A 115,343-nucleotide genomic window follows, 5' to 3' on the forward strand; every position below is an offset into this window, starting at 1 on the left:
CAGGGCGCTGATGACAGTACAGCTCGATCGCCAGGCTGCGCCCCTTGAGCATCGCCGAGGCCGCCTTGGCCCAGCCGACAGGCCCGCCAGTCAAGCGCCCGGCAGGCAGGATATGTGTCTGCACGCCTTCGAACAGGCCCGGAAACCGCACCCCTCGCTCATCGCTGATCAGCGAGACGTGATGCCCGCGCCGCCCCAGTTCAGCCGCCAACGACGCCGCGGGGACCATATGGCCGCCGGTGCCGCCCGCTGCGAGGACGAAATGCCGTGTGATACTCATTCGCCGCTCCACCGTGCGATATAGGGTGACCGCGATACGAACGGATTTCGGCGAGTAAAGGCAAGCAGCAATCCCATGCCGATCGACAAGGCGATGAGCGACGATCCGCCATAGCTGATGAACGGCAATGTCATGCCTTTCGAAGGCGCAAGACCGGTGTTGACCGCCATGCTGATCAACGCCTGTGCCCCGAATTGGGTCGCCAGGCCGGCAGCGGCGAACAAACGAAACTCATCCTGCTCGTCGAGCAATTTGACGAACACGCGAACGACGATGGCCAGGAACAGGATCGCGATCACCGCACAGGCGACCAGCCCGAATTCCTCGCCAATGACCGAGAAGATATAGTCGGTATGCCCTTCCGGCAGGCGAAACTTCATCGTCCCGCCGCCAGGGCCGGTACCGCGCCAGCCACCCGCCGTGATCGCATTGTGCGCGGCGTTGGTCTGAAAATTGTCCGACCCGCCCTCCGCGCCCGGGAACAGGAAGGCGTCGATCCGCACCCGCGCGGTGTCATAGAAGAGATAGGCCGCGATCAAGCCGGCGGGAACGCAGCCGATCAGCGTCGCCATCACTTTGACCGGCGTGCCGGAGATCATCAGCAACGCGAGCCAGACCGCAGCGAACACCACGGTCTGACCGAAATCAGGCTGCAACATCAGTAGCACAGCGACCAGCGCGGTCAGTGCTCCGGTGATCGTCACCACCGGCAAGTCGCTGTCCTGCGCGCGCAGCGATAACAGCCAGGCGGTCGTGACGATGAAGAAGGGCTTGAGGAATTCCGACGGCTGCAGCAGCGAGACGCCGAAATCGAGCCAACGCGTCGCGCCGTTGCGCTCGATGCCGATGAACGGCACCAGCATCAGCAGCGCGAGACAGACCACTGTCCCGATCAACGCCATCCGCCGCGCGAACGCGACCGGCAGCATCGACACGACGAACAGCACGGGCAGGGACACGCCGACCCAGGCAAGCTGCCACCACAGATAGAAAAGCGGCGGGATATGATGCTTCTCATCCGAATAACGCTGCGCAGCCGATGGCGATGCCGCACCGACGGCGACCAGGCCGATCGCGATCAGCAACAGCGTCAGCAGCAGCAAGACCCGGTCGATATCCCAGAACCACAGGCCAAGCGGCGACCGATCGCCGCGCCCGCCGCGATCCTTCATCCGGCTCCATACGCCCTTGGGCGGCGTCACGCGCGCATCGGTCATGCCAGCGCCTCCACGGCCTTGCGAAAGGCTTCGCCGCGATCCTCGAAATCGCGAAACTGGTCGAACGAGGCACAAGCCGGCGACAGCAGCACCGTCTCCCCCGACGCGGCATTGCGCGCCGCACTGATCACGGCTGCGCCAAGCGTGCCGCTCTGTTCAACCGGCAGTCGATCAGCCAGCAGCGCGGCGAAACGGGGTCCGGCCTCGCCGATCGTATAGGCACGCACGATATGTCCGAAATGCGGCGCGCAGGCGTCGAGATCGTCCGACTTGGCCTGCCCGCCAAGAATCCAGTGAATATGATCGAACGCCGCCAGCGCAGGCGCTGTCGAATCCGGGTTGGTCGCCTTGCTGTCATTGACGAACGCCACGCCGCCGCGTGTGCCGACCAGTTCCATGCGATGCGGCAAGCCCTTGAAGCTCTCCAGCCCCCGGTCGATCAACGCTTCCTTCACGCCAAGCACCCGGCACGCAGCGATCGCGGCGAGCGCGTTCTGCGCGTTATGCGGGCCCTGCAGCGCCGGCCAGGCCGACTGCACCATGCACGTGCCCGGCGCGACCTTGGTCAAATGCTCGCCGCGCGCCGACAGGCCATGTGCGATCTCGGCCGATGCCGCATCAACGATACCGATGATCGCCGCATGATTGGACGACTGCATCGCAAACAACCGTGCCTTGGAAGCGGCATAGCCCGCAAACCCGTCATAGCGGTCGAGATGATCGGGCGTGATGTTGAGCAGGATCGCAACATCACAATCGAGGGTGAAAGTCAGGTCGATCTGGTAGCTCGACAATTCAAGCACATAGACGCCGCCTTCTGGCAACGGCTCCTCGCCAAGGATCGGCTTGCCGATATTCCCGCCGAGCCGTGCCGGGATACCTGCGGTTTCGAGAATATGATGGATCAGCGCCGTGGTGGTCGACTTGCCGTTGGTGCCAGTGATCCCGACGACCTTGTGCGCCGGCAGACCGGCACGCGCCTGGGCGAACAGTTCGATATCGCCGACGATCGGTACACCCGCCGCGCGCGCCTTCGCGGCGACCGGGTGACGGTTGATCGGCACGCCCGGTGACACCACAAGGCCGTCGAAGCCGGTCAGGTCGATCGCCTCGGGATTCGCGATCTCAGCGCCGGAGACCGCAGCCCGCGCCTCCTCTTTCGCGTCCCATGCCGTCACGCTCGTCCCACTCGCGACCAGCGCGCGCACGGTCGCAATGCCAGAGCGCGCCAGCCCCAGCACAGCGAAACGTTTGCCGCGCCAGGCGGGGTTGGTGATCACCTCAGCTTCAACGTCGACAGGCCAGCCAGCGCCAGCACCAGCGCGATGATCCAGAAGCGGATCACGACGGTCGGCTCGCTCCAGCCCAATTGTTCGAAATGGTGATGGATCGGCGCCATCTTGAACACGCGCCGCCCGGTGCGTTTGTAGAAGAACACCTGGATGATCACGCTCAGCGCCTCGACCACGAACAGGCCGCCGATGATGCCTAGCACCAGTTCATGATGCGCGACGACCGCGATAGCACCCAGTGCGCCGCCAAGCGCAAGGCTGCCCGTATCGCCCATGAACACCGCCGCTGGCGGCGCATTGAACCAGAGGAACGCGAGCCCCGCCCCCACGATCGCGCCGCAGAAGATCGCCAGGTCGCCGGCACGCGGGACATGCGGAATACCGAGATAGGTGGCGAATTTGATGTTGCCGGCCAGGTAGACGATAATCATGAACGCGACTGCGGCGATGATCACCGGCATGGTCGCGAGGCCGTCGAGCCCGTCGGTCAGATTCACCGCATTGCCGAACGCAACGATCGTGAACGCGGCGAAGGCGATGTAGAAATAGCCGAGATCGAGCGACACGCCGCTGAAGAACGGCACATAAAGGTGCGTGCCGTTCTGACCGACAATGATCCAGCTGGCGATGCCGGCAATGGCGAACTCGCCGAGCAGCCGCATCCGCCCGGAAACGCCCGCCGCGCTGGCTTTGCGCACCTTGTCGTAATCGTCGAGAAAGCCGATCGCGCCGAAGCCGAGCGTGACGAACAGGCATGCCCACACGAACGGGTTGCTCAAATCCATCCACAACAGGATCGATAGCACCATCGAGGTCAGGATCATCAGCCCGCCCATCGTCGGCGTGCCACGCTTCGCCAGATGCGTTTGCGGCCCGTCGGCGCGGATCGGCTGCCCCTTGCCTTGCCGCACGCGCAGCCAGCCGATGAAGCGCGGCCCGATGACCAGACCGATCAGCAGCGCCGTTGCCACCGCGCCGCCGGAGCGGAACGACAGATACCGGATGAGGTTCAAAGCCCCGGGGAAGCCAAGATATTCGGCGATGAAATAAAGCATTATGCTGTCCCGCTTGCGAGGCTGGCGACCAATGCCGACAACCCCACGCCGTTCGAACCCTTGATGAGCACCGCATCGCCCGGCGCCAATATCGTCATCAGGCTTGTCCGGGCGGCCGCGGTATCGGCCACATGGACGAATTGCACGCGACCCTCAAGCGCGTTCGCGAGGTGTGCCATCTCCGGACCAACCAGTACGGCGTAAGCGACGCCCGCTTCGTCGATTGGGTCGGCCAACGCGGCATGATAGGCGGCGCTGCCATCGCCCAACTCACGCATCTCACCCAGCACCGCGATCTTGCGAGATACAGTCTCCGCGCCCAGTACGGCGAGCGTCGCACGCATTGAAGACGGATTGGCGTTGTAGCTCTCATCGATCACCAACGCTTCGCCATCGGCCAGCTTCGCCATGAAACGCGCGCCGCGTCCCTGCAGGCCGCCAAGCTCGGCCAATGCCAGGCCGGCCAGCGCGAGATCGCCATTGACCGCCTCCACCGCCGCCAGCACGCCGAGCGCGTTAGAGACCCAGTGCATGCCGGGTTGCGACATGGTGAAGCTCAGTTCGCGCAACCCGAGCCGCGCCGTCATGAAGGTTCCACCCGCAGACGTCCGCATCGTTTCGATCGCGCGTACATCGGCGCCATCCTCAAGCCCGAAGGTAACGATCCGGTCGGCATGCGGTAACGCTGCCGCGATCAGCCGGTCGCGATGCGGACTATCGAACGGGATGATCGCCGTGCCGCCCGGCTCCAGCCGCGCGAAGATCTCGCCCTTGGCATCGGCAATCGCGGATTCATCGGGGAAGAAAGCCGTGTGCGCGGGCGCGATCGCCGTCACCATCGCGACATTGGGACGCACCAGACTGGTCAGGTGCGTCAGTTCGCCGGCATGGTTCATGCCCATCTCGAACACACCAAAGCGCGCGCCGGCCGGCATCCGGGCAAGACTCAAGGGCACGCCGGTATGATTGTTGTAGCTTTTGACCGATCGGTGCGCGGCGCCAGGGTCGCCGCGATCGAGCGCTGCGAACAACGCCTCCTTGGCGCTGGTCTTGCCGACCGAACCGGTCACGCCGATGATCTGCGCCTTGCTCCGGGCCCGCGATGCGACAGCAAGCGCTTCCAGCGCGGCCATGGTGTCGGGAACCAGAACCTGCGGCAATGCAAACCCCGGGGCATGCGGGTGCGTCGTCGCTTGCGCGACGATCGCACCCGACGCTCCCCGCTCGGAGGCCTGATCGAGGAATTTATGGCCGTCGGTCGCTTCACCAGACAGCGCGATGAACAAATCGCCGGGACAGACTTCGCGCGAATCGAAGGTGACCCCGTTCGCGGCGAAATCACCCGACGCAACACCGCCGGTAGCCGCAGCGATCTCAGCGGAGGTCCACAGACTCACGCCGCCATCTCCCGCGCTACGGACACGTCGTCGAACGGCAGCACCATATCGCCAACGATCTGGCCCTGCTCATGACCCTTGCCCGCGACCAGCACGATATCTTGCGGCCCGGCATCGGCAATCGCCGCGCCGATTGCATCGCGCCGCGACCCGATCTCGGTCGCCCCCGGCGCGCCTTGCATCACCATAGCGCGGATCGCCGCCGCGTCTTCGGAACGCGGATTGTCGTCGGTTACGATCACCTTGTCCGCCATCGCTGCGGCGATTGCCCCCATGGCGGACCGCTTGCCCTGATCGCGATCGCCACCTGCCCCAAACACGATGATCAGCCGTCCCGCGGCATGCGGCTTCAGCGCGGCGATCGCCGCTTCGAGCGCATCAGGCGTATGCGCATAATCGACATAGACCGGCGCGCCCGAGCGCGCGATGACTGCCCGCTCGAGCCGCCCACGCACCGGCTGCAGTCGCGAGAGCGCCGCCAGCGTCGCCGCGACCCCGCCACCGGTCGCGATCACCAGCCCGGCAGAGGTCAGTGCATTGGCAACCTGATAGGCGCCGATCAGCGGCAGATTGATCTTGTAGCTTTTGCCCTCGGCCTCGATCACCAGCCCTTGGCCGAGCAAGGTAGGATCGCGCGATACCAGCTTCAGCGTCTCGCCATGCGCTCCGACACTGATCACGCGAATCCCGCGCGCCCTGGCGACATCGGTAACGCGTACCGCACTGGGGTCGTCGGCCCAGATCACCGCGATACCGTCATCCGCCAGCACCTCGGTGAACAGCCGCAGCTTGGCGTCGAGATATGCTTCCATCGTGCCATGATAGTCGAGATGATCGCGACTGAGATTGGTGAATGCCGCCGCGCGCACCGGTAGTCCTTCGGTGCGATATTGCGACAGCCCGTGGCTCGACGCCTCGAACGCGACATGACTTACGCCTTCGCGCGCCAGCCCGGCGACATTGGACAGGAAAGTCACGATGTCCGGCGTGGTCAGCCCGGTCGAGACACGGTCATCGGCCGTGGTCACGCCAAGCGTACCGATCGACGCGGCATGAAAGCCTGCCATACGCCACAATTGCCGCACCATTTCGACCGTCGACGTCTTGCCGTTGGTGCCGGTCACAGCGACCGCGGTCGCGGGGAATGGTGCGAAGAAGCGTGCGGCCAGTTCGGCGAATTTGCGGCGCGGATTGGCGTCGGCAATATGTACCGCGCCCATTACCTTCGCCTCGGGCCGCGCGACCACCGCGATCGCACCCGATGTCACCGCCGCCGGAATGAAATCCTCGCCATTGACTCGCGCACCCTCGAATGCGCCAAAGATCGTGCCGGTCGCCACCTTGCGATGATCGATCGCAAAGCCGCTGACCGTGTCGGTCTCGCCGCCACCGGTCAGCGCGCCGAGTTTCATTCCGGATCCCCCGAATCGCCACCGGGCGCATGCCAGAGCAATGGCATCAAGTCGGACACATCAATGTCACGACCATTGTCGGGCATCACGCCCAGCATCGATCCGGTGCGCGTAATGACCTTGCTCACCACCGGTGCAGCAGTGAAGGCGGCGGTGGTCAGGCCGAAGGATTCGGCATTGCCGATCGGGGAGTCGAGCATTGCCACCACTACATAGCGCGGCGCATCCATCGGGAAAGCCGCAGCGAAGGTCGAGACATTGGCTTTTTTCGAATAGCCGCCCGCACCCGCCACTTCGGCGGTGCCGGTCTTGCCACCGACCCGATAGCCTGGCGCTTCACCCTTGCGGCCGGTGCCTTGCGTCACGATCAGGCGCAGCAATTGCCGCATCCGCGCACTCGTCGCTTCGGACAGCACGCGACGCCCGGTCGGCGCCTTGCCCGGCGCGACGCGGATCAGCGTGGTCGGGCGCCAGATGCCGCCATTGACCAATGTCGCATAGGCATTGGCGAGATGCAGCGGCGTGACCGCGATGCCATGGCCATAACCGGTCGTCATCACCGTGGTCCGCGCCCAATATTTCGGCCAGATCGGCTTCTGCTTTTCGAGGATTTCGATGTCCGGCTTGGTGTCGAAACCCATTTTGGCGAACATCCCCGCCAGCCGGTCCTTGCCGATTTCGTCGGCGATCCGTGCGGTAACGATGTTCGACGAATGGATCAGCGTCTCGGGCACATTGAGGAAGCGCCGCTGCGCATGGTCGTCATGGATGGTGAAGCCACCGACGTGCAGCGGCTGAGTCGCGTCATAGCGCTTCGCCATCGAGGTGACGACGCCGCTCTCGATCGCCGCCGCCATGGTGATCGGCTTGAAGGTCGACCCCAGCTCATACACGCTCTGTGTCACGTTATTGCGTAGCGAATCCCGGTTGGCCGCGCCGACCTTGTTCGGATTGAACACCGGCAACGATACCATCGAGATAATTTCACCGGTATGCACATCGAGCACCACACCGGTCGCACCCTTGGCCTGGAACGCGGTCATCGCCGCGCCCAGCTCGCTCTCCATCGCCGCTTGCACGCGATAATCGATCGACAGCGCCAGCGGCGTGCCGCGCTGCACCGGATCGGTCAGCCGCTCCTCGAACGCGCGCTCGATCCCGCCCTGCCCCTCGATGATGCGCTTGTCGTTACGGTTCTGACCGAGAAAGCCGAGCACATGCGCGGCCAGCGTCGTTTGCGGATAGAGTCGCTCGGCTTCCTTGTCGAACACCAGCGCCGGCTCGCCCAGCGCATGGACCTGCTCGACCAGCGACGGCGATGCGTGATGCTCAAGATAGGTGAAGTTCACACCCAGCATCAGCCGTTGATAGAACCAGCCGGCATCATGCGTGGGCATCAGTTCGGCGAGGCGCGCGGCAAGTTCATGCTTGTCGCCGAGCAACTTGCCGGGATGCACGCCGATCGCCCAGGCCTCGATCGTGCGCGCCAGCGGCTCACCATTGCGATCGACAATATCTCCCCGCGCCCAGACCGGCCCGATCTGCGCGAGGCGCGGCGTGGATGCTTCGGCGAACAGGCCGAAGATCGCCAGCCGGATCAGGATCACCGCGATCGCCGCGGTGAACAACAACATCAGGATCATCAGGCGCATATGCGCCGTCGCGACCAGCGCATGGCGCTGGCCGGTCAGGCGCCGTTGCGGCAGGGGTCGGGCGACAAGAACGCTCACCGCAACCGCTGCTCCCGCGAGGCAGCGCTGGCCAGGTCACCCAGCATCGAATCGCTCAACAGCTGGCGATCGAGCAGTGCCACGGCCTGCGGCCTGGCGCGCTTGACCGGTGCGGCATGGACCTGGCTGACCGGACCCGACAGGCTCGGCTCGACACTCGCTGTTGCGACAGCCCTGGTCGCGACGGCGTTGATGGGGCGCACATCGGCCACGGCCGCCGGCGTCAGAACCGCTGGCGCGATCGCCTCGGCGCGCGATGGAACGATCGACGCCATCTGCACCTTCGCATCGCCCAGTGCCGGATGGGTGAAGTCGACCTGCGCCAGCGCCGCTTCATTGGGCATGAACTGCACCGCGATTGGCGCACCAAGCCGCAGCGTATCACCATTCCACTTTTCGAGCTGCGCGATATTGGCGCGGGTTTCGAACTCGGTCTCGAGCGCGCGGATATCGCGCTGCGCCTGAGTGATTTCGCTCACTGTCCGATCGAGCTTCTTGCGCTCCGCTGCGACCTGCAAGGGTACCAGCAGGAACCCAAGTGTCACGGCGACGCTGCCGAGAAACCAGCCCAGACCTTTCCATGCAACTGCCAACATCGCTACGCTCCCTTACTCGACCCGGTACCCGGCCAGGCAGCGGCGGATGTCCGCCGCGCCGTCCGCAATGTCGCCGATCGCGCACGCGGGTTGCGTGCGATCTCGGCCTCGCCGGCACGCACCGCGCGGCCAACGGCTTCAAAACTCGGGGCCGCCTTGGCCTGAACTTCCGGCAAATGGCGCGAACCCGAGGGCATCGATCCGCTGCGCTCGCGCAGGAAGCGCTTGACCAGCCGATCCTCGCCGGAATGGAAAGTGATGACAGCCAGCATTCCACCCGGCTTCAGCACGCGCTCGGCCGCCGCCAGCCCATCGACCAACTCGCCCAGTTCGCGATTCACTTCGATGCGAAGCGCCTGGAAGGTGCGCGTCGCCGGGTCCTTCTTGTCATGCGGCTTATAGCCCAGCGCCCGACGCACGACATAAGCCAGCTCGCTTGTGCGTGTAATCGGACGCGCAGCAACGATCGCGCGCGCGACCCGGCGCGCGCGGGGCTCGTCACCATAGTCATGCAGCACATCGGCGATGTCGCTCTCATCCGCCGTGTTGACGAAATCAGCGGCGGTGGCGCCTTCCTGACTCATCCGCATGTCGAGCGGCCCGTCCGTCTGGAACGAGAAACCGCGCTCGGCCTGATCGAGCTGCATCGACGACACACCGATATCCAGCGTCACGCCATCGACCGGCACCGCATCGCGCGCGGCGAGCTCGGCCTCCATCGCGGAGAAGGTCGCCGGCACCAGCGTCAGCGCACCGTCCGCCTCTACCTCCAACGCACGGCCCGCAGCAATCGCATCGGGGTCGCGGTCAAAACCATAGACCAGCGCACCTTGCGCGATCATCGCGCGGGTATAGCCGCCAGCACCGAAAGTCGCGTCGACATGACGCTCGCCGGGGGCAATGGCGAGCGCGTCGATGACTTCGGACAGCAGAACTGGGACATGCGGAGCGTCAGCGAGCATCTCGGGGGTCACAACACGATCCCCTTCTGCTTGCAGTGGAAGCGCACGCACGACTTCATCACTTCGGCGACGCTGGATTCGAGCAGAGTCCTGGGGTCCCAGATCTCGAAACAGTCGAACGTGCCATAGAAGAAGGCATTGGTATCGATATTGGCGTGGAACTTGGGAAAGGCCGGCATGATGAATCGGCCACTGCCGTCGAACGGCACCGGCTCACCCTGCGATGCCTCACGGCGGAAATTGGGGTTATGCGCGCCGTGTTCGGCCATGTATGCCGCCTCGCGCAGCGCGGCGCGATCCTTCAGGACAGCGCGATACCCCTCGTCATAAGCGATCAGGCAGGGGCTACTCTCGTGCACGCCGATGATGACGGTGCCGCCGTCCTTGCCGTCGGCGCGCGGACTGTTGGTGGCGAGCGCTGCACGGAGCGACGAGGGGATCGCGACCCGGCACTTGTCATCGACAAGCCCGATACCGTCTCCCTGATAGTCGATCCGATCCACTTAAGCCCACCTCATGTGAGGCAGACACAATCCTTCGCTCCACGAAACCGGTGTTGACCGACCCCGTGGCCCTGTCTCGCGCAGGCGAAAGAGTATGCCCCTCTAAGAAAAGAAGGTTACTTTGGGTGCGCCGGGGATTCAAGGGGAATTCGCGGGAAAACCGGGGGAATTGACTATCCAGGCGGGATTCTGAGCGATTTTTCCTTAACCATAACAATCTGTTCTCTGTGTGTTCACACATGAGGTGGCGTCGACTCGGGATTTCCCCAGCCTCACCCAGCCGCCAGCCATGATTTCCCCGAAATACCCGGCCCGATCCGGCCTCGCCCGGATCGTCGTCCAGGCCGCCATCGCCGAAACTCTCACCGTCGGGCCGCCGGTTTGGCCGCCGCCGTATTGGCGATCTCGGCGACATTGACCTCTTCGGTCGCAGTGCTTGGGGTCAGGCCCAGATCGGCCAGCGGCTCGCTGCCGTCGCCGACACCTGCCGCCTCATTGTTGATGGTCAGATTGGCGACGACATCGGGATTGGCGCCGCCCATCACCGCGCGCTCGCGGCTCGCGGTGCTGAAGATCGCCGCGGCAAGGCCGATCAGCAGCAGAACGGCGGCAAGGCCGATCATGCCGACCTTCACGCGCTGCGTCGTCTGTCCTGGTTCGTTTGCGGCCATTTTCATGTTTATGGGACAAAACTATCGCATCGACATCGCCTTGTCGATGCCAAGGCTCAATCGGTCGCGAGCCACGGCAGCACCGGCAAGCCCTTCGCCTTCAGCCATTCGGCATTGTAGAGCGTCGACAGATAGCGGAATCCGGTGTCGCACAGGATCGTCACGATGCGCTTGCTCGGCCCGAGTTGCCTGGCCAGCAGCACCGCACCGGCGACATTGATCCCCGAGGATAGGCCCAGGCACAATCCCTCTTCGGCGAGCAGTCGGCGGACCCACTCCATCCCTTCGGCATCGGAAATACGGAACTGGGTATCGACCGGCGCGCCTTCCAGGTTGGCGGTGATCCGCCCCTGCCCGATCCCCTCGGCGACCGACGATCCCTCCGATCGGAGTTCGCCATGCGCATAATAATCGTATAGCGACGCGCCGTGCGGATCACTCAGCGCGATGCACACGCTGTCGTCCTTGGCTTTCAGGCCCAGCCCGACCCCGGCCAGCGTCCCGCCGGTCCCGGCCGCACAGGTGAATCCATCGATCCGGCCATCCATCTGCGTCCAGATCTCCTCCGCCGTCCCGGCGATATGCGCGCGGCGATTGGCGATATTGTCGAACTGATTGGCCCAGATCGCGTTGGGCGTTTCCTCCGCGATCCGACGCGACGTGTGCACGAAATGCGCCGGGTTCGAATAGGGCGCAGCCGGCACCAAAACCAGTTCGGCACCGAGCGCGCGCAGCGTGTCCATCTTCTCGCGGCTTTGCGTCTCGGGCATGACGATGATCGTCTTGTAGCCCTTGGCATTGGCCACCAGCGCAAGGCCGATCCCGGTATTGCCCGCCGTGCCCTCGACGATCGTCCCGCCCGGCTGGATCAGGCCCCGCGCCTCGGCATCCTCGACGATATAGAGTGCCGCGCGATCCTTCACCGACGCGCCCGGGTTAGCGAATTCGCATTTGCCAAAAATATCGCAGCCACTGGCTTCGCTCGGGCCGTTCAGCCGAACGAGCGGGGTATTGCCGATAAGTGCGAGCGTATTGGAAGCAGTGGTCATGCAGCTAGATAGGGGCGACGATGGCCGATCGGCAAGCGCAGCGCTGCTAGGATCGTTGCAAGGGAAACCATCGGCGTCGGTTGGCCAAGGCGGCTGACCAGATGATCAGGCGACCCCGGCAGCGCGCAGATGTGGACCGAGACGCCCGCTCAGCCACAGGAAATACATCCGGTAATCGCTGAACAGCGACCAGAGCGGATAAGTGAAGGTTGCCGGCCGGTTCTTCTCGACCGTGAAATGCGCGACCCAGGCAAAGCCATAACCGGCGAGCGGCACCAACACCCACCACCATCCGCCCTTTACCAGCGCGATGGCCAGGAACAGAAAAGTCAGCGTCGTGCCGATATAATGCAGCCGCCGCGTCTCCCTCTTCGCATGCTCGCGCAGATAGAAGGGCCAGAATTCTCCATAGGTTCTGATCTTGTCGGTCATCGTCACAGGCTAGCCATGTCGCGCCGCGATGCAATCCCGTACCGCGGCCAAAACCAATCCCCTCCCATGTGATATTAAATCACTTGCGCCCTCAGAAATGTCGTGTCACAAACCAGGCAGAAATAAGGCTCAATTGTGGCGAGAGGATTTAGGGATGCTCTACAAGTCGCTTGTGTCAGTCGCGGGATGTGCGGCCCTGTTGTCGGGGTGCAGTCCAACCTCACAATCATCGCAACGCTATGAGTCCAGAGACATGCTCGATGTCGAGGAGCCTGCTATGGCCGTCGATGCGAGCAGCGAAAAATACAAACCCAACGCAATTTCGCCTGTCCATCTGGTTGCCGACACGCCCGTCTCGACCTTCGCGGTCGATGTCGACACCGGCGCCTATGCCAATGTCCGCCGCTTCCTCACCCAGGGTCAGTTGCCGCCGCAGGACGCAGTCCGAACCGAGGAAATGGTCAATTATTTCCGCTATGATTATCCCTTGCCCGCCGACCGGTCCCAGCCTTTCAGCGTCACGACCGATGTCGCGCGGACGCCGTGGAATTCGGACACGCGGCTTTTGCGCATCGGTCTGCGCGGCTACGATCTCAGCTATGCGCAGCGCCCGGCCGCCAATCTCGTTTTCCTGATCGACGTATCGGGGTCGATGGAGGATGCCGACAAGCTGCCTTTGGTGAAGACCGCATTGTCGATGCTCGCCGACAACCTCCAGCCGCAAGACAAGGTCGGCATCGTGGTCTACGCCGGTGCCGCAGGTGTCGTACTCGACCCGACCAGCGACCCGTCCGAGATCAAGGCCGCGCTCCGCCAGCTGAGTGCAGGCGGATCGACTGCCGGCGGCGAAGGCATCGAACTCGCTTACGCCACCGCGCGCGCCAATTTCATCAAGGGCGGGGTCAATCGTATCCTGATCGCCACCGATGGCGACTTCAATGTCGGCGTGACCGACCAGAAGCAGCTTGAGAAATTGATCACCAGCAACCGCGACGACGGCATCACCCTGACCACGCTCGGTTTCGGCCAGGGCAATTTCAACGACGCGCTGATGGAATCTATGGCCGATCTCGGCAATGGCAATTACGCCTATATCGACAGCGCGATGGAGGCGAAGAAAGTATTGTCGGAGGAACTCTCCTCAACCCTGTTCACCATCGCCAAGGACGTGAAGATCCAGGTCGAGTTCAACCCGGCGTATATCAGCCAGTACCGCCTGATCGGCTATGAGAACCGCGCGCTCGCCGAACAGGATTTCGACAATGACAAGGTCGATGCCGGGGAGATCGGCGCCGGTCATCAAGTAACGGCCTTGTACGAAGTGGTGCCCACTGGATCGAAGGGCTGGTCATCCGAACGCCGCTATGCCGAAAACAAGCGCGTCGCGACGGGCAAACAGGACGGCGAACTCGCCTTTGTCCGGCTGCGTTACAAATTGCCCGATGGCGACACGTCGCGGCTGATCGAGCGGCCGGTCGCCGCAACCTTGCTGGCGGGCGCCCCCGCCCCACGCGGCGACATGGCCTTCGTCACCGCGGTTGCCGCCTTCGGTCAGAAGCTGCGCGGCGACACCCGGCTTGGGGATACGAGCTTCGCTGACATCCGCCGGATGGCGGGCAGCCCGGACGGTTATTGGCGGCAGGAATTCATCAAGCTGACCGAACTGGCCGAGACCAAGGCGCCGGTAAAGACGGCGCAACTGGTCGACTAGATCAACTGCGAGGCCATTCTCTCTTCCACCTGCTCGGGCGTCTTGTCGATCGGAGGTCCGAGCACCTGGCCACCTTCGGCGGTCACCAGGATATCATCCTCGATCCGGATGCCGCCAAAGCTCGCGAGTTCCTCGAAGCGGTCATAGTCGATCATCCCGGCGTGGCGGCCTTCGCTGCGCCACAAGGCGATCAGCTGTGGAATGAAATACAGGCCGGGCTCGACCGTGAGCGTCATGCCTGCCTTCAGCCTCTTGCCGAGCCGCAGGCTTTTCAGGCCGAATTGCTCGCTGCGTCGCGTCTCGGCATCGTAACCGACATGATCTTCGCCCAGCGCCTCCAGATCATGCACGTCGAGCCCGATTTGATGGCCAAGCCCACATTGGAAACACAGGGCATAGGCACCGGTCGCGACGATGGCATCGACGTCGCCCTTGAACAAGCCAAGATCGTGCAATGCCTCGGCGAGCACGCGCGCGGCATCGAGATGGATATCGAGGAAACGCGCGCCTACCCGGGAGGCGGCGATCGCCTGGAGCTGCGCACGCAGCACGGCGTCGTACAGGACGCGCTGCAGCGGATCGAACCGGCCCGTGACGGGAATGGTCCGCGTGATGTCGCTCGCATAACCGCCGCCACTCGATACTCCGGCATCGTGAACGACGAGCTCGCCGGCCGACAATGTACGGTCATAACGAAGATTGTGGAGGATCTCGCCGCGGCCGGAGAAGATCGGCTGATAGGTCAGGCGCAAGTCGGCGGCCCGCGCGAGTCCCTCGACACGTCCCATCACGTGATGTTCGCGCACGCCCGGGCGCGTCAGCGCCATCGCGGCATGATGCATCTCGCGCGTCACGACGAGCGCCGCCTCCATCTCGGCAATTTCTTCCGGCGCCTTGATTTCGCGCTGCGCGATGACCGCGCCGATCAGCGCGCCATGGCTCTCGGCGAGGACCGCCGCACCGGTGCGGCCAAGCAATCCGGCAAGCGTTGCCAGCGTGTCGGCGCGATAGGGCGGCGGATAGAGCACCGGTCGCCCTTTAGTGACCGCGCGCGACAATCGATCGGCCAAATCCCCGCGCGTGCCGGTCCGTGCCACGGCAACTCGCTGCGCCAATGAAGCCAGCGGCTCGACCGCCCCGAGCCAGATCGTCGCATCGATGCCGGGATCGTCACCGAACAGCCATGCCTCGCCGCTATCCGCATCGATCAATCCGGCCAGTGCCGGTCGATCGAGACCGAAATAATAGCGGAAACAGCCATCCTGCCGGAACGGATAGACGTTGGCGCGGAAATCCATCGGCGCCTCGTCATTGCCGAGGAACAGGATCAGCGCGCCGGGCAGCGCCGTCATCAGTACACGACGCCGCTCCCGATAGATGGAAGGATCGAACATGATAGCTCCGTTGGGGCGGCGGCATCGCTGCCGCCGCCTTTTCGTCAGAAACGATATCCGAGCGCGACGCCGACCGTTCGTGGCTGGTTGAGCGCCACCCGCCGCGTGGTCGGCAGATCGGCCGAGATCGCAACCGGCAGGTCGGTCGCGCCCTGCTTGTCGAACATGTTGTTGATATAGAGCGAGGCCTCCCACGGCCCGTCCACGGGATCGATGCCGATACGGGCATTGATGACCGAAAAGCCTTGGCGGCGGCGGAACGGGCTGGTCCGGTCGTAAAGGAAGTCGGCCGGGCCGATATAAGAATAGTCGAGCCGCGCGAAGCCCTTGACCGCATCATTGATCCGGTCGTGATATTCGGCGGACGCATTCGCTGTCCATTTCGGCGTGTTCTGCAGCTGATCGCCCTTCTTCGCCGCAGTGCCCGGCACGTCATTGCTCAGCGTCGCGTCGGTATAGCCGAAACCGCCACCCAGGGTGATTTGCCGCGTCGGCCGGAATTCCACCTCCAACTCGCCGCCCTTGCTGACCGCGTTGCCGAAATTCGCCGTGATATTGAATCCGCACTGCAGCACGATCTGCTGCTGCACCTTGGCCCAGTCGATATAGAATGCCGAACCGTTGATGGTCAGGCGGTGATCGAGCCAGCTCGTCTTCGCACCGATCTCATAGTTCCACAGATTATCGGGGCCATAGGCAGTGAGTTGGCCCGCGCCCAGGCCCAGCTTCGCCACCTCCGCGCCGCAGACATTGGCCGGCGCCGGGTTGTTCGGGCCGCCCGGGCGATAGCCCTTAGATGCGGTGGCGTAGAGCATCTTGTCGGGGGTTACTTGCCACTGGACGCTGAATTTCGGTGTTGCGCCATGGTCGCGCGACTTGTTGTAGACCGACGAGAATCCGCCATTGAACAAGCCGTCGCCAGTCTGGAGGAAAGTCTGATTGACCTGGAAAACGCGCAGGCCGGCGCGCGCGGTCAGCGTGTCGGTCAGCTTGTAGGAGGCTTCACCGAAAGCGGCATATTCCTTCAGCGTCGCATTGCGCGTGCCGGCATAGATGGTCTGGAAGCTGCTGAACGGCACGTTGTTCCGGTATTTGAAATTGCCCGGGAACGGGATCTCGGAGACCAGCGGTGCCGTCACATTATGATAGAAGCCACCAGCGATCAGCTGGAACGGACCGTTGAAATTGGTCGCGGCGCGCAATTCCTGCGTGAACTCCTTGTTGCGATACGTGCCATACATCGCCACCGGCTCGACGGTCGGGGTCGCGAAGAAATAATTCACCACCTTCGAACTGTCGTCGATCAGGCTGACGTCGCGGTGATAATAGGAACTGGACGAGGTGATCTCGACCGGGCCAAGCTCCTGCTTGATCGTGAGGTTGGCGATCCAGCTCTTCTGCGTGTTGGTCTCGTCCACGTCACGCGTCTGGATCGGGTTCTTGAGTGACCCGGGCACCGCGTCGAAGGTGAACGGCGTGCCCAGGCGCGAATATTGATAGAGGAAGGACGGCGTGATCGTCAGCGTGTCGGTTGGCTTGATCAGCAGCGCCGCGCGCACGCCATAGGTCTTGTAGGTGTTGACGTTATCCTGCTTCTTCGCGGTGGGATCGGCGGCGAGATAGTTGTTGGGGTCGATCGTGTAGCGATCGATATAGCCGTCATCGCGACGGACATAGGCCGCCACGCGCAGCGCGACCCTGTCTTCTACGACGGGCAGGTTGATCACGCCATTGAGGTTCCAGTTGAAGCCGCCATGCGTGGTATGTGACAGATCGGCACGGACGCGCCCCTCGACCTTGTCGACGTTGGGCTGGTTGCTGATGTAGCGTACCGTGCCGCCCATCGAACTCGAGCCATACAGCGTGCCCTGCGGCCCGCGCAGCACTTCGATCCGCGCAACGTCGAGCGCCGAGGGGTCGATCACGCCGCGCGTGGACAGCAGCGCGGCATTGCCCGAAGCGGCGATCGGCGTGTCGTCGAGATAATAGCCGACGGTCGCTGCGGAGCCTGCGATGGAAGAGATGCCGCGGATGATCAGGTTGTTTTCGCCGGGACCGGACGACACCACCGCCAGCGACGGCGCGATGCGCGACACGTCGTAAAGGCTCTGCACGCCGCGTCGTTCGAGATCGCCCTGCGTCAGCACCGTCATCGACAGGGGGACGCGCTGGACCGTCTCGCTGCGCTTCTGCGCGGTGACGATGATATCGTTGTTATTCTCCGTCAGCGCCGCGTTGTCCGCCGAGTCGGCCGTCTCCACCGGAGCGGGCGAGGCCGTTTGCGCGGTGACAGCCGACGCAATGGTCAGCGCGCCCGTTGCGCAAGTGCCGAGAAGCATGATCGAAAACCGAAAACCCATTGCCATTCCCCTTAGAGCGATTTGCCGCTGTGCCTCTCGCATCCACGGTCATTGCCGCCTGAAAATGAAACAAGCATAAATATTTTCATTCTGTCAAATATTTTTGATGGTAGCTTATCTTTGTGAGCTCGTTATTGTTCTTTTCGAACAGAGGGAGATCGGCATGAGAATGGGCAGCATGATCACGGGCGGGATCGTCGCGATCACGGCGGTATCGGTGGCGATGGCCGCGCCATCAAAGCCCGAACAGGCGCGCGCCGCCGTCCAGGCCGTGCTGGATGCCAGCGCAAAGGCCTGGAATGCGGGCGATCTCGACCGCTTCATGACCTGTTACGACAAGGCACCGACGACGACCTATGTCAGCGGCGACAATTTCGTGCAGGGTTATGACGCGATCCGCGCAAGGTACGCCCAGCGTTTCGGTGGCGGCACCCGCGCGGCCATGGGCGAACTCACGCTCGAGATCGTGGATTTCCGGATGCTCGGCAATGGCCATGCCTATGTGGTGGGCCGCTTCCACCTCCACCGCGATGCGGCCAATGGCGGAGATGCCTCGGGCCCGACAACGCTCGTTTTCGCACATACGGCAAGCGGTTGGCGGATCGTTGCAGACCATAGCTGAGATCGCACAGATGCCGCCGTCAACCGACGCCGCCGAGACGCCCGGCTTGCCGCTGATCGGCGCCGCGATCCGCGATCGCCGCAAACGGTTGGGCATGACGCTTCAGGCGCTGGCGGATGCCTGTGGTCTGTCGGTGCCCTTCCTGTCGCAGGTCGAGCGTGATCTGGCGATGCCGTCACTGGTCTCGCTGACATCGATCGCCAGTGCGCTCGGCGTGGAGATGAGCTATTTCGTCGGTGCGCCGCGCCCCGGTCAGATCGTTCGTCGCGGGGATCAGCCTGAATATCTGCAGTTCGGCACCAGCCCAGTGGTCTATGCGCGCCTCAGCGGTCGCCATGAAGAACGCAAGATGGAGGCGCTGCACATCATTGTGCCGCCCGGCCTAGCTTCCCCAGCAACGCATCGCGAGGGCGAAGGCTTCTGGTATGTGCTGGAGGGTGAACTCGATGTGTGGATCGGTCAGGAGCATTTCCTCCTCCGAGCCGGCGACAGCGCCCATTTCGACCAGCGCCATCCTTATCGGATGCGCAACGGCGGCAGCCGTGACGTGAAAATGATCTGGGTGGGAACGCCGGCGCTGTTCTAGGCCGTGTCAGGCTTCCCACTCGCTTCGCCCATCGAGCGAAAAGTCAGCCGGAATCCCGATCGGAGATATTGCCGGAAACATTGATCGTCGTCCATTTCGGATGGCCATCCGTTGTCAGCACGATATCGGGCACGGTGACGGGATCATCGCCCGTCTCCACCCAGCCGGCACCAAGGCAATGCCCGCAAGCGGCGCGCTTGCAGCGGAAGCTCACCAGATCGATCTCGGTGTTCCATTGTCCATACCCCTTGCAGATCGGGCATCGCGCATCGAGCGCACCATTGCGGGGCTGAAGCGGAATATTGTCAAAGGCGTGCGGACTATCAGGGCCTGCACACTGAACGGTATCGCTGGCGTGAGGCATAAACTCTACTCTTTCGGAGTCATCTTCAACGTGCCCGGCTCATTTGCGATCCCGCCTGGCCACTCCGTCCCCTATAGCGAGTCAAACCCGAATGCGCCGATTATCGCCAAGGACGGGGCGACAGGGCGTGCGCACAATGCGCCACCGCCCATTGACGGACAAATGTCGACAGCGCTTTATCAGGCAAAACTGCGACCTCTGAGGATCTTCCGTGCGATACCATAGCAAATTTCTCCTCGCCTTTCTCGCTCTCGCACCGGCCGCATCCGCGGCGGCCTGCCCCACTGGCGCATACCGATCTTCCGCGGGAGAGGCCGTGGTCATCGCACCACCGGCGAACGGCGCCACGGACTCGCGCTATCTCTTCGTCGATGGACGGCGGGGACAGGTTGGCGACGCGGCGGGCCACGTCACGTGCGAGGGCGACATTGTCGCCGTCGCCGGAAAGCCATGGTCCAAAATCGGCCTTACCGAAACGCTCACGACCTTTGCCAGCGACGGCGCGACACTGCGCGGCAAGCTGATCGAACCGGTCGGCAAGGAGCGCCAGCCATTGGTCGTCATGGTCCATGGCTCGGAACGCACCTCCGCGGTCGCGACCTCGATCTACCCTTATGTCCTTGCCGCGCAGGGCATCACCGTCTTCGTGTACGACAAGCGCGGGACCGGCGGCTCGGAAGGTGAATATACCCAGAATTTCGAACTCCTTGCCGACGATGCGGCCGCCGCGCTCGGCGCCGCGCAGGGGATGACGGCGGGCCGCTTTACCCGGTCAGGCTATTATGGCGGCAGTCAGGGCGGCTGGGTTGCACCGCTGGCCGCAACGCGGAGCCGTGCGGACTTCGTGGCAATCGGCTTCGGTCTGGTCGCCACACCGATCGAGGAGGATCGCGAGCAAATGATCTCGGAAGCGCGCGCCGCCAATTATGGGCCCGCCGTCATCGCCGACCTGGACCGCTTGTCCCGCGCCACCGACACGCTGGTGTCGTCGCACTTCGCCCGGGGATATGAGGAACTGGAGCGCTTGCGGCATTCGTTTGGCGACCAGCCATGGGTGAAGACGATCAACGGCGAATATAGCGGCGACATGCTGCGCGCGACCGATGCCGATCTGCGGCGCGTCGGCCAGGCAAGGTTCGATAATCTCGAGCTCATCTGGCATTATGACGCTGCCGCAACGCTCAGGAAGCTGACCATCCCCGTGCTGTGGGTTCTGGCCGGCGAGGATCGCGAAGCGCCGATCGAGACGACTCAAAAAGTGCTCTCCGGCCTTGCCCAATCGGGCAAGCGCATTGACCGCTATCTGTTCCCGAACACCGATCATGGCATGGTCGAATTCACCATCCTGCCGGATGGGTCGCGAAAATCGACTCGCATAACGGACGGATATCTTCGGTTGCTGGGAGACTGGATCAAGGGCGTCCCTGGTGGCCCCTATGGGCGCGCCCAACGGCTGAAATGAGGCGATCCGCGCTCGCTCCACAATATGATTGCGATGAATTCGATGTCGATTGACGGTCCTCTCACAAACACCATCGACGCCACCCGCGCACAGTCTTAAAACGCGTCACCATGACCACATCGCTTTACGATCTCACCGTGCCCGTCTTCGACCGCGCACTGAATGCCTTGTCGGGCGTCCTGACCAAGGGCGAAGCCTTCGCCACCGAAAAGGGCTTCGACCCGTCGGTGCTGGTCAATGCCCGTCTCGCCCCCGACATGGCGCCGCTGACCGCGCAGATTCAGCGCGTCACCGACTCGGTCAAGGGCGTGCTGACGCGCGTCGGCGGCATCGAGAATGTCGTGTTCGAGGACAATGAAACCAGCTTTGCCGAACTCCAGATGCGCATCGCCAAAGCCAGGGCGCTCCTCGCCAGCACCCCGCGTGAAGCGCTCGACGGCAAGGAGACGGCGGAGGTCATCTTTCAGACCCCCACTCGCGCCCTCACCTTCACCGGGCAAAGCTATGTGCTGAGCTTCGCGCTGCCCAACATCTATTTCCACGTCACCACCGCCTATGCGATCCTGCGTCACAACGGCGTCCCGATCGGCAAGCTCGACTATCTTGGTGTGGCTTGATCCGGTGATCCACCGTTGCTGGGGTGGCCATCGCGCGCCACCTCATTTCCGGGCGGCCGAAAAAATCAGCCGGGCATGTCGAAATCCGCGGGGGCCGAACGACTAGGTGTACTGACAGCACCAACGAAGGAGCCCGATCATGCACTATGCCTGCCTCATCTATTATCATCCCAAGACGCTTTTCGGCGGTTCTGCCGAGGCCAATCAGGCCCTGTCCGAATGCCAGCATCATGACAAAGTGCTGCGCGAAAGCGGGCATTTCGTTACCGCCGAAGCGCTGGTTTTTCCCGAAGAAGCGATCACCATCCGGGTCCGTGACGGCAAGGTCTCGACGGTCGACGGCCCGTTCATGGAAACCAAGGAAGTGCTTGGCGGCATTGTCGTGATCGACGCACCCGACATGAACGAAGCGGTGCGCGTCGCCAGCGGCCATCCGCTGGCCCGGATCGGATCGATCGAAGTCCGGCCGGTGGTCGATTACAGCAAGCCCCGCCCAGAACTTTGAGCCCCTGAGCTTTGACCCCAGTTGAAGCACGCGCCGCGGTCGAGGCGGCCTATCGCACCGAAAAGCGGCGCGTGCTTGCGACTCTGATCCGCCTGCTCGGCGGATTCGAGGCGGCGGAGGAAGCGCTGCACGACGCTTTCGTCGCCGCGTCGGACCGCTGGCCGCGCGAGGGCGTGCCGGCCAATCCCTATGCTTGGCTGGTCTCGGCCGGGCGCTTCAAGACGATCGATCGCTGGCGCCGTCAGGCGCGGCTGGTCGGCGTGCTGCCCGATCTCGCCCTCATCACCGATCCGCTGGTCGAACCGGTCGCGCCGGAAAGCGTGCAAGACGACGAGTTACGGCTGATCTTCATCTGTTGCCATCCTGCCCTCACGCCCGATGCGCGCATCGCGCTCACCCTGCGCGAAGTCGGCGGGCTGACCACCGAGGAAATCGCCCGCGCCTACCTCGCGCCGACCCCGACCATCGCGCAACGTATCGTCCGCGCCAAGGCAAAGATCCGGGATGAGGCGATCCCCTATGAAGTCCCGCCGCCGGCCGAGTTTCCCGCCAGACTCGATAGCGCGCTGCGCGCCATCTATCTGATCTTCAACGAAGGCTATGCGGCGACCAGCGGCCCGAGCCTGACCCGGACCGATCTGAGCGCCGAAGCGATCAGGCTCGGCCGGCTGGTCGTCGAGTTGCTCGACGATTGCGAAGCGAAGGGCTTGCTTGCCCTGATGCTGTTGCATGAGGCGCGACGCACCACGCGCGTCGATGCGGTGGGCGACCTCGTCCTGCTGGAACATCAGGACCGGTCGCAATGGGATCGCGCGCGCATCGCCGAAGCCAGGGAGTTGATCGACCACGCGATGGCCATGCGACGCATCGGTCCCTATCTCCTTCAGGCGACAATCGCCGCGCTTCATGCCGATGCGCCAAGTTACGCCGCGACCGACTGGCCGCAGATCGCCGCACTCTATCGCATGCTGCTCCGTATCGATCCCTCGCCGGTGATCGCCCTCAATCATGCGGTCGCACTGGGTATGCGCGACGGCCCGGAGGCAGGGCTGGCGGCGGTCGATGCGGTGCTGGGCCAAGGCAAGCTCGACCGCTACCATCTCGCCCATGCGGCAAAGGCCGATATGCTGCGCCGGCTCGGTCACGACGAACCCGCACGCGCCTGCTATCAAACCGCGCTCGAACTGACCCAGCAACCGGCGGAGCGCCGGTTTCTGCTGTCACGCCTGGCCCAACTGGCTACGCCGACGGCATCATGACCATCAAGCGCAGCTTCCCGCCCATCACCGATACCCGCTCCCGTTTGCTGATCCTCGGCAGCCTGCCCGGCGACCGCTCGCTCGCCGAGGCGCGCTATTATGCGCATCCGCAGAATCAGTTCTGGCCGTTGATCTCGGCAGTAATCGGTACCGACCTGACTCCATTCGATTATGACCAGCGCCTCGCCGCCTTGCGTGAGGCCCGGGTCGGCCTGTGGGATGTCGTCGGCAGCGCGCGGCGCAACGGCAGCATGGATGCGGCAATCATCGACCCGGTCGCCAATGATCTCGCCGCATTGGTCCGCACCCTGCCCGATCTCCGCGCGATCGGTTTCAACGGCGCCACCGCCCATCGCCACGGCGTGAAACAGCTCGGCGCGCTGCCAGCCGATGTGGCGCTGGTCGCGCTACCCTCAAGCAGTGCCCTGCACACGGTCGGCCTGGCCGCCAAACTGCCCGCCTGGACGGCATTGCGCGCGTATCTGCGCCAGGGCTGACGCCTGCGTCACGGCCGGTGAGGCGCGGATCCATCGCGCCGGCGGCGCCATAGCCATCCCCTTTTCAACACTAAGAAAGAGCGTGCCGATACCAGTCCGGCGAGAGATGAGATGCCCGATCTTGTGCGACGGTTGAATCGCGGTGAGCGACAGGACTGCGAGGACGGGAGCGGGAGATATGTTACACCAGTCGTGTAACATATCTCCCTTTCCGCTATCTCAGCGGCAAGTGATATAATGTAATTATATCAGATGGTTATATCAAATATCTTCAAATAGTTGCCTCTTCGTCATCCCCGCGAAAGCGGGGATCCCGCTTCTCCTTCCTCTGAGTGCGGGCAAGGCAGCGGGATCCCCGCTTTCGCGGGATGACAAGAGTCGTTTAGTCCTGCTGAGGGTTGTCGCTCTCGGGTATAGCCGCACCACCGCCAATCCAGCGTGCGCCGTTCAATCCTTGTGGAAGAACAGTTCGGAAATGCTTTCCGCGATCCGCGCCGGACGCAGCGTCTTGGCGTCCAGGCAGCACCAGCTCGACTGAACCTCGGCGAGCACTTCCTCGCCGCGCTTGATGATCGTCTGGTAGAATGCCCGCGCGCCCTGCACCTTTTCGAGCAGGACGGTGGCGATCACCTCATCGTCGAGGAACGTCGGCTTGCGATAGGTGATTTCGTGCTTCAGCGCGACCCAGAGATGCGCGGCGACCGCATCGGCCGGCGCGAAGCGCTGCCAGTGATTGACCACCGCATCCTGCACCCATTTCAGATAGGACGCGTTGTTCACATGCCCCATAAAGTCGATATCCGCCGGATCGATGCCGACGCTGTACTGATGGGGGATCGCGGTGCTCACTTTTCCCATATAGGGAAGAAAGCGTATCAACGCGATTAATATCGGGGCGAGCCGCATAAATTATCCGCCGTTACGGCATCCTGTCCCACGCGCCGATGTTCCGCTATTGTTCCGAGTCGTGCCAACCGATTCGCTCACCTTACCCCCGCGGCCCTTGCGCTGGTTGTTCCTCGACCTGAACAGTTATTTCGCCAGCGTCGAACAGCAATTGAACCCGGATCTGCGCGGCAAGCCGATCCTGGTCGCGCCGGTCGACAGCGACACGACCGTGGCAATCGCCGCGAGCGTCGAGGCAAAGCGCTACGGCATCACCACCGGCACGCCCGTGTGGGAAGCGAAGCGGCTATGCCGCGACCTGATCGTCACGCCGGCGCAGCATGAGAAATATGTCGAATATCACGCCGCCATCGTCGCCGAGATCTGGAAGCACATTCCGGTCACGAAAGTCTGTTCGATCGACGAGGTCGCATGCCGCCTGCTCGACAACGAGAATGGCCGCGATGCCGCCATTGCGCTTGCCCACCGCATCAAGGCGGGGATCCGCGCCAATATCGGCGAGTGCATGACCAGCTCGGTCGGCATCGCCCCCAACCGCCTGCTCGCCAAGCTCGCGTCGGACATGCAGAAGCCCGACGGGCTGGTCATTCTCGATGCCGAAACCTTGCCCGAGCGGCTCTATGACCTTGCCTTGCGCGACATTGCCGGGATCGGCGCGAAAATGGAGCGCCGGCTCGCGCAGGACGGCATCAACGATATCCGCCAGCTTTGCGAACGCCGCCCGCGCGACGCCGGCACTGCCTGGGGCGGCACCAATGGCGACAGGCTCTGGTATCAGCTCCACGGCGTCGACCTGCCCGAAAAAGCGACGCAAAGCCGTTCGATCGGCCACAGCCATGTCCTGTCACCCGGCAAGCGCGGCGTCGAAGCGGTGCGACTCACCGCGCGCCGCCTCGCGCTCAAGGCCACCAGCCGTTTGCGCCGTAAATCCTATCGCAGCCGCCTGCTCATCCTCCATGCGCGCTTCGAGGATGACAAGTCGACCTGGCGCGCCAGCCGCAAGCTCGCCTCGACTCAGGACAGCTTCGCGGTGCTCGCCGCGCTCGAAACCCTGTTCCCGCAATTATACGCGGCGGGGAAAGTCCGGCCGGGCGATTTTCAGATCCGCATGATCGGCGTCACGCTCGCCGAAATCGAACCGGTGACGGGCGAACAGGACTCACTGTTCGGCCTGCTCGACCCCAATGATCCGCTGGCGCGCGAGACCCGGACCTTGTCGCTGAGCCGCGCAATGGATCGCATCAATGAGAAGTTCGGCCGCAATGCCGTCAGCCTCGGCCCGCAATCGGGCGGGCGGATCGATCGCGTCGGCACCAAAATCGCTTTTGGGCGCATCCCCGACCTCGACGAATTTCATGAATGAATCCGCGTTAAATGTCTGTTTGTTAAGCTTATATAAATGACGCTTTTATTGCAGCGCAAAGGGCTCGTTTCGGCCCGAAAACTGGGGTCTTGACGAATTCTTTTGCGTGCGCGAAGCGTCGGCCCGACATGATGAACCGCACACTCCCGCTCGTCGCCGTCGCGCTGCTCGCGCTGTCGGCCTGTAACAACAACAAGTCGCCCGAAGTGCTGACCAGCGTCGCACCGGACCCCCAGGCAGAGGCGATCGCCAACCGCGCGCCGGTCGCGCTGCCGCCGGCGATGAAGGCGGAAGTGACGTTCCGCTGCAAGGACAACAGCCTTGTCTATGTGACCTTCTTCCAGGGTGACAAGCAGGCGCAGCTGAAGACCGAGAAGACCGGTCCCACGACCGTGCTCAAGGCCGACGAAGCCGGCAAGCCGCTGGTCGCCGAGGGCTATTCGCTGACCGGCAACCCGAAGAACATCACGCTGACACAGCCGAAGAAGGGCTCGCTCACCTGCAAGGCCTGATCGCTCCGATCTTTCACCCAAAAAAATCGGCCGGTGGAGCGATCCACCGGCCCTTTTTATTCCCCACTCCTTTTATCCATCCCGTGACGCGGCTCAGCTTGCGTCCCCTCCTGCCCTGCGGCACGATGCACTGCACAACAGCCGGAGGACGCGCATGGCGACAATCGCGATCTACAGCCTGAAGGGCGGCGTCGGGAAAACCACGTTGGCGGTCAATCTTGCATGGTGTGCCGCAAGCCTGTCCGCGCGCCGCACCTTGCTGTGGGATCTCGATCCGCAGGCCGCGAGCAGCTTCCTGCTGTCCGACAAACCATCGAAGAAGCCGGCCCAGGACGTCTTCTCCAAGGATGTCGAACCCGACAAGTTGATCAACAAGACGGGAATCGAGCGGCTCGACCTGATTGCCGCCGACGCCTCGCTGCGCGGCCTCGATTTGCTGTTTCATGAACTCGACAAGAAGAAACGGCTGCAGAAGCTACTCACCGGCTTGCGCAAATCCTATGATCGCATCCTGCTCGATTGCCCGCCCGGCCTGACCGAGACCAGCGACCAGGTGATGCGCGCCGCCGACCTGATCGTCGTGCCGGTCATCCCCTCGCCTTTGTCCGAGCGTGCCTATGCCGAGGTGGTCAAGCATCTTGGCGGGAAGGCAGAAGTGCTACCGGTGCATTCGATGGTCGATCGTCGCCGCAGGCTCCATGCCGATGCGCTGGCGCGCCATCCCGACTGGCCGGTCGTGCCGATGGCCAGCGTGGTCGAGTCGATGGCGGTGCGGCGCGCGCCGGTCGGCAGCTTCGCGGGCAGATCGGCCGGCGGCCAGGCCTTTGCCCAATTGTGGCAGGCAGTCGAACGACGGCTGGCCAAGTGAGCGGAGCGCCGCCTGACGCGGCGTTCGATGTCGTGCCGCTTGATCCCAATCTGGTGCTCGGCGCCTATGCGGTCGGGGTCTTCCCGATGGCCGACGCCCGCGACGCCGGCAGCGTCTATTGGGTCGAACCGAAGGAGCGCGCGATCCTGCCGCTCGACAGCTTCCACCTCTCGCATTCGCTGAAGAAGACATTGATCGCCGACCGCTACCGCGTCACCGCCGATACCGCGTTCCCGCGGATCATCGCGCTGTGCGCCGAAGCCGCGCAGGACCGGCCCGACACCTGGATCAATACCCAGATCGAGCAGGTCTTCGGCACGCTCCATAATATGGGCTTTGCCCATTCGATCGAAGTCTGGGACGGTGACGATCTGGTCGGCGGTCTTTACGGTCTTGCGCTGGGCAAGGCGTTCTTCGGCGAAAGCATGGTCAGCCGTGCGCGTGACGCATCAAAGGTTGCGATCGCCTGGCTTGTCGCACGGTTGCGGATCGGCGGCTTCACCTTGCTCGACTGCCAGTTCATGACCGATCACCTCGCCTCGCTCGGCGCGGTGGAGATCAGCCGGGCCGATTATGTCGGATTGTTGACCGGCGCGATCGAAGGTGTGGTCGGGGTCGGCGCAGGCTCGGTCGCGGCCGGTGCGGCGGGCGACTTTTCCGCGCTCGGTCGCGACGCTCCGCCCTTCGCCTCGCCACTGGGCGCGCTGATCGAATCCGGCCCGCCCTCGGGGAAAGTCATCGTGCAGCTCTTGACCCACACATCATAGATCGGATGCAGCACGACATTGAGCTGCGGCCGCTCCTTGTACAGCCAGCCCGAAAAGACTCGCTGCCAGCTCTTGTTGGACTGCTCGATATCGACCTGCACAAAGGCGCCGGTATAGGGCTGTTGTTCCCATGGCGCGGTGCGCTCACAGGCGCGCAGGCGAATCACCACGCCGCCGACTCGCGTCGCTTGCCCCGGCTTCAGCGTTATGTCGCGCGCGACGCCGTTCCGTTTGTTGAGCAATCCGAGCACCGCGACGCGCTGCGCCATCGGTGTGGCACCGTAGGAGGGATCGACGCCGGACGAGACATCGATCGTGGTCACGTCAGCCGACGGGATTTCTTCATCGAGCGCGGTGCGCGGCGTCGCCCGGCCTTCCGGCGAAACGGTTTTCGTACGGTCCTGCCACCAGCCATAACCGAACCAGCCGCCAACCCCCAGGGCCAGGGCAAGCCCGCCCCCGATCAGCCAGCGGCGATTGATCACGCCTCTGGAGTCCAGGCTTCGTAATCGCCGGTTGCGGCGGCGCGGCGTCCGCCCTTTTCAAGTGCGCCGGGCGGCCGATAGGCCAGAGTGGTACCGGTCAGATTGGGCAAGGCCGGCTTCTCCCACACGCGTGGCGCGGGCAGCGAGCGATCAGGCAGATCGTCGACCTGATGATGCAGCCAGCTGAACCATTCGGGTGCAACGCGACTCGAATCGTTCGCGCCGGCATAGATCACCCAACGGCGCGGATTGCCGTTGGTGTCCTTGCCGCCCTCATAATAGACATTGCCCAGCGCGTCGTCGCCAACGCGGGTCTTGCCGCGCAGGCCGATCATGGTGCCCCAGCTGGCGCCGTTCCACCAGGTGAATGGATTGAGATTGATGCCCATGATCCGCGCTTAGCCGTCCAGCGGGCCGCCATCAACCGCGATCAGCTACCCTGCTTCTTTCCGGTCCAGCTGACGCTATCGCCCTCGACGATACCCAGCTCCAGCGCACGGCCGCCGTTGATCTCCAGCACGGCGGCAACCGGTTCGCCCGACGGGACCGGGTTTTCCGAGAATGGAATGGTGTTCTCGGCGATACGCGCGATCGTGCCGTCGGCGCGGATGAAGATGATGTCGAGCGGGCTCGGCGTGTTCTTCATCCAGAAGCTCGCTTCGCGCGGCGCTCCGCCGCCCGGCGGATAGGGTGCGAAGAGCATGCCGCCATCCTTGGGGATGCCGGTCCGGTACATCAGCCCCTTTTGCTGTTCCGGCTCGCTATCGGCCAGGTCGACCTTGAAGACATGCGCACCGGTGCTGCTTTTGATCGTCACAACCGTGGCAGCCTCTGCCTCGCCGGAGGCCGACACCGCGTCGCCGGGCGTACACCCGCCGGTGAGCGTCACCGCGCCGAGAGCGATGGCCGCCAGCCAGGGTCGAACAGCCTTCATCAGCTTGCTTCTTCGACGGCCACCGCCAGCGGTCCCTTGCGCCCCTCGACGATCCGCGCCCGCAGCCGTTGATCGGGTTCGACTTCGATCAGCCCGGCGCGGCGCAATGTTTCCATATGCACGAAAATATCCGCCGAATCGGCATCGCGCACCAGAAAACCGTACCCCTTCAACCGGTTGAACCATTTGACCGTCACCGCTTCGAACGGGCCGGCGGAGTCGATCAGCGCGGCCGGATCGACTCGTTCGCCCGGCGCCCGGCTGCGGGGCAGCGGCTCGACGGCATGAGTCAGGTCGATCGAAACGATCTCGGTCGCCTGCAGCCCACGATCCCGCGCCACGGCATAGCATTCGATTCGCGCGCCTTCGGGCAAGCTGCGGCGGCCATGCGATTGCAGCACCGAGAAATGGATCAATATGTCGCCGACCGACGCGTCGTCGCCGACCACGAATCCAAAGCCGCGCGTCACGTCGAACCACTTCAACGTGCCGGCGTGCAGCGTCCCGTCGGACACGGGCAGGTTATCCGCCTCCGTCCGCGACGATATTTCCCCTAGCCGGTCCCAATCATCCGGCTGCGTTTCGATACGCATACGTAACTTCCCCCGAAAAACCGCCATAGCACGATCGTAGCGGCGGGAAAAAGCCCCAGCTTGGCCCGATTACGACCATTCTCGGGACAAATTGTCGACATCCTCGCCCGGCGCCATGCTGGCGATCCGCCGCGACAGAGTAAAGTCATGTCCGCCACGGATCATCGCCGCGATCTGTTTCTCGCGCAGCGGGCGATCCGCCTCCCCTTGCGCATAGGGCCCGATGCGTTTTCTGCGCGCAAAGGTCAGCGCCGCCTCCAGCGCGCGCGCCTCGATCGCCGGCACCAGTGCCGCGGCATCCTCCTCTTCGATCCCCGCCTGGCGAAACGCGCCGGTCACACGCCGCTTGCCCAGACCACGCCGCGCCATGGCGGAAGCGCGCGCCTCACCAAAAGCGCGGTCGTCGATATAGCCGAGTTCGGCCATGCGCTCGGCGATCGCAACCGGATCAGCGCTATTGCCCTCCCAGCCGCGCGCGCGAATCTTGCGGGTCAGATACTCGGCGAGCCGCGCCCTTGTGGTGGAGAAACGTTCGACATAGCGCAGCGCTAGCCGCTCCAGCGCAGCCATATCAAGCGGCGGAGCGACACGGCGCTCGCGGTTCTGGCGCTCTCGCGAAGGGTGGTCGGATACCATGCGCCATCATTGTGCCACAGTCGGACCCGATTTTGAACGCCAGCGCGGGGCAGAGGTGTACGCTTCTACAAGAGCGGCACATCAAGCGCCGCCACTAGGGCGCGAAATAGATGACGACCGATACACTGCCTCAGGACGGGCGACAGGATGAGCGGAACGCTGCGGCGGCGCTTGTCGCGACGCCGACCGACGACGGCTTGCCGCGGCGCTTCGCCGATTTCGAAACGCTGGGCGAAGCCCTTGATTATGCCGCGAGCGGATCACGCGGGCTCAACTTCCACGATGCGCGCGGTACGCTGACCCGCCCCTATCCGTTCAGCGAGATGCGCAACGACGCGCTGGCGATGGCGCGCCGCCTGATCGCTGCAGGTGTGACGCCCGAGGATCGTATCGCGCTGGTTGCCGAGACCGGCCCCGAATTCGCCGCCATCTTCTTCGGCGTGATCTATGCCGGCGGCTGGCCAGTGCCGCTGCCCTTGCCGACATCGTTTGGCGGTCGCGATTCCTACATCGAGCAGCTCCGTGTCCAGCTTTCGAGCTGCGATCCGACCATGTTGATCTACCCGCCCGAACTCGCCCAGATGGCGGGCGAAGCAGCGAAGATCGCCGGCGTCGAAGGGATCGACTGGTCCGAATTCGAACAACGCGAAGCGCCCGAAGTGTCGCTGCCCCAGGCGCACGGCGACGAAATTGCCTATCTGCAATATTCCAGTGGCTCGACCCGTTTCCCGCACGGCGTCGCGATCACGCATCACGCGCTGCTCAACAATCTCGCCGCGCACAGCCATGGCATGAACATCACCGAGAGCGACCGCTGCGTCTCCTGGCTGCCCTGGTATCATGACATGGGCCTGGTCGGCTGTTTCCTGTCAGTGGTGGCCAATCAGGTCTCGACCGATTATCTTAAGACCGAGGATTTCGCGCGCCGCCCGCTTGCCTGGCTCGATCTGATCAGCCGCAACCAGGGCACCACCCTCTCCTATTCGCCGACCTTCGGGTACGATATCTGCTCGCGCCGCATGTCGAGCCAGACCAAGGCGAGCGACCGCTTCGATCTGTCGCGCTGGCGCGTCGCCGGCAATGGCGCGGACATGATCCGTCCCGATGTGATGCAGGCGTTCGTCGACGCCTTCGCCGATGCCGGCTTCAAGGCGACCGCGTTCCTGCCGAGCTATGGCCTGGCCGAAGCGACGCTGGCGGTGACGATCATGCCCCCGGGTGAAGGCATCCGTGTCGAACTGGTCGAGGAAACCCAGCTATCGGGCGTGGCGCATGGCCAGGATCGCCCGCAGCGCTTCCGCGCGATCGTCAATTGCGGCAAGCCGGTGCGCGACATGAAAGTCGAGATCCGTGAGGAAGACGGCACGCCGCTGCCGGAACGCGCGATCGGCAAGGTCTGGTGTTCGGGCCCGTCGCTGATGGTCGGCTATTTCCGCGACGACGCCTCGACCGAGGCGTGCATGGCCGATGGCTGGCTCGACACGGGCGATATGGGCTATATCTCGGACGGCTATGTCTACATTGTCGGCCGCGCCAAGGACATGATCATCGTCAATGGCCGCAACCATTGGCCGCAGGACATCGAATGGGCGGTCGAGCAGCTGCCCGGCTTCAAGGCCGGCGACATCGCTGCCTTCGCGATCACCACGCCGGGTGGCGAGGAGACCCCCGCCGTACTGGTGCAATGCCGCAGTTCGGACGATGCCGAGCGCGTCCGCTTGCGTGAAGAAATTCGCGAGCGCGTCCGGTCGGTCACCGGCATGAATTGCGTGATCGAACTGATCCCGCCACGCACCCTGCCCCGCACCAGCTCGGGCAAACTGAGTCGCGCGAAAGCGCGCAATCTTTACCTTAACGGCGACATCAAGCCTTACGATCTGGCGGCATAACCCCCTCTCCCCGCGAGGAGAGGGACCCAGTTGCGTCAAAAGAGACTTATTTGGGTAAAATAAGTCTCCAAAACCGCCGCTGGTCTAACCTTCCGCTAACCAGCATCGCGTAATCATGGCGATGTGAGCACCCAGCCTTCCTCCCAATTCGCCCAGCCGCGTATCGATGCGCGAGCGCTCCTTGGTCTGTATGATCCGGCGGACACGACGGATTGGGCCCCGATCCGGGCCGCGCAGCTCAACGCGGGCAGTCAGCTCGCCGTGTTCCTGTTCGGCGCGAATCTGATCGGCGCGGCGCTCGTCTTCCTGCTTCTCGCCCGTATTGCGCCGATCTGGGCATTGGCGAGCTGGGGCGCGGTGACCGCCGCAGTCGGCGCCGCCATCACGTTCCGCCGTCTCGCGTCGCGCAGTCGCACCGGACATACCGCAACGCTGCGCGATGTGCGCGACACCGTGCTCGACGGCATTGCGCTCGCCGCTGTCTGGTCGGTGCCGCCGCTCGCCTTCGGGGTGAAGGCCGATGCCAATGTCGCGCTCGGGCTGTGGATCGTGCTCTCGGTCCTGATGACCGCCTCCGCCGTGGCGATGGCCGCGCTGCCGCTCGCCACGCTCGCCTTTCTCGGCATCCTCGGCGCGTCGATCGCGGTGATGCTGTTCATTCTCACTGGTCCGCTGCTCGCCGCCGCCGCCTTGCTTTTCACCGTACTGCTGATGCTTGGCTGTTTCGTGCGCGGCAAGTCGCTGGTGGTGATCCGCGCCGGCGAGATCGCGCTTGCCGAGCGCGACGAGACCGTCAGCCTGTTGCTGCGCGAATTCGAGGAGAACAGCGCCGACTGGCTGTGGGAAACCGATGCGCAGCGCCGCATCGTCCGCGCCTCGCCACGCTTCGCCCATTCGGTCGGCCTTGACCCGCTCTCGGTCAACGGCATGCCATTCCTGCAAGTGCTGGCCGGGCCGACCTGGGAAGCGGGCAATTTTGCCGCCGGGCTGCGCACATTGGCGGACAAGCTGAAGGGCCGCGAGGCGTTTCGCGATCTGTTGCTGCCGGTCATGGTCCAGGGCGTGGAACGCTGGTGGGAAATCGCCGCCTCGCCGCGCTACGACGAACGCGGCGGGTTCATCGGCTTTCGCGGTGTCGGCTCCGACGTGACCGAACAGCGCGCTTCGGCCGACAAGATCAACAAGATGGCGCGCTTCGACACCCTGACCGGCCTGCCCAACCGCTTGCTGATCAACGAAGCGCTCGCCCGCGCAATGGCGGAGGCCGACAAATGGGGCAGCCGCTGCGCCTTCATGATGATCGACCTCGACCGGTTCAAGGCAATCAATGACACGCTGGGCCATCCGATCGGCGATCGCTTGCTTGGCCGCGTGTCCGAACGCCTCAATCAACTGATCACCGACAATGAGACGATCGGGCGGCTGGGCGGTGACGAGTTCGCCGTGGTGGTGCGCGACGCGACCGATTCCTCGCGAGTCGAGAAACTTGCCCAGGCGATCATCGCCACGCTGTCCAAGCCCTATGAGCTCGACCAGCACACACTGTATATCGGCGCCAGCATCGGCGTCGCCACCGGCCCGCGCGACGGGCGTACCGCCGAAATGCTGATCCGCTCGGCCGACCTGGCGCTATACCGGTCGAAAGACGCCGGCGGCGGCACCTTCCATTGCTACGAACCGCAGCTTCATGTGCAGGCTGAGGAACGCCGCGTACTTGAAATGGCGCTGCGCAAGGCGCTGCAGAATGGCGAGATGCACCTCAATTATCAGCCGGTGGTCGCGGCGGACACTGGTGAGCTGACCGGTTTCGAGGCGCTGTTGCGCTGGACTCATCCCGAATATGGCAACATTTCCCCGGTCAAGTTCGTGCCCCTGGCCGAGGATGCCCGCCTGATCGCGCCGATCGGCGAATGGGTGCTCCGCACCGCGTGCGAAGAGGCGGTCCGCTGGCGGAGTCAGGTACGCGTCGCGGTCAATGTCTCGCCCGAACAGCTGCATAATCCCGCGTTCGTGGCCGTGGTCGCTTCCGCGCTGGCGCAAAGCGGGCTGCCCGCCGACCGGCTCGAACTGGAGGTGACCGAAAGCGTCTTCATGAAAGAAGGCACGTGCGCGATCCAGGTGCTCGAGAAAATCCTCGACATGGGCGTCCGCCTCAGCCTTGACGATTTCGGCACTGGTTATTCCTCGCTTGGTTATCTCAGCCGGACCCGCTTCTCATCGATCAAGATCGACCGCAGCTTCGTGACTCAGGCGTCCAAGGGCGTGCCCGAGGCGATCGCGATCATCCGCGCGGTCGTCGCGCTCGCGCAGAGCCTGGGCATGGCGACCACGGCGGAAGGCGTGGAAACTGAGAATGAGCATTTGATGGTGCAGGATCTGGGCTGTTCCAGGGTCCAGGGCTATTATTTCGGCCGACCATTGCCCGTCGAAGAAGCCCGCGCGATCGCAAATCGTGGACAAAGGGACGCAGCAGCTGCTTGAGGTGCTTGCCCCGGAGGCCGGGCCTCGTTAAACGCCGCTACCGCACAGGGGTGTAGCTCAGTTGGTTAGAGCGTCGGTCTCCAAAACCGAAGGCCCACGGTTCGAGTCCGTGCTCCCCTGCCATTCTTCATCACCACGGCCATGGTTTCCGTGCCGCTCCTCGAGCGAACGGAGCGATGCGCGCTCCACATCGTTGTTGAGCGTGGCGAGGATCCGGATCGTCCGGGCATCCAGGTTCATGAGCAACCCCCGTTTGACACTCTCCGCCAACATTACGGAGTTGGGTCAGGAACGTGACAACCAGTCGATCGATCCATCCGAAATGGAGGGATTATGCGTTAACCATCCATCCCGTGGCTTGCCTGCGACGGGCCGAACGCCATCGCTTGCGTTACGGCACCCGAATCGCTAGATGCAGCGGCCATCCGATATCGAGGATTGGGCGGCACCGGTTCGGTTAGAACCGGGCAGCGGTCCTTTGCCTCGTTTTTGGGCATTTTTTGAAAGCGGCACTTAACGTGGCACGAACGACACCACTCGAATTCATCCGGCAGGTTCAGGCCGAGACCAAGAAGGTCGTCTGGCCGACGCGCCGGGAGACGATCATGACCGGTGTGATGGTGATGATCATGACCACGTTGCTGGCGATCTTCTTCCTCGGCATCGATTCGGTGTTCGAGATGGTCGTCGCGTACCTGCTGTCGCTGGCCAAGGGTTGAACGCATGTCGCGCTGGTACATCATTCACGCTTATTCCGGTTTCGAGGGCAAGGTCCGCGATTCGATCATGGCCGAGGCGACCCGCATGGGTCTTGAGCAGTTGGTCGAGCAGATCGAAGTTCCGACCGAGACGGTAACCGAAGCCCGCCGCGGCAAGAAGATCGCGGTCGAGCGCAAGTTCATGCCGGGCTATGTGCTCGCCAAGCTGAACATGAACGACGACGTTTATCACCTCGTCAAGAACACGCCGAAGGTCACCGGCTTCCTTGGCTCGATGGGCAAGCCCCAGCCGATCAGCGAAGCCGAAGCCGCGCGGATGCTCAATTCGAAGGAAGAGGCAGCTGCCGCGCCCAAGGCCAAGATGAAGGTCGATTACGAGATCGGCGATTCGGTCAAGGTGCTCGACGGCCCGTTCGCGAGCTTCAACGGCATCGTCGAGGAACTCGATTTCGACCGCAGCCGCGTCAAGGTGTCGGTGTCGATCTTCGGTCGCGCCACCCCGGTCGAGCTCGAATTCGAGCAGGTCGAGCGCGCGAAGTAATCGCCGCGGCGATAAGGAAATTCAGTTTCGGGCCGTTCGTCCCGGTGTCCCGCAAGGGCCGCGAAACGAACCAGTGAATGCGTACCCGCGGGAGGCCGTCAAACGCCGCTTGAACCGCTAAACTTGATCAGGGCGGAGCGATATTTCGCGAAGCCCCCACGAAAGAGAGTGAGACATGGCTAAAAAGATTACTGGATACATCAAGCTGCAGGTGCCGGCCGGCAAGGCCAACCCCAGCCCGCCAATCGGCCCGGCTCTGGGTCAGCGCGGCGTCAACATCATGGAATTCTGCAAGGCGTTCAACGCGCAGACCGGTGATCAGGAAGCGGGCACGCCCCTTCCCACCGTCATCACCGTCTATGCCGATCGCAGCTTCTCGTTCGAAACGAAGATGCCGCCGGCGTCGTACCTGATCAAGAAGGCCGCCGGCCTGAAGTCGGGTTCGAAGGAGCCAGGCAAGGTTTCCGCCGGAAAGATCAAGCGCTCGGCGCTGAGCGAAATCGCCCAGACCAAGATGAAGGATCTGAACGCGAACGATATCGAAGCGGCAACGCGCATCATCGAGGGTTCTGCCCGCGCGATGGGCCTCGAAGTGGTGGAGGGCTGAGAACATGGCAAAGCTGACCAAGAAGGCGAAGACCCTCGCCACGACCGTCGACCGCGAAAAGCTGCACGGCATCGACGAAGCGATCTCGATCGCGCGCGCCAATGCCACCGCCAAGTTCGACGAGACGATCGAAGTCGCGCTGAACCTCGGCGTCGATCCGCGTCACGCCGACCAGATGGTTCGCGGCGTCGTCACCCTGCCCAAGGGCACCGGCAAGACGGTGCGCGTCGGCGTGTTCGCCAAGGGTGCGAAGGCTGACGAAGCACGCGAAGCCGGCGCCGATGTCGTCGGTGCGGAAGACCTGATGGAAATCGTCCAGGGTGGCACGATCGATTTCGATCGCTGCATCGCGACCCCGGACATGATGGGCATCGTCGGCCGCCTCGGCAAGATCCTCGGGCCTAAGGGCATGATGCCCAACCCGAAGCTCGGCACGGTGACGATGAACGTCGGCGAAGCGGTCAAGGCAGCCAAGGGCGGCCAGATCGAATATCGCGTCGAGAAGGCCGGCATCATTCATTCCGGCATCGGCAAGGCGTCGTTCCCGGCGGAAGATCTGCGCGCGAACTTCGATGCGCTGGTCGACGCGATCGTCAAGGCCAAGCCGTCGGGCGCCAAGGGCAAGTATGTCCGCAAGATCGCGGTCAGCTCGTCGATGGGCCCGGGCATCAAGGTCGACACCGCAGAGGTCGTCGCTGCCTGATCCAGGCCGGCAAAGTTGAATAAGCGAAGGGCTGGAGGAAACTCCGGCCCTTTTGCTATTAGAGTTTGATCCAGCCAGACGGCACAGCCATTCCAACGATGCGTTGCATCGCCGGAACCTTGGGCTGCTCCGCCCGCTCCCCCACCCCGCCACCCACAGAATATACTGAATGGGTGGCCGGGTGGGGGAGCAGGCCGGTGCCACGCTTCAGCGCAGCTGGATCAAACTCTAGAGCACCATCGACTTGGGTGGAATCGTCCCCCGTTCGGGCTGAGCCTGTCGAAGCCCATGCGCTGCGCGTGCCCTTCGACAGGCTCAGGGCAAACGGTGGGTGGGCAACCCAGCTCGAAACCGCTCTAGCCGCTCAGTCAGCCGATATCGGGTTGCGCTTTCGCATCAGCGGCCTGCTTGCACTGTAGGACGACGTCCTTGGTGCCGGATGTGTCGCCGACCGGAGCCTCAATCAGCATCGCGCCATTGCCTTTGCTCCACCAGGTCAGACTCTTGCCCTTGGTCATCCCGGTATCGCTCATATATTTCGATCCCGAAGCCGCCGAAACGTTGGGAAGCTGATATTCCTCCCCGTCGATCAGCAGCGCGGCGGCGCCATTGCCATAGGTGACGACGACACCGGCACCATTGTCGCAGGTGAATCGCTCCGACCCGCCCGCACTATCGGTACGCGAAGCGGTCGCTGCGTTGATTGTCATGCCATCCTCCGCTTCCGGTGCGACCATCTGATTGGCCGCCAGCCCCGCAACCTTCCCGCTCTGATTCCCTTCGGCCGGATCGTCCTGATCGCAGCCCGCAAGCATCAACACCGCACCGAGCGCGAGCACCAATTCCATACGCATCGTGAAAATCCTTCCGCGCAACGCCCTGTCCTCCCATCGGGGTCATGATCACGGGAGTCGCCATGACCGCATGATGAGCACGGCATGCGCCTGCGACAAGACATGTCGCCGACCAATTGACTCCGATGAGATGAATGACATCCTGTCATGGGCTGGAAAGGGATTATGTGACCGAACGGACTCCCAGCGCGACGGCCATGCCGCGTACAGGTGTTCCAACCCGCGCAAGCGCACTGGTCTTTTCGACCAAGGCCTCGCTGCTGCGTGTCCATCGCCTGATGCGCGACATCGCGCCGGGGACGGCACCACGACGGCAGCCGCGATCGGCGGCATTGCGCGAGGCACCGGTCATCGCCTCGGTCAGTTCGCCGCTCTGGACAGCCTCGGGCGGCGCGAAAAATCACGCACTCAATGCCGGCAAGATCCAGAATCTCCGCGCTGCGTTGCGCGGTATCGACGCAATAGAAGTGGCGGCAGGCGAGACGTTCAGTTTCTGGCGCCATGTCGGACGCCCCGTGCGGCGTCGCGGATTCGTGGCGGGGCGCGAGTTGCGCGAAGGCTGCATGATCGCCACCATCGGCGGCGGCCTGTGCCAATTGTCCAACGCGCTGTACGAGGCGGCACTCGACGCCCGGCTGGAGATCGTCGAACGCCATGCGCATACGCGCATCGTCCCCGGATCGCGCGCGGCCGAGGGGCGGGACGCAACAGTGTTCTGGAATTATCTCGATCTGCGGCTTCGTGCCGAACACGCATTCCGTATCGAGGCGCGGCTCACGACCGATACGCTTGAAGTCGAAATCCGCAGCCATGCCCAGTTCGCCGACGCTCCCACGGCCAGCCTGTTCACCGGGTTGTCCGCCAATGATTGCCTGAACTGCGGCCAGGTCAGCTGCCATCGCCATGATCCCGACCAACCACGGCGGATGGCGACACCGATTGCGTGGCTCGTCGATGCGCCCTCGCCGGAATTCGCGGCGCAGTATCGGGCAGAGGCGGGCCCCGATGACATATTGCTGCTTCCAACCCGTCGTTTCGGTTCGAACGCGCAGAGTTGGCCCCGCATCGGGCGTGAACACACGGCCGACCTGACCGCCTTGCAGCGTTCCATCGCGCTCCGTCTCCACGCTGGCAGGGCACCTCTGGCGGCGCTGATGCTGACGGCGGACGCACGAATGGCGGCAGCCCATGCCCGCGCGCTATCGCCCCTCAACACCCATCTCGTTATTGCGCAGACGCTGCTTCCGCATCTCTGGCGGGCCGGGATACTGCAAGGCCGGCACTTCGACGTGCTGCTCGATCGGCTGCCGATGCACGCCTTGCACCACATCCTCGACACCGCCCGCGCGCGTCATGCCGAAAGCCCCACCCTGGGCGATTTTCGCGCGCCCGCATCAGTTGTGGCAGCGGAACGCGCAGCGCTTGCGGCGGCACGACGCCTGATCACACCACACCATGCCGTGGCCGACCATTTCCCCGATCGCATCGAGCTGATCGACTGAGCGCCGGCCGCACCACTCCCTTTCCGCAAAGGGGGACATCGCTTCCTGTTCGCCGGTCCCGCCGTAGGGCGCAAGGGCGTCCATACAATGCGCGAGGCAATGGCGGGACTCGAGATCGAATTGCTGATCGAACGCAGCGCCGAAGAAGAGCCAGGCTTCTGGTCAGGCCTGAAGGTGCGTCGTGCCGGTTCTGGCGAACAGCCCATCGAGTTGGCGGGCGTCGTCCTTCCGGCGTTGCTCGAACATCGCCCCCACACGCTGTTACGGGCACTTGCCGCAGGCTTGCCGGTCATTGCGACAACTGCTTGCGGCCTGCCGCCGCAACCGGGGTTGACGTTGATAGAAGCGGGTGATGTCAATGGCCTGCGCAGCGCGATGCTTGCCGCAATTTAGCCATCTGCCCCGTAGCGCAGTGCCGTTATGCCGCAGCACAGCAATTTGCTGGCATTCGACCGGTCATTTCGGTAGCGTTCGTTGATGGCCGCTTAACCAAAGGCCGAGTGGGGAATGGCACGCTGGTGTTTTTTGGAATCGCCCTGTTGGCGGCCAGCGTCGACGACACCGTCACACCGCCTCCGATCGCCGTCACGGAATCGAAGTTTCAAACCGACGCCATTGAACAGGCGATCGCCGTGTCGCGCACTGTGGGCGGGATCATCAGCTACACACGCTGGCCGGTGAATCCTCAGCAATTGCGGCTGTGTATCAGTGGCGTCACGCAAGTCGCGCTGCGGGCCGCCGAAATCGACCATGGCGCAAGCCGTCCGGTTGCGCTGCGCAAGATCGCCGCGGGCAGCGCCACCAACGACTGCGACATTCTCTACCTTGGGACAATGGCGCCCGAGCGGCAGCGCCAGATGATTTCGAGCGTCCATGGTCGCCCCATCCTGTCGATCGCGGAATCCGATCCGCAATGCCGGGGCGGCGCCATGTTCTGCCTGCGCGTGCGGACCAGCACGCTGAGCTTCCAGCTCAACCTCGATGCCATTTCGCGCGGAACCGTACGGGTCGATCCTCGCGTCCTGCGCATCACAAGTGCGAATGAGGGTCCGGCATGACGGATCAAGCCAGACCCTTGCCCACTCTTCGCCAGGTGCTGACCCGGGTTCATTTCCGGGTGACGCTGTTCGCCGTCGGCATAGCCGGACTGACAGTGCTGCTCACCGGCTTCACCACGGTTGGCCTTTATGCCAAGCAAAATCTTAAGCTGATCGCCCAGACCGCGAGCTACAGCGTCGCGCCCGCGATCATCTTCGACGATGCGGACGCAGCGCGGCGCAGTATCGCGCCGCTCGCCTCCACCGATGGAATCGCGGAGATCACCGTGTCAGTCAATGGCGGCCGCATCCTGGCACAATGGAAATCCCCGGTCAGGCCGGCGCCCTGGCTATCGGTCAACCGCATCGTCGAGGCGCTTTACTTCACCGATCCGACGATCGCGCCAGTGGTGCATGAGGGCGTGAGGATCGGCGAAGTCAGGGTCCGTGGGCGGACGGGACTGATCTCGGGGTATATCCAGGCCGGGCTGCTCGGCACCCTCGCCTGCCTGATTGTGACCGGGATCGCGACCTTCCTGCTGGCACGCCATCTTCAGGGCGAAGTGATCGCGCCGCTGCGCGCGATCGCCGCCGTGGCGCATGCGGTCCGCGTCGACCGCGCCTTTGACCGCCGCGCGCCCAAAGCGACGATCCTCGAGGTCGATACGTTACGCGATGATTTCAACGCGCTGCTCGCCGAACTGGAACAATGGCAACACCGGCTGCGCTATGAAAACGAAACGCTCAGTCATCGCGCCACGCACGATGCGCTGACCGGGCTGCCCAACCGGGCGCTGTTCGATCAGCAACTGGCGGCGATGCTGGAGCAGGCGATCCGCGACGGCACGACCTTTGCCGTACTCTATGCCGATGGCAACGGGTTCAAACAGGTCAATGATCGTTTCGGCCACGCGGCCGGCGATGTGGTGCTGGCTGAAATCGGCGTGAGGCTCCGCGCCGGACTTCGCGCGCAAGACCTTGCCGCCCGCCTTGGCGGCGACGAATTCGGCCTGTTGCTGGCGGCGCCCAGCGACCTCGCAGCCGTATCGCGGGTGCGCGAAGGCATCGCGGCGGCCATGGCCTTGCCGATCGACCTCCCTTCGGGTGAGCAGGTTTCGGTCAGCCTCAGCATCGGTGCCGCGGTTTACCCACGGGACGGGGCCGATGTGGCGGCGCTGATCCATCATGCGGACAGCGAGATGTTCGCGGCGAAACGATCCACGCGATAGAGACAGGCAACAGGACGATTAAGATGATGTTTGGACGTATATCGATCATCCTCACGGCAATGGCGGCGCTTCTGCTGGGCGGCTGCGCGACGCCGCAACCACGCAGCATCTGGTCGGCTGAACAGCTTGCGGTGCTGAAGGAAGAGAATTTCGTCCAGACGGGGCGCGGTTGGGAGTTCACGGTCGATGACCGGCTGTTGTTCGCCACCGACGAAAGCCAGCCTAGTGCCGGCCAGACGGAAATCATCGGACGGATTGCCAAGCGATTGCTTTCGGTCGGCATTCAGCACGCCGAAGTCGAGGGCCATACCGACAAGACCGGCACCACTGAGTATAACGACCAGCTCTCAAAGCGCCGCGCGGACGCCGTGGCGGCATTGCTGACGACCAATGGATTTGTCGCCGAAAATGTTCGCGCCACCGGTCTCGGCGAGCGTTTTCCTATCGAGACCAACGCGTCCGCTACTGGTCGTCGCGAAAATCGCCGGGTGGTGATCCTGATCACCAGTCCGTGATCGACCGCCTCACGACGGACAAACGAAAAGGGCCGGGATCGCTCCCGACCCTTTTGTATTGGTGCCGATGGTTCAGAGACCGACGATCCCGCCATCATCGCGGGTGATGACGATCGTCGCTGAGCGCGGCCGCGATCCGGTTGCCGATGCTCCCGATTGATTGGCCGGCCAATTGCTGCTCGCACTTGCAGCGCTGCCATTTTCGCCGGGATGCTGGATATTGACGAACAGCGATTTGCCGTCCGGCGTCGAATGGATGCCGGTAATCTCGCATTCCTTCGGCCCGACCAGGAAGCGTTTCAGCGTCGCGCCCGGCGCCTTGCCGATCCGCGTCGCCTGAGTGCCGCTCGCCCCGCCGATCGTGTTGGTCACACTACGCGTGCCACCGTCGTTCAGTGTGCCCGGGATCGCCGCCAGCAGCATGCAGTTGGTCTGGTCGGTAAAGGCGCCGTCGTCGGTCTCGATCCACATAATCGGCGTGGTCTGGCCAGTGATGTTGCTCGGCAGTCCGAACCACAGGCCATCGGGCGAGGAGAAGTCGTTGGTCGCATCCAGACCTGAAAGGTTGATATTGGTCGGATCGAGATCGCTCCCTGCGCCAAAGGCATAGATGTCCCAGGCAAAGCTGGTCGCCTCGGACGTGTCACCGCTCTCGCGCAGCCGGATGATATGGCCATTGGCGTTGCCGTTGGTTTGCCCTCCCGTGCTCTTTGGATCGGTATAGGCACGCGGATTGGCGGCATCGGTGTTGCCGGTGTTGCGCGAACTGTTGTTGGTCAGCGTGCAGTACATCTCGCCGGTCGCCGGATTGACCGCAGTCCATTCCGGCCGATCCATCCGCGTCGCGCCCAGCACATCGCCGGCCAGGCGTGCGTTGATCAGCACATCGGCCTGGCTGGAAAAGGCATAAGCCGGATTGCCCGCGGTCAACGGTCCCGTGCCGAACACCAAAGGCAGCCATTGGCCGCTACCATCGGCGTTGAACTTGGCGACATAGAGCGTGCCCGCATCGAGATATTTGTCACCGATCGCCAGCCGATCGGTTGCGGTGGCGTCGGCCGCTGACCAGACGGCGGTCGAGACGAATTTATAGATATACTCGTTCTGCGCATCGTCCCCCATGTAGAAGGCGGGGCGAACGCCCGCGACGGTGCGGCCGATCTGACAGCCCTCATGGTTCATGCGACCCAGCGCAGTGCGCTTGCGCGGCGTCGAAGCCGCATCGAATGGGTCGATCTCGACGATCCAGCCGAACTGGAACGCTTCGTGTCGAAAATCGCCGGTGCCATCGGCGGGCAGGCCAGCGCGCGCGGTGATGTTCCAGCGCGCATAGATGGTGCTGGCAGTATCTGCCGGTACCACCGTCGCCCAGCCATAATTGCCCGCGCGACCTTCGGAAATACCATAGCGCGCAAGGCTGACATTGCCCTTGGCCCCTGCCCCGCCGCGTGCCGCGGCATCGCCCGTCTCACGCTTGAAATACCCGGCCCAATTCTCCTCGGCGGTCAGGTAGGTGTTCCAAGGCATGGTGCCGTTGGCGCAATTGTTGATCGTGCCGCGCCCGCTCGTCCCGTCGTTCGAGAACAGCGTCTTCAGCGCGGCGTCACCACGCACCGGCCCATTGAAACGCATTTGCGTCAGCGGCGTGACGCGGCGATTGAGCGCAGAACTGGCGCTATAGGACCAGGTGGTGCCCGCACGGCTCACCTCGACCACGGACACGCCATGGCATTCCATTTCCTTGAGCGCCTCGGCCTCGGGACGGATGCCACCGGGCGAGGTCGGACCGCCGGCATGGAGATAGGCCGGGGTGATATTCTCATGGTTCATCGCCAGCACGCCGCGGCTGTTGCTGGTCGGATCAGGCGCGCCCCCAGATGCGGCAAGGCCGAAATAGCTCATCCCGTCATGATGATCGCCGGCACGGCGCGAGAACATCGTGTCGCTACCGTCGTTCGCATAGGCGCCAGCGCCGGACAGGATCGGATCCCCGAGGCGGTACAGCACCGTGACGCTGTAACCGGTCGGCACGGCAACGATGTCGGCCAGGCTCTTGGGCGTGGCGACAAAGCCGAGTTGTGCGGGACTGACCGTGACGGTGGCATCGGCGGTGGTCGAGACGTTGCTCGCATTGGTGCCGGTGAAACGGAACACCAGGGGCGTCGCAGCCCCGACGCTTGGTGCGACGAAGGTAGCAGTGGTCGCGTTGACCACCGTCAGCGTGACAGGCGGGCCGCTGACCTGAGTCCAACTGCTCGACAGCGCGGTCCCGGTCACAGTGCCGGTCAGCGTGATCGTTTTGCCCGAGGTCGTGGCAATGCTGCCGCCGGCCGATACCGTCACGGGAGGCGCCATGCCCGGATCGCTCGATCCGCATGCCGAGAGCATTGCGCCGCCGAACACGGCAACAGTCGCGGCCGAGATGCCGCCGAGCAGCGCCTGGCGGCGGGAGTAGCGCGAATCGACCAGTTCGTTCAGATGCGGTGACGCGTTGCTGAAATTGGTATCGATATCGCCATCGCTATAGACGGTCATGGTGTCGGTCATGGCTTCCCCCTTGAATCGCCTGCTGGCGTCGGGGCCGCTTTGTCGGCCTAACCTGTCATCAGCGTTGCGGGACCGCGTCGTTACCAAGACACTTGGATAACAAATTTGCGACAGCCATTGCGGTTCATCATGGAATTTGACTTTTCCGCACATCTCGCTAACAGCGCCCGCTCTCCCGGCACGAGTCCGCTCGTACCGGGATACCGTCCGAGACAGTAGGTGCCGGCTTCCGGCTTAATCTCCTACCGAGACGGGGAATGGAATTTCAACCGTGCCGGGTTCGCCCCGCGCCGGTTCGCCTGCCGCTCCCGAGCGGCCGGTTCCCATGCCCCCATCGACGGACAACCCGGAGGCCCGGGTTAGTCGAGCCTCCGGTCTTAACCGGCCCGCATGTTTGCGCATGTGGGTCAGATACGTGGAGAATGGCATGGATCGCGCTCAAAAGACCGAGCTCGTCGCCGAGCTGAACCGCACCTTTTCCGAGGTTGGCGTGGTGGTTGTCACCCGCAATCTCGGCCTCACCGTCGCGCAATCGACGCAGCTGAGGAACAAGATGCGCGACGCCGGCGCGACCTATAAGGTCTCGAAGAACAAGCTTGCCAAGATCGCGCTCGATGGCACCGACTATCTCTCGCTGGGCGAATTGCTCACCGGGCCGGTAGGCCTTGCCACCTCGATCGACCCCGTCGCAGCCGCCAAGGTGGCTGTCGAATTCGCGAAGACGAACGACAAGTTCGAAATCGTTGGTGGGGCGATGGGTGCGACTGCCCTCGACGTCGACGGCGTTAAGGCGCTCGCAACGCTGCCCTCGCTGGATGAACTGCGTGCCAAGATTGTTGGTCTCCTCGTTGCCCCGGCAACGAAGCTGGCGACGATCACGCAGGCTCCCGCGGCGCAGATCGCGCGCGTTCTTTCCGCCTACGCGGAGAAGGAAGCGGCCTGATTTTCAGGCGTTTTTTCGAGACTCAATTGTTGAACTGAACCGATGGGGCAAAAGCCCCGAACTGGAGAATACACATGGCAGACCTGAACGCGCTGGTTGACCAGCTGAGCGAACTGACCGTCCTTGAAGCAGCCGAACTGTCGAAGCTGCTCGAAGAGAAGTGGGGCGTTTCGGCCGCAGCAGCGGTTGCAGCACCGGCAGCTGGTGGCGGCGGCGCAGCTGCTCCGGCAGCAGAAGAGAAGACCGAATTCGACGTCATCCTGACCGGCGACGGTGGCAAGAAGATCAACGTCATCAAGGAAGTCCGTGCGATCACCGCGCTCGGCCTGACCGAAGCCAAGACGCTGGTCGAGTCGGCTCCCAAGGCGGTCAAGGAAGGCGTGTCGAAGGACGAAGCCGAGAAGATCAAGAAGCAGCTGGAAGAAGCCGGCGCGACTGTCGAGATCAAGTAAGCCGCAGCGGGAGAGACGGTTTGGCGGCAACGCTAAACCGCACTCCCGCAAGGCCGACGGCCCTTTGGCCAACCGACGGGCATGGGCTTTGCTCATGTCGGCCAGCGACAAGAAAAGGGCGGCTCCTGCCAAGGGGCCGCCCTTTTTCTATGTCGATGATGGTGTGGAAGATATCGGAAGCGCCACGTTCGGCATGCAGCGCATGGATCCCAAAGCAGACAGTTTCACGATCGGTTTTCGCTTCGCAAAATAAAGTTGCGGTGAGATACACAAGGTTTCGTGCGGCGAATTGTCTCAGGCATGATGGACGACGAAAAGCTCAAGGCCTGGTTCTTTCGCGAGATATTTCCCCAGGAAGCTGCCTTGACCCGCTTCATCCGGCGCAACTGGCGCAACGAGTCGGATATCGCGGACATCCGGCAGGAGATTTATGCGCGGATCTATAGTGCCGCACAGACGGGGCTACCGCTTCAGCCGAAACCCTTTCTATTCACCGCCGCGCGCAACCATCTGATCAACCTGGCGAAGCGAAGCCGCATCGTATCGATCGATCTCGTCGCAGATCTCGAGGCTCTGGTTGTCGAGGTGGATGTCATGACACCGGAAAGGCACGCGACCGCTCGTGACGAACTTCGACAGGTGCAGGCCGGCCTTGATCAGCTTCCGCCGCGATGCCGAGAAATCGTGAGAATGCGCAGGATCGACGGGCTTTCCACCCGCAAGGTCGCCGAACAATTGAAGATCGCACCGAATACGGTCGACCAACAGATGGTCCATGGCATGCGCGCGCTGGTCGATTTCATGCTGGGCGGCGCGGGCAAGGTCCGTCGATCGGCGCACAAAGCCCCCGATGCCGGGGAGGCCGAGGCATGAGCAACGCTGTCCGAACAGAGGAAATAGCTGTACGATGGCTTCTTCGCCGTTCAGAGGACGGCTGGAGTCATGCCGACCAGCAAGCCCTCGACGCCTGGCTGGAGGAATCGGCCGAGCACAAGGTCGCCTATTGGCGACTGGAAATGGGATGGAGGGCAGTAGGGCGGATGGCGGCGTTGCGTTCGCCGCCATCGCCTGCCGCAGCGAATGATCGCAATGCGATACGACGCTGGTGGCCTGCAGCGGCGACAGCTTCGGCAGCACTGTTGCTCGCACCCGTGATCTGGCGCGCGACCCAGAGCACGGCAGCACGCCCGACGCTCTATGCAACCGCCGTCGGCGGTCATGAGGATGTGCCGCTCGCCGACGGCACCAGGATCGAACTCAACACCAGGACGCAATTGCGCGCCAGCATTGCCTACGACCGGCGGCAGGTCTGGCTCGACCGGGGTGAAGCGTATTTCGACGTGGCGCATGATGTGCGGCGGCCTTTTGTCATCAATGCCGGGCCGAAACGTATCACCGTCCTTGGCACCAAATTCTCCGTCCGGCGTGATGGGGATCAGGTCGAGGTCGCCGTGGTGGAGGGCAGAGTCCGTGTCGAAGATGTTGAGCAGCCGGTGCGGTCAGCCAAATCAACCTCCGTGCTGACGCGCGGCGACATGATCATAGGACAAGGGGGGTCCACCATAGCCGCGCCCCGGTCGATCGACGCGGTGGACGCCGATCTCGCCTGGCGTGACGGAAAGTTGAACTTCGACCAGATCACACTTGCCGACGCGGCCAATGAATTCAACCGCTACAATATCAAGCAACTGGAGATTGTCGGCGATACCCGCTCGATACGGATCGGCGGCAGTTTCGAGGCAAGGAATATCGAAGTGTTCGCCCAGTTGTTACATCGGACCTACGACCTGAAAGTCGACAATCGCGGCGATACGATCTCGATTTCCCAATAGGCATGTTACAGATTCAGGCCAGCGCATTGTCCCAGCCTTCAACAAGCCGATAAGGCAATTGGAGGGGGAATATGGTTCAGTCGAATTTGCTCGGCCTGGGTGTGGCCGTCAGCGTATTGGTTGCGACGTCACCGGCCTATGGCCAGACCCGGCAGTTCGATATTCCCGCCGGGGGCCTAAAGGCCGCGCTCAAGACCTATATCCGACAATCGGGAGTCCAGTTGATCTATCGGGCGGACGATGTCCGCGACAAATCGACGCGCGGCGTCAAGGGAGTCTTACCGGCGACGAACGCGCTCGATCAACTCCTTGCGGGGACAGGGCTGGCCGCGACACGCGATGCGGGGGGCGCCGTGATGCTGGGGAAAAGCGCTGCAAGCGCCGCGCCGCAGCGTGACAGCGGGGATACCGACGATCTCACGAAGGACATCATCGTGACGGCACAAAAGCGGGTGGAGCGCGTGCAGGACGTGCCGATCGCGACCTCAGTGTTCAGCGCCAAATCGCTCGATGAACAGAAGATCGAAGGCGGGGCCGAATTGCTGCGCGGCGTGCCCAACATGAACTTCTCCAAGGGCAATTTCAGCATGTACAACATCGCCATCCGGGGGATCGGGACCAAGGCCGTGTCGGCCTCGTCCGATCCGGCGGTGGCGGTGGCGTTCAACAATACGCCGCTGATCCGCAACCGGCTGTTCGAATCCGAATTCTTCGACATGGAACGAGTCGAGGTGCTGCGCGGGCCCCAAGGGACGCTTTATGGCCGCAACGCCACCGCCGGTGTGGTCAACCTCATCCCCGCACTGCCCGGCCGCGAGTTCGACGGCCTGCTCAAGGCGGAGGTCGGCAATTACAACTCGACCCGTCTGTCGGGGATGATCAACCTGCCGATCACCGGCACACTCGCCATTCGCGGCGCCGGGGCAATGACAAGACGCGACGGCTATGACTTCAACATCTTCACCCAGAAGCGAGTCAATGACCGCAAATTATGGTCGACTCGCGGATCGGTCGCGTGGGAACCGAGCAGCCAGTTCAAGGCCAGCGCGATCTGGCAGCACTTCGAGGAGAACGACAATCGGTCGCGCACGGGCAAACAGCTTTGCGCGCGCGATCCAGGGGTAACCGGCGTCGGCGGCGCCAGAGTGCCGGACGGAACGCAGGTGGATCCGTTCGGCAATGTGGAACTGGATTTGCGCGGACGCCTCAGTCAGGGCTGCTCGCCCGTCTCCCTCTATGACGACAAATCCTATGGCGCGCCCAATGGCGACAGCATGGTGTACAGCTTTCTGGCTACCCAGATAGGATTGGGTTTCCTCCCGCCGCAGCCCGGCGATATTTTCTTGAAGAACATACCGGTGGTTAAGGTGGGTGACCCTTATGCGGATGTCGTGCAATCCCGTAATTTACGCGAGATAGCGACCAGCTACGATCCGATTTTTCGCGCCAAGAACGACGTCTTCCAGTTCAATATGGAATTCGAGGCGACCGACAGGCTGAAGCTGGTGTCGCAAACCGCCTATGCTCGCGACGGGTATTATTCGTCGCAGGACTACAACCGCTTTGTCGCCGCGCCGAAGTTCAACGATTCCACCCAATCACAAGTCGATATCACCCGAAACCCGATCGACACCATCGCCGATCCGGGGCCCACGCCGGGCGGCCGCTTCTGCGATCAGCAACTGGGCTGTTCGGACCGGATGGTTTCGGCCGATCTCAGCCGCTCGCGCAATCGTCAATGGACACAGGAGTTACGCCTGCAATCGGATTTCGCCGGACCGATCAATTTCAACGTCGGCGCGAATTATCTCGATTTCAAAACACAAGACGATTACTACGTATTCAACAATTACTACACTCTACTTGCACAATATTTCTACAATAGGAAGTTTCTTACCAACAGCACGGAGCCATGCCCTCTAGGCTATGAAGGTCGCGAATGCATTTACACAGACCCAAATCCAATAGGAAAGCTTAACGATCAAGGGCATAATTATTTTCTGAGTCGAAATCGCGTGAGGACGAAATCGACGGCGTTCTTCGGTGAACTTTACTGGAAGGCCGCCAGCAACGTGAAGATCACCGCCGGCTTACGCTATACGATCGACCGCAAAATATCATCGCAGATACCCAGCCAGACGTTGCTCGGCGGCGGAACGGATGCTTCCTTTCCCGGCGGCATTACCGGCGGCCGGGTCAATAGCGGCTATCCCGCGCTGCCCGACATCCATCAGAAATGGGGTGCGCTAACGGGGCGGCTGGTGGTCGACTGGAAGCCGAATCTCTCCTTCACCGACGATACCCTGATCTATGCCTCGTCCGCACGAGGTTATAAGGGAGGAGGGACCAACCCGCCGCGCGTCGATTTCAATCCGGCCGTCGTGCAATTTCAGTCGCTGCCGCAGACGTTCGCGCCCGAATATGTCAACGCCTTCGAAATCGGCACCAAGAACAGCATCGCGGGCGGCAGGTTCACGCTCAACGCCACCGGCTTCTTCAACGATTACAAGAATTACCAGGTCTCGCAGATCGTCGACAGAATCTCGCTGAACGAGAATTTCGGAGCGACCACCTGGGGCCTTGAACTGGAGACGGCATGGCGCCCGTCGCGCGCATTCCGGATCGACGCCAATCTCGGCTATCTGCGCACGCGCCTGAAGAAAGGCGCACAATCGATCGACGTGATGAACCGGACCCAGGGGAATCCCGACTGGATGGTGGTTCGTCCCTGGCTGCAAACGCCGTCCAATTGCATCGCGCCCCGCGCGTTGGTCGAGAAGATATTGGCCAACCCGATCGGACTCGAGCTTAATGGGCTTGCCGCTTTGTGTCCGGGGGCGTCGCGGATCGGTGGCTATAATCCCGACCCCAATGTGCCACAGGGGCAACTCCCCTATTATTTGTTCTACAACTTCACCTATAATCCCTTCGCGGCATATAATCCCGCCACCGTGGGCCTTAATATCGATCAGGGCGGCAGCGGGGCACCCAATGGTGGCCGTGGTTTCTATGCGAACCTGGAGGGAAATGAACTGCCCAATTCGCCGCACCTCACCTTCAATATCGGCGCGCAATACAGCGTCTTCCTGGATGACTGGAATCTGACCTTTCGCGGCGATTATTATCGCCAGTCGAAGAGTTATGCGCGAATCTACAATACCGCATATGACCGGTTGAAGGGGTGGGATAACGTCAACCTCGCTGTGACGCTGGCCCGGTCCCAGTCGGACCTGACGTTTCAGCTTTACGTCAAGAATGTTTTCAACGGCGCACCGATTACCGATTCCTTCACCAACAGCGATGACGGCGGGTTGACCACCAATGTCTTCACGCTCGATCCACGCATTATCGGGTTCAGCGTGGCGAAGAAATTCTAGAATCTGGTCCGGCAAGACAGCACCAGCCAGCGTTGCGTCGATTGACATGATCCGCAGCCCCCCGGGCACCCTGCGGATCATGTCGAAGGCATGGCCGACCCGCTCAACATCGACCAACGCAGCGCCTCAGCGCCGCTGAATCGCCATCGCTAACCGCCGGGTCGGCTAGCGCTCGATGGCCAGGGTGTGCGGACGCTGGCTCACGCCGTCGAACATGCGCGGGCCGGTGTCGACGCGGAACGGTCCCATCTTCGCATCGGGACCACGGTCGATGCCGATGATGAAGGCCGCTGCGGTCTGGCCGCTGCCGCCATGCGCTTCGCCCGGTTCCCAATGATAGAGTGCGTTGACCGCCATCACCGGCACATAAAAGGCCTTGCCCTGCACGCTCAGGATGCTGAGCAATTCCTGCGGCAGCATCGCCATGCCGCCGAGCGACACGTCCGCGCCCGGCGCGAGATCGAAGGGCGCGACCGGCGGTTTGTCGATCGGCGAAGCGAACAATGCGGTCAGTACCGCATCCTGATCCGCACTGGCGCTGAGCAGGCGGATGTCGAGCCGGACACCGCGTGCCGACGCCTCGCCGGTGTTGCGAACCTCAAGCTCATAGTCGACGGCCGCACTGGTCAGATTCGTGCCGGCACGTACCGGGCGCAGCGTCAACTCGATCCGGGCGCGCGGGCCAACCGCCACCGGCGCCGGCGGTGGCCGCAGGAACGAGGGTGGTCGCGGCACATCCGCTGGTGGCGATAGCGGTGCGGGCTCGCGTTCGGGTGCCGGCTGCGGCGGCTCGGGAGGCCGAACGACCGGCGGCACGATCGGCTGAATCGGCTCGCTCAGCGGCTCAGGTTTCGGCTCCGGTCGCGGCTCCGGCGTGGCGGTCGGCGGGAAAGCATGGGCCAGCCCCCCGTCATCGGCCAGCACCTCGATCTCGATCTCGCGCTCCTCGGGCGAGTTACGGCGACGAACGAAGAAGACCGCAAGCCAGCCAAGACCGGCCAGCAGGATCACTGCGATCCCACCCAGGATAAACCAACGCACATTCCCTGCGGATGGCTCGACATAAGCGACAGGAGCGGGTGTCGGTGTCGCGACCGGAGTCGGTGCGACCGGGGAAGCCGCGACGGGAGGAGTCGTTACTGGCGGCGGAGCAACGGCCACGGGAGCTTGCACGACAGGCGCCGGAGCCGTGGCGGGCGCCTCGACCCGCGGCGTTGGTGCGGCTTGCGGAGTCTGCGGAATCGCCCGGGGCGTCGGTATCGTGCGCGGCGTTGGCGTCGCCCGAGGCGCTGGCGCCGCGCGCGAAATCGGCGCTGCACGCGGCGTCGGCGTTGCGACAGGGCGTGGCGGCGGCACCGTGCGCGCGATCGGCGGCGGCGCGGTGCGCGGCGAGGCTGCGGGGGTTGGCGTCGACTGCGGTGGTGGCGCACGATCGCCCGGAAGACGAAAGCCTTCGAGCCCTGGGATCAGCGTCGGTGCTGGTGCCGGTCTCTGGCTATCCTGAGCCTGGGCAGCGGTCGCTGTCAGAAACAATGGCAGAGCGAAAAGGCGTAGCCGCGTTGCGATAAATGTCGTCATGATCCCCACGGGTGCGCCTTAACCGAGTATTTCCGAATGCCATACGACCGCCGCGGCGATCGCGGCAAGGCGTGGGGCAAAGGCGGTGAATGCCGCATATGACAGAACCCGCCCCTCCCGAAGGAGAAGCGGGCCCGTCGTGACGAAACGATCAGGACTCAGGCGTGCTCGGGAACGCCGTGCAGCCGTGCTTCGATATTGTCGCTCATTTGCTGACGATGGATCGCGATCGGACGCATCTCCCCACTGCCGTCATTGGTGCCATCGTCATTCATGCCGATCGTGAATGAGGCGCTCGTATGGCCCTCGCTGCCATCGGCCAGGCGATAACGGGCATTCGCGACCACGAACGGCACGAAACTCTTCGCTTCTTCGCCAAGAACCTCCTTGGACAACGACAGGGTGGCGTCAACGCGCGTCCCCTCGCCCGGCTTGATCGTGACGGGCGAGACTTCGCCCTCCCCGGTCCGATCAAGCAACAGGCGCTCCATCTCGGCTTCGTTGCCGAACTCGGTCGCGAACATGAAGGTCGAGATACGGACGTCCTCGGCGGCGATCGCGCCGGAATTACCAACGGTCAGCTCGATTTCGACCAACGCGTCGTCGGCATTGCTGCCGGCACGAACCGGGCGCATCGAGAATTCGAGCCATGGGCGATCCGCATGCGCGCTACCCGCGGTGAGCGCGGCGACGTCCTCCGCCTCCGGTTCGGCCAGTTCGGCCTCGACCGTAACGGCATCCGCCACCTTATCAGCCGTGGCGGCGGCGACCGGCGTGGCAGCCAGCGGCGCCACGCGCACGAACTGCGGCTCGGGCGACATCACCGGCCCGGCGCGAGCCGGTTCGATCCGGGCGGGCGCCGCTTCAGCAACAGGCTCGACATATTCTTCTTCATAATAAACGTCTTCGGCAGCGCGACGACGACGGCGCAGCAGCAGTGCACCCAATAGGGCGAGCACGGCGAGGCCGGCGACCACCCACGGCCAGACCGGGGCGACCTCTGTGGTCGTCGTCGTGGTTGCATTGGCAGTATCGGCAACGGGTACGGCAGCCTCGGGCGCCGGTGCGGGCGCAGCGGCAACGACGGGTGCTTCGGCAACCGGCGTGACCTCGGGAGTCGTCACGGGTGGCGTGGTTGCCGGCACGGCCACGGCGGCAGGCGCGGGTGCGGCAGCGACCGGCGCAGCGCGCTGCGGTGCGGGCGTTCGGGTGACCGTGCGTGTCTGGCGAACGGCGCGTGTCGTCCGGCGCGTGACAGGAGCAGCCTCCGTTTCCGCGGCGGGCTCGACAGCGACCGGCTCAGGCGCCGTCGCCTGGGCGACGGGCGGAGTCGCCGCTACCGGCGCCGGCGGCGCTGCGGTGATCGTCGGAACGACCGGCGGCGGCGCGACCGTCTGCACCGGCGGAGCGGTCTGCACCTCCTGCGCAACGGCAGGTGCCGCGAGCAGCACCAGGGTTGGGACAAGCGCGGCGAACGCGCGGCGATGCGGTGGGGGCATGATTTTCATAACGGGGACTCAATGAAGGGAACCCGGATTCTGGCCCATGAGAACATCATAATTGCGTTGAATGGGTTATTGCAGCCGATGAAATGACTATTTCGACATCAGAACGACCAGCAAAAAGCATGATTGTTCCGTTCGTGCAATGAATATTCTTATTGCATTATTGCATTGCACCATGAACTAGTTCGCCAGCAACAGAGATCAAACACTGATACTGATGTCAGTTATTTCGATCGCGCCTTCTAGACCTTAATCCCAAATCGCCATTATTTGTGCCCCGGGTGTCCCCGACATTTGAGGGGCAATGGCCGCCGCCCCGCGTTGACAGGATCCAACACGGTTCCTATATGGCCAACTTCACCACAGACCTCGGGAAATGATGTGCCGTCGCGCAGCGCATTGATCGTATTGGGGCTTGTGGTTCTTGAGACGCTTGAAGCTGCTGTTTTCCGATAAGGATGACATGCGGCTTTTTTGCGTCTCTACGCGTGCCCCCCGGTGGATGCCGGGCGCGACATTCTTAGCTGTAAGGCAAAAAAATCCATGGCGACCAAGGCAATCGAGGGCGGCACCGCAAAGCGCCGCATCCGCAAGGTGTTCGGCAACATCCACGAAGTGGTGCAGATGCCGAACCTGATCGAGGTTCAGCGCGAATCCTACGAACAGTTCCTGCGCTCTGATGCCTCGATCGGCTATGTCTCGGGCCTCGAAAAGACCCTGCGCTCGGTCTTCCCGATCCGCGACTTCGCCGGCACCGCCGAACTCGACTTCGTCAATTATGAGCTCGAGCCGCCCAAGTTCGACACCGACGAATGCCGTCAGCGCGGCATAACCTATGCGGCGCCAATGCGCGTCACCCTCCGCCTGATCGTGTTCGAGGTCGATGCCGACACGGATTCGCGCTCGGTCCTCGATATCAAGGAGCAGGACGTCTACATGGGCGACATGCCCCTGATGACGGGCAACGGCACCTTCATCATCAACGGCACGGAACGCGTGATCGTCAGCCAGATGCACCGCTCGCCGGGCGTCCTGTTCGACCATGACCGCGGCAAGACCCACGCGTCGGGCAAGTATCTCTTCGCCGCGCGCGTCATTCCGTATCGCGGTTCGTGGCTCGACTTCGAGTTCGACGCCAAGGACATCGTCAACGTCCGTATCGACCGTAAGCGCAAGCTGCCGGTCACCGCGTTGCTGTACGCGCTGGGCCTGACCGGCGAGGAAATCCTTAATTACTTCTACAACCGCGTCACCTTTGTGCGCGGTCAGGGCGGCTGGATCATTCCGTTCCAGGCGGAGAATTGGCGCGGCCAGAAGCCGATGTTCGACATCATTGATGCGAAGACCGGCGAAGTCGTGTTCCCATCGGGCCAGAAGATCAGCCCCCGCGCCGCCAACAAGGCAGCCAAGGACGGCCTGACCGACCTGCTGATCCCGACCGAAGAAATCTTCGGTCGCTACAGCGCCTATGACCTGATCAACGAGACCACCGGCCAGATCTATATCGAAGCCGGCGACGAAGTGTCATCCGAGAATCTCGAACTGCTCGACAAGGCCGGCATCGATCGCATCGAGCTGCTCGACATCGACCATGTCGCGACCGGCCCCTGGATCCGCAACACGCTCAAGGCCGACAAGGCCGAAGAGCGCGAGCAGGCCCTGAGCGATATCTACCGCGTGATGCGCCCCGGCGAGCCGCCGACGCTCGAAACCGCAGAGTCGCTGTTCAGCGGCCTGTTCTTCGATCCCGACCGCTACGACCTGTCGGCCGTTGGCCGCGTCAAGCTCAACATGCGCCTTGACCTCGACGCCGAGGACACGGTCACCACGCTGCGCACCGAAGACATCCTCGCAGTCGTCAAGACCTTGGTCGACCTGAAGGACGGCAAGGGCGAAATCGACGATATCGACAATCTCGGCAACCGCCGCGTGCGCTCGGTCGGCGAGCTGCTCGAGAACCAGTATCGCGTCGGTCTGCTCCGCATGGAGCGCGCCGTGAAGGAGCGCATGAGCTCGGTCGATGTGTCGACCGTGATGCCGAACGACCTGATCAACGCCAAGCCGGCGGTCGCCGCGGTGCGTGAATTCTTCGGTTCGTCGCAGCTGTCGCAGTTCATGGATCAGACCAACCCGCTGTCGGAAGTCACCCACAAGCGCCGCGTGTCGGCACTTGGGCCGGGTGGTCTGACGCGTGAGCGCGCCGGCTTCGAAGTCCGCGACGTTCACCCGACGCATTATGGCCGTATCTGCCCGATCGAAACGCCGGAAGGCCCGAACATCGGTCTGATCAACTCGCTTGCCAGCTTCAGCCGCGTCAACAAATACGGCTTCATCGAGACGCCGTACCGCAAGGTCGTCGACCATAAGGTCACCGACGATGTGGTCTATCTGTCGGCGATGGAAGAAGCCAAGCACACGATCGCGCAGGCCAACGCCGAGCTCGACGCATCCAAGGGCTTTGTCGAGGAACTGGTGTCGTCGCGTCAGTCGGGTGAATTCCTGATGGCGATCCCCGACAACATCACGCTGATGGACGTCAGCCCCAAGCAGCTCGTCTCGGTCGCCGCATCGCTCATTCCGTTCCTGGAAAACGATGACGCCAACCGCGCGCTGATGGGCTCGAACATGCAGCGTCAGGCTGTGCCGCTGGTCCAGGCCGAGGCGCCGTTCGTCGGCACCGGCATGGAAGAGACGGTTGCGCGTGACTCCGGCGCGGCGATCTCCGCCAAGCGCGCCGGCGTGGTCGACCAGGTCGATGCCGCGCGTATCGTGATCCGCGCCACGGGTAGCGTCGAGGCCGGCCAGTCGGGCGTCGACATCTACACGCTGATGAAGTTCCAGCGCTCGAACCAGAACACCTGCATCAACCAGCGTCCGCTGGTGAAGGTCGGTGACGTGGTGAACACCGGCGACGTGATCGCCGATGGTCCCTCGACCGAGTTCGGTGAGCTCGCGCTGGGCCGCAACAGCCTCGTCGCGTTCATGCCGTGGAACGGCTATAATTATGAGGATTCGATCCTCATCTCCGAACGCATCGTGAAGGACGACGTCTTCACCTCGATCCATATCGAGGAATTCGAAGTCATGGCCCGCGACACCAAGCTCGGGCCGGAGGACATCACGCGCGACATCCCCAATGTCGGCGAGGAAGCGCTTCGCAACCTCGACGAAGCGGGCATCGTCTATATCGGCGCCGAAGTGGAGCCGGGCGACATCCTGGCCGGCAAGATCACCCCCAAGGGTGAATCGCCGATGACGCCGGAGGAAAAGCTGCTCCGCGCCATCTTCGGTGAAAAGGCGTCGGACGTGCGCGATACCTCGCTGCGTCTGCCGCCGGGCGTTGCCGGCACCGTCGTCGAAGTCCGGGTGTTCAACCGCCACGGCATCGACAAGGACGAGCGCGCGATGGCGATCGAGCGCGAGGAAATCGAGCGCCTGAAGAAGGACTCGGACGACGAACGCAGCATCCTCAACCGTGCGACATGGTCGCGCCTGCGGGAAATGCTGCTTGACCAGACGGCGACCGCCGCGCCGAAGGGCGTCAAGAAGGGCGTGGTCATCGACCAGGACCTGCTCGACAGCGTCGATCGTCACGAATGGTGGAAGTTCGCCGTTGCCGACGACAAGATCCAGAGCGATCTGGAAGCGGTCAAGGTGCAGTATGACGAAGCCGCCAAGCTGATCCAGGACAAGTTCCTCGATCGTCGCGAGAAGCTGGAGCGCGGCGATGAGCTGCCGCCTGGCGTGCTCAAGATGGTCAAGGTGTTCGTCGCGGTGAAGCGCAAGCTGCAGCCGGGCGACAAGATGGCCGGCCGTCACGGCAACAAGGGCGTGATCAGCCGCATCCTGCCAGCGGAGGATATGCCGTTCCTCGCCGACGGGACCGCGGTCGACATCGTGCTCAACCCGCTCGGCGTGCCGTCGCGCATGAACGTCGGTCAGATCTTCGAGACGCATCTTGGCTGGGCCGCGCGCGGCCTGGGGCAACAGATCAGCCAGGCGCTGGAGGATTGGCGCGAAGCCAATCCAGACGCCAAGGCCGGCGCGATGCCCGAAGTCGTCAAGGATCGCCTCAAGACGGTCTATGGCGAGCAGTATCATGCAGAGATCGACGCCCGCACCGGCGACGAGATCATCGAACTGGCGCAGAATCTGCGCGGCGGCGTGCCGATGGCGACGCCGGTGTTCGACGGTGCCCGCGAAGCCGATGTCTCGGCGATGCTGGCGCTGGCGGGGCTCGATACCTCGGGCCAGAGCGATCTGTTCGACGGGCGTACCGGCGACAAGTTCGACCGCAAGGTCACCGTCGGCTACATCTATATGCTGAAGCTGCACCATCTTGTGGACGACAAGATCCACGCCCGGTCGATCGGCCCCTACTCGCTCGTCACGCAGCAGCCGCTGGGTGGTAAGGCGCAGTTCGGCGGTCAGCGCTTCGGTGAGATGGAGGTCTGGGCACTCCAGGCCTATGGCGCCGCCTATACCCTGCAGGAAATGCTCACGGTGAAGTCCGACGACGTGGTCGGTCGCACCAAGGTCTATGAAGCGATCGTCAAGGGCGACGACACCTTCGAGGCCGGCATTCCGGAGAGCTTCAACGTGCTCGTCAAGGAAATGCGCTCGCTGGGTCTGAACGTCGAGCTGAAGAGCATCGAGCAGTTCGACTCCGACGGCGTCGCGATCGCGGCGGAGTGATGGAATAGAGCCCTGCCCTTCCGGGGCGGGGCTCGATCCGCCGCTCGCACAGAATTTTCCCTCCCAGCGAGGAATTGAGAATGAACGAACTGACCAACTTCGCCAACCCGGTCGCCAAGACCGAAACCTTTGACCAGATCCAGATCGGCATCGCGTCCCCGGACCGGATCCGCTCATGGAGCTTCGGCGAGATCAAGAAGCCGGAAACCATCAACTATCGCACGTTCAAGCCCGAGCGTGACGGCCTGTTCTGCGCGCGCATCTTCGGTCCGATCAAGGACTACGAATGCCTGTGCGGCAAGTACAAGCGCATGAAGTACAAGGGCATCGTCTGCGAGAAGTGCGGCGTCGAGGTGACCGTCTCGAAGGTCCGTCGCGAGCGCATGGGCCATATCGAACTGGCCGCGCCGGTTGCGCATATCTGGTTCCTGAAGTCGCTGCCGTCGCGCATCGGCCTGCTGCTCGACATGCAGCTCAAGCAGCTCGAGCGCGTGCTGTACTTCGAAGCCTATATCGTGATCGAGCCGGGCATCACGCCGCTGGAAAAATACCAGCTGATGACCGAGGACGAGCTGCTCGACGCGCAGGATGAATATGGCGAGGACGCGTTCTCGGCCGGCATCGGCGCCGAAGCGGTCCGCATCATGCTTCAGGACCTCGATCTCGAGGGCGAGCGCAAGGAACTGCTCGAAGAGCTGGCGGTCACCAAGTCGGAACTGAAGCCGAAGAAGATCATCAAGCGCCTGAAGGTCGTCGAGAGCTTCATCGATTCGGGCAACCGCCCGGAATGGATGATCCTCGAGGTCGTTCCGGTCATCCCACCCGAGCTGCGCCCGCTGGTGCCGCTGGACGGCGGCCGCTTTGCGACCTCGGATCTGAACGATCTGTATCGCCGCGTGATCAACCGCAACAACCGCCTCAAGCGCCTGATGGAGCTGCGTGCGCCGGACATCATCGTCCGCAACGAAAAGCGCATGTTGCAGGAAGCCGTCGACGCCCTGTTCGATAACGGTCGTCGCGGCCGCACGATCACCGGCGCCAACAAGCGTCCGCTGAAGTCGCTGTCCGACATGCTCAAGGGCAAGCAGGGCCGCTTCCGCCAGAACCTGCTCGGCAAGCGCGTCGATTATTCGGGTCGTTCGGTCATCGTGACCGGTCCGGAACTCAAGCTGCATCAATGCGGCCTGCCGAAGAAGATGGCGCTCGAGCTGTTCAAGCCGTTCATCTACGCCCGTCTCGACGCCAAGGGCCTCAGCATGACGCTGAAGCAGGCGAAGAAGTGGGTCGAGAAGGAGCGCAAGGAAGTCTGGGACATTCTCGACGAAGTCATTCGCGAGCACCCGGTCATGCTCAACCGTGCGCCGACGCTTCACCGTCTCGGCATCCAGGCGTTCGAGCCCGTGCTGATCGAGGGCAAGGCGATCCAGCTTCACCCGCTGGTCTGCTCGGCCTTCAACGCCGACTTCGACGGCGATCAGATGGCCGTCCATGTTCCCCTCTCGCTGGAAGCCCAGCTCGAGGCGCGCGTGCTGATGATGTCGACCAACAACATCCTGTCGCCAGCGAACGGCAAGCCGATCATCGTGCCGTCGCAGGACATGGTGCTGGGTCTCTATTATCTGTCGATGCTGAAGGAAGGCGAGCCCGGCGAGGGCATGCTAATCTCCGACATGGCGGAAGTGCATCAGGCGATCGAGGCTGGCGCGGTGACGCTCCACACCAAGATCACCACGCGCGTCCCGCAGACGGATGCCGAGGGCAAGACCTACCTCAAGCGCTACGAGACCACCCCAGGCCGCATGCTGCTCGGCGAGTGTCTGCCGAAGAGCTCGAAGGTGCCGTTCGATACCGTCAACCGCCTCCTCACCAAGAAGGATGTGGGCGACGTGATCGATGAGGTCTATCGCCACACCGGCCAGAAGGAGACCGTGCTGTTCGCCGACGCGATCATGGCGCTGGGCTTCAAGCACGCGTTCAAGGCGGGCATTTCGTTCGGCAAGGACGACATGATCATCCCGGACGCCAAGGTCGGCCTGGTCGATGAAACGCGCGCGCTGGTGAAGGATTTCGAGCAGCAGTATCAGGACGGTCTGATCACGCATCAGGAGAAGTACAACAAGGTGATCGACGCCTGGTCGGGCTGCGGTGATCGTGTTGCAACGGCCATGATGGACGAGATCAAGGCAGTGAAGAAGCTGCCGAATGGTCGCGAAGCGCCGATCAACTCGATCTACATGATGGCGCACTCCGGTGCTCGTGGTTCGCAGGCGCAGATCAAGCAGCTGGCGGGTATGCGCGGGCTGATGGCCAAGCCGTCGGGCGAGATCATCGAAACGCCGATCATCTCGAACTTCAAGGAAGGCCTGACCGTCCTTGAGTATTTCAACTCCACCCACGGCGCCCGCAAGGGTCTCGCGGATACGGCGTTGAAGACCGCCAACTCGGGTTACCTGACTCGCCGTCTGGTCGATGTGTCGCAGGATTGCGTCATCATCGAGATTGATTGCGGCACCGAACGTGCGTTGGAAATGCGCGCGATCGTTCAGGGCGGCTCGACCATCGCGTCGCTCGGCGAGCGCATCCTCGGTCGCACGACCGCGGAGGACATTGTCGACACCAAGACCGGCGAGATCGTCATCCCTTCGGGCACGTTGCTCGACGAGCCGATGATCACGAAGATCGAGGCGATCGGCACCCAGGCGGTGAAGATCCGTTCGCCGCTGGTCTGCGAAACCAAGATCGGTGTCTGCGGCAAGTGCTATGGACGCGATCTGGCGCGCGGTACCCCGGTCAACATCGGTGAAGCGGTCGGCGTCATCGCCGCCCAGTCGATCGGTGAGCCGGGCACCCAGCTGACGATGCGGACCTTCCACATCGGCGGCGCGGCGCAGCTCAACGAGCAGTCGAACCTCGAAGCGGTTGCCGACGGGACGATGGAATATCGCGACCTGCGCATCATCATGGATCAGCGCGGCCGTCGCGTCGTGCTGAGCCGCTCGGGCGAAATCGCGATCGTCGACATGGACGGCCGCGAGCGTGCGGTGCACCGCATCCCGTACGGCGCCTATGTGATGTACGATGATGGCCATATCGTCTCGAAGGGCGATCGTCTGGCCGAATGGGATCCGTTCACCATGCCGGTGATCACGGAAAACCCCGGTGTCGTGAAGTATGTCGACCTGATCGAGGGCAAGACGCTGGTCGAACAGGCCGACGAAGCCACCGGCATCTCGCAGCGCGTGATCATCGAATATCGCGCCGCGACCAAGTCGAAGGAGGATCTGCGTCCGCGCCTGACCCTGCTCGACGGGGACTCGGGTGAAGCCGGCCGCTACATGCTCGCACCGGGCGCCACGCTCTCGGTCGAGGATGGCGCGCAGGTTTCCGGCGGCGACGTGCTGGCTCGCGTTTCGCGCGAAGCAGCCAAGACCCGCGACATCACCGGCGGTCTGCCGCGGGTGGCGGAGCTGTTCGAAGCACGCAAGCCGAAGGAAAATGCGATCATCGCGAAGGTCTCGGGCCGTGTCGTGTTCGGCAAGGACTATAAGGCCAAGCGCAAGATCGGCATTCAGCCCGAGGATGGCGGCGAGGTCGTCGAGTATCTGGTGCCCAAGTCGAAGGTGATCGACGTTCAGGAAGGCGACTACGTCAAGCGTGGCGACAACCTGATCGGCGGCAGCCCCGACCCGCACGACATTCTCGAAGTGCTCGGCATCGAACCGCTGGCGGAATATCTCGTCTCGGAAATCCAGGAAGTTTACCGGCTTCAGGGCGTGAAGATCAACGACAAGCACATCGAGGTGATCGTTCGCCAGATGCTGCAAAAGGTCGAGATCACCGATGGCGGCGATACCACGCTGCTGGCGGGCGAGCAGGTCGATCGCGACGAGATGGATGCGATCAACGACAAGCTGTCGAAGAACGAAGCCCGTGCGCACGGCAAGCCCGTCCTGCTCGGCATCACCAAGGCGTCGCTGCAGACCCGCAGCTTCATCTCGGCGGCGTCGTTCCAGGAAACCACCCGCGTCCTCACCGAGGCAGCGGTCCAGGGCAAGCAGGACACGCTGATCGGTCTCAAGGAGAACGTGATCGTCGGTCGCCTCATCCCCGCCGGTACCGGCGCGGGCATGAACCGCCTGCGCGTTGCCGCCTCCAGCCGTGACGCCGCGCTGCGCGTCCAGCAGCGCCGCCTGCAGGAAGCGCTGATCGCGCCGAATTCGGCGGCGGAAGAGCGGGCAGCCGAAAAGCTGCGCGACATCGCCGACGACACGGGCAGCGATGCCCTGGCGTCGGTCGTGACCAGCGGCACCGGCACCGACGCCGATGCGGGCGATTACCTGATCAAGGAATGATCGGGTAACGCTTCAGGCGCTGACAGAAACAAGCCGCCGTCCGGACCATCCGGGCGGCGGCTTTTTCTTTGCCAGGCTTGTTTTGAATATTTCCGGCGGCGGCTCTCCTCCCCGGCACGGGGAGAATATCTACCTCGGCGGCGTCGGCTCGATCATTAACGGCGGCGGCTTGCCCAACAACAAAGCCCCGGCACCCCAATAAATTGCGCCAGAAATGCAACAGCCTCGGTCAAATCCGAGACGACCGGAACCAACTTCTCCGGCGTCACTTGCGCCGTGTTACAGAGCGGTTACGAATCGACTCGAACTCCGGGGCACATGGAGTCGGGCGCAGGACGGATGCCTTAAATCAATCGGGGGATATCCATGAAAGCCACTTTCGCCCATCGGGTGTCGATCTATCGTCTGTCGACCGCTCTTTCGCTCTTCGCCGCCGCACTCGCGCTGCCCGCCGCCGCGCATGCCGCCGACGAGTCCCCTGCCCCACAGGCGCAGGCCGCCGATGACGAAATCGAGATCGTCGTCACCGCGACGCGTCGGGCGGAATCGAGCAAGGATGTCCCGATCGCGGTTTCCGCCATTTCCGGCGAGAAGCTCGACGTGCTCAATTCGAGCGGCCTCGACGTCCGCTTCCTCTCCGGGCGCACCCCCAGCCTGCTGGTCGAATCCTCCTTCGGTCGCACCTTCCCGCGCTTCTATATCCGCGGCCTCGGCAATACCGATTTCGATCCGACCGCGGCACAACCGGTGTCGGTCGTCTATGACGACGTCGCGCTCGAAAACCCGATGCTCAAATCCTTCCCGGTGTTCGATCTCGCCAGCGTCGAAGTGCTGCGCGGCCCGCAGGGCACCTTGTTCGGCCGCAACACGCCCGCCGGCGTGGTGAAGCTCAACTCGGTCGCGCCCAGCGATGAGTTCAAGGGCTATGGCAGCTTTTCGTGGGGGACCTACAACACGATCAATGCCGAGGCGGCGATCGGCGGCCCGATCGGCGGCGGCTTCACCTTCCGCGCCTCGGGCATATTGCAGTATCGCTCCGACTGGGTCACCAACACCGCCCGCCCGACGCTCGGCGATCGCAAGCTCGAAGGCTATCGCGACCTCGCGGGCCGCTTGCTGATCGGTTATGAAAGCGGCGACTTCACCGCCTTGCTCAACGTTCATGCGCGCGACCTCGACGCCACGCCGCGGCTGTTCCGTGCCGGTGCGCTTCGCCCGGGCAGCAATGACTTCAACACTGGCTTCGACATCAAGCATATCGCGCTCGATGGCCTGACCAGCCAGAATCTGAACGCCTTCGGCACCAATCTGAAGCTCAACTACAGCTTCGACGGCGTCGGCACGCTGCACACGATCACTGCGTTCGAAAAGGTCAAGGTGCAGAGCACTGGCGATGTCGACGGCGGCAATTGCTACGCCTTCATTCCCGGCTGCACGCTCGGCACGATCAATGTCGGCGGCTTTCCGGTCAACACTGGCGGCGTCACCAAGCCGGAGGAATTCAGCCAGGAAGTGCGTTTCGAGACCGAGGATTTCAACGGCCTGCGCGGGCAGGTCGGCGCCTATTATTTCCACCAGAAGCTGATCTATAACGAGACGGCCTATGACGGCGCCGGCACGCTTACGCAGAATGTGCTGCACGACAACAAGAACGAGAATTTCGGCATCTTCGGCTCGATCGAATATGCCGCGACCGACGCCCTGACGCTGCGCGCCGGCGTGCGCTATTCGAAGGACAACAAGACCGATCTGGTCGGCGGCCTTGCCGCTTTTCCGGGTAAGCCGCTGCCGATCACGACCAAGGTCAAGGGCGACAATGTGTCGTGGGACGCAAGCGCCAACTACAAGATCGACGACCGGGTCAGCGTCTATGCGCGCTTCGCCACCGGCTATCTCGGCCCGGCAATTTCGGACCGGGTCAATTTCGGCGATTTCCCGACCACCGCGCCCAAGCAGACCACCATCTCGGGCGAAGCCGGCATCAAGACCCAGCTCAGCAACCGGATCCGTTTCGATCTGACTGGCTATTATTTCCGCACCAAGGATTTCCAGGTCACCGCGGTGGGCGGCAGCAACAACTCGGCGCAGTTGCTCACCATCGACAAGGCGGTGGGCTATGGCCTCGAGGCCGAACTCAACGCCCGCCCGGTCGACCCGCTCGTGCTGACCGCCGGTCTCAGCTACAATTTCACCGAAATGCGTGACCCGACGCAATCGGTTGCGACGTGCGGCGGCGGCTGCACCGTCACCAACGCACTCAACACTGCGGGCCGCGCGATCCTCAACGGCAACGATTTGCCCCAGGCGCCGCGCTGGATCATCAACTGGACGGCGCGCTACGGCGTTCCGCTGGCCAATGGCGGCGAGATCTTCGCCTTCACTGACTGGGCCTATCGCAGCGAGATCAATTATTTCCTCTACACGGCCAAGGAGTTCCGCGGGAAATCGTCGCTCGAGGGCGGTCTGCGCGTCGGCTACAAGACGGCGAACGACATCGAAATCGCCGTCTTCGCGCGCAACATCACCAACCAGATCCGCGCCGTCAGCGCGATCGACTTCAACAATCTGACCGCGATGGTCAACGACCCGCGGATCATCGGCGGTTCGGTGAAGTTCAGCTTCTGATCGATTGGGCATCCCTGTCCGGTGCGCCGGACAGGGGATCTGTTGCCCAGTGCTTGGATGGGCGCACTCATTTCTCTATGAGTGCTGACTCATATAGAAATTGATGAAAGAAGAGAGTGTTTTGAACGCCGTACTGTAAACAACGTCAGCCCCTGAAGACATTGTATCGTAAATAATCCTCGGCTCTGGTCCAACTCGGAGATCGACGGCTATGGCTGCGTCAACATAATCGACCATGCCTATTAGATAGCCTGCAGTAGGATCGAAGTCTCCCGGGATCACATCCTGTCGAGGTTTGCCATTAAGAATTTTCAGCTCAGATTTTCGTATATGTGCATTCTCTCGAATCGCGTGCTCTGGAGTAAAAAACTGAATAAATGGCACCTGGTCTTTAGAGGCAGGAAAGTTATTCAACCACGCCTTGCTGGTGCGCTCCAGCGGCCAATCGACGCGATCCATCAAGGTCACGATTCGTGCATCGACTTCAAATCCGTTGAGCCATAGCGGCACGGTCATGCGTTCTCCTTATGGCATCGACGGTAATTGTATTCGTTCTACCGCAGGGAGCAATGTCGGCAAGTGGATCGACTACCGCCTGGTCGAATAGTTTCCAGTCGATCGGTTTTCGGCCACGCCGCTAATCGCAACAGCGGCGCGAACGACCAGGAGTGCTGGATAGCACAGCCTGCCCACTTTTCGCGATCGGAAGCGACAGCCCGCCATCCTCCGGCGTTATTTCAGCGGCAGAAACAATTCCACGATCACTTCATGCACCGGCATTTCCGGGATGAAGGACAGCCGGCGTTGGCAATAGATCGGAAAGTCGCGCGCTTCCTCGCCGCTATCCGGAAGCCAGTCCCGATAAAGGTACAGTGCTGCAGGTTCGAGATTGTTGGTATTGCCGGGATAGCGCAGCACCGCGCAGCGTCCCCCCGGGATCAGACCGGCCTTCATCTGCGCGTCGTTCGCCGCGATCGGCTGGTCAGTCCCGATACACAGGTCCATGCTGTAATCGGCCGGGACCACGGGCTCCCGTTCGGAACGAAAGATGGTGAAGGTCGGGCTTGTCTCGGGCGACAGGCCGGCGGCCTTGCGCCACGCGATGAACCGCTGGAAAGTGTCCCCGAGCATCGCCCGGTCGCCGCGATGCTCCATGATCGCCACCGGCGTCGGGGGCACATCACGGATCGTCACGTCGTCATGTTCGAAGATGATCTGCATGAGCTTGTTCCTCGCTTTGTCGAGCGGCCCGAAGGCCATGAGCCACGGTCCCCAATCGGGAGACTTGCGGAACGACGATGGCGATTGCCCGAACCTTTGGCGAAAGGCGCGGGCAAAGGCATCGGGCGCATCATAGCCTGCATCCATCGCGATAGCCGTGACGCTGTGCGCGTCGCTACTGGTCAGCTGATGCGAAGCCCGCTTCATCCGCGCAAGCTGGACATAGCGGTGCACCGACAGTTCGAACGTCGCCCTGAACTGCCGGTGGAAATGAAACTTGGAGAAAGCCGCGACGCGGCTCACCGTTTCCAGATCCAGATCCCCGTCAAGATGCTGGTCGATATAGTCCAGCACCCGCTGCATCCGGGCGTGATAGTTTTGAAATGCCGCCTCCATCGTCCCGTCCTTCGTGGCCGAGCCAGCTAGTCGCTATTGGCCATGACGCGCTCGACCGATCTTGCGCTTTGGCATGGATCAGCCGAAAATATTCAACCGCCGCCTACCGGCACGCCCGTTCTACCGGGGAATCTGGAGAAACGCGTCGTCTCCGACATCCGGTCGATCCATCACCCTGCCCGGCGGCATGGTTGCTCCTGTCCACCTGCCCCCTCCACCTCTCCCGGGCTTGCCAAACTCACGGGCGTCGCCGGCCGATCCCGACCGAACCCAATCGCATCGTGACTTGCGGCAAATTTTATGGGAACGTTCACAATATCTATCCGGGATCGTCATTTTCTGCCCTGTATCGCCCGTCAAGCAACCCACTCTTCCCCAGGATATCGCTTCATGCAGCTTTCCCGCCGTGCGCTTCTCCAATCCGGTGCGATGGTCGCCGGCCTGTCGCTCGCCCCGCGCGTCGCACTGGCGCAATCCGACCGCATCGAGAGCCTGATCGCGCGCATGACCCTGGCCGAAAAGGCCGGCCAGCTCAGCTGTTTCAGCGATTTGCTGCGCGCACCCGGCGTCGTGTTCAATCCCGGCGCGGCGTCGGGCAATACGGCGGCACAGCTCGCCAATATCCGCGCCGGCCGTGTCGGCATGTTGTTCAACGGCACTGGCGTCGCGGGTGGGCGGGCCATGCAACGCATGGCGCTGGAGGAAACGCGGCTCGGCATTCCGCTGATCTTCGGCGCCGATGTCATCCATGGATTGCGCACGGTTTTCCCGATCCCGCTCGCCGAGGCCGGATCGTTCGACCTCGACCTCGCCGAGCGCACCGCGCGCGGCGCGGCGCTCGAATCCACGGCACTGGGCATTCACTGGACCTTCGCGCCGATGGTCGATGTCGCGCGCGACCAGCGCTGGGGCCGTGTCGCCGAAGGCTCCGGGGAGGACACATATCTCGGCCAGGCGATGGCCGCCGCGCGCGTGCGCGGCTTTCAGGGCAAGGATTTGCGCGACCCCACGCGCATGCTCGCCTGCCCCAAGCATTTCGCGGCATATGGCGCGGTCGCTGCCGGCATGGATTACAATAGCGTCGACATCTCGATGGAGGCCTTGCGCGAAATCCATTTCCCGCCATTCCAGAGCAGCTTCGCGGCCGGCGCGGTGACCGCCATGTCGGCATTCAACGATATCAACGGCGTGCCCGCGACCGCCAATCACTGGCTGCTGACTGACCTGCTACGCGGCGAATGGGCGTTCAAGGGCGTGGTCGTGTCCGACTGGACCGCCGATGAGGAACTGATCGCGCACGGCTATGCCGCCGATGGCCGCGATGCGGCAAAAAAGGCGTTTCTCGCCGGTGTCGACATGAGCATGTCGAGCAACCTCTACAACCTCCATCTGCCGGCGTTGGTCGAGGCGGGCGAGGTGCCGATCGCCGCGGTCGATGCCTCGGTCCGTCGCGTGCTGCATTTGAAGGACATGATCGGGCTGTTCGACAATCCCTATCGCTCGCTGGACGCAAAGGCCGAACGCATCCAGGTCACCAGCCCGGCGCTGCGTAGATTGTCGCGCGAGTCCGGTGCGCGCTCGATCGTGCTGCTCAAGAATGACGGCGGCCTGTTGCCGCTCAAATCCAATCCCGGCCGTATCGCCCTGATCGGCCCGTTCGGCGACGACCGCGACAATGTCGTCGGCATGTGGGCTTTCATGGCGGAGAAGAAGATCAACGTCGATCTGGCAAGCGGCATCCGCGCGAAGCTCGCCGACCCCAGTCAGCTCGATGTGGTCAAGGGCAGCGATGTCGAGGCCGCCCTGCCCGGCGGCATCGAGGCGGCGGTCGCGGCGGCACGCGCGGCGGACGTCGTGCTGCTTGCAATCGGCGAGACGCAGAACATGTCGGGCGAAGCACAATCGCGCACCGCGATTATCGTGCCCCCGGCACAACAGGCCCTGGTCGAAGCGGTGGCGGCAACCGGCAAGCCGGTGATCGTCCTGCTGCGTCACGGCCGCGCCCTGGCGCTGTCGGGCGCGGTCAGGGATGCGCCCGCGATCCTCGCCACCTGGTTCCTTGGCAGCGAGGCCGGCAACGCCATCGCCGACGTCCTGTTCGGCACGGTCAACCCATCGGCCAAGCTGCCGGTCAGCTTCCCGCACGACAGCGGCCAGGAGCCCTATTTCTACAACCACAAGAGCACCGGCCGCCCTGATTCAGGTACGCCGGACGAGCAATTCAGGGCGCGGTATCGCGAAACCGGCAATAATGCGCTCTACCCGTTCGGGCATGGGCTCAGCTACACCAACTTCGCGCTGTCGGCGCTGCAGGTCGGCGGCCCGTTGACAGCGAACGGCACGCTTGCCGTCACCGCCACCATCGCCAATAGCGGCAAGGTCGCGGGCACCGAAGTGGTGCAGCTCTATATTCGCGACCGCGTCGCCAGCCGCACCCGCCCGGTGCGCGAGTTGAAGCGGTTCGAGCGGCTCACGCTCGCGCCGGGCGAAACGAAACAGGTCAGCTTCACGCTCGCCGCGGCCGACCTGCGCTTCTGGGCCGAGGGCAAATGGACGATTGAGCCGGGCGCCTTCGACATCTGGCTCGGCACCTCATCGGTCGGCGGGCTGAAGGACAGCTTCGAGCTGGTTTAGCGCGTCGTGATGCTGCGCTGATCCAATTCCACCGTTCGCCCTGAGCTTGTCGAAGGGCCGTTCTTCTTCTGCGGCAAGAAAGAACAGGGCTTCGACAAGCTCAGTCCGAACGGGGATATTTGGTTTCCTCAATTGATTCCGCTCTAAACGCTCACTCGCCCGGTGCGTGCAAGCTTGCCCCAGCCGACACGCGGGCCGCGCAGCGCCTGGGTGATCGCCTTCAGCACGACATAATACATCACCTGACGATAACCGATGCGCTGCGGGATCAGCAGCCACAACAGCCGCCAATTCTCGCGTCGCTCCAGCGCGAACGCGATGGTGGCGGCGAGCAGGTCGATCGCGGTGAAGACCAGCCAGTAGATCAGCATCTTCTCGACATCATGCTGGGTCTGCGCCCAGCCATGCGCCTGCACCGCGACCCAGGTCGTGATGAAGCTGAGGATCAGTGCCAGATCGATGATCGGCGAGATCGCGGCGAGGATGATCTGAAAGACGATCGCTTGCGGCAAACCGACTCGTGCCAGCCCGCGCGGCTTGCCGCCTGAGATCACCCGGCGATGCTTCCACAGGCATTGCAATGTGCCATAGGCCCAGCGGAAACGCTGCTTGGCAAGACCGGCAAAGCTCTCCGGCGCTTCGGTCCAGGCGACCGCATATTGGTCATAGGTCACGCGCCAGCCGGCACGCTGGATCGCAATGGTCAGGTCCTGATCCTCGGCCAGCGTGTCGTCGGGATAGCCACCGACCTGCCTGATCGCCGCCAGCCGCCAGGCGCCGACTGCGCCCGGCACGACGGTGATCGCGTCGAGCCGCGCCAGCGCGCGCCGCTCAAGATTCTGCGCGGTGATATATTCCAGCGCCTGCCATTTGGTGATCAGATTGACTCGATTGCCGACCTTCGCATTGCCCGCGACCGCGCCAAGCGCCGGATCCTCGAACCAGCGCGCCAGCCGGGCAATGGTCGTCGTCTCGAACTGGGTATCGGCATCGAGCGCGATGATGATCTCGCCCGTCGCCAGTGCCAGTCCATGGTTGAGCGCACGCGCCTTGCCGCCATTCTCCAGCGTCAGCAGCCGCACGCGCGGCTCGTCCGCAAACGCTTCGCGCACCATTTCGCTGGTCCGGTCGTTCGACCCGTCATCGATCACGATCACTTCGATCCGCACTTCGGTCGAGGCCAGCACGCCCTGGACCGCGCGGACGATCACCGTCTCTTCGTTGAACGCCGGGATCATCACCGTCACGAAACGCTCCGAGTCGATCGCCGGGAATATCATCCGCGCCTCGCGCCGCGCCTGGATCAGCGCCAGCGCCGACAAAGTCAGCGCGCGCAGGATGCCGATCGAGATCGCGAACAGGAAGATCCACCCCAGCGCGGTGACGATCGTGCCCAATGTGCCAAAGATGAACAGGTCGACCTGCGCCGCGACACGGTCGCCTTCGGAAATCGGCGGCATCGCCACGTCGCGCGGGATGCCCGCCAGCGTCGATACCGGCACCAGTGTGTAGCCCCGCGCACGCAACTGATCGATGATCACCGGCAGCGCGGCCAGCGTTTGCGCGCGATTGCCGCCGGCATCGTGGAGCAGCACGACATTGCGACTGCAATTGGCGGCCGAATTATTGTCGCACGGCGCCTTGCCGGCATCCACCAGGCTCAGCGTCTTGTCGATGATCGCCTGTACGCCGGGGCGTTTCCAGTCGTCGGGATCGACGTGCAGGCCGACCGAGATATAGCCGCGATCCTGCGCTTGCAGCGCGGGTTCGATTTCGTCCGCCGTGGTCGGTTCGGCATCCCCGAAATAGGGCGCGCGGAACAGCCGCAGCGAGCGCCCGGTGAACGCCTGGAACAAACGCTGCGTGGTGTTGAGCTGGAACGCCGTCTCCGCCGGCGACGCGCCCGCCAGATTGGGATGCGTATAGGTATGACTGCCGATCTCATGCCCTTCCGCCACCATGCGGTTGAGCAGCGAGCGTTGCGTCAGGGCGTTCTCGCCGACGATGAAGAAAGTCGCATGGACCTGCTTTGCCTTGAGCACGTCGAGGATGCGCGGCGTCCAGGTCGGATCGGGCCCATCGTCGAAGGTCAGCGCGATCTGACCCGGCTTATAGCCGGTGCGCGCCACGACATAGGGCGACGGCAACCGCGTGAAATCGACTCCGGCGATCGTTCCGTCGCGCGCGACACTGGTCTGCCGCGTCCCCGCGACCGGCACCGCGGCGATCTTGAGGATTTCGCCATTGCCCTCGATATCGACATCGGTGCCGGCGGGGATCGCGTTGATCGCCGATGGCGGCGGCAGGATACGATGCGACCGGCCGAAAATCGACCACAGGCCGGGATCCTCCGACCCGAGCCGCCACAGCGCGACTCCGCTCAGCCCGGCGCGCTTCAGGAAATGCAGCTGGTTATAGGCCGAGGCCGCGTCAAGCAGCCACACGACATGCCGGCTCTTGCCTTCTTCATAGGCGAAGCTGCTATTGCCGCTGTTGCGGTCGAACATCGGCATCGCGCTCGATTCCTGCGCCGCCTCCCACGCTTCGTCGATCGCCAGCGGCTCACCGCCCTTGTCGTGCCAGTCATAGCCGTAATTACCGATCGCCACGACCAGCTTGCTCTTCGGCACGCCGTTCGCCGCGCGCGCGACGGATTGTTCGAACCAGTTCTGCGACGCGATCGGCCCCGGCTCGCCGCTCAGTTCATGCTCGTCATAGGCCATCAGGAATACGCGATCGACGATCGCCGCATAGGCCGGGATGTTCCAGCTTTCGTCGCCGACCGGCACCGCGATCGCGATGACCCAATTGCGCTTGGCGAAACGCGCCTTGGCCTCGCGCAGAAACGCCTGGTAATCTTTTTGCGACGCGGCCGGCAGTTCCTCGAAATCGAAAAAGGCGCCGCCCGCCTGGTTGGTAACCAGCCAGGGCTCGAGCCGGTCGAGCAGCGCCTTGCGCTGCGCCGGCGCGCGCAGCAGCGCCGTCATCCCGGCCGAATCCCAATCGCCCTGGATCGCGTTCTGGATCATCGGCAGCAGCAGCGGCCGATGCGGTGAATGGTTGATCACATTGCGCCCGGCATCGTCGCGAAACACGGAGATCTTGTGGTCCGCGCCCGTCACCGAAACCCAGCCGGGGATCAGCCAGTCGAGCTCGCCGATATGCTGGCGCAATGATGCCGCGCTGGATTCGTCCCATGGCACATGGAAACCGATCGCCAGCGGCACATCCTCGCTCATGCCGCGTTTGCGGCCGGTCAGCAGCCGGGCATAGTCGAACAGGCGGTGCTTGGTGCGCTTGAGCAGCGGCTCATGCGGCGCCGGCAGCTTGGTCAGCGCGGCATGCTCGGCCTCGACCGGCAGCAGCGGCGCGCGCGGTACCGCGCCGATCGAGATCGCCAGCGCCGCCGCCGCCGCCAGAATGAGCAGGATGAACGCCGCCACCGCCACACCGAAACGGCGACGCCTGCGGCCCGAGGAATCGTAGAAGACGGATTGCTGAGTCATTACGGGTGCGAATAGCCTCCGGGCGTTGGCATTTTCAGGTCATACGCATGACAAATACGTCATGATCGAGCAGCTGGAGCAACCCCAAAATGGGACGGAAATGGCGGGATCGCGCCCTTCCTCCTGGGGCGGATCGACGCAGCACGACGCCGATCTAGATCGCGACGATACGGCTCCCCAGTCTTTCAGCCTCTCCCGCATCGTGGGTGACGAGCAGGATCGGCAGTTTCAGCACATCGCGGAGATGCTCGATCGCCTGCATGACCTCCCCGCGCCGTGCCCGGTCGAGCGACGATAGCGGTTCATCGAGCAACAGGAAACGCGGATTGCTGAGCAGCGCCCGCCCGATCGCCACGCGCCGCGCTTCGCCGCCCGACAACGAGCGCGGCCAGCGGTCGAGCAGATGACCAATCCCGAGAAACGCGATTCCCTCTTCATCGAGTGGACCGTCATTCGCGCCATACAGCAGATTGGCGCGCACCTTCAGATGCGGGAACAGCCGCGCTTCCTGAAACACATAACCCGCGCGCCGATGGTCCGGCGCCAGATCGATCCCGGCAGCGATATCCGTCAGCGTTTCGCCGCCGACCCGGATCGTGCCGCGATCGGGCCGCAACAGGCCGGCGACCATGTTGAGGATGCTGGTCTTGCCCGCCCCGGACGGCCCGAACAGCACCGTGACGCCCTCCCCTGCATCCAGGTCAAGCGCGACCTCGGTTTCGCCGAGCCGCTTCGAGACATGGATTTCAAAGGACATGCAGCCCCCTGCCCGCGCGCCGCGCGAGCAATTCCGACACGATCAGGGCAGCGAGCGACAAGGTGACCGCGATCGCCGACAGCCTCAACACCAGCGCATCGCCGCTCGGCTGCTGCAGCGCGCTATAGATCGCCAACGGCAGCGTCCGGGTCTGGCCCGGCACGTTCGAAACGAAGGTGATCGTCGCGCCGAACTCACCGATCGACCGGGCAAAGCCAAGCACCGCGCCGGCCAGCACACCCGGTACGGACAGCGGCAAGGTGATGGTGCGGAACACCCGCCAGCGCGAAGCGCCCAGCGTCCGCGCCGCGCCCTCCAGCCGCCGGTCGACCGCCTCGATCGACAGCCGCATCGCCCGCACCATCAATGGCAACGCCATCACCCCGGCCGCGATCGCCGCGCCGGTCCAGCGGAACAGCACCGACACGCCGAACCAGCTTTCCAGCCAGCCGCCGATCGGGCCGGTGGGGGCAAAGGCGAGCAGCAACAACCAACCGGTCACCACGGGCGGTACAACCAGCGGCAAATGGATCAGGCCATCAAGGATGATCTTGCCCGGAAAGGCCGCACGGGCGAGTATCCAGGCCAGCGCAAAGGCAATCGGCAAAGTGGCGATCATCGCCACGCCGCCGACCTGCAGCGACAAGGCAATGATCGCCCATTCGTCGGGGGTCAGCATGCGCCACTCGCCGCAAAATACCGTTCGTGCTGAGCCTGTCGAAGCACAGCGTGGCTCATCCCGAACCGTCCCTGAGGCACGCGCCCTTCGACAGGCTCAGGGCGAACGGACGAAGAATATGTCATCAACGCGGCAGGAACCCAAAGCGTGCGAAGATCGCCTTGCCCTCGCGCGACACCAGGAAGCGCCGGAACCCCTCCGCCTCTGGATTGCGCGACGCCGTCAGCCGCGCGATCGGGTAAGTGATCGCGGCATGGCTGGTCGCCGGGAACACCCCCGCCACGCGCACCTTGGTCGAGGCTTGCGCATCGGTCGCATAGACGATCCCGAATGCCGCCGCGTCGCGTTCGACCAGCAGCAGCGCGGCGCGGACATTCTCCGCCCGCACCACTTTCGCTTCAAGCGCGGTCCAGGCGCCAAGCCGGGTCAGCGCCGCGCGACCATAACGCCCCGCCGGGACCGAGTCCGGATCGGCCATCGCCAAACGTCCTGCACCAAGCGCCGCGACGATCGGGCGGCCGCTGCGCAGATCGACGCGCGCGCCATTGCGCACCCCCGTCACCAGCACCAGCCGGTTGCCGAGGAACGACGCGCGGGTGCCCGGGGCGATCAGCCGCTTGGCCGCCAGTTGATCCATCCATTCCTCATCCGCCGAAATAAACAGATCCGCCGGCGCGCCCGCCAGCACCTGCCGCGCCAGTGCCGAGGAGGCCGCGAACGACACGACAGGTTTGGGATGCCCCTTGCGCGCCCAGGCATCGGCGGCAGCGGTGAGCGATTCCTGCAGACTCGCCGCCGCCAGAACCAGCGGCGCGGCCGGAGGCGGCGCTGCAACGGCAGGCACGGCGATGCCGGCGATCAGAGTCATCAACCACAACATCATTCGAAACATGGTCGGCCTCGTCCTGGCGGTTGCGGGGTTCCGACCTAATCCGATCCGGCCGGGCCGTCAGCAGTTAGTTGCGCTCGCCCTCTCTTCCGATCGGCCTGAGCTTGTCGAAGGGCCGTTCTTCTCTCCCGGAAGGACGGTGCTTCGACAAGCTCAGCACGAACGGCGGTGGGTCATCTCAAACCAACCCGGTCTTGCCGCAGGTGAGTGGCCTGAGACAGATTTTCACGCCCCACCTACCGCGCCCGCTGGCATCCGGGCCACGAACCAATTATCGCCCATCGCACCAAATGGGGGGACAAACGCCGATGATCGTCGGAATCGATCTTGGAACGACCAACAGCGCGATCGGCATCTGGCGCGACGGCGCAGCTCAGTTGATCCCCAACGCGCTGGGCGACCTGCTGACTCCCTCGGCGGTCGCGATCGACGACAGCGGCGCGGTGATCATCGGCATGGCCGCGCGCGAGCGCCAGTCGACTCATCCGACCTCGACCGTCACCGCGTTCAAACGCTGGATGGGCACGCGCCAGACCGTCACGCTTGGCGGCAAGACCTTCACTGCCGAGGATCTGTCGGCGATCATGCTGTCCGCCCTGAAAGCTGATGCGGAGGCCTTTCTCGGAGAGCCAGTGACCAGCGCGGTGATCACCGTCCCGGCCTATTTCAACGACCGCCAGCGCAAGGCGACGCGCCGCGCGGGCGAGCTGGCCGGGTTGACCGTCGAACGGCTGATCAATGAACCCACCGCCGCTGCGCTCGCTTATGGGATTCAGGATCGCTCCGAAAAGGAGCCGTTCCTGGTGTTCGACCTTGGCGGCGGCACGTTCGACGTGTCGATCGTGGAGATTTTCGACGGCGTGGTCGAAGTGCGCGCCTCGGCCGGCGACAATCGGCTGGGCGGCGAGGACTTCAACGACACGATCATCGACATCGCCCGCCCACGCATCGACCCCGAAGGTCGGCTGATCGAAATCGACCCGCTGGTGCTGCACGAATTGCTGCGCGCCGCCGCCGAACGCTGCCGCCGGGGTCTGAGCGAACAGGAGGAAGCGAGCTTCACCATCACCTCGGGCGATCGCCAGTTCGCCACCACCGTCACCGCGGGCGAGTTCGAGGCGCAGGCAGCACCTTTGCTGGCGAAGCTGCGCGATCCCGTGCTGCGCTCGCTGCGTGACAGCGACATCCGCGTCGAGACGCTGAGCGAAGTGATCCTGGTCGGCGGCGCAACGCGCATGCCGATCGTGCGCAAGACGATCACGCGCATGTTCGGTCGCTTTCCCAATGCGGCGGTTCACCCCGATCATGCCGTGGCGCTCGGCGCCGCGGTGCAGGGCGGACTCAAGTCGCGCGATGCCGATCTGGAAGAGATTCGCCTCACCGATGTGTGCCCGTTCACGCTCGGCGTCGACAACAGCGCGCCCGACGGACGCGGCGGGTTCCGCCACGGCCTGTTCTCGCCAATCATCGAGCGCAACACGCCGATCCCTGCGAGCCGGGTCAGCTATTATTCCACCTTGACCGACAATCAGCGCAACGTCGAATTCGGCATCTATCAAGGCGAAGCGCGCGAGGTGCAGGGCAATGTAAAGCTCGGCGCGATCAAGGTGCCGGTGCCGCCGGCGCCCGCCGGCCATGTTCATGTCGAATGCCGCTTCAGCTACGACACCAGCGGCCTGCTCGAAGTCGATATCAGCGTTCCGGCATCCGGTCTGGTGCGCAACCTGGTGCTGATGGACGATGACGACGCACCCAATGCCGAGGAGGTCGAGGCGCGGCGCAAGGTGCTCGCCGCACTGAAACGCCACCCGCGCGAGGACAGCCATAACATGGCGGTGCTGGCCCGCGCCGCGCGCTGCTATGAAAGCTTTATCGGCGAGCGCCGCGATATGGTCGGCAAATGGACCGCCCAGTTCGAATCCGCGCTCGACGGGCAGGACCCGCGCGCGATCGACACGGCGCGCGCGCAGTTCGAGGATGCGCTCAACCAGCTCGAGGGCGACCGCTATCTATGAGCCGCCTCTACGGCATCTGGCGGACACTCGGCATAGAGAAGACCCGCGAGGTATCGGCGATCCGCGCCGCTTATGCCCGGGCGCTGAAAGCGTTCGAGATCGATGAAGACCCGGCGCGCTATGCCGCGCTGCGCGATGCCCGTGACGCCGCGCTTGCTCACGCCCGCCAGCCGCAATCCGATGTGCCGGACGACGAGGAGAGCGACAATCTGGAGGATGAGCCGGAGGACCTCATCGCGCCCGGCATTGTGATTCCACTACCCGATTTCACGACCGGCTTCGATGCCCCGACCCTGGTCGACGCGCCGGCGCCGGCCGCGCCGATCTCGATCACGCCGATCGCGCCGGCGGTCGATTTCCGGCCCGCCCCAAGCGAGCCTGTACCGCCCGCCGGCGTGCGAACCCTGCCGCTGGTCGAGGTCACGCTGACGCCGCCGGTTCTCGACCGCACCGAAGCGCCGCCGCTCCGGCTCGTCAACGGCCTCCCCGCCGGGTTCGCCGAAGCAATGGACCAGCGCTACAATGCCGTGCTGGGCTTGCTCTTCCCGCAGGATGAGCGCCGTCATTATCTGCTCGACGGTCGCGATATGCGTCTCTTGCGCGAGCATGTCACCGTGCTGCTCGCCGATCCGCGCCTCGACGAAATTGCTTTTCGCGAGGATGCCGATCGCTGGTTCGCCAATGTCGTCGCGCAATCCATCCCGCGCTCCGACCCGATCCTCGACCGGGTGATGGAGGCATTCGGCTGGCTCGCCAGTCGCGGTCGGATCGACCAGTCCCCGGCGGTCGCCGCGATCGTCGCGCGCCATGACTCGCTCGCCTTCGCCGACGAAGTGCGGGAAAAAGGCCATGCATTGAATTCGGCCTGGCGCGAACTGACAAAACCGGCAGGCGAAAACAGCCGCAGGGGCACCGGCGTCAACGGCACGAAGGTCAGGCAGTTGCTGGCGAAGATCAGGCGCGATCATCCCGATCTGGAATCCCGCCTCGATGGGTATCGCGTATCCTTATGGGAACAACCGCAACCCAGCGCCTTTTTCGGGGATTGGCGCACGATCGCGGTCGGCATCTGGCTGCTCATCATGGTGATCAGTGCAGTTGGCAAAAGCGGGGTGAATCTTGGTCCGGGCGATACCCGGCCGCCGGCCCCTGTCTTCGACCTGCGCAGCCCCGATCAGGCGTATATGGATATCGACGATCTGCTCCAGGATCTTGGCGGGCACTGGATCGACTATGACATGGTGAAGCGCCGTAATCCCGCCTTGTACGAACAACTCACCGCCGCGTGGAAAAGCGCGAAGGACAAGGGCGGCCGACCCGCCTTCTTCACCAACGCCCGCGCCATGTTGATCGAGCGCTATTCAAATGGATTGCTCCAGGCTGATTATGACGCGCTGGTCCTGTATCGCCGTTTGTTTCTTGAAAGACTGAAGCAAGCGCGCGCAGCCGGATCGGCGGCATGCGAACAATATCTTACTGAAGGTACGAGCCCCTCGCTGCAAAATAATCTCGTGCTAAGCGAGCGCGAGCAGGAGGTGATCGCCCGGATACTCCTCGAAACCAACGCCGCGCCATCCGGTGCCAAGGATGAGATCAGGCACTACCGTGTCGATGGCGCGGTGGTCACGGCGGCGGCCAAACGCGCCGGCCTGTCGCGTGACCGGTTCAGCGAAGCGATGTTGGGAAAGGGCACGGCAAAGACCCATTGCAGCGCTACGATCGGCTTGCTTGAAACAGCCCTGAAGTTGCCGAAGGAACAGGGTCTGCCCCTGCTCCGCAATATGTAGCGCCGGGATTGCCTGTCCCGGACGAAGAACGCACCGCAATTCACACGATTTCCGTGACGTCATTTCGCTCCCGTCACTATTACTAGCGACAGACGCTCCGCACCACCTCCGGTACGATACGGGTTCAACATCCCGATATCCCTCAGGAAGGCCGCGTCATGACGATGATTATGGTTGCACCGATCGATGCGCCGGACGGCGCGCTGTTCGGCCACGGCGTCAATCAGCTGACCGGCGAGCGCATCGCCGTCAGCTGCGTGCAGAATCTCCCCGCCCCGGTGATCTCGGTGCCATCCGACAGCGGCGATCACACCACCACGCTGATCGTGCAGGACAGCGCGAGCTATTCGCAGTTGATGAGCACGGTCGCCAATCTGAGCGCGTCGGGCGTCAGCTGGTCGGCATCGGCATCGGTGTCCTATCTGCGCGAACAGGCGAACAGCGACACGACGGTCACGCTCACCTGGACCCGGATCGCGCGCACTCAGGACCGCATGGTCGACTGGACCAGCGCGACGATCGCGCCCGATGCGCTCGCCCTGCTCAGGAACCAGGGCGTCGACGCCTTCCTGGCCAAATATGGCACGCACTGCATCATCGGCATCGCCTATGGCGGTTCCTTCTCGGGCTATTCGCGGATCGAGACGCAATCGGTCAGCGACAAGGAACAGCTCAAGGCGTCGATCAGCGGATCGGTCTCCGGCTTTGGGGTGAACGGGTCGGTCTCCGCCAGCTTCGAGCAGGATTTGCAGAGCAGCAACATCCACTTCACCTCCTCGCAGGACAGCAACGTGGTCGGCGCCGCGCCGATCTCGTTCACCGGCCTCGACATTGCGGGGATGCAGAACGCGGTCAGGGCTTTCGCGCCAAGCGCCAACGGCCCCCTGCCCGGCGTCAGCGGCGCGCCGGTCGCCTTGGTCTGTGTGAGCTGGAACGAATTCGCCGACATCGCCACTGCGCTGGGCAGCAATGTCGGCGCGATCGGCCTCACCACCGAGGAGCATGCGCTGCTCGCACTCTCCTCTGAATATTCCGCGCTGACCTATGTCGCCGGCACCGCCGCCAGCTTGCAGAATTCTCCCGCGGTCATCCCGGCCTATGGACCGCTGCTGGCCCGGCTCGGCGACACGGCCGATCGCGCACGCACCACCATCGCCCAGCTGACGCTGCAGAATGTCCGCGACTTCGCCAGCAGCGGCACCGGAAGCTATGTCCTCGCCGCGACGCTCAAGCCGCAAACCGACCGGATCGGCAACGGCTATGGCGAGATCCAGGTCAGCTATTCGCTCGACTGGGCGTTCAACAACGCAAGCAGCACCTTTACCCGGCTGCTCCAGCCCGGCGGCGGCGAACAGAATCTGGGCGGGTTCAATCACTATCGCGCCGAGGGCAATGACGATGGCGATCAGGTCCTGAGCCTGCTCTATACCTTCGACCGCGACGCCAATGGCGTCCCCTTTATCGGGGCGCGGCTGCACTTTCAGGATCCTTATGCCCCTGAAGCGACTCAGCAGCAGGATTTCGGCAATGGGCGGCAATTGCTCAACCAGACGGCGATCCTCTCCTACACCGCCGCCTGGCCCGATTATCCGTGGAACCAGATCACCATCACCCTGGTCCCGCCGACGGGCTGATCCGGGAGGGTCACCGGGCAAGTCGATTTAATCATTGTCATTGGTCTACGACAGGAGCGGTTCAGGATCTGAAGCGTATTAGGGGCAGGCGAAGGAAGACCGATATGCGCGCAAGCTCCTTATCCGCCCTGCTGCTCACGATCATCGCCACGCCCGCGGTCGCCGCGCCTGGAGCGCAGACCACTGCCGCATGGGCAAACCGACTGACCTGGGGCGTGTCGGCGGCGACCATCAACGGCGCGCAGCCCGGCAGCGGCCATTGGCTCGATGCGCAGCTCAAGCGCCCGGACGACACGCTCCCCTCCGAGGTCAGCGCCCAGATCGCCGCAATGCAGATCAGCCGCAAGCCCTTGGCGGCGCTGGTCGTCGATGAGGATGCGGCGCTCCGCTACGCCAACAAGCTCGCTGACCCGGCTCAGAGAGACGCCGCGCGCAAGGCATATCAGCATGACATGAACAATCTCGCCACTGAGGCGGCGACGCGATCACTGCTGCGCGACCTTTATGCGCCCGACCAGCTGCGCGAGCAGCTGACCTGGTTCTGGTTCAACCATTTCAACGTCCAGGCGCAGAAACGCGACATCCGCGCGATGATCGGCGATTATGAGGACAGGATACGGGACCATTCGCTGGGCAAGTTCCGCGATTTGCTGGAGGCGACGCTCAAGCACCCTGCCATGTTGCGATACCTCGACAATGATCAGAACGCGGCAAACCATATCAACGAGAATTACGCGCGTGAGATCATGGAGCTTCACTCGATGGGCGTCGGGTCGGGCTATACCCAAAAGGACGTACAGGAACTGGCCCGCATCCTGACGGGCGTGGGCGTGGATCTCAACGCCACGGATCCCAGGCTCAGCCCGCAACGTCAGGCGCTCTACCGCCGCGCCGGGCTGTTCGAGTTCAATCCCAATCGCCATGATTTCGGTGACAAGCTGTTCCTCGGTCACACGATCAAGGGCAGTGGTTTCGCCGAGGTCGAAGAGGCGCTCGACCTGATCGCCAGATCACCGGCAACCGCGCATCATATCTCCGAACAGCTCGCGACCTATTTCATCGGCGACACGCCGCCGGCTGCCGTTGTCGATCGCATGACCGCGACATGGCGGCGGAGCGATGGCGACATCGCGGCCGTTCTGCGCACCATGATCCACGCGCCCGACTTCAGCCAGTCGTTCGGCACGGCGTTCAAGGACCCCATGCACTATGCGATTTCCGCCGTCCGCCTGATGTACGGCAACACGATGGTCGTGAACACTCAACCGATCATTGGCTGGCTCAACCGCATGGGTGAAGGTCTTTACACGCGCGAGACGCCCGACGGTTTTCCGATGGCCTCGGCGGCCTGGACCGGGCCGGGCCAGATGTCGGTGCGGTTCGAGATCGCCCGGCAGATCGGCGCCGGCCCGGCCGGGTTGTTCAAACCTCCCGCACCCCCTGTTGCTGCCGGCATGGGGATGACGGACGCGCCGGCGGCGATCGGCCCGATGACATCGACGATGATGGCGTCCGGCGCTGAACCGATCGCCGCTCGTCCTCCGGCACTGGCACCGCCCACGGCTTCGACGCCGCCCCTCCCCAGGCTGCGGAACGCCGCTTACTATAACGACATCGCCCCCGTGCTGGGCGGACAGACCCGGTCGGCACTGACTCAGGCAACCACGCCGCAGGAATGGAATGAATTGTTCCTGTCATCGCCCGAGTTCATGCACCGCTGACAGGGATGGGACTAAAACGACTTGGGGGCTACGCGAATGGAGAAGGCTAATGCTGCTCGATCGTCGTGAACTCATCGCTGCCGCCGCTATCGTGGCGCCGCTGGTTATCGCCGGACGCGCTTTCGCCGCGCCGCAGGCCGGGAGCCGGATGCTCGTCGTGTTCCTGCGCGGCGCCTATGACGCCGTGAACATCATCGCGCCGACGGGGAGCGATTTCTATCACATCTCGCGCCCGACCATCGCGCTGGGCAAGCCCAATCCGACTGACCCCAACGCTCCGATTGCGCTCGACGCCGACTGGAGCCTGCACCCGGCGCTCCGGGAGTCGATCTATCCGCTGTGGCAGAAGAAACAGATCGCCTTCATACCCTTTGTCGGCACCGACGACATGAGCCGCAGCCATTTCGAAACTCAGGACACGATCGAACTCGGCCAGCCGATCGGCGGCCATCGTAACTATAATTCCGGGTTCATGGCGCGGCTCGCCTCGGCGCTCGGGCGGGACAAGCCGATCTCGTTCACCGATCAGCTGCCGCTTTGCTTTCGCGGCGGGCCGGTGATCCCGAACGTCGCACTGGCCGCCGTCGGATCGAAACCGGCCGTCCCCTCAAAGGATGCCGCACTGATCGCCGCCATGTACCAGGGCCAGCATAACGGCGCGAACGACCTTGGCGGTTCAGTCGCCAAAGGGTTCCAGGTGCGTGATGCCGTGTTCAAGACCGTCGACGAAGAAATGAAACAGGCGAGCCGCGGCGCGGTGAGTCCCAAGGGCTTCGAAGCGTCGGCCCGGCACATCGGGCGGCTGATGCGCGACCAGTTCAACCTCGCCTTTGTCGATGTCGGCGGATGGGATACCCATGTCAACCAGGGCGGGGCGCAGGGGTATCTGGCGACGCATATCGGCGAGTTGGGACGTGGACTTGCCGGGTTCGCCAACGAGATCGGCGCTGATGCCTGGCGAAACACGACGGTCGTCGTCGTCTCCGAGTTCGGCCGTACCTTCCACGAAAACGGGGACAAGGGCACCGACCATGGTCATGGCAGCATTTATTGGGTGATGGGCGGCGGCGTGCATGGCGGGCGCATGGCCGGGCCGCAGGTTGCGCTATCGCAAGCGACGCTCAACCAGGGCCGCGACCTCCCCGTATTGACCGATTACCGCTCCATGATCGGCGGGCTCGCGGCGCGACAATTTGGTCTGGGTGGCGACCGGCTTGCCACGGTGTTTCCAGCAGTCAAGCCAGTCGACTTGTCACTCGCCTGACTCGCGCCAGACTCATGATCGGACGTGCCGGGCGGTCGAGTTCTTTACCATCGAACGCGGCTCGTTCAGGAAGCGGCTGAACCGAAAACTGCGTCGACGGGCGGGGATATATGCGATTCGATATAGGGCGGGCGATGGTCGGCATTGTGATGGCGCCCGCTCTGCTGATGCCGGCAGCCGCGATGACCTCGCAAAAGAAGCCGGCCACGGTCCTCGTGCGCCATGAAGCGGTGGTCGACCAGGACATCGCGCGGTTCTGGCGGGCGTTCGATGCAATAAACGCCACATCCGATCCGGCCGAGCGCCTGCGCCTGATCCAGACGATGTATATCGACCCCGGCACGCCCGGTTTGCACGCGCTCATGGCGGCGCGCCGTTACACGGCACAGCAATATGTCGAGGCAATCGTCGGATGGCCCAAATTCTGGACATCGGTCAGGCCGCTTACGGCCCGTTCGCGTCAGGCCGTCGGGACATTGACCGGCGATGTCGCCAAATTCCGCCGCCTGTATCCGGACCTCCGCCCGGCAACGATCACTTATGCCATCGGCGTCCTGCGCACCGGCGGCACGACGGTTGGCGACAAGGTGCTGATCGGCGCGGAACTGGCGCTCGGGGACGACAGCGTCGATGTATCGGAATTGCCCGAACCGCTCCGCTCGCGCCTGACCGTCTTCTTCAAGTCCGGGCCGTTCGCGAACAATGCCCAGAACAACATCCACGAATATGTGCACACCCAGCAGCAGGAGACGCAGGGCAGTTTGCAGCAACAGGCGTTGCGCGAGGGCGTGGCGGAATTGGTCGCCGAATTGATCACCAACCGCAAACCCGCACTGCCTGTATATACTTATGGTCCGGCGCATGATGCCGCGATCAAGGCGCGCTTCAGGAGCGAGAGGGACGGCGGCAATTATGACAATTGGCTGTGGAACAGTGCGAAAAACAGCTTCGGGGTGAGCGATGTCGGTTATTACGCCGGCTACCGCATTGCCCGAAGCTATTATGACAAGGCGCGGGACAAACGCGCCGCCGTAAAGACGCTGATCGAACTGCCCTATGACAACGCAGCGGCTGTCCGCGCGCTTGTCGATCGTTCGGGTTATTTCGAATGAGGACTTACGGCCAGTCGCGCCGCCGCACCGCCCAATAAATCAGACACCCGACGGCGAATACCGGCGGCGCTATCAACATGCCGACGACCTGAAGCAGTGCGATCCCCAGGGCACTCCGGCTGCTCCATTGGCGTGCGCTTCACCACCCTCCCCGTCCGCGCCTTGACGCGCTCTGACCGTCGGCGGTTTCGCCGTTGAGCGGGACAAGGATGACAGAAGAGTCCGCGATGTCATATGGTCGATTTCGGAGAGAATCACTTGTTGGGGAGCATGCGCCGTGATCGACCATCTGGGTATCAGAGCAACCGATTTTGAGGCATCCCGACGCTTCTACGATGCCGCACTGGCGGCGATGGGCATCGTCCCAGTGATGGAAGTCACGCCCGAACAATCGGGAGGGTATCATGGCATCGGCTATGGCAGGAATGGCAAGCCGACCTTCTGGCTGGGCAATAACGGCCCCGTTGGAGACGGCATCCATGTCGCCCTCTCCGCCGTCTCCCGCGCCGAAGTCGACGCCTTCCATCAGGCGGCATTGGCGGCGGGCGGACGGGACAATGGTCCGCCCGGGATCCGCGCGCATTATCATCCGACCTATTATGGCGCCTTTGTCCTCGATCCCGACGGCATCAATGTCGAGGCGGTCTGCCACGCCCCGGAATGACCACTGGTCGGACGCCCGCGGTTAAGCTGTCCTAGCGGCAGATGACCTTGCCGCGATCGATCGACTGACCGAGCAGCGCACCACCGCCCGCGCCGATCAGCGTGCCGAGCAGGCGCGATCCGCCCCGTGGCAGCATGTGGCCGAGTGCGCCGCCCGCGAGACCACCGAAGATCAGCCCGGTCGTGCCATCCGAGCGGCGGCAATAATATCGATTGTCGCTGCCGCGATAGAGCCGGTCGTCCCGCCCCAGGGAACGCGGCTGATAATAGCGCCCGTCGCGATAATAGCGGTTGGCATAATAGGTCCGCTGGCCCGGCTCGTAACGATCATGATCGTAATTGCGATATTGTCGCCAATCGCGCCCTTCGCGGCCATTCGGGCCGGCCTGTTGATTATAGACGCGCAGCGCGTCACGCGAATTTTGCTGGGCCTTGGCGGGAACGATAAAGAAGCAGGCCGCGAACAGCGCGGTGGACAACGAGCGGACGCGCATGAATTCCTCCTCCTGGCACAGGGGCACAACGGCAGATCAGGTGCCGGTTTACCCAATACGTCGATGAAGACCAGTCACCCTGCCGCGAAGATACGGCCAATTTGGTGTATTCAGTGAACTGATCCTGTAATTCCCCGTCTTCCTGAAAACCGTCCTTCAATGCCTGGCTTGAGGGTTGGTTCGAAAATGGAGCAAGCGATGAAGATCACGCTACGTCTCTGCGTCGGGTTGGTTGCCGGGTGTATAACCGCCGTCGCTCTTGCTCTCGCAGCGACCTTCGTGGCGCGAACGCTGTGGCCCGACTATGCGGCCGCCGAACCGGAAAAGGCTTATAGCGTTGCCATGCTCCTCTCACGGCTCGCCGCCGGAGCATTCTGCACCGCCGGCGCGGCTTGTGTCACAACGATCATCGCCGGAGACAATGGAAAAGCGACATCTTGGCTCGGCGGGGTGTTCCTCGCGGTTTCTCTCCCGATCCATCTCTGCCGTGTTTGGGCGGACTATCCCGTCTGGTATCACCTCCTCTATCTGTCCTACCTCGTGCCTGTCGCAGGGTTGACCGGTCGGGTCGCCGGCAAGCGCTCCGGCGGGGACGTTCGCCATGTCACATCGTCGCTCGAAAACTGACACCCGGTTGACATGGCGGCCGTGTAAAACGTCGTGACGTGCTAAAATTGTCGAGGAATATGCTGGCTGCACGGTCATCGTAATGCCGCGGTTCGGGACGACGACACTGGACAGCGCATACGCGACGTTCGCCGCATCGGCGTTGCGCGGAACGGACACCCGCTGCCAGGCCATTGCTGACGGGGCGACCGATCTCCTAGGTACGGACCCACACGGATTTCGCGGCCTATGCGCAAGAATGAAGGGAGTTCGAATGCCTGTTCCGAACCACAATCCCAAGGTCGACGCCTATCTCGACGCCGCGGAGGATTTTGCGAAGCCAATTCTCGTTCATGTCCGCGGTCTGCTCCACGCGAATTGCCCCGAGGTGACCGAGGAGATCAAATGGGGGAACCCGCATTTCGACTATAAGGGCGAGATGATGTGCATTTTCGCCGCCTACAAAAATCATTGTTCCTTCAGCTTCTGGAAGGACGGCCTGATGGCCGATGCGCGGCTCAAGGCGAATGCGGACCTGCCGGCCATCAAACGATTCATGGGCAAGCTGATGACCGTCACCGACCTGCCCGCGGACAGCGACCTAGTCTCCTGGATCAGGGAAGCCATGTCGCTGAACGAGCGCGGCGTGAAGCTTCCGCCGCGCCAGTCCGACGGCCCCAAAAGAGAAGTCGGGATACCCGACGCCTTTGCCGAACGGCTGGCGGCGCAGCCGGCGATCAAGGCCATTTTCGAGGGCAAGTCTTCGTCGTTCCAGAAGGAGTATAATGTCTGGATCGGCGAGGCGAAGACCGACGCAACCCGCGATAAACGCATCGACGAAGCCCTGACCTGGATCGCCGACGGCAAGGGTCGTTTCTGGAAATATGCCAAGGCCGGCTGAAGGCGGCGGCGGGTACGGCACCCTTTAAGGCGGTTTCAGCCAATGCCCGGGTGGCGCGACCAAAGGGGTTATTTGTACCCCTCACCGCAATACGCTGCGGCCTCCGCTAAGCCTCTCCGTGGCAAGCGATCTGCTCGACCTTCGCCGTGCGCGGATCGTAAAGCATATCGATCACGCCACATCCCCCGTCGAAAATAAGCGGCATTTCGGAGGGCTTCACCCAATGCCGCTCATTCGCCTCGGGTCGAGTATCGGGCGGGCACTGAACCTTTTTAAAGCTGCCGTCAGGCATGAGCAGAGAACATCTATAGCCCTTGGGGCGCTTGGTTTTCGTATCGGCGTCGAACAGGACCGCAATCTTGCCGTCAGGCCGGACTGAGTAGAACCGTGCGTATTGCTGCAAGGGCCGTGCGCCAATCGGCAGCCTGACTGTCGTATCGATTGCATCCATAAGACGGACGCGCTCGCGCGCCGAAAGGCCCATGGAGCCTTGCACCGGCACAAGCAGTGCAATGAGACCGAGCAATATCATGGCCTGTCCACTCGCGCTTCGGCCGAAAGCGGCCGCTTGGGTATTTCGGGGTATTTCGGGGACACCTTACTTAACTCCCGGCCCCACCTGCAACCGGCGGATGCGGAACGGATCGCCAGTTCCTGCATGAGACACGCTTGCATCACGGTTGTCATCCGGACGTTCGACACATAGATGAGCATTATGCTCGACCTTTCGTCCAGCCCCTCCCCGCCGCCCGTCGTGATGGATGCGCTGAGCCAGGTCCTGCAGGACTTTCGCCTGAGTGGCGTCAACTATGGCCGCTGCGAACTCAAGCACCCCTGGAGCATCGGCTTCCCACAGCAGGGATTGCTGCGCTTTCACTTCGTCAGCAAGGGGCCGTGCTTCATCCACACCGAAGCGCAGGGCTGGCAGCAATTGCATGACGGGGATCTGGTGCTGTTGCCGCAAGGCGCCGCACACCGTCTGGCCAGTTCGCCCGATGTCGTGAACGACTGCCTCAAGGATTGCCAGGTGGTCGGGTTGGGCGGCAATGTCTGCGAGGTCGTGCGCGAAGGCACCGGCGCGACCAGCACCCTTTTCTGCGGCTCGATGGTCCTGGACGCTTATGCGCTTCACCCGCTGATCAACCTCATGCCGCCACTCATCAAGGGCTGTGACGTGGCCGCCAATGATCCGATTGTCGGCCCCTTGCTGGAAGCCATGACGGCGGAGGCGTCGCAACCCCGCATGGGCAGCGCCACGATCCTGTCGCGCATGGCCGATTTGCTGACCGCGCGACTCATCCGTTGCTGGGTCGATGGTACCGGCAGTTCGACCAGCGGCTGGCTCGCCGCGATCCGCGACCCCCATCTCGGTCGCGTCCTGGCGGCGATGCACCGCGACCCCGGCAATGGCTGGACGCTCGAAAGCCTGGCCGCGCTCGCCGGCCAGTCGCGCTCGGTGTTCGCCGAGCGTTTCAGCACAGTCCTCGGCGAAGGCGCGGCGCGCTACCTTGCGGGCCTGCGCATGCAGCTTGCGCGGGAATGGCTCGGCCAGGGCAGCATGTCGGTTGCCGAGGTCGCCGGCCGGCTGGGGTATCAGTCCGAGGCGTCGTTCGCGCGCGCGTTCAAGCGCATCACCCGCGTCTCGCCGGGCGTTGTGCGGCGCACAAATTCCGGACGAATAGGCATGGAATTCGGATCATAGGATACAGATCATCCTGAAAGACGCGACTATGGAGAGCTCCAATCCAGGAGATTCTTCATGTCGGACACAATGGCCCTGCAACTCGACGGCGCGGCGATAGAGGGTGACGGCCCCGCGGCGGACGCGTGGGACGCAAAGACCTGGTTTGCGGTCCTGTCGATGGCGGCGGCCAGCTTTGCGCTGGTGTCGGCCGAATTCCTGCCCGCCGGCCTGTTGACGCCGATGGCGCACGACCTCGGCGTCAGCCAGGGCGTGGCCGGACAGGTCGTCACCGCCACGGCGTCGGTCGGCGCCGTGACTGCCTTGCTCAGCAATGTGCTGATCGGCCGGTTGAACCGCAAGACGGTGCTGGTCGGGCTCAGCGCGCTCGCGATCGGCTCCAACATCCTTGCCGCGCTGGCGACCGATTTCTGGTGGTTGCTGCTGGGCCGGGCCGGACTGGGCATTGCCCTGAGCGGCTTCTGGGCGCTGTCGGTCGCGGTCGTGGCGCGGGTGGCCGGCGTCAACTCGATCGGCCGGGGCATGGCGATCGTCACCCTCGGCGTCTCGCTTGCCACCATCGCCGCGCCGGCGATGGGCGCGTTGATCAGCGACTGGCTGGGCTGGCGCAGCGCGATGGCGATGACCGCGGGGCTGGCCGCGCTGGCCATGCTGCTTCAGGCGCTGAGCCTCCCGACCTTGCCCGCGACCACCAGCAACAGTCTCGCCGATGTCCTCCGGCTGACGCGGCGGCGCGGCATTCAGCTCGGCATGCTCGCCATTCTCCTGCTGATGACGGGACATTTCGCGGGCTCGGTCTATGTTCGCCCCTTCCTCGAACAGGTGACGCTGCTGTCGACGGTGCCGATTGCCCTGGCGCTGCTCGGATTCGGCATCGCCGCCGTGGCGGGTAATGTCGCGGGTGGCCGTCTGGCCGATGCGAACATCCGCATGGCGTTGCTGGCCACCAGCGCGCTGATGGGGTTGGCGGCTTTCGCCCTGGTGCTCGCGGGCGCGCATGTCGCGGTCGCCTTCGTCTTCGTGACTTTATGGGGCTTCGCGTTCGGCATGGCGCCGGTGGTGCTGCCGACCAATCTGTCCCGCGCCGCGCCTGACGCGCTGGAAGCGGCGGGCAGCCTGATGGTCACCTCCTTCCAGGTCGCCATCACGATCGGCGCGGTGGTCGGCGGCTATGTCGTGGACACTTATGGCGCCATCGCACCCTTGACCCTCACCGCCCTCCTTGCCGCGGCCACGGTCGTTCTGGCGCTGCTCCAGCGCCGAACGTGAACTTCCGGCGTTGCAACGCCGCAGCGCCATTCCTGCCGGCTTAGTCCCAGCGCCTGTTTGATGACGCTGGTCCACCAGGCCAGCTGCAACGCCACTCCATCATCGCGACGGCGACCTCAAGCAATTCCGGGAGACGTGTCGCCGCTATCGCATCGGTATCGAACATCCTGACATCGGCGCCTGGCATCGCGGTTGCCAGCATCGCCGGAATGAGTTTAGACCGATGGCCCTTCCCTCGCGAGCAACCTTATGAAGGTGCCGCAAGCAACTCCTGATTGAGGATGGACATGGATGGTTGATGCCAATCCACAGGATGGCGCTTCGCCGAAGCGGGCCGTGGCAACGCGGACAACCCGCATCATCATGGCTTTTTTCGCCTGTGCCGCGGCATTGATCTTCTACCACATCCTCCGGGAAACCGGTCCCGACGCACCGCTTGCCTTGCTGAACAGGGGCGATTGGACTGCCGGAGCGCTCAAGCTTGGAAGCTACGCCCTGATTGCGACGGGCATTCAGATGCTCATCTTCACGCGGAGCCCGCAGCTTGGCTTTCACGGCCTTCTCGCGGTCACGGCGGTACTTGCCGGCGTCCTGATCCTCTGGAAACTCTTCCTTCGCCTTGCCGATGGCCTGCCATTCCTCGCGCCCCCTTTGGCGTTCCTCGTCGCGGCCGGGCTGCTGGTCTGGGCATGGAAACGCCGGGCATACACAGCGCCGCTCACCCCGGTCGGAGCCGGCGTTGCGATCGTTCTGGCTCTGCCCGTGATACTGCTCGTCATCTGGATGGTGATGCTGCAGACGCTATTATGATGCGCAGGGTCGAGGGTGAAGCCGCGCGCGCTTCCAGAATTGCGCTTGGTCCATGTGCGTTAGACATCATCTCATGGTCGATGCGCGGCAGCGCCTGCGCAAAGACGGTATGAGCGATCAGCCCATCGGCCCGGATCGGCGATGGCGACAGAGATATGCAACAAGCCGCACCGTCACCCCATGGCTATAGCCGGTTCGCCCGCGCCCGCTTGCCGAGATAGGTCGCGCTGGGCTTGGGCGTGCGCCTGAAGGTCTGGCGGTCGACCGCGACCAGCCCGAAGCGCTGCTTATAGCCGAACACCCATTCGAAATTGTCGAGCAGCGACCAGTGAAGATAGCCGCGCACGTCGATCCCGTCATTGATGCACGCACGCACCTCCGCCAGCGCGCGGTCGATATAGGCAACGCGGCGCGTGTCGTCCTCGGTCGCAATGCCGTTTTCGGTGACATAGATCGGCTTGCCGGTCGCCTTGGCGGCGTAGCGGATCGTCTCGCCCAGCGCCTCGGGGTAGAACTCATAACCCGCCGCGGTCATCTCCGCGCCCTTGGGCGCGGCAACCAGGCCGGCCTTGTCGATCAGGATGCGGGTATAGGTCTGCATCCCGACGAAATCGCCCTTTGCCGCCGCGCCCATCCACGGCCCGACCAGCTGCGCGGCAACCGCCTCGGCCTTGTTGCCCTCACCGACGCCCTGCACGGCCTGCAGCGCGATGGTGATGCCGACCGGAAAATCGCCCGGCCCGGCCTTGATCGCCTGAAACGCTTTCTCGTGCGCCAGGACCTGATTGGCCTCGCTCTTGTCGAGGTCGGCGAACACCACTGAGGCAAAACGGTCCGATCCGCTCGCCTTGGCGCAGGCGGCGAACATCGCCCGCGCGAATGGCGCGATCGTCTTGAACATGGGATTGGCCTGCAGCGCGCGCGCTGTATTGGCCTCGTTGAAGGTGGCGGCGGCATGGATCAGCGGGCCAAGCTTCGCGGTCGCTTTCTCGGCAAAACGCGCGAACAGGTCGGAACTGTCGGCGTGTTCGAACCCGCCACGCATCGCGAACCAGCGCGGGACGGTCCAATGACTATAGGTGACGATCGGGGCGAGGCCATGCGCGTGGCACGCTTCGAGCACGCGCAGATAATGGTCGAGCTCGGCTTCGCTGAACTTGCCCGGCTCGGGCTCGATCCGCGCCCATTCGATCCCGAAACGATGCGCGTTGAAGCCCAGTTTCGCGGCGAGTGCGATATCCTCCTCATAACGATGATAGGCGTCGCACGCGTCAAGCGACGGCTCCGCGAACAGGGTCGGCTTGATATTCTCCGCCAGCCACAGATCGGCATTGATATTATTGCCCTCGATCTGATGCGCGGCGGTCGCCGTGCCCCAGAGAAAGCCCGTGGGAAGCGGCTTCGGCGCTTTCCCCGCGGCCTGCGCTACAGGGGCCAAGGCGGCCGCGGCCGTACCGGCAACGCCGGCCATCACGGCCCGGCGGGATAGATTGGCAGCCTCGCCCATAACCCTCTCCTGTCGCGCCACGTCGCCCGCGGCATTGCGGTTTTTCGTAGCGAGGAATCGTACGATATGATACTTATAATTACTGTATAGTCATAACTACCGTTAGTGTGGCGGACTAAAAAGGGGAGAGCATGATGAAGGTCTTGGCGCAGGTGGTTTTGGCCGGATTGGCCGCCAGTGTCGCAACCGGGTCCGCGGCGAAAACCGTGTCGCCGGGCGGGCCTGTGGTGGTCGTCGATACCGGCACCGTGCGCGGCACGGCCGATGGCGATCTCTTGTCCTTCAAGGGTCTGCCCTATGCCGCGCCGCCGATCGGTCCGTTGCGCTGGGCGCCGCCGGAGAAGGCAGCATCATGGACCGGCATACGCGCGGCCAGCAATTACGGACCCGCCTGCCTCCAGAAGATGAACGCCGATGGCAAGCCAAATGCCGGCGGCGTGACCGGCCCGACCAGCGAGGACTGCCTGTCGCTGAATGTCTGGACGCCCAAGGGAGCGAAGAAGGCGCCAGTGATGGTGTGGATCTATGGCGGCGGCAATGCCTATGGGGCCGGTTCGGTCGGGGCCTATGACGGATCGGCGTTCGCCCGTGACGGCGTGGTCCTGGTCACCTTCAATTACCGGCTCGGCACATTCGGCTTTTTCGCGCACCCTGAAGTGACCAAAGCGGCTGGGGACGGCGCACCGCTGGCAAATGATGCGCTGCTCGATCAGCGCGCAGCCTTGCAATGGGTTCAGCGCAACATTGCCGCGTTCGGTGGCGATCCGGCCAATGTGACGGTGTTCGGTGAATCCGCCGGCGGCATGGACATCCTCGCCTTGATGACCATGCCCTCGGCCAAGGGCCTGTTCGCCAAGGCGATCGTTGAATCGGGTGGCGGCTGGTGGCCAGCGGTGAGCCTGGCGACGCGCGAGGCCGAAGGCGTGAAAACCGTCACGCGCGCCGGTGCGCCCGCCGGGGCCAGTCTCGCCCAACTGCGCGCCCTGCCCGCCGCCGCCCTGCTCGCGGCAAGCGGCGAAGGCTATCTCCCGGCGACCGATGGCCGATTGCTGACCCTGTCGCCGCGTGAAGCCTTTGCCACCGGCCAGGTCGCCAAAGTGCCGCTGATCATTGGCTCCAACAGTTACGAAGCCTCGTTGCTGGCCGAATTCAAGCTGCCGGCTGCGGTGCTGGCCGCGATCGCACCAGCGCCGCTAAAGGCGGCCTATACCGATACCAAAACGGCTGACGATCTGGGTGAATCCGTGTTCGGCGACGCTGTCATGGGTGCGCCGGCACGCTGGGTCGCGTCCAAGGCGTCGGGCCATCCGGCGTGGCTCTATCATTTCTCCTATGTCATCGACGCCAAGCGGGCGACAGCCAAAGGCGCGGATCATGCCGCGGAAATCCCGTTCGTGTTCGATAGCTGGGAGCATCTCGGCGTGCTTGGTCAGGGCCTGCCGGTCAGCGACCGGGACCGCGCCGTCAGCAAGGTGATTCACTCCTGCTGGGTTGGGTTCGCCAGGACCGGCGCGCCGGTCTGTACTGGCGGCCCGGCATGGCCGGCCTATGTCGGTAGCGATGATTCCCTGATGGAATTCGCCGACAAGACGCGCGTCGCGCGGCAGTTCCGCAAAGCGCAATATGACGCTCAGGAAGCCCATCCCTTGCCGACGCTTGATCCAGGGCTGCTCGATCCCGGGAAATAGGGACGTTCCGAATTTCGGTGACGGCGCGCACATTACGCCTCCGACAGGGACCCCGATTGGCGCGCGCCCGCCCGAAGGCCGCCCCGGTCAGACGGTCCAGGTCCAGTCGATCGGATAGTTGAAAATCGCGGTGAAGGTCACGCCGACCGCCTCCATATCGCGGCGGCCGTCGACGACCATTTCCTGCAACTGGTCGAGCTGCGCCGCATGCTCATCGCTGTCCCACACACTGACCTGCACGATCGAGCCCTTTGGCGAGACGCCGGCATAAAAGTGCAGCAACCCCGGTAGCCGCCTCAGCGCCGGAATGATGTACGCCGAACTCTTCTTGCTCGCGGCGTCGACCTCGGCGAACCGGTCCGGGTCGAAACTGGCGCGCGAGACGCGGACAACGGCGGTGGCCGGCAATGACTCGGCTTGGGTGATTCTGTCCGTCATGGCGATCTGATCTCCTGGCAATCACAGGATGATCTACCATCCGCGCAGAGCGATCGAAACGCCATCGAACGCCGTGCGAACCGACCCGATCCGCCTCAATAATTCGGCCAGAGCCTTGGCGTCGCCACTTCGAGCACATGGCCATCGGGATCCTCGAAATAGAAGCTTCGGCCACCGGCCCGCCAGCGCATCTCGCCGCGCTCGACCACGCCGGCGGCACGAAGATGCGCGCACCACGCGTCATAGCTGTCCGCCGAAATCGCGAACGCCATGTGCAGCGGCCCCGACCCGTCATGGCCCGGAATGACGCCCATGTCGCTATGGCTGTCCTCGGTCGAGCCGCCGCGCCGGAACAGCAGCAGCACGGTCTGGCCGCCGGCATCGAACGCCGCCAGCGTCTCGGTCTCCAGCATGGTGGAGAGACCGATCACTTCACGGAAGAAACGGACCGACCGGTCCAGGTCTTCCACATATAAGGCTGTTTCCAGCACGCCGGTGATCTTTGGCCCAGTGATCTTTGGCTCAGTGATCTTTGGCTCAGTGATCTTTGGCTCAGTGTTCTTCGACATGTGAGTCCAGTTCCCGGGGATGCGCACCGCTCACCATATCCGACCCTGTGCCAATTGCACGCGTCACGGCGCGGGCCGCGCCCTGTCGGCCAACCGTGACGGGACAGTGCGCGCTCCACGCATCCAGTATGTCGCGACAGCAAGATGCGACGAATAACGTCTGGCGCAATCATTCGGCGGCCATTTTGAACAATCCCAACTCGATTTCCGCAACAATGTTCAGAATGGCTCAAAAACTTGTCACTCTCCGCAAGGAACAGGCCTATCAATCGATGATCGGTACCGCGTCGTCAAAGTTGTCGTGCGTCGTCGCGTGAATGTTCATGAGTTGACTTGACCTGAAAACGCATCGTGGATTTTGGTTATGGCTGATGACATCAAGAAAATCAGTGCAAAGGCGGCGCAGGCCGCGCTGACGGACGCGGTGGACTGGCGGCAATATGACGGCATGCGAATAGTGAAGAGTACCGCCTCATCCATTTACCTGGTGATGTGGGGTCAATTGCACTGGATTCCTGATCCCGGGACGTTCAACAGCGTTTTTCGGGACTGGAACGGTATCGTAACCAGCGACTATCTCACCAATTCAATTCCAATGGGCACGCCCTTGTCGGATTTGTCGTTCATCGCGATCAGCCCGGCGTCGCCGGCGCAATATCTGATCACGATGAACGCGAAGCACCTGATCCCGACCCCGGCCGTCGCGGACAAGTTCAACTTTCATTCGCCCGTAAAACTGCCCGTCCTGGCGCTGCAATATATTCCGTCCTGGACCGACGTCAGCTGATCGGGGCAAGCGCCCGGGGGATTGGTGACGCGGCCTGCATCGCGGCCCCAGCCCTCTGGCGGCGCCCCTCGACCCCGCTCAGACGGTCCAGGTCCAGTCGATCGGGTAGTTGAAAATCGGGGTGAACGTCACGCCGACCGCCTCCATATCCCGACGGCCGTCGATCACCATCTCCTTCAGCCGGTCCAACTGCGCCGCATGCTCGTCGGTGTCCCAGACGCTGACTTGCACGATCGAGCCCTTCGGCGAGAATTTTGGGGACACAATACTTATCTCACCCCGCGGCCAAGCCAGGCTCGAAAACACCCCGGGGATTGCGGAGGCACAATGAGAATAAATTACCATTGTGTCCCCGCAATCCCGCGTCCCCGTAATCCGCCCCCCTGAGCCAGCCATTACCGTCAGGCGACGCCGAGCTTCCCCCGCTCCCCGTCCCGGGGCGCCGCGAGTTCCTCGGGCGTCACGAACCCGGCCAGGTCTGCGGCCTCGAAGAATGGGCGGATCTCGACTTCGCTCTCGCCCGACATTGGATTGGGGCAGCGCTTCGCCCAGGCCACCGCCTCATCCATGTCCTTGACCTCCCAGATCGAGAAGCCGGCGACCAGTTCGCGGACTTCGGCGAACGGCCCGTCGATGACCGTGCGGCTGGGACCATTATAGACGATGCGCTTGCCCTGCGCGCTGGGCTTGAGGCCCGCGCCGGCGACGAAGACGCCGGCCTTGACCAGCTCCTCGGTGAAGTCGTCCATCGCCGCGAACGCTTCGAGCGCCTCGGGCGTCGGCGCGATGCCGTTTTCGCTGTCCTCGGTGGTTTTCACGAACACCATCACACGCATCGTCTGTCTCCTTGTTCGAGCCCGCCCCTTTGGCGCCTCACCGGAACGACGAACCAGCGTGCGGGGAATCGACATGGTTCCGCAAATTCTTTTCCGGTCTTTGACGAGCCGCGACGAAAATCATAGAAGCCCTTGGCACGCGACTGGCGATCAAGATGGCTACCATCGGGGAGCGTGCGGAAATGCCGCTCGCCTGGGCAATCGGAAAAATCCGATCAACCTCCAAATTGAGGGGGCCAGTGTGAGCGCGACGATAATCGACGGTAAAGCCTATGCCGAAAGCCTTGCGGACAGGATCGCGGCGGCAGTTCCAGCCTTCAAAGCCCGCACGGGTCGCGCACCCGGCCTGGCGGTCGTGTTGGTCGGCAGCGATCCCGCAAGCGAGATTTATGTCCGCAACAAGGGACGCAAAACCGTCGAGCTTGGCATGACAAGCTTCGAGCATATCCTTCCGGCGACGATCCGGCAGGAGGAACTGCTGAACATCGTCGCGGCACTGAACGCCAATGATCTGGTGGACGGCATTCTGGTCCAGCTCCCGCTCCCCGGGCATCTCGATGAACTGGCCATTGTCGCGGCGATCGATCCGGCAAAGGATGTCGATGGCCTTCACCCGCAAAGCGCGGGCCGGCTCGCTGCGGGAATTGCCGGGCCGGTGTCGTGCACACCGCTTGGCTGCCTGATGCTGCTCAAGAACGAACTCGGCGATCTCTCCGGCCTCGATGCCATCGTCGTTGGTCGCTCGATACTGGTGGGCAAGCCGATGGCCCAACTGCTGCTGAACGCGAATTGCACCGTGACGATAGCGCATTCCCGAACACGGAACCTCTCCGAAAAGGTTCGGCTGGCCGACATTGTCGTGGCGGCGTCCGGCCAGGCGGAAATGATCAAGGGAGACTGGATCAAGCCCGGAGCGGCGGTGATTGACGTGGGGACGACCCGGGTGATCCGTGACGGTAAGCGGAAACTTCTCGGCGATGTCGATTTTGACTCGGCCGTGACGATCGCCGGGGCGATCACACCGGTGCCCGGCGGGGTGGGCCCAATGACCATCATGACCTTGATGCACAACACGCTGGTCATCGCGCATCACCGCAGCGCCCTGCCCGTCCCGCCGCTCTGGTAACCGTGCCGCGTCGGCAGGATGAACTTTTGATTCAATCTACATTGGGAGGCGAGCGATCACTGATACCGTCAGTCTCACGCCGCTTCCCGCAGTGCCAAAATGCTGGATAACGGCCCCGGGATGACAACCTTGAAGCGTGCGCTATGATCGCCCGATGACCGCAACCAGCTATGTCCATCTGATCAGCGGCGCTCCCCCTCCCCAGCTTTCGCTCCCGCCGTTCAAGGCGATTATTGTCGCTGAGGATGCGGCCAATGACGGCTGGCGCGACGACGTGAGCGGATGGCTTGTCCGCAGCAATTGCCTCTATCTTTGTGCATGGGGCAATGCTTGCGAGGCGTGGCATGACAGCATGGATAACGCCAATATCGGGGAGTTCGAGGACGGGACGATACCCGATGACAGGTTCATCATGACGACATGGCATGAAAAGGAGCCACTGTCGGAAACGTTCTGGTTCGCAGGAATTTGCGCAGAGCATCCAACCGTCGAACTCGGGCACACACTCATCGTGCACATAGCGCCTTGCGAACGCAGCGACGCCCTTTTGGGAACAGTATCGATCTGCCAATATGGAATGAAGCGACCGACGGGAGCGAATGAGTGAGTTTCAAAACGACGGCAGCACTCACGGCATTGATCTGCATGCTGCGCCCAGCGCCAGTGGAATTCCGATGACGGCTTAGTTAATGTAAATTCTTGATTTTACAAAAAATTTATTCGAGAATCACATGAAAATAGACACTATATATGGAGAAAATAATGCAAGAGTAGTTGCACACTATAAATTGAATGGTGTGACTAATTATCTTGTCATTCCCTACGAAGGATATGGAGGGTTAAATGTGATATTGGAGCACGAATGCTCCATCGTCGACAATGATGCTGAATGGTTTGTTCCCACAACACACGGAGCCGCCGAGGAGGCATTTGTCGATATCGCCGCTTTTGATAACGATTTGCTGATTAGCATGATCGAACATGATTCAGAAGCCATGGAGAAATTCTTCGATCGACTGAAGGAAAGAGGAGGATTTCCGTAATAATTCCGGTGACGGCTTGCTTAACTTCTGAATCTCATTTGCGTTCAGTAGTGCGGAATGGATTGCCGGATTGATACACGCATCAGTCGTACGCCGGCCGCGGCGAGACGCAGAATCCGGCACAGAGCTTAAACTGTCCTTGTAATCACCGTAATTCTTGTCTCCGACATCTAATCCCGCGTAAATCGATATCGGGCATTTCTCCGCCTGGAGCCCCCGCCCGGCGACTCCGTTCCGGCAGGAAAAGGCGACCTCAATGACGCAACGTTACCGTCATTCGATCGACCGACAGGAGTGTATGAGTGAGCCTCAAAACCGCGACGGCACTCACGGCATTGATCTGCATGCTGCCCCCCGCGCCGGCAAACGCCACCGGGGCTCAACCGGGTGATGCCGCCGGGGTCGTGAAAACCATGGGCACGCTACGCCTGAATCTCGCGACCGGCAGGGTGGAAGGGCAAGTCTGCGTCTCGAACCGGCCGGCGGAATTTGCCGGCGCTTTTGCGCTGAATGCCGGGCTGAACGTCGCCAAAGTGACTGACGGCGACGGCAAGCCGCTGGCATTCCATGGCTGGTTCAATCCCGGGGTCAGCGGCGAAGCACGCATTTACACGCTGTCCGAGGCACCGCCGACTCTCTGCGTCCGCTATGTCGGCGCCTATCCCGTCTATCCGGCGCATGATGCGCCCGACGATTTCAAGGGCGTCATGGCGTTCAACGGCGACAGCGCCCGCTTCACTGAACAATCGGCCTGGGTCCCCACGCCCTATGACGACAAGGCGAAAGCGCGTGGCGGCAACAATGCCGCCTATGATCTGGATATCTACTGTGCGGGATGCCGCTATCTCTACATGAGCGGCAGCCCGGTGATCGAAGGCGATCACGGCAAGTTCAGCGCCACCGCACGACCCGACCTTTTCTTCGGCGGCACCGGACCGATCACCAGAACCGCGAACGTCACGATCCTCAACGAGGCGGTGCCGACCGCACAGGCCGACGCCCTGTCGAACATGGTCGGCAAGATCGATGCCTATTACCGCGGCTATATGGGACAGGCGGTCAGCGTGCGCCCGACTTTCCTGCGTGTCGTGATGATCAATCAGGTCGATCGCGATCGAAAGGGATCGGAATGGGGCTTCGCCGCATGGCCGACGATCGGCATGAGCGGCTCGGTCGGCAAGATCGGCCAGATATTGCTGACCGGCGGCGACGCGGTGGACAATAAGACCGGCTATATCGCCCATGAGATGGGCCATTATTATTTCGGCACGCTCGCGATCCCGGTCGAGGGTCCGTATTACGGCTTCATGTGGGAATCGACCGCCGAATTCCTCGCGCAAAAGGCCTTGCGGGCGATCAACGGCGATGCCGCGGCCGATCAGCGCGTCGCCGGCTGGGTCGCGAAGGTCGAAAAGCGCAAAGAGCCTTTTGCCGCGTTCGACAGGATCGCGGATCGATCCGCGATCGACGATATCTACCGATATGATTATGGGCCGCTTCTGCTGCTTGCGCTCGAAAAACAGGTCGGCGAAGCGAAGATGCGGGCATTCATGCGCGGCCTTCTCGCTACGCCCGGCCTGCGCAGCTGGGCTGAGCTTCAGGCTGTCGCCGGCAAGGCCGGCATCGACGACGCGGCGTGGGAGAGCTGGCGCAACCGATGCGTTGCCGACGGCAAGCGAGCCTGTTGATTGGGGCAAGCGTGCCGGCATTCGGTGGCGCGGCCCGTATGCGGCCCCGGCCCGCTGCCGACGCCTCCCGGAACCCGGTCAAACGCGCCTCCGGGCACGCCGCTTCGTTGAGCGCGATGATCGGTCGGGCGCCTTGAGCAGACCCCAACCGTCATCGCAGCTCGGCGTTTTACCCGATGACCAATTGGCTCGACACCGTCTGGAATGTTCCTGGATACAGGAAGCTCGAAGACGTTATCACCCCGGTCACATTATTGTAGGTCTCGGTTCCATACGAAAAAATGGCCCCTGCACCAATCGGGGTTGGAACGATTGGACCTCCGGTGATGACCAATTGAGTTATACTTGTTGTGGTCAGTACGGCAGTCGTGAATCCTGAGCTGACACATCCCGGCGGCCCGGAGGTTGAGCCGGACGTGAATGTGACAACACCGGGAATGGTCGCTGTTCCTACAGTTGTTACAGTTCCGGACATCGAAAGGGTACAGACCGGAGGACCGGTAAACACGGCGAATGTCCCGGTCACGTTAACTGCCTGGCCAAGCCCCGGCGATGCGATCGGATTTGCCATCGCGGCTCCGGCCGTACCAAGGCAAGCAAGCGCAACGATGCATTTAAAGATGGTTCTCATGCCTGTTTCCTCTCCATTTTTTGCTATGCCGATGACAGTTTACTGACGCGGGCCGGCCATGCCGAGACATGCAAGGACGGACGGGACCTTGCGATCTTCATTAATCATCTCCCGTCGATCACAGTCCCTGGCTATCGGCCGAAACTGTTCGAATGACCGACACGCAGCGACATGAAAGCATAGTTTTGACTATTGTTAAATAGTATCTGCAACTGAACTGGTGCAATCGCTTATTCGGGAAATTCGTGGCAGCGCACAAATTTTGGGGACACAATACTTATCTCCACCCCACGACCAAGGGCGAGCTCAAAAACAACTTTGGGGATCGCGGAGACACGATGGAAATAAATTACTATTGTGTCCCCAAAATGTTCTTAAGCGGGAATTCGGCGACACGTCGCCAATGCGCGACATGACCGACGCCCTGCTCTCGGATTGTCAGATGCATCGGACCTCGCTAGCGCCGCCAGGCATATGGCCGGAGGCTCGGTCTCGAACCTGCCCTGGCCTGTTGAGCTGAAGGTGAACGGGAACGCCATGATCAAGACGTCGCGGATGAAAATGAATTGGCTGACCATGGCTGCGGCCGCAGCGATGATCGGGACGCCGGCGCTGGCGCAGCCGAGCGGGAACAACGAACGGGAATTTCCGGGGCAACTGGACAGCAAGAGCCCGCGGGACGACGGCAGCCCCTACCAGGTCCGCACCATGTCGCTGGAGGCGGGCAAGCGTTATGCGTTCAGCGCGGCGTCCGAAGATTTCGACCCCAAGATGCGCCTTTCCTTCGCCGACGATAATGACGAGGAAATCGCAAAGGACGACGATAGCGGTGAGGGGACCAACGCCTATATCGAGTTCACGCCCGCGCGAAGCGGGACATACCGCGTGCGCGTGTCCGCCGTCGGCGAGAACAAGGGCGCTTATGTAGTGAAGGTGCGCGACCTTCTCCCCCTGCCGCCCTTGTTGCGACCAAACCCAACCGGGAGCAGCACGCTCGTCTTCAAACAATATGCCGGCGCGCTGACGCAGACCGATGCCGAGATAAACGGTCGCCATGTTGACGACTATGTGTTCCACTTCGAGGGCGGCAAGCAGGTCCTGATCTCGATGGACCATGAGGACGACGACCTCGATCCGCTGTTGCAGGTCTATCCGGCGGACAAACGCCAAGGCAGTGACCCGATTGCCGGCGACGATGACAATGGCGGCAAGATGAACGCGTTCCTTGTCTTCATCCCCGAAGAAAGCGGCGACTATATCGTGCGCGCGTCAGGTTCGACCGGCGATCGCAGCACCGGACGCTATCAATTGCGCGTCGGGCAGCAGCCCTGATCCGTAGAGCGGGCAATGGCGTCTGCGCGGTGATCTCGCGACACAGAATTTTGGGGACACAATACTTATCTCCGCCCCCCCCACAGCCAAGGGCAGGCTCAAAAACCATTTCGGGGATCGCGGAGGCACAATGGGAATAAATTAGTATCGTGTCCCCATAATCCTGCTTGAGAAGAAACAGCATATGAAAGCGCGCGGCCTCGCTTCGCCCGACGATGCCGATGCGCTGGCGCTGACCTTTGCTACGCCGGTCATGCCGCGTGAAGCCCTGATGTGGCTGGCCTGTCATCCCACCTTGCGCCAACTCACAGAGGAAGAGGAATGGGAACGCACCTATCGCGCGATGCGGCCCGGGAACGGCGACTGATCCGATGCCGGTTTCTCGGTCCTGAAATCAGATGACCTTGGATCGACTTCCCTCCGTCATCCCCGCGAAAGCGGGGATGACGGGAATGGCCCGATCACATGTTATCCGCGCCGATCTGCAATTCGCCCTTCGCCGGGGAAGCACTCGAGAAGGTTATGGCTCACGCGGAGACGCGGAGGCGCGGAGGCGCGGAGGCGCGGAGGCGCGGAGGCGCGGAGGCGCGGAGGCGCGGAGGCGCGGAGGCGCGGAGGCGCGGAGGCGCGGAGGCGCGGAGATGATGCGCTCGGTGGCACGGTCAACCTGTGAAGAACAACCGATCCGCGAGCAGGCAAGTTATCGCAGCGCGATGACCGCGCCCGATAGACTCTCCGCGCCTCCGCGTGAACCCTCTTCCTACTCCACCAACGCGAACGTCGGGACGACCTCAGTTATCATCCCCCATGCGAAGCGCGGCAATGAACGCCTCTTGCGGAATACTCACCGAGCCATATTCGCGCATCCGCTTCTTGCCCTCTTTCTGCTTGTCGAGCAGCTTCTTCTTGCGGCTGATATCGCCGCCGTAACACTTGGCGGTCACGTCCTTGCGCATCGCCGCGATCGTCTCGCGCGCGATCACCTTGCCGCCGATCGCGGCCTGGATCGGGATCTTGAACAAATGGCGCGGGATCAAATCCTTCAACCGCTCGCACATGCCGCGCCCGCGCGCTTCGGCGGTCCCGCGATGCACGATCATGCTCAGCGCATCGACCGGCTCGGCATTGACCAGGATGCTCATCTTGACCAGGTCGCCCTCGCGATAGCCGATCTGGTGATAATCGAAGCTGGCATAACCCCGGCTGATGCTCTTCAGCCGGTCGTAGAAATCGAACACCACTTCGTTGAGCGGCAATTCATAGGTCACCTGCGCGCGGCCCGCGACATAGGTCAGGTTCTTCTGGATGCCGCGCCGGTCCTGGCACAGCTTCAGGATCGGGCCGAGATATTCGTCGGGGCAGTAAATCACCGCCTCGATCCACGGCTCGGAAATCAGCGCGATCTTGTTGGGATCGGGCATGTCGGCCGGATTGTGCAGCTCAAGATGCCCGCCGCCATGCGTCAGCTCGATCTCATAGACCACCGACGGCGCAGTGGTGATCAGGTCGAGATCATATTCGCGCGTCAGCCGCTCCTGGATGATCTCCAGATGCAGCAGGCCAAGGAAACCGCAGCGGAAGCCGAAGCCAAGCGCGGCACTCGATTCCATCTCGAACGTGAAGCTGGCGTCGTTCAGCCGAAGCTTGCCGATCGACTCGCGCAATTTCTCGAAATCCGCCGCATCGACCGGGAACAGGCCGCAGAACACCACTGGCTGGACCAGCTTGAAGCCGGGCAGCGCCTCGGTCGCCGGGCGCTTGGCATCAGTGATGGTGTCGCCGACCGCGGTCTGCGCCACTTCCTTGATCTGCGCGGTGATGAAGCCGATCTCGCCCACGCCAAGCTCAGTGAGCTGTTCGATCTTGGGCCGGAAACAGCCGACCCGGTCGACCAGATGCGTCGTGCCGGTCGCCATGAACTTGATCTGCTGACCCTTTTTCAGGGTGCCGGCCATCACGCGGACCAGGATGACGACGCCGAGATACGGGTCGTACCAGCTGTCGACCAGCATCGCCTTCAGCGGCGCATCGGCGTCGCCCTTGGGCGGCGGAATGCGCGTGACGATCGCCTCCAGCACTTCCTCGATGCCGATGCCCGACTTGGCGCTGGTCAGCACCGCATTGGACGCGTCGAGCCCGATCACTTCCTCAATCTCGGCCCGCACCTTTTCCGCGTCGGCGGCGGGCAGGTCGATCTTGTTGATCACGGGCACGATCTCATGATCATGCTCGATCGACTGATAGACATTGGCGAGTGTCTGCGCTTCGACGCCCTGTGCGGCGTCGACCACCAGCAGCGCGCCCTCGCATGCAGCCAGGCTGCGCGAGACCTCGTACGCGAAGTCGACATGCCCAGGCGTGTCCATCAGGTTGAGCGTATAGGTCTCGCCGTCATGCGCCTTGTAACTCAGGCGCACCGTCTGCGCCTTGATGGTGATCCCGCGCTCTTTCTCGATATCCATGTTATCAAGAACTTGCTCGGACATCTCGCGCGCGGTCAGCCCGCCGGTGACCTGGATCAGACGGTCGGCGAGCGTCGATTTACCATGATCGATATGGGCGATGATCGAAAAATTGCGGATCTTGTCGAGCGGGGTCACTGTTTTCTCTGGATGTCGTGCAGGGCGTGGCTTGCCATAGCATCGCGCGGTGACATGGCAACCAAGAGGCAATTGCGGTTTTTCGCCAATGGTGCGACGAGATATTCAAGGGCGCGAATCATTTTTTGTAAAAGGGAATGCCACATGGCTAGAAAAATTATGCTCGCCGGGGCAGCGATGCTGCTGATTACCACAACGCCGGCACTTGCCGGCAAGGAACCGAAACAGGCCAAGGCGTCGAATGGCCAGCAATTGCAGCAGGCCGCCATGAGCGACGTCCCGCGTTGCCCACGCAAGCACGGCACCGTGTCGATCGCGGATGGCGACGATCCCTCGGGCTGGACGCAGAATAATCTTGCCCCGCCGCAAAAGCTGCTGCGCGTGCTGGTGCAACGTTCGGGCTGCTTCAACATCGTCGATCGCGGCACCGGGCTGAAGGCCGCGCAGAGCGAACGCAATATCGGCAGCGACCTCGGCCTGCAGCGCCGGTCGAATGTCGGCCAGGGCCAGATCAAGGCGGCCGACTATGTGCTCGTCGCTGAAATCCAGGGCGCCAACGGCAATGTCAGCGGCAATGGCGTGGCCGGGGCCGCAGGCGCGATTCTCGGCGGTCCGATCGGCGGCCTGCTCGGCGGCATCAAGTCGCGCAAGCTCGAAGCGAACACCGTGCTGTCGCTGACCAATGTCCGCACCACCGAAACGATCGCAGTCGAAGACGGCTATGCCGCCAAGAAGGATACCAGCTTCGCGATCGGCGGCGTGTTCGGCGGCGGCGGTGTCGGCGTGGGCGGCATCGGCGGCGGTTATGAGAGCACTGATATCGGCCGCATCGTGACGCTGTCGTTCATCCAGGCCTATACCAAGATGGTCACCAGCCTCGGCTATATCACGCCGGGCGACGAAGGCACGGCACAGGCCGCGCCGCAAAAGACCTTCACCACACAGGGTCCGGTCGTCATGCGCCGCACCGCCAATGCCAAGGGTGCGCTGGTCCGCTCCTTGCCGCCCGGCTCGATCGTCTATCCGACCGGCGCCCAGAACGGGCTGTGGTGGGAAGTCGCCGACGAGAATGACAATGTCGGCTGGGTGCTGAACTCGAAGCTGGCGCCGAGCCAGCTCCCTGACTGCAACACGCGTGACCGGTCGCGCGGCGTTTGCTGATCGCCTGACCCAATGCCTATCGCCGCCGCCCGGAAAGGTTTCGGGCGGCGGCACATACCGCACATATTCGGGTGTGCATCGACCAGAACCGTACATCGACACGGGGCGGAGACAGGCCTAGGCTGGCGCCATCCCCGCCGTCGGAGCCGCCATCATGAAACCAGTCGCCACTTTCCTTGCCCTTTCCGCCGCCGCGATGCTGACTCAACCGGCCAGTGCCGCGCTCTCGGTCGGCGCCAAAGCGCCGGTCATCACCACCAAGGCCGCGCTTGGGGGCAAGCCGTTCGATTTCGTGATGGCCAAGGCGCTGAAAAAGGGCCCGGTGGTGATCTATTTCTTCCCCGCCGCCTTCACGCAGGGCTGCACGATCGAAACGCATGAATTCGCCGAAGCCGCCGCCGAGTTCGAACAAAATGGCGCGACGCTGATCGGCCTGTCCGCCGACCCAATCGACAAGCTCGCCAAATTCTCGGTCGAGGCGTGCCGCAACAAATTTCCCGTCGGCGTCGCGACGCCTGCGACCATCACCGGCTATGACGTGCCGCTCAAGGCCGGCGCGACCATGACCAACCGCACCTCCTATGTCATCGCGCCCAATGGCACGGTGCTCTACACTCTGTCGCAGATGAACCCGGCCGGCCATGTCCAGGGCACGCTCGATGCCGTGAAGGCGTGGAAAGCAGCGAAGAAGCGCTAGGGGCGAGCGGTCGCGATGATGGGCGCGAATAACGTCTGATTGCCGAACCGCCGTCATCCCCGCGAAAGCGGGGATCCCGCTGCCTAGCCCCGCACTCAGAAGAAGAAGAAGCGGGATCAGTACCGGGTTGAGCGTGCCCCGCATGTTCAAGGATCGTCCGGGGGACGATCCGACCCGGTGCTCGTTCGCGGGGATGACGGGGACGGACCTGCTTCAACCAATCCAGTCCTCAGACCACCCGATTCAACCCGGCTCGCGGTCGTAATATTCGACGGTGTCTTCGGCCCGGAACATCTTGCGCAATGCCCGCTCTCCACGGTTACCCGCAACCACCAGCACCTTGCCCGAATCCGGATATTCGCACGCCTCGACCGGGACCAATGTCGACAGCGACAGGTACCGCATCACCGTCGTGCCGGTATTGATGATCTGATGCGCGACTTCCGCACCACCGGTCGGGCAAGCAATGACATCGTGCGCACGGAGCGGATACCGCGCCGCGCCAAAGCGGAGCTCGCCCTCGCCTTCCAGGATGAAGAACATCTCCTCCTCGCCGTGATGGCTGTGGAACGGGCACTGAATCTTGCCGGGCGGCAGGACAGTCAGATTATATCCCAGGTTCCTCGCGCCGATATGATCGCTGATCGTCGCGCGGCTCGATGTGTAGAGGCCATTCTCTTCGACGTCGTCAAACTCGACCTCATCGAGATTCATGACGGGCTTCACCATAAGTCTCTCCCGGTCGCTGTGCGCACGCTGGCAACAGGATGACTACAATATTAGCCCCGGCGGCGCGATCAATCCCGCGGCCTCGATCGCGGCGAGTGCGCAGTCGAACCGCGCCTCGCCCTCACCCCACACCAGCGCCCAGGGCACGCCGCGCCGTTCGAGTTCGGCGCGCGACAGATCGAAGAAACGCTGCCGCTGCGCTACCGATCCGAACATGCGCGTGCCGTCCTCGATCCACGGCAAGTCGATGTCGAACAGCAGATAAAGGTCGGCGGTGCCGGTCCAGGCATCGAACCACGGATCGCGCCGGCCGAACAGCATGTCCGCCCAGACCGCGCTCATCAACGGATCGGTGTCGAGGATCAGCGGATCGATACCGCTCATGGCCTGGGTGAGCCGGTCATGCGTCTGCGCGATCGTGACCAGGTCGGCCATGGTGAAATCCACGCCATGCGCTTCGGCAAAGGTGCGGCCATATTCATCGACCACCGCCCCGCCGAGATGTCGGGCAAGCCGCGGCGCGAGCGTCGACTTGCCGGTGCTTTCCGGGCCGTGCAGGCAGATCCGCCGCGTCATGCCGCCTTCCGCTCCGCGCGGCGCCAGTCGATCAGGCCCCAGGTCGAGACGCCCAGCAGCACGAGATACAGCGCACAGGCCACCCATAAATCCTTCACCGCGTACATGCCGATCGCGACCACATCGACTGCGATCCACAACAGCCAGTTCTCGATCTTCTGTCGCGACAACAGGATCTGTGCGGCGATGCTGGTCATCGCCACGCCGGCGTCGAGCCAGGGCAAGGACGCGTCCGTGAAGCGGTGCATCAGCCAGCCCCAGCCCGCCGTCGCCGCCGCGATGCCGCCGACCCAGACCCAGCGATCCGCCGGCGGCATCCGCTCGACCCGGACATCGCCCTCATGCGCGACCGATTGCGACCAATGCCGCCAGCCATAAAGATTGATGACCAGGAAAAAGCCCTGCAGCAGCGCATCGCTGTACAGCTTCGCGTGGAAGAATATCCATGCGTAGAGCAGCACCCCGGCAATCGCGAACGCATAGTTCCAGATGCTGCGGCGCGCGACCAGCGCGACATTGATGACGATGAGGAGGGAGGCAAGCGCCTCGATGAGGGACATCGGCCAAGCGATAGAGCGATGTCGCGCGATGGTCGAGATGCAACGCGACGCCGCGTTGCCCGATCAGCGCGTCACCACATCTCCCGCCACCGTCACGCGTTCCAGCGCGCGGTCGGCCGGCCAGTAATCGCCGACCGCATAATGCTGGGTCGAGCGATTGTCCCAGATGCCGATCGCATTGTCGCTCCAGCGGAAGCGGACCTGATATTCGGGCACCTTGATGCGGTCGAACAGCAATTTCAGCAGCGCGTCGCTGTCCTCTTCGGGAATGCCCAGGATCCGCGTCGTGAAGGTGTGATTGACATAGAGAATCTTCTCACCCGTCTCGGGATGGACGCGCACCACCGGATGCGTCGCGGGCGGCAGGTCGCGCGCCAGCTGCGCGCGCTTTTCGTCGGTCACGCGCGGCCCGAAGCTGCGCACGATGTCATGCTCGGCATCGAGCCCGTCGATGCGCTCCTTCACCGCGTCGGGCAATCCGCGATAGGCGGCGGCGGTGTCGGCCCAGATCGTGTCGCCGCCGACCGGCGGAATCAGGCGCGCGCGCAGCACCGAGGCGATCGACGGCTTCACCCGGAACGACATATCGGTGTGCCATTTGTTGAACGCCTTGAACCCCTCGAACGTGTCGGGGGTCAAATTCACCCCCTCGACGCCCCTGATCTGCAGCACTTCGGGATAGCCCTCGACATGCGGAAGCACCGGATGTCCTTCCAGCTCACCGAACAGCCGGCCAAGCCGGAGATGGCTGTCATAACCAATGTCCTGACCACGGAAGAAGATCACCTTGTAGCGCAGCCAGGCATCGCGGATGATCTCGCCATCAGTGTCGGAGAGGAATTGGTCGAGATCGATCCCCGACACTTCCGCGCCCAGCGTCAATGTGGCGGGCTCGATCCTGATCCCGCGCGCCGCGGCGCGATCGATCAGGTCGGATTCAAGCTTCAGGGCTGTTGCCATATTCTCTCTCCTCTGGATGGAATGTCGGGCCTGCGGGCCTTCTCGTCAATCGCGTCGATCACGGCGTCGATCGCCCGCTCAATCGTCGCCGGGAAACAGCGGCAGGCGCGGCTGTCCGGCGCGGAACAGCAAGGCGGGCGGCTGCATCACCAGGCTGCCCGGCGGCACATCGTCGGTGACCCACACATTGCCGCCGATCGTCGATCCCGCGCCGATCGTCACCCGACCGAGAATGGTCGCGCCGGCATAGACGACGACATCATCCTCGACGATCGGATGACGCGCGAAACGTTCGCGCACCGTGTCGCCGCCCTCGGCCGGCAAACGCCGCGCGCCGAGCGTGACATGCTGATAGAGCCGCACGCGCGCGCCAATGATCGCGGTCTCGCCGATCACTACACCGGTGCCATGGTCGATGAAGAAGCTCGGGCCGATCGTCGCGCCGGGATGGATGTCGATACCGGTCCGCGTATTGGCGATCTCCGAAATCACGCGTGCGACCAAAGGCGCACCAAGCGCATAAAGCTGATGCGCCAGGCGGTGATACATCACGGCGAGCGCGCAGGGGTAGCAGATGAGGATTTCATCGACGCTGCGCGCGGCGGGATCGCCCTGGAACGCGGCGGCGATGTCGCTGTCGATCAGGCGGCGGACTTCGGGCAGTGCCGCGCCGAACAGCCGCACGATGGTTTCGCCATGCTCGGCATCGAAGCGGTCGGCGCTCTCCGCTTCCCAATAGCGCAGCTCGCGATCGACTTCGCTGCGCAGGATCGCCAGCGCCTGTTCGAGCCGCAGCGCGACGAACAGATCCTCGGTCGTCCCTTCATAATGCCCCAGCCGCAATGGGAACAGCGCGGCCTCGAGATGTTCGAGCATGAATCCGACCGCGGTGCGCCCGGGAAAGCGCCCCGTCCCCGCCGCGGCATAGCGCTGATGGGCGGTGCGCCAATCATCGCGCGCGGCGCGCAGTCCGGCAACGATCGGCTGGATCGCGTCGACGCCCCGGGCTTGTTCGCGGATCAGTTCGGGTACTGGCATACACACTCCCACGACGCTCCCGATCGAGCGTCGATGCCAAATCTCTACTTATTTGATATGATTTCAACCGGGCTAAACTTTCGTTGCGGCAAGCTGATCTTTCCGAGCGCATTGATACCTTCCCCCGGCTGCACTTCCGCCTTAGCATCGGGCAAAAGCGAGGAGCGGCGTCACGTGCATCATATCGCGATCATCGGTTCGGGTCCGGCCGGCTATTACACCGCAGAGGGCTGCCAGAAGACTTTCGGCGCGGATGTGCGCGTCGACATCATCGACCGTCTGCCCGTTCCCTATGGCCTGATCCGCACCGGCGTCGCGCCCGATCATCAATCGATCAAGGGCGTGTCGCGCCGCTACGAAGCGGTCGCCCTGTCCGATACGGTGCGCTTCGTCGGCAATGTCAGCGTCGGCAGCGATGTCAGCATTGAGGAGTTACGCGGCCTGTACGACGCGGTCGTGCTGGCGACCGGCGCGCCGTCCGACCGGCGGCTCGGCGTGCCGGGCGACGACCTGCCCGGCGTGATCGGATCCGCCGCCTTTGTCGGCTGGTATAACGGTCATCCCGATTTCGCGCGCCTCGCCCCGCCGCTGCATGGCCCGGGCGCCGTGGTGGTCGGCAATGGCAATGTCGCGCTCGACGTCGCGCGCATCCTTGCCAAGACCGGCGACGAATTCATCGGCTCCGACATCGTCGAACATGCGCTGGGCGAACTGGGCGGGGCGCGGCTCGACACCGTGACCTTGCTTGGCCGGCGTGGACCGCATCAGATCGCCATGACGCCCAAGGAACTGGGTGAACTCGGTCATCTGTCGCGCGCCGCGCCGCATGTCGATCCGGCCGATTTCCCGCCCGTCGAGGATGATGCCGCGCTTGACCCGGGCCAGCGCAAATCGGTCACGCATCTGCGCGACTTCGCCGCCCATCCGCAAAGCAAGCCGATCAACATCGTGTTCGACTTCTTCGCCATGCCGGTGCGTATCGAGGGCGATGGCAAGGCCGAGCGAGTCATCGTCGAACGTACCGCGCTCGACGCGGAAGGCCGCGCCTCGGGCACGGGTGAGACCTATGCCATTCCCGCCAGTCTGGTGGTCAGCTGCATCGGCTACCGCACCCCGCCGATCGAGGGCGTGCCCTATGACGAAAAGCTCGGTCGCTTCGCCAATGACGAAGGCCGCATCGCGCCCGGCCTGTATGCGGTCGGCTGGGCGCGGCGCGGACCGACCGGCACGATCGGCACCAACCGCCCCGACGGCTTCCTCGCCGCCGAGAACATCGCCGCCGACCTGCCCGGTACCAGCGGCAAGACCGGCCGCGCTGGCCTCGATGCGCTGCTGGCCGAGCGCGGGGTGGAGGTGGTGACGTTCCGCGACTGGCAGAAAATCGAAGCGGCGGAAGTCGCCGCGGCCCGCGACGGCGCCCCGCGCGAGAAATTCGTTCGTGTCGATGCGATGATGGCCGCGCGAAACGGCGTGTCCTGAACTCCCGCCCCGGCGCGTGGCGAAAATCGTGCGGCAACAGGCCGTCCGACCATTTTTGCCTTGATAGCGCTGTGCGCGCCCGCTAGGCGCAGCACCCTGCAATGTGTCGGGGCGTGGCGCAGTCTGGTAGCGCACTGGTCTCGGGGTCCAGGGGTCGTAGGTTCGAATCCTATCGCCCCGACCATTGCAGCGATGTCGAGCGACAGACCGGAGCGCATCCTGCGCCTGGCCCGCCGACTACCGACCTTATCCCGACGCGCCCTGCCCTGAACCTAATGCGCGATCCGGAGGAACCCGCTCGCCAGGAAACGCTCGGCCAGTGCCACACGAACCGCGTCGCCGATGCCATCGCCCGGAATATCGCCGACGCGGAAGGACGCCGTCTCCGCCATGAAGCGCAGCCCCTCCTCCACGCCGCGGTGAATATGGATGTGTCCGCCCGGCTGGGCCCAGTCGATCCAGCCCGGCGTGGCCAGCATGGCGTTGATCGCATAGGGCGCATGCTCGACGATCGTCGCCGGCGTGACCGCCCCGGTCGCCATTTTCTCCAGCGCGGGCAGCGCGCCGACCATCCGCGCCGCGCGCTTCTGCAATGCCGTGGCGATGAACGTGTCCGAACGGCACCGATCGAGCAGCAACGCCACCGCATCGACGATCCGCGCATCGAATGCGGCAACCTCATCGCCCGGCGTTGACCCGCGGTTCGTCGCCAGCGCCGTCTGGCGCAGCGGCAATGTCGTGTTGGCAAGATGATCGAGCGCGGCGATGACCGCCTCGCGCACCGTCAGGGGCGTGAACAGGATCGACAGATGCAGCGA

102 protein-coding genes, 2 tRNA genes, 1 pseudogene and 1 riboswitch (2 of these 106 only partly in view) are annotated in these 115,343 nt (G+C 63.3%); of the genes and pseudogenes, 58 read left to right on the forward strand and 47 right to left on the reverse strand.

The features are described 5' to 3' along the window. The 13 genes from murG to OO12_RS00865 all read right to left on the reverse strand — a co-directional run. Nucleotides 1–280 carry the 5' portion of an undecaprenyldiphospho-muramoylpentapeptide beta-N-acetylglucosaminyltransferase gene (murG, locus tag OO12_RS00805; RefSeq protein ID WP_034156710.1) on the reverse strand. Its footprint begins 881 nt before the window's first position, so only the first 280 of its 1,161 coding nucleotides appear in the window; its start codon is at nucleotides 278–280; the stop codon falls past the left edge of the window. Further along, entirely contained in the window at nucleotides 277–1,497 is a 1,221-nt protein-coding gene (locus tag OO12_RS00810) for an FtsW/RodA/SpoVE family cell cycle protein (RefSeq protein WP_034156711.1), read from the reverse strand. Before OO12_RS00810 ends, murG begins: the two co-directional genes overlap by 4 nt. After that, on the reverse strand, nucleotides 1,494–2,777 hold the full coding sequence (murD, locus tag OO12_RS00815; RefSeq protein WP_034156712.1) for a UDP-N-acetylmuramoyl-L-alanine--D-glutamate ligase: 1,284 nt from the start codon (nucleotides 2,775–2,777) through the stop codon (nucleotides 1,494–1,496). Before murD ends, OO12_RS00810 begins: the two co-directional genes overlap by 4 nt. Next, the gene (mraY, locus tag OO12_RS00820) at nucleotides 2,774–3,844 is read right to left on the reverse strand and encodes a phospho-N-acetylmuramoyl-pentapeptide-transferase (protein WP_034156713.1); all 1,071 of its coding nucleotides are present in this window, start codon (nucleotides 3,842–3,844) and stop codon (nucleotides 2,774–2,776) included. The genes murD and mraY overlap by 4 nt, the downstream gene beginning before the upstream one ends. Then, nucleotides 3,844–5,241 carry a UDP-N-acetylmuramoyl-tripeptide--D-alanyl-D-alanine ligase gene (locus tag OO12_RS00825; RefSeq protein ID WP_034156714.1) on the reverse strand — a complete coding sequence of 466 codons (1,398 nt, stop codon included), beginning with the start codon at nucleotides 5,239–5,241 and terminating at the stop codon, nucleotides 3,844–3,846. The genes mraY and OO12_RS00825 overlap by 1 nt, the downstream gene beginning before the upstream one ends. After that, entirely contained in the window at nucleotides 5,238–6,653 is a 1,416-nt protein-coding gene (locus tag OO12_RS00830; protein WP_034156715.1) for a UDP-N-acetylmuramoyl-L-alanyl-D-glutamate--2,6-diaminopimelate ligase, read from the reverse strand. The genes OO12_RS00825 and OO12_RS00830 overlap by 4 nt, the downstream gene beginning before the upstream one ends. After that, nucleotides 6,650–8,383: a peptidoglycan D,D-transpeptidase FtsI family protein gene (locus OO12_RS00835; RefSeq protein ID WP_034156716.1), complete on the reverse strand. Its 1,734-nt coding sequence runs from the start codon at nucleotides 8,381–8,383 to the stop codon at nucleotides 6,650–6,652. The genes OO12_RS00830 and OO12_RS00835 overlap by 4 nt, the downstream gene beginning before the upstream one ends. Next, nucleotides 8,380–8,979 (reverse strand): hypothetical protein, encoded by a 600-nt coding sequence (locus tag OO12_RS00840; RefSeq protein WP_034156717.1) that lies wholly within the window; start codon nucleotides 8,977–8,979, stop codon nucleotides 8,380–8,382. The genes OO12_RS00835 and OO12_RS00840 overlap by 4 nt, the downstream gene beginning before the upstream one ends. Nucleotides 8,980–8,981: 2 nt before the next feature. Then, complete coding sequence (rsmH, locus tag OO12_RS00845; protein WP_034156718.1) at nucleotides 8,982–9,941, reverse strand: 16S rRNA (cytosine(1402)-N(4))-methyltransferase RsmH; 960 nt, start codon at nucleotides 9,939–9,941, stop codon at nucleotides 8,982–8,984. Between the two features lie 8 nt (nucleotides 9,942–9,949). After that, nucleotides 9,950–10,444, reverse strand: a complete 495-nt coding sequence (locus OO12_RS00850; RefSeq protein ID WP_034156719.1) for a division/cell wall cluster transcriptional repressor MraZ — start codon at nucleotides 10,442–10,444, stop codon at nucleotides 9,950–9,952. 362 nt (nucleotides 10,445–10,806) lie between these two features. Continuing rightward, on the reverse strand, nucleotides 10,807–11,115 hold the full coding sequence (locus OO12_RS00855; protein ID WP_235364626.1) for a hypothetical protein: 309 nt from the start codon (nucleotides 11,113–11,115) through the stop codon (nucleotides 10,807–10,809). A gap of 56 nt (nucleotides 11,116–11,171) precedes the next feature. Beyond that, complete coding sequence (locus tag OO12_RS00860) at nucleotides 11,172–12,164, reverse strand: cysteine synthase A (RefSeq protein WP_034156721.1); 993 nt, start codon at nucleotides 12,162–12,164, stop codon at nucleotides 11,172–11,174. A gap of 105 nt (nucleotides 12,165–12,269) precedes the next feature. After that, the gene (locus tag OO12_RS00865; RefSeq protein WP_034156722.1) at nucleotides 12,270–12,596 is read right to left on the reverse strand and encodes a DUF962 domain-containing protein; all 327 of its coding nucleotides are present in this window, start codon (nucleotides 12,594–12,596) and stop codon (nucleotides 12,270–12,272) included. Nucleotides 12,597–12,873: 277 nt separating this feature from the next. Here OO12_RS00865 and OO12_RS00870 point away from each other — a divergent pair, with 277 nt between their 5' ends. Beyond that, entirely contained in the window at nucleotides 12,874–14,307 is a 1,434-nt protein-coding gene (locus OO12_RS00870; protein ID WP_235364627.1) for a vWA domain-containing protein, read from the forward strand. Here OO12_RS00870 and OO12_RS00875 read toward each other — a convergent pair. Together OO12_RS00875 and OO12_RS00880 are read right to left on the reverse strand one after the other, a co-directional pair. Continuing rightward, a complete protein-coding gene (locus OO12_RS00875) occupies nucleotides 14,304–15,701 on the reverse strand; it encodes an aminopeptidase P family protein (protein ID WP_034156723.1) in 1,398 nt (465 codons plus the stop codon). The genes OO12_RS00870 and OO12_RS00875 overlap by 4 nt on opposite strands. A 44-nt stretch (nucleotides 15,702–15,745) precedes the next feature. After that, nucleotides 15,746–18,061, reverse strand: a complete 2,316-nt coding sequence (locus OO12_RS00880; RefSeq protein WP_235364628.1) for a TonB-dependent receptor — start codon at nucleotides 18,059–18,061, stop codon at nucleotides 15,746–15,748. A 163-nt stretch (nucleotides 18,062–18,224) separates the two neighbouring features. On the opposite strand from OO12_RS00880, the gene OO12_RS00885 reads away from it, so the two are divergent. Then, nucleotides 18,225–18,683: a YybH family protein gene (locus tag OO12_RS00885; RefSeq protein ID WP_235364629.1), complete on the forward strand. Its 459-nt coding sequence runs from the start codon at nucleotides 18,225–18,227 to the stop codon at nucleotides 18,681–18,683. Continuing rightward, the gene (locus OO12_RS00890; protein ID WP_235364630.1) at nucleotides 18,667–19,269 is read left to right on the forward strand and encodes a helix-turn-helix domain-containing protein; all 603 of its coding nucleotides are present in this window, start codon (nucleotides 18,667–18,669) and stop codon (nucleotides 19,267–19,269) included. The genes OO12_RS00885 and OO12_RS00890 overlap by 17 nt, the downstream gene beginning before the upstream one ends. A gap of 43 nt (nucleotides 19,270–19,312) precedes the next feature. Here OO12_RS00890 and OO12_RS00895 read toward each other — a convergent pair whose 3' ends face one another. Then, complete coding sequence (locus tag OO12_RS00895; protein WP_052215376.1) at nucleotides 19,313–19,633, reverse strand: hypothetical protein; 321 nt, start codon at nucleotides 19,631–19,633, stop codon at nucleotides 19,313–19,315. A gap of 316 nt (nucleotides 19,634–19,949) precedes the next feature. Here OO12_RS00895 and OO12_RS00900 point away from each other — a divergent pair, with 316 nt between their 5' ends. From OO12_RS00900 to OO12_RS00920, 5 genes are all read left to right on the forward strand, one after another. Further along, complete coding sequence (locus tag OO12_RS00900) at nucleotides 19,950–21,095, forward strand: alpha/beta hydrolase family protein (protein WP_235364631.1); 1,146 nt, start codon at nucleotides 19,950–19,952, stop codon at nucleotides 21,093–21,095. Between the two features lie 110 nt (nucleotides 21,096–21,205). Beyond that, nucleotides 21,206–21,712 (forward strand): DUF1993 domain-containing protein, encoded by a 507-nt coding sequence (locus OO12_RS00905; RefSeq protein WP_034156726.1) that lies wholly within the window; start codon nucleotides 21,206–21,208, stop codon nucleotides 21,710–21,712. A gap of 139 nt (nucleotides 21,713–21,851) precedes the next feature. After that, nucleotides 21,852–22,217, forward strand: a complete 366-nt coding sequence (locus OO12_RS00910; RefSeq protein WP_034156727.1) for a YciI family protein — start codon at nucleotides 21,852–21,854, stop codon at nucleotides 22,215–22,217. Between the two features lie 11 nt (nucleotides 22,218–22,228). After that, a complete protein-coding gene (locus OO12_RS00915) occupies nucleotides 22,229–23,476 on the forward strand; it encodes an RNA polymerase sigma factor (protein ID WP_034156728.1) in 1,248 nt (415 codons plus the stop codon). Continuing rightward, entirely contained in the window at nucleotides 23,473–23,973 is a 501-nt protein-coding gene (locus OO12_RS00920; RefSeq protein WP_034156729.1) for a DNA-deoxyinosine glycosylase, read from the forward strand. The genes OO12_RS00915 and OO12_RS00920 overlap by 4 nt, the downstream gene beginning before the upstream one ends. A gap of 447 nt (nucleotides 23,974–24,420) precedes the next feature. Here the strand turns inward: OO12_RS00920 and OO12_RS00925 are convergent, their stop codons facing one another. Further along, nucleotides 24,421–24,831, reverse strand: coding sequence for an acyl-CoA thioesterase (locus OO12_RS00925; RefSeq protein WP_443024531.1), 411 nt, complete (start codon nucleotides 24,829–24,831; stop codon nucleotides 24,421–24,423). A 109-nt stretch (nucleotides 24,832–24,940) separates the two neighbouring features. Between OO12_RS00925 and OO12_RS00930 the strand changes: the two genes are divergently transcribed. The 4 genes from OO12_RS00930 to aat all read left to right on the forward strand — a co-directional run bounded on the left by OO12_RS00930 (nucleotide 24,941) and on the right by aat (nucleotide 28,389). After that, nucleotides 24,941–26,242: a Y-family DNA polymerase gene (locus tag OO12_RS00930; protein WP_034156730.1), complete on the forward strand. Its 1,302-nt coding sequence runs from the start codon at nucleotides 24,941–24,943 to the stop codon at nucleotides 26,240–26,242. A 128-nt stretch (nucleotides 26,243–26,370) separates the two neighbouring features. Further along, nucleotides 26,371–26,754 (forward strand): hypothetical protein, encoded by a 384-nt coding sequence (locus tag OO12_RS00935; RefSeq protein ID WP_082006254.1) that lies wholly within the window; start codon nucleotides 26,371–26,373, stop codon nucleotides 26,752–26,754. A gap of 154 nt (nucleotides 26,755–26,908) precedes the next feature. Then, nucleotides 26,909–27,622, forward strand: a complete 714-nt coding sequence (locus tag OO12_RS00940; protein ID WP_034156731.1) for a ParA family protein — start codon at nucleotides 26,909–26,911, stop codon at nucleotides 27,620–27,622. Beyond that, nucleotides 27,619–28,389 carry a leucyl/phenylalanyl-tRNA--protein transferase gene (gene aat / locus OO12_RS00945; RefSeq protein WP_268747906.1) on the forward strand — a complete coding sequence of 257 codons (771 nt, stop codon included), beginning with the start codon at nucleotides 27,619–27,621 and terminating at the stop codon, nucleotides 28,387–28,389. The genes OO12_RS00940 and aat overlap by 4 nt, the downstream gene beginning before the upstream one ends. A gap of 35 nt (nucleotides 28,390–28,424) precedes the next feature. Here aat and OO12_RS28985 read toward each other — a convergent pair. From OO12_RS28985 to OO12_RS00970, 5 genes and pseudogenes are all read right to left on the reverse strand, one after another. Beyond that, nucleotides 28,425–28,658 (reverse strand): annotated as a pseudogene (locus OO12_RS28985) (DUF2155 domain-containing protein); the annotation flags it as partial. A gap of 212 nt (nucleotides 28,659–28,870) precedes the next feature. Next, a complete protein-coding gene (locus OO12_RS00955) occupies nucleotides 28,871–29,263 on the reverse strand; it encodes an NADH:ubiquinone oxidoreductase subunit NDUFA12 (RefSeq protein ID WP_034156733.1) in 393 nt (130 codons plus the stop codon). Nucleotides 29,264–29,304: 41 nt separating this feature from the next. Continuing rightward, nucleotides 29,305–29,808, reverse strand: coding sequence for a DUF192 domain-containing protein (locus OO12_RS00960; protein ID WP_034156734.1), 504 nt, complete (start codon nucleotides 29,806–29,808; stop codon nucleotides 29,305–29,307). Then, nucleotides 29,808–30,401, reverse strand: coding sequence for a cold-shock protein (locus OO12_RS00965; RefSeq protein ID WP_082006256.1), 594 nt, complete (start codon nucleotides 30,399–30,401; stop codon nucleotides 29,808–29,810). The genes OO12_RS00960 and OO12_RS00965 overlap by 1 nt, the downstream gene beginning before the upstream one ends. A 69-nt stretch (nucleotides 30,402–30,470) precedes the next feature. Next, on the reverse strand, nucleotides 30,471–30,971 hold the full coding sequence (locus OO12_RS00970) for a regulatory protein RecX (RefSeq protein WP_082006268.1): 501 nt from the start codon (nucleotides 30,969–30,971) through the stop codon (nucleotides 30,471–30,473). A gap of 176 nt (nucleotides 30,972–31,147) precedes the next feature. On the opposite strand from OO12_RS00970, the gene OO12_RS00975 reads away from it, so the two are divergent. The 7 genes from OO12_RS00975 (at nucleotide 31,148) to rplA (ending at nucleotide 37,977) form a co-directional block, all read left to right on the forward strand. Beyond that, nucleotides 31,148–32,926 carry a fatty acyl-AMP ligase gene (locus OO12_RS00975; protein WP_082006257.1) on the forward strand — a complete coding sequence of 593 codons (1,779 nt, stop codon included), beginning with the start codon at nucleotides 31,148–31,150 and terminating at the stop codon, nucleotides 32,924–32,926. A 123-nt stretch (nucleotides 32,927–33,049) separates the two neighbouring features. Beyond that, complete coding sequence (locus tag OO12_RS00980; RefSeq protein WP_034156735.1) at nucleotides 33,050–35,407, forward strand: putative bifunctional diguanylate cyclase/phosphodiesterase; 2,358 nt, start codon at nucleotides 33,050–33,052, stop codon at nucleotides 35,405–35,407. A 46-nt stretch (nucleotides 35,408–35,453) separates the two neighbouring features. Then, a tRNA-Trp gene (locus OO12_RS00985) sits at nucleotides 35,454–35,530 on the forward strand. 395 nt (nucleotides 35,531–35,925) lie between these two features. Then, on the forward strand, nucleotides 35,926–36,126 hold the full coding sequence (gene secE / locus OO12_RS00990; RefSeq protein WP_034156736.1) for a preprotein translocase subunit SecE: 201 nt from the start codon (nucleotides 35,926–35,928) through the stop codon (nucleotides 36,124–36,126). Nucleotides 36,127–36,130: 4 nt separating this feature from the next. Further along, the gene (gene nusG, locus OO12_RS00995; protein WP_034156737.1) at nucleotides 36,131–36,667 is read left to right on the forward strand and encodes a transcription termination/antitermination protein NusG; all 537 of its coding nucleotides are present in this window, start codon (nucleotides 36,131–36,133) and stop codon (nucleotides 36,665–36,667) included. 175 nt (nucleotides 36,668–36,842) lie between these two features. Then, the gene (gene rplK / locus OO12_RS01000; protein ID WP_034156738.1) at nucleotides 36,843–37,274 is read left to right on the forward strand and encodes a 50S ribosomal protein L11; all 432 of its coding nucleotides are present in this window, start codon (nucleotides 36,843–36,845) and stop codon (nucleotides 37,272–37,274) included. Nucleotides 37,275–37,278: 4 nt separating this feature from the next. After that, entirely contained in the window at nucleotides 37,279–37,977 is a 699-nt protein-coding gene (rplA, locus tag OO12_RS01005; protein WP_034156739.1) for a 50S ribosomal protein L1, read from the forward strand. A 368-nt stretch (nucleotides 37,978–38,345) separates the two neighbouring features. Here the strand turns inward: rplA and OO12_RS01010 are convergent, their stop codons facing one another. Further along, complete coding sequence (locus OO12_RS01010; protein WP_082006258.1) at nucleotides 38,346–38,831, reverse strand: MliC family protein; 486 nt, start codon at nucleotides 38,829–38,831, stop codon at nucleotides 38,346–38,348. Nucleotides 38,832–38,998: 167 nt separating this feature from the next. Here OO12_RS01010 and OO12_RS26605 point away from each other — a divergent pair, with 167 nt between their 5' ends. The 5 genes from OO12_RS26605 (at nucleotide 38,999) to OO12_RS01035 (ending at nucleotide 43,114) form a co-directional block, all read left to right on the forward strand. Continuing rightward, the gene (locus OO12_RS26605; RefSeq protein WP_160296698.1) at nucleotides 38,999–40,333 is read left to right on the forward strand and encodes a VanW family protein; all 1,335 of its coding nucleotides are present in this window, start codon (nucleotides 38,999–39,001) and stop codon (nucleotides 40,331–40,333) included. A gap of 87 nt (nucleotides 40,334–40,420) precedes the next feature. Next, complete coding sequence (locus OO12_RS01020; RefSeq protein WP_034156741.1) at nucleotides 40,421–40,726, forward strand: hypothetical protein; 306 nt, start codon at nucleotides 40,421–40,423, stop codon at nucleotides 40,724–40,726. 125 nt (nucleotides 40,727–40,851) lie between these two features. After that, on the forward strand, nucleotides 40,852–41,391 hold the full coding sequence (locus tag OO12_RS01025; RefSeq protein WP_160296699.1) for a YfiR family protein: 540 nt from the start codon (nucleotides 40,852–40,854) through the stop codon (nucleotides 41,389–41,391). Next, nucleotides 41,388–42,599: a diguanylate cyclase domain-containing protein gene (locus OO12_RS01030; protein ID WP_034156742.1), complete on the forward strand. Its 1,212-nt coding sequence runs from the start codon at nucleotides 41,388–41,390 to the stop codon at nucleotides 42,597–42,599. The genes OO12_RS01025 and OO12_RS01030 overlap by 4 nt, the downstream gene beginning before the upstream one ends. A gap of 23 nt (nucleotides 42,600–42,622) precedes the next feature. Beyond that, complete coding sequence (locus OO12_RS01035; protein ID WP_052215380.1) at nucleotides 42,623–43,114, forward strand: OmpA family protein; 492 nt, start codon at nucleotides 42,623–42,625, stop codon at nucleotides 43,112–43,114. A 72-nt stretch (nucleotides 43,115–43,186) separates the two neighbouring features. Here the strand turns inward: OO12_RS01035 and OO12_RS01040 are convergent, their stop codons facing one another. Next, complete coding sequence (locus tag OO12_RS01040; RefSeq protein ID WP_034156743.1) at nucleotides 43,187–45,661, reverse strand: PhoX family protein; 2,475 nt, start codon at nucleotides 45,659–45,661, stop codon at nucleotides 43,187–43,189. Nucleotides 45,662–46,088: 427 nt separating this feature from the next. Between OO12_RS01040 and rplJ the strand changes: the two genes are divergently transcribed. The 6 genes from rplJ to OO12_RS01065 all read left to right on the forward strand — a co-directional run bounded on the left by rplJ (nucleotide 46,089) and on the right by OO12_RS01065 (nucleotide 52,265). After that, on the forward strand, nucleotides 46,089–46,604 hold the full coding sequence (rplJ, locus tag OO12_RS01045) for a 50S ribosomal protein L10 (RefSeq protein ID WP_034156744.1): 516 nt from the start codon (nucleotides 46,089–46,091) through the stop codon (nucleotides 46,602–46,604). A gap of 74 nt (nucleotides 46,605–46,678) precedes the next feature. Continuing rightward, complete coding sequence (rplL, locus tag OO12_RS01050) at nucleotides 46,679–47,056, forward strand: 50S ribosomal protein L7/L12 (protein ID WP_034156745.1); 378 nt, start codon at nucleotides 46,679–46,681, stop codon at nucleotides 47,054–47,056. 94 nt (nucleotides 47,057–47,150) lie between these two features. Beyond that, a complete protein-coding gene (locus OO12_RS28385; RefSeq protein WP_160296700.1) occupies nucleotides 47,151–47,309 on the forward strand; it encodes a hypothetical protein in 159 nt (52 codons plus the stop codon). 47 nt (nucleotides 47,310–47,356) lie between these two features. Further along, nucleotides 47,357–47,929, forward strand: a complete 573-nt coding sequence (locus tag OO12_RS01055) for an RNA polymerase sigma factor (protein WP_052215381.1) — start codon at nucleotides 47,357–47,359, stop codon at nucleotides 47,927–47,929. Then, nucleotides 47,926–48,888 (forward strand): FecR family protein, encoded by a 963-nt coding sequence (locus tag OO12_RS01060; protein ID WP_034156746.1) that lies wholly within the window; start codon nucleotides 47,926–47,928, stop codon nucleotides 48,886–48,888. The genes OO12_RS01055 and OO12_RS01060 overlap by 4 nt, the downstream gene beginning before the upstream one ends. A 71-nt stretch (nucleotides 48,889–48,959) precedes the next feature. Continuing rightward, the gene (locus OO12_RS01065; RefSeq protein ID WP_034156747.1) at nucleotides 48,960–52,265 is read left to right on the forward strand and encodes a TonB-dependent receptor domain-containing protein; all 3,306 of its coding nucleotides are present in this window, start codon (nucleotides 48,960–48,962) and stop codon (nucleotides 52,263–52,265) included. A gap of 165 nt (nucleotides 52,266–52,430) precedes the next feature. Here the strand turns inward: OO12_RS01065 and OO12_RS28990 are convergent, their stop codons facing one another. Both OO12_RS28990 and OO12_RS26620 read right to left on the reverse strand, forming a co-directional pair. Continuing rightward, nucleotides 52,431–53,306 carry a hypothetical protein gene (locus tag OO12_RS28990; protein WP_235364632.1) on the reverse strand — a complete coding sequence of 292 codons (876 nt, stop codon included), beginning with the start codon at nucleotides 53,304–53,306 and terminating at the stop codon, nucleotides 52,431–52,433. 695 nt (nucleotides 53,307–54,001) lie between these two features. Beyond that, nucleotides 54,002–55,342 carry a hypothetical protein gene (locus tag OO12_RS26620; RefSeq protein ID WP_235364633.1) on the reverse strand — a complete coding sequence of 447 codons (1,341 nt, stop codon included), beginning with the start codon at nucleotides 55,340–55,342 and terminating at the stop codon, nucleotides 54,002–54,004. A gap of 549 nt (nucleotides 55,343–55,891) precedes the next feature. Between OO12_RS26620 and rpoB the strand changes: the two genes are divergently transcribed. After that, a complete protein-coding gene (gene rpoB, locus OO12_RS01085) occupies nucleotides 55,892–60,043 on the forward strand; it encodes a DNA-directed RNA polymerase subunit beta (RefSeq protein ID WP_034156748.1) in 4,152 nt (1,383 codons plus the stop codon). A gap of 80 nt (nucleotides 60,044–60,123) precedes the next feature. Next, on the forward strand, nucleotides 60,124–64,395 hold the full coding sequence (gene rpoC / locus OO12_RS01090) for a DNA-directed RNA polymerase subunit beta' (protein WP_034156749.1): 4,272 nt from the start codon (nucleotides 60,124–60,126) through the stop codon (nucleotides 64,393–64,395). Here the strand turns inward: rpoC and OO12_RS27820 are convergent. Further along, complete coding sequence (locus OO12_RS27820) at nucleotides 64,385–64,615, reverse strand: hypothetical protein (RefSeq protein ID WP_152616194.1); 231 nt, start codon at nucleotides 64,613–64,615, stop codon at nucleotides 64,385–64,387. The genes rpoC and OO12_RS27820 overlap by 11 nt on opposite strands. A gap of 146 nt (nucleotides 64,616–64,761) precedes the next feature. Between OO12_RS27820 and OO12_RS01095 the strand changes: the two genes are divergently transcribed. Continuing rightward, complete coding sequence (locus OO12_RS01095; RefSeq protein WP_034156750.1) at nucleotides 64,762–67,020, forward strand: TonB-dependent receptor; 2,259 nt, start codon at nucleotides 64,762–64,764, stop codon at nucleotides 67,018–67,020. A gap of 75 nt (nucleotides 67,021–67,095) precedes the next feature. On the opposite strand, the gene OO12_RS01100 is transcribed toward OO12_RS01095, so the two are convergent. Continuing rightward, nucleotides 67,096–67,536 (reverse strand): hypothetical protein, encoded by a 441-nt coding sequence (locus OO12_RS01100; RefSeq protein ID WP_034156751.1) that lies wholly within the window; start codon nucleotides 67,534–67,536, stop codon nucleotides 67,096–67,098. Nucleotides 67,537–67,752: 216 nt separating this feature from the next. Further along, on the reverse strand, nucleotides 67,753–68,637 hold the full coding sequence (locus OO12_RS01105; RefSeq protein WP_034156752.1) for an AraC family transcriptional regulator: 885 nt from the start codon (nucleotides 68,635–68,637) through the stop codon (nucleotides 67,753–67,755). Between the two features lie 390 nt (nucleotides 68,638–69,027). Between OO12_RS01105 and bglX the strand changes: the two genes are divergently transcribed. Continuing rightward, nucleotides 69,028–71,271 (forward strand): beta-glucosidase BglX, encoded by a 2,244-nt coding sequence (gene bglX, locus OO12_RS01110; RefSeq protein WP_034156753.1) that lies wholly within the window; start codon nucleotides 69,028–69,030, stop codon nucleotides 71,269–71,271. A 143-nt stretch (nucleotides 71,272–71,414) separates the two neighbouring features. Here the strand turns inward: bglX and OO12_RS01115 are convergent, their stop codons facing one another. The 4 genes from OO12_RS01115 to modA all read right to left on the reverse strand — a co-directional run bounded on the left by OO12_RS01115 (nucleotide 71,415) and on the right by modA (nucleotide 77,105). Continuing rightward, nucleotides 71,415–74,777 (reverse strand): polysaccharide deacetylase family protein, encoded by a 3,363-nt coding sequence (locus OO12_RS01115; RefSeq protein WP_034156754.1) that lies wholly within the window; start codon nucleotides 74,775–74,777, stop codon nucleotides 71,415–71,417. A 154-nt stretch (nucleotides 74,778–74,931) separates the two neighbouring features. Then, complete coding sequence (locus tag OO12_RS01120; RefSeq protein ID WP_034156755.1) at nucleotides 74,932–75,534, reverse strand: ATP-binding cassette domain-containing protein; 603 nt, start codon at nucleotides 75,532–75,534, stop codon at nucleotides 74,932–74,934. Further along, nucleotides 75,524–76,213 (reverse strand): molybdate ABC transporter permease subunit, encoded by a 690-nt coding sequence (gene modB, locus OO12_RS01125; protein ID WP_034156756.1) that lies wholly within the window; start codon nucleotides 76,211–76,213, stop codon nucleotides 75,524–75,526. The genes OO12_RS01120 and modB overlap by 11 nt, the downstream gene beginning before the upstream one ends. Before the next feature lie 124 nt (nucleotides 76,214–76,337). After that, nucleotides 76,338–77,105 (reverse strand): molybdate ABC transporter substrate-binding protein, encoded by a 768-nt coding sequence (gene modA, locus OO12_RS01130; protein WP_034156757.1) that lies wholly within the window; start codon nucleotides 77,103–77,105, stop codon nucleotides 76,338–76,340. Nucleotides 77,106–77,410: 305 nt separating this feature from the next. Here modA and OO12_RS01135 point away from each other — a divergent pair, with 305 nt between their 5' ends. From OO12_RS01135 to OO12_RS01165, 7 genes are all read left to right on the forward strand, one after another. Beyond that, the gene (locus tag OO12_RS01135) at nucleotides 77,411–79,117 is read left to right on the forward strand and encodes an Hsp70 family protein (RefSeq protein ID WP_034156758.1); all 1,707 of its coding nucleotides are present in this window, start codon (nucleotides 77,411–77,413) and stop codon (nucleotides 79,115–79,117) included. Further along, on the forward strand, nucleotides 79,114–80,904 hold the full coding sequence (locus OO12_RS01140; RefSeq protein ID WP_034156759.1) for a hypothetical protein: 1,791 nt from the start codon (nucleotides 79,114–79,116) through the stop codon (nucleotides 80,902–80,904). The genes OO12_RS01135 and OO12_RS01140 overlap by 4 nt, the downstream gene beginning before the upstream one ends. 158 nt (nucleotides 80,905–81,062) lie before the next feature. Beyond that, nucleotides 81,063–82,538 carry an MAC/perforin domain-containing protein gene (locus tag OO12_RS01145; RefSeq protein ID WP_034156760.1) on the forward strand — a complete coding sequence of 492 codons (1,476 nt, stop codon included), beginning with the start codon at nucleotides 81,063–81,065 and terminating at the stop codon, nucleotides 82,536–82,538. A 104-nt stretch (nucleotides 82,539–82,642) separates the two neighbouring features. Further along, entirely contained in the window at nucleotides 82,643–84,259 is a 1,617-nt protein-coding gene (locus OO12_RS01150; protein ID WP_034156761.1) for a DUF1800 domain-containing protein, read from the forward strand. Nucleotides 84,260–84,308: 49 nt separating this feature from the next. After that, the gene (locus tag OO12_RS01155) at nucleotides 84,309–85,523 is read left to right on the forward strand and encodes a DUF1501 domain-containing protein (protein ID WP_034156762.1); all 1,215 of its coding nucleotides are present in this window, start codon (nucleotides 84,309–84,311) and stop codon (nucleotides 85,521–85,523) included. 134 nt (nucleotides 85,524–85,657) lie between these two features. Beyond that, nucleotides 85,658–86,635: a hypothetical protein gene (locus tag OO12_RS01160; protein WP_235364635.1), complete on the forward strand. Its 978-nt coding sequence runs from the start codon at nucleotides 85,658–85,660 to the stop codon at nucleotides 86,633–86,635. A gap of 277 nt (nucleotides 86,636–86,912) precedes the next feature. Beyond that, nucleotides 86,913–87,299, forward strand: a complete 387-nt coding sequence (locus OO12_RS01165; protein WP_034156763.1) for a VOC family protein — start codon at nucleotides 86,913–86,915, stop codon at nucleotides 87,297–87,299. Nucleotides 87,300–87,330: 31 nt separating this feature from the next. Here OO12_RS01165 and OO12_RS01170 read toward each other — a convergent pair whose 3' ends face one another. After that, nucleotides 87,331–87,792, reverse strand: coding sequence for a glycine zipper 2TM domain-containing protein (locus tag OO12_RS01170; RefSeq protein WP_034156764.1), 462 nt, complete (start codon nucleotides 87,790–87,792; stop codon nucleotides 87,331–87,333). A 198-nt stretch (nucleotides 87,793–87,990) separates the two neighbouring features. On the opposite strand from OO12_RS01170, the gene OO12_RS01175 reads away from it, so the two are divergent. Both OO12_RS01175 and OO12_RS01180 read left to right on the forward strand, forming a co-directional pair. After that, complete coding sequence (locus tag OO12_RS01175) at nucleotides 87,991–88,419, forward strand: hypothetical protein (protein ID WP_152616195.1); 429 nt, start codon at nucleotides 87,991–87,993, stop codon at nucleotides 88,417–88,419. Nucleotides 88,420–88,672: 253 nt separating this feature from the next. Beyond that, a complete protein-coding gene (locus tag OO12_RS01180) occupies nucleotides 88,673–89,299 on the forward strand; it encodes a YdeI/OmpD-associated family protein (protein WP_034156766.1) in 627 nt (208 codons plus the stop codon). 106 nt (nucleotides 89,300–89,405) lie between these two features. Here OO12_RS01180 and OO12_RS01185 read toward each other — a convergent pair whose 3' ends face one another. Then, a complete protein-coding gene (locus OO12_RS01185; RefSeq protein ID WP_034156767.1) occupies nucleotides 89,406–89,831 on the reverse strand; it encodes a hypothetical protein in 426 nt (141 codons plus the stop codon). Between the two features lie 174 nt (nucleotides 89,832–90,005). Here OO12_RS01185 and OO12_RS01190 point away from each other — a divergent pair, with 174 nt between their 5' ends. The 3 genes from OO12_RS01190 to OO12_RS01200 all read left to right on the forward strand — a co-directional run bounded on the left by OO12_RS01190 (nucleotide 90,006) and on the right by OO12_RS01200 (nucleotide 93,080). Continuing rightward, nucleotides 90,006–91,001 carry an AraC family transcriptional regulator gene (locus OO12_RS01190; protein ID WP_200887357.1) on the forward strand — a complete coding sequence of 332 codons (996 nt, stop codon included), beginning with the start codon at nucleotides 90,006–90,008 and terminating at the stop codon, nucleotides 90,999–91,001. Nucleotides 91,002–91,058: 57 nt separating this feature from the next. Further along, the gene (locus tag OO12_RS01195) at nucleotides 91,059–92,270 is read left to right on the forward strand and encodes an MFS transporter (protein WP_034156768.1); all 1,212 of its coding nucleotides are present in this window, start codon (nucleotides 91,059–91,061) and stop codon (nucleotides 92,268–92,270) included. Nucleotides 92,271–92,606: 336 nt separating this feature from the next. Beyond that, nucleotides 92,607–93,080, forward strand: coding sequence for a hypothetical protein (locus OO12_RS01200; RefSeq protein WP_152616196.1), 474 nt, complete (start codon nucleotides 92,607–92,609; stop codon nucleotides 93,078–93,080). Nucleotides 93,081–93,264: 184 nt separating this feature from the next. On the opposite strand, the gene OO12_RS01205 is transcribed toward OO12_RS01200, so the two are convergent. Further along, nucleotides 93,265–94,587 carry a glycoside hydrolase family 1 protein gene (locus tag OO12_RS01205; RefSeq protein ID WP_034156770.1) on the reverse strand — a complete coding sequence of 441 codons (1,323 nt, stop codon included), beginning with the start codon at nucleotides 94,585–94,587 and terminating at the stop codon, nucleotides 93,265–93,267. Nucleotides 94,588–94,718: 131 nt separating this feature from the next. Here OO12_RS01205 and OO12_RS01210 point away from each other — a divergent pair, with 131 nt between their 5' ends. Next, nucleotides 94,719–96,275, forward strand: coding sequence for a carboxylesterase/lipase family protein (locus OO12_RS01210; protein ID WP_052215386.1), 1,557 nt, complete (start codon nucleotides 94,719–94,721; stop codon nucleotides 96,273–96,275). Nucleotides 96,276–96,362: 87 nt separating this feature from the next. On the opposite strand, the gene OO12_RS01215 is transcribed toward OO12_RS01210, so the two are convergent. Beyond that, on the reverse strand, nucleotides 96,363–96,713 hold the full coding sequence (locus OO12_RS01215; RefSeq protein ID WP_034156771.1) for a hypothetical protein: 351 nt from the start codon (nucleotides 96,711–96,713) through the stop codon (nucleotides 96,363–96,365). A gap of 95 nt (nucleotides 96,714–96,808) precedes the next feature. Further along, nucleotides 96,809–97,282 (reverse strand): VOC family protein, encoded by a 474-nt coding sequence (locus OO12_RS01220; RefSeq protein WP_082006261.1) that lies wholly within the window; start codon nucleotides 97,280–97,282, stop codon nucleotides 96,809–96,811. Nucleotides 97,283–97,646: 364 nt separating this feature from the next. Between OO12_RS01220 and OO12_RS01230 the strand changes: the two genes are divergently transcribed. Further along, entirely contained in the window at nucleotides 97,647–98,069 is a 423-nt protein-coding gene (locus OO12_RS01230; protein ID WP_034156773.1) for a hypothetical protein, read from the forward strand. Between the two features lie 78 nt (nucleotides 98,070–98,147). Here the strand turns inward: OO12_RS01230 and OO12_RS01235 are convergent, their stop codons facing one another. After that, on the reverse strand, nucleotides 98,148–98,333 hold the full coding sequence (locus tag OO12_RS01235; protein ID WP_034156774.1) for a hypothetical protein: 186 nt from the start codon (nucleotides 98,331–98,333) through the stop codon (nucleotides 98,148–98,150). Nucleotides 98,334–98,470: 137 nt separating this feature from the next. Next, nucleotides 98,471–98,905 carry a YciI family protein gene (locus OO12_RS01240; protein WP_034156775.1) on the reverse strand — a complete coding sequence of 145 codons (435 nt, stop codon included), beginning with the start codon at nucleotides 98,903–98,905 and terminating at the stop codon, nucleotides 98,471–98,473. A 129-nt stretch (nucleotides 98,906–99,034) separates the two neighbouring features. Next, nucleotides 99,035–99,111, forward strand: a riboswitch (ZMP/ZTP riboswitch). Between the two features lie 35 nt (nucleotides 99,112–99,146). On the opposite strand from OO12_RS01240, the gene folD reads away from it, so the two are divergent. From folD to OO12_RS01275, 6 genes are all read left to right on the forward strand, one after another. Continuing rightward, the gene (gene folD, locus OO12_RS01245; RefSeq protein WP_443024532.1) at nucleotides 99,147–100,031 is read left to right on the forward strand and encodes a bifunctional methylenetetrahydrofolate dehydrogenase/methenyltetrahydrofolate cyclohydrolase FolD; all 885 of its coding nucleotides are present in this window, start codon (nucleotides 99,147–99,149) and stop codon (nucleotides 100,029–100,031) included. A 154-nt stretch (nucleotides 100,032–100,185) separates the two neighbouring features. Then, nucleotides 100,186–100,638, forward strand: coding sequence for a DUF7684 family protein (locus tag OO12_RS01250; protein WP_052215387.1), 453 nt, complete (start codon nucleotides 100,186–100,188; stop codon nucleotides 100,636–100,638). Between the two features lie 124 nt (nucleotides 100,639–100,762). Further along, nucleotides 100,763–101,074: a hypothetical protein gene (locus OO12_RS27825; protein WP_152616197.1), complete on the forward strand. Its 312-nt coding sequence runs from the start codon at nucleotides 100,763–100,765 to the stop codon at nucleotides 101,072–101,074. Between the two features lie 302 nt (nucleotides 101,075–101,376). Continuing rightward, nucleotides 101,377–102,762 carry a hypothetical protein gene (locus tag OO12_RS01255; protein WP_152616198.1) on the forward strand — a complete coding sequence of 462 codons (1,386 nt, stop codon included), beginning with the start codon at nucleotides 101,377–101,379 and terminating at the stop codon, nucleotides 102,760–102,762. A 1,105-nt stretch (nucleotides 102,763–103,867) separates the two neighbouring features. Further along, nucleotides 103,868–104,725, forward strand: coding sequence for a PPC domain-containing protein (locus tag OO12_RS01265; RefSeq protein WP_034156777.1), 858 nt, complete (start codon nucleotides 103,868–103,870; stop codon nucleotides 104,723–104,725). A gap of 184 nt (nucleotides 104,726–104,909) precedes the next feature. Continuing rightward, nucleotides 104,910–105,092, forward strand: a complete 183-nt coding sequence (locus OO12_RS01275; protein ID WP_034156779.1) for a hypothetical protein — start codon at nucleotides 104,910–104,912, stop codon at nucleotides 105,090–105,092. A gap of 424 nt (nucleotides 105,093–105,516) precedes the next feature. On the opposite strand, the gene lepA is transcribed toward OO12_RS01275, so the two are convergent. After that, complete coding sequence (gene lepA / locus OO12_RS01280; protein WP_034156780.1) at nucleotides 105,517–107,325, reverse strand: translation elongation factor 4; 1,809 nt, start codon at nucleotides 107,323–107,325, stop codon at nucleotides 105,517–105,519. Between the two features lie 144 nt (nucleotides 107,326–107,469). Between lepA and OO12_RS01285 the strand changes: the two genes are divergently transcribed. Next, nucleotides 107,470–108,486 (forward strand): CsgG/HfaB family protein, encoded by a 1,017-nt coding sequence (locus OO12_RS01285; RefSeq protein WP_235364636.1) that lies wholly within the window; start codon nucleotides 107,470–107,472, stop codon nucleotides 108,484–108,486. Between the two features lie 154 nt (nucleotides 108,487–108,640). Further along, entirely contained in the window at nucleotides 108,641–109,183 is a 543-nt protein-coding gene (locus OO12_RS01290) for a peroxiredoxin (protein WP_034156781.1), read from the forward strand. 243 nt (nucleotides 109,184–109,426) lie between these two features. Here the strand turns inward: OO12_RS01290 and OO12_RS01295 are convergent, their stop codons facing one another. The 5 genes from OO12_RS01295 to epsC form a co-directional block, all read right to left on the reverse strand. Beyond that, nucleotides 109,427–109,912, reverse strand: a complete 486-nt coding sequence (locus tag OO12_RS01295) for a cupin domain-containing protein (protein WP_034156782.1) — start codon at nucleotides 109,910–109,912, stop codon at nucleotides 109,427–109,429. A gap of 42 nt (nucleotides 109,913–109,954) precedes the next feature. Next, complete coding sequence (locus OO12_RS01300) at nucleotides 109,955–110,488, reverse strand: AAA family ATPase (protein ID WP_034156783.1); 534 nt, start codon at nucleotides 110,486–110,488, stop codon at nucleotides 109,955–109,957. Then, nucleotides 110,485–111,048, reverse strand: coding sequence for a nicotinamide riboside transporter PnuC (pnuC, locus tag OO12_RS01305; RefSeq protein WP_034156784.1), 564 nt, complete (start codon nucleotides 111,046–111,048; stop codon nucleotides 110,485–110,487). Before pnuC ends, OO12_RS01300 begins: the two co-directional genes overlap by 4 nt. Nucleotides 111,049–111,111: 63 nt before the next feature. Further along, nucleotides 111,112–112,008 carry a TauD/TfdA dioxygenase family protein gene (locus OO12_RS01310; protein WP_034156785.1) on the reverse strand — a complete coding sequence of 299 codons (897 nt, stop codon included), beginning with the start codon at nucleotides 112,006–112,008 and terminating at the stop codon, nucleotides 111,112–111,114. 78 nt (nucleotides 112,009–112,086) lie between these two features. Beyond that, nucleotides 112,087–113,046 carry a serine O-acetyltransferase EpsC gene (gene epsC, locus OO12_RS01315; protein WP_082006262.1) on the reverse strand — a complete coding sequence of 320 codons (960 nt, stop codon included), beginning with the start codon at nucleotides 113,044–113,046 and terminating at the stop codon, nucleotides 112,087–112,089. A 174-nt stretch (nucleotides 113,047–113,220) separates the two neighbouring features. Between epsC and OO12_RS01320 the strand changes: the two genes are divergently transcribed. Continuing rightward, on the forward strand, nucleotides 113,221–114,525 hold the full coding sequence (locus OO12_RS01320) for an FAD-dependent oxidoreductase (protein WP_034156786.1): 1,305 nt from the start codon (nucleotides 113,221–113,223) through the stop codon (nucleotides 114,523–114,525). Between the two features lie 107 nt (nucleotides 114,526–114,632). After that, a tRNA-Pro gene (locus OO12_RS01325) sits at nucleotides 114,633–114,709 on the forward strand. Nucleotides 114,710–114,797: 88 nt separating this feature from the next. Here the strand turns inward: OO12_RS01325 and OO12_RS01330 are convergent. Beyond that, on the reverse strand, nucleotides 114,798–115,343 hold the 3' end of the coding sequence (locus tag OO12_RS01330) for a JmjC domain-containing protein (protein WP_034156787.1). It continues 642 nt past the right edge of the window; the window shows 546 of its 1,188 coding nt (coding positions 643–1,188); its start codon lies off the right edge, out of view — the gene reads right to left on this strand; it ends in the stop codon at nucleotides 114,798–114,800.

This window comes from Sphingomonas sp. ERG5, from assembly GCF_000803065.1.
Lineage (GTDB): Bacteria > Pseudomonadota > Alphaproteobacteria > Sphingomonadales > Sphingomonadaceae > Sphingomonas.

What these genes read in the sequence shown, in the direction of transcription:
- OO12_RS00810 (WP_034156711.1), bottom strand. Translation starts at nt 1,497, where the DNA reads ATGACCGATGCGCGCGTGACGCCGCCCAAGGGCGTATGGAGCCGGATG.
- mraY (WP_034156713.1), bottom strand. Translation starts at nt 3,844, where the DNA reads ATGCTTTATTTCATCGCCGAATATCTTGGCTTCCCCGGGGCTTTGAAC.
- OO12_RS00830 (WP_034156715.1), bottom strand. Translation starts at nt 6,653, where the DNA reads ATGAAACTCGGCGCGCTGACCGGTGGCGGCGAGACCGACACGGTCAGC.
- OO12_RS00840 (WP_034156717.1), bottom strand. Translation starts at nt 8,979, where the DNA reads ATGTTGGCAGTTGCATGGAAAGGTCTGGGCTGGTTTCTCGGCAGCGTC.
- rsmH (WP_034156718.1), bottom strand. Translation starts at nt 9,941, where the DNA reads ATGCTCGCTGACGCTCCGCATGTCCCAGTTCTGCTGTCCGAAGTCATC.
- OO12_RS00855 (WP_235364626.1), bottom strand. Translation starts at nt 11,115, where the DNA reads ATGGCCGCAAACGAACCAGGACAGACGACGCAGCGCGTGAAGGTCGGC.
- OO12_RS00860 (WP_034156721.1), bottom strand. Translation starts at nt 12,164, where the DNA reads ATGACCACTGCTTCCAATACGCTCGCACTTATCGGCAATACCCCGCTC.
- OO12_RS00865 (WP_034156722.1), bottom strand. Translation starts at nt 12,596, where the DNA reads ATGACCGACAAGATCAGAACCTATGGAGAATTCTGGCCCTTCTATCTG.
- OO12_RS00870 (WP_235364627.1), top strand. Translation starts at nt 12,874, where the DNA reads ATGGCCGTCGATGCGAGCAGCGAAAAATACAAACCCAACGCAATTTCG.
- OO12_RS00875 (WP_034156723.1), bottom strand. Translation starts at nt 15,701, where the DNA reads ATGTTCGATCCTTCCATCTATCGGGAGCGGCGTCGTGTACTGATGACG.
- OO12_RS00880 (WP_235364628.1), bottom strand. Translation starts at nt 18,061, where the DNA reads ATGGGTTTTCGGTTTTCGATCATGCTTCTCGGCACTTGCGCAACGGGC.
- OO12_RS00885 (WP_235364629.1), top strand. Translation starts at nt 18,225, where the DNA reads ATGAGAATGGGCAGCATGATCACGGGCGGGATCGTCGCGATCACGGCG.
- OO12_RS00895 (WP_052215376.1), bottom strand. Translation starts at nt 19,633, where the DNA reads ATGCCTCACGCCAGCGATACCGTTCAGTGTGCAGGCCCTGATAGTCCG.
- OO12_RS00905 (WP_034156726.1), top strand. Translation starts at nt 21,206, where the DNA reads ATGACCACATCGCTTTACGATCTCACCGTGCCCGTCTTCGACCGCGCA.
- OO12_RS00910 (WP_034156727.1), top strand. Translation starts at nt 21,852, where the DNA reads ATGCACTATGCCTGCCTCATCTATTATCATCCCAAGACGCTTTTCGGC.
- OO12_RS00920 (WP_034156729.1), top strand. Translation starts at nt 23,473, where the DNA reads ATGACCATCAAGCGCAGCTTCCCGCCCATCACCGATACCCGCTCCCGT.
- OO12_RS00925 (WP_443024531.1), bottom strand. Translation starts at nt 24,831, where the DNA reads ATGGGAAAAGTGAGCACCGCGATCCCCCATCAGTACAGCGTCGGCATC.
- OO12_RS00935 (WP_082006254.1), top strand. Translation starts at nt 26,371, where the DNA reads ATGATGAACCGCACACTCCCGCTCGTCGCCGTCGCGCTGCTCGCGCTG.
- OO12_RS00940 (WP_034156731.1), top strand. Translation starts at nt 26,909, where the DNA reads ATGGCGACAATCGCGATCTACAGCCTGAAGGGCGGCGTCGGGAAAACC.
- OO12_RS00955 (WP_034156733.1), bottom strand. Translation starts at nt 29,263, where the DNA reads ATGGGCATCAATCTCAATCCATTCACCTGGTGGAACGGCGCCAGCTGG.
- OO12_RS00960 (WP_034156734.1), bottom strand. Translation starts at nt 29,808, where the DNA reads ATGAAGGCTGTTCGACCCTGGCTGGCGGCCATCGCTCTCGGCGCGGTG.
- OO12_RS00965 (WP_082006256.1), bottom strand. Translation starts at nt 30,401, where the DNA reads ATGCGTATCGAAACGCAGCCGGATGATTGGGACCGGCTAGGGGAAATA.
- OO12_RS00970 (WP_082006268.1), bottom strand. Translation starts at nt 30,971, where the DNA reads ATGGCTGCGCTGGAGCGGCTAGCGCTGCGCTATGTCGAACGTTTCTCC.
- OO12_RS00975 (WP_082006257.1), top strand. Translation starts at nt 31,148, where the DNA reads ATGACGACCGATACACTGCCTCAGGACGGGCGACAGGATGAGCGGAAC.
- nusG (WP_034156737.1), top strand. Translation starts at nt 36,131, where the DNA reads ATGTCGCGCTGGTACATCATTCACGCTTATTCCGGTTTCGAGGGCAAG.
- rplK (WP_034156738.1), top strand. Translation starts at nt 36,843, where the DNA reads ATGGCTAAAAAGATTACTGGATACATCAAGCTGCAGGTGCCGGCCGGC.
- rplA (WP_034156739.1), top strand. Translation starts at nt 37,279, where the DNA reads ATGGCAAAGCTGACCAAGAAGGCGAAGACCCTCGCCACGACCGTCGAC.
- OO12_RS01010 (WP_082006258.1), bottom strand. Translation starts at nt 38,831, where the DNA reads ATGCGTATGGAATTGGTGCTCGCGCTCGGTGCGGTGTTGATGCTTGCG.
- OO12_RS01020 (WP_034156741.1), top strand. Translation starts at nt 40,421, where the DNA reads ATGCGCGAGGCAATGGCGGGACTCGAGATCGAATTGCTGATCGAACGC.
- OO12_RS01030 (WP_034156742.1), top strand. Translation starts at nt 41,388, where the DNA reads ATGACGGATCAAGCCAGACCCTTGCCCACTCTTCGCCAGGTGCTGACC.
- OO12_RS01035 (WP_052215380.1), top strand. Translation starts at nt 42,623, where the DNA reads ATGATGTTTGGACGTATATCGATCATCCTCACGGCAATGGCGGCGCTT.
- OO12_RS01040 (WP_034156743.1), bottom strand. Translation starts at nt 45,661, where the DNA reads ATGACCGACACCATGACCGTCTATAGCGATGGCGATATCGATACCAAT.
- rplJ (WP_034156744.1), top strand. Translation starts at nt 46,089, where the DNA reads ATGGATCGCGCTCAAAAGACCGAGCTCGTCGCCGAGCTGAACCGCACC.
- rplL (WP_034156745.1), top strand. Translation starts at nt 46,679, where the DNA reads ATGGCAGACCTGAACGCGCTGGTTGACCAGCTGAGCGAACTGACCGTC.
- OO12_RS28385 (WP_160296700.1), top strand. Translation starts at nt 47,151, where the DNA reads ATGTCGGCCAGCGACAAGAAAAGGGCGGCTCCTGCCAAGGGGCCGCCC.
- OO12_RS01055 (WP_052215381.1), top strand. Translation starts at nt 47,357, where the DNA reads ATGATGGACGACGAAAAGCTCAAGGCCTGGTTCTTTCGCGAGATATTT.
- OO12_RS01060 (WP_034156746.1), top strand. Translation starts at nt 47,926, where the DNA reads ATGAGCAACGCTGTCCGAACAGAGGAAATAGCTGTACGATGGCTTCTT.
- OO12_RS01065 (WP_034156747.1), top strand. Translation starts at nt 48,960, where the DNA reads ATGGTTCAGTCGAATTTGCTCGGCCTGGGTGTGGCCGTCAGCGTATTG.
- OO12_RS26620 (WP_235364633.1), bottom strand. Translation starts at nt 55,342, where the DNA reads ATGCCCCCACCGCATCGCCGCGCGTTCGCCGCGCTTGTCCCAACCCTG.
- rpoB (WP_034156748.1), top strand. Translation starts at nt 55,892, where the DNA reads ATGGCGACCAAGGCAATCGAGGGCGGCACCGCAAAGCGCCGCATCCGC.
- rpoC (WP_034156749.1), top strand. Translation starts at nt 60,124, where the DNA reads ATGAACGAACTGACCAACTTCGCCAACCCGGTCGCCAAGACCGAAACC.
- OO12_RS01095 (WP_034156750.1), top strand. Translation starts at nt 64,762, where the DNA reads ATGAAAGCCACTTTCGCCCATCGGGTGTCGATCTATCGTCTGTCGACC.
- OO12_RS01100 (WP_034156751.1), bottom strand. Translation starts at nt 67,536, where the DNA reads ATGACCGTGCCGCTATGGCTCAACGGATTTGAAGTCGATGCACGAATC.
- OO12_RS01105 (WP_034156752.1), bottom strand. Translation starts at nt 68,637, where the DNA reads ATGGAGGCGGCATTTCAAAACTATCACGCCCGGATGCAGCGGGTGCTG.
- bglX (WP_034156753.1), top strand. Translation starts at nt 69,028, where the DNA reads ATGCAGCTTTCCCGCCGTGCGCTTCTCCAATCCGGTGCGATGGTCGCC.
- OO12_RS01115 (WP_034156754.1), bottom strand. Translation starts at nt 74,777, where the DNA reads ATGACTCAGCAATCCGTCTTCTACGATTCCTCGGGCCGCAGGCGTCGC.
- OO12_RS01120 (WP_034156755.1), bottom strand. Translation starts at nt 75,534, where the DNA reads ATGTCCTTTGAAATCCATGTCTCGAAGCGGCTCGGCGAAACCGAGGTC.
- modB (WP_034156756.1), bottom strand. Translation starts at nt 76,213, where the DNA reads ATGCTGACCCCCGACGAATGGGCGATCATTGCCTTGTCGCTGCAGGTC.
- modA (WP_034156757.1), bottom strand. Translation starts at nt 77,105, where the DNA reads ATGTTTCGAATGATGTTGTGGTTGATGACTCTGATCGCCGGCATCGCC.
- OO12_RS01135 (WP_034156758.1), top strand. Translation starts at nt 77,411, where the DNA reads ATGATCGTCGGAATCGATCTTGGAACGACCAACAGCGCGATCGGCATC.
- OO12_RS01140 (WP_034156759.1), top strand. Translation starts at nt 79,114, where the DNA reads ATGAGCCGCCTCTACGGCATCTGGCGGACACTCGGCATAGAGAAGACC.
- OO12_RS01145 (WP_034156760.1), top strand. Translation starts at nt 81,063, where the DNA reads ATGACGATGATTATGGTTGCACCGATCGATGCGCCGGACGGCGCGCTG.
- OO12_RS01150 (WP_034156761.1), top strand. Translation starts at nt 82,643, where the DNA reads ATGCGCGCAAGCTCCTTATCCGCCCTGCTGCTCACGATCATCGCCACG.
- OO12_RS01155 (WP_034156762.1), top strand. Translation starts at nt 84,309, where the DNA reads ATGCTGCTCGATCGTCGTGAACTCATCGCTGCCGCCGCTATCGTGGCG.
- OO12_RS01160 (WP_235364635.1), top strand. Translation starts at nt 85,658, where the DNA reads ATGGTCGGCATTGTGATGGCGCCCGCTCTGCTGATGCCGGCAGCCGCG.
- OO12_RS01170 (WP_034156764.1), bottom strand. Translation starts at nt 87,792, where the DNA reads ATGCGCGTCCGCTCGTTGTCCACCGCGCTGTTCGCGGCCTGCTTCTTT.
- OO12_RS01175 (WP_152616195.1), top strand. Translation starts at nt 87,991, where the DNA reads ATGAAGATCACGCTACGTCTCTGCGTCGGGTTGGTTGCCGGGTGTATA.
- OO12_RS01180 (WP_034156766.1), top strand. Translation starts at nt 88,673, where the DNA reads ATGCCTGTTCCGAACCACAATCCCAAGGTCGACGCCTATCTCGACGCC.
- OO12_RS01185 (WP_034156767.1), bottom strand. Translation starts at nt 89,831, where the DNA reads ATGATATTGCTCGGTCTCATTGCACTGCTTGTGCCGGTGCAAGGCTCC.
- OO12_RS01190 (WP_200887357.1), top strand. Translation starts at nt 90,006, where the DNA reads ATGAGCATTATGCTCGACCTTTCGTCCAGCCCCTCCCCGCCGCCCGTC.
- OO12_RS01195 (WP_034156768.1), top strand. Translation starts at nt 91,059, where the DNA reads ATGTCGGACACAATGGCCCTGCAACTCGACGGCGCGGCGATAGAGGGT.
- OO12_RS01205 (WP_034156770.1), bottom strand. Translation starts at nt 94,587, where the DNA reads ATGGGCGAGGCTGCCAATCTATCCCGCCGGGCCGTGATGGCCGGCGTT.
- OO12_RS01210 (WP_052215386.1), top strand. Translation starts at nt 94,719, where the DNA reads ATGATGAAGGTCTTGGCGCAGGTGGTTTTGGCCGGATTGGCCGCCAGT.
- OO12_RS01215 (WP_034156771.1), bottom strand. Translation starts at nt 96,713, where the DNA reads ATGACGGACAGAATCACCCAAGCCGAGTCATTGCCGGCCACCGCCGTT.
- OO12_RS01220 (WP_082006261.1), bottom strand. Translation starts at nt 97,282, where the DNA reads ATGTCGAAGAACACTGAGCCAAAGATCACTGAGCCAAAGATCACTGAG.
- OO12_RS01230 (WP_034156773.1), top strand. Translation starts at nt 97,647, where the DNA reads ATGGCTGATGACATCAAGAAAATCAGTGCAAAGGCGGCGCAGGCCGCG.
- OO12_RS01240 (WP_034156775.1), bottom strand. Translation starts at nt 98,905, where the DNA reads ATGCGTGTGATGGTGTTCGTGAAAACCACCGAGGACAGCGAAAACGGC.
- OO12_RS01250 (WP_052215387.1), top strand. Translation starts at nt 100,186, where the DNA reads ATGACCGCAACCAGCTATGTCCATCTGATCAGCGGCGCTCCCCCTCCC.
- OO12_RS27825 (WP_152616197.1), top strand. Translation starts at nt 100,763, where the DNA reads ATGAAAATAGACACTATATATGGAGAAAATAATGCAAGAGTAGTTGCA.
- OO12_RS01265 (WP_034156777.1), top strand. Translation starts at nt 103,868, where the DNA reads ATGGCCGGAGGCTCGGTCTCGAACCTGCCCTGGCCTGTTGAGCTGAAG.
- OO12_RS01275 (WP_034156779.1), top strand. Translation starts at nt 104,910, where the DNA reads ATGAAAGCGCGCGGCCTCGCTTCGCCCGACGATGCCGATGCGCTGGCG.
- OO12_RS01285 (WP_235364636.1), top strand. Translation starts at nt 107,470, where the DNA reads ATGGCTAGAAAAATTATGCTCGCCGGGGCAGCGATGCTGCTGATTACC.
- OO12_RS01290 (WP_034156781.1), top strand. Translation starts at nt 108,641, where the DNA reads ATGAAACCAGTCGCCACTTTCCTTGCCCTTTCCGCCGCCGCGATGCTG.
- OO12_RS01295 (WP_034156782.1), bottom strand. Translation starts at nt 109,912, where the DNA reads ATGGTGAAGCCCGTCATGAATCTCGATGAGGTCGAGTTTGACGACGTC.
- OO12_RS01300 (WP_034156783.1), bottom strand. Translation starts at nt 110,488, where the DNA reads ATGACGCGGCGGATCTGCCTGCACGGCCCGGAAAGCACCGGCAAGTCG.
- pnuC (WP_034156784.1), bottom strand. Translation starts at nt 111,048, where the DNA reads ATGTCCCTCATCGAGGCGCTTGCCTCCCTCCTCATCGTCATCAATGTC.
- OO12_RS01310 (WP_034156785.1), bottom strand. Translation starts at nt 112,008, where the DNA reads ATGGCAACAGCCCTGAAGCTTGAATCCGACCTGATCGATCGCGCCGCG.
- epsC (WP_082006262.1), bottom strand. Translation starts at nt 113,046, where the DNA reads ATGCCAGTACCCGAACTGATCCGCGAACAAGCCCGGGGCGTCGACGCG.